Genomic DNA, 115,050 nt, shown 5'->3' on the forward strand with positions numbered 1-115,050 from the left:
CAATTCTGTTTCAAATGCACTTCCTATCCCTTGATAGTGGGCACTTTTAATGTCATATTCAGAAGCGAAATCAGTAAGTCCAGAAACTACTTCATCTCCTTTTGAGAAAACAAGGACATAGGTTCTAACACCACCAACTTCACTTAGAAGTTTCACTTTCAATCCGGGTGCTTTTCCGCTTTCTATTACTGTTTCTATAGATTTGTATTGCGATTCCATATTGTTTATTTTAATTCTGGATCTATAATGGCCGCATTGAACTCAGGATCCAGTTTTTTATATAGTTCAGCAGGTTCAGCCACAAGGATGATTTCCATCGTCGGACCGCAATGCAACTCCAACAGATGTCCACCCTTTACCGAACCGTCTTCTATCGCAGCACTGAAATGTGTATGAGCAATGGGTTTACCCTTGTACCAAGCAATATCACCAATAAAAGATGATACCTCCGAAACTCCAATCGGAATGACCTTGAACTTTTTCTTGTCGTAATCAAACCAACCGGCTTTGGCAGACAAGGCATCGCCTAAGCCTGTATAATGACCGCTTTTAATATTATTCTTTCTGGCAAACTCCGTTAAGCCCGCTACGATCTCATCACCTTTTGTAAAGATCAGGAGATAGGTTTTGGTTTGTCCTGCGGTGCTAAGCAATTTCACTTTCAAACCTGGAGCTTTACCATCTTCGAGTGTTTTGGTCGTATCTGCATATTCCTGACCATAAGTTTTGGTATTGAACAAAACCATTGTTGTCAAAATACACAGCGTAGTCTTTATTAAGTTTTTCATAATGTAATATTTAGAGTCAAAAAAGACCCGAATCATCAGGTCTTAAATTATTATTTTGCTATCCTGTAATCTGCTACAGTATGATATTGGATCTTGTTTCCTTCGAATACGAAAGAATCTGTTCCCACAGGAATCTGAGCAACATTGGAATCGCTATTCCAAACAATATAGGCTACATTTCCTTCGATCAGCTTTTGATCCATTCCGAAAGCAGAACCTGTTGGGATTACTGCAAAAAATTCTGCAAAGAACTGACGGATATTTTCCAAACCTTTCACGATCCCTTTGGGAGTAAAGATCACAGATGTTTCTGTATAATCTTCCAAGATCGCATCCAGATTATTATTTCCAAAAGCTGTTAAGTGATGTATCAAGATCTCTTCTACGTTGTTTTCCATTTTATTTATAAATTTAATAATTAATTGTTTTGATTTAAAAAAGGTTTGATATCAGCCCAAACCGAAGCAAAATTGACCAAGAATGCCGGATGAGGTGCGTTCGGAATAATCGCCAGCTGCGCCGTCGGAATCATCTTATACGCGGCGATAACAGTATCTAAAGGCGCATTTTGGTCTTTTTCACCAGCCATTACCAACACAGGACATTTGATCGCGCCAAGAATGCTTTGATCGATATTCAAATCATTGTAATACGCACTAAGCGTACTAAACCATTCATCGATCCTTTTCGGTTCCGGTCTTATCGCCAACTGTTGTTTCCAAAAGACTTCATCCATTGCCGAAAAACTTTTATAATTCATCTTGAATTCACGAAATCCCTTCTTCCACTCTCCTGCTCCGATTGCCACTAATCTATCGATCCTTTGCGGGTATTGTTTAGCAAAGAAATAACCCGTGTAGGCACCGTCACTAAAGCCTAAAATAACAACTTTATCTGTGGTGACCTTTGTAATCACTGCATTCACATCTTTAGCTTTTTGCTCATAAGTAGGCGTTTTTGAGCCCATCTCAGAACGGCCGTGTCCACGTGTCGAAATAGAGATGACCTGATGATCCTGTGACAGACTATCAATGATCTGTCCCATCTCCAAAGGTGACCCTACGATCCCGCCGTGCAAAACGACGATCGGGCTTCCTTTTCCATACACTTCATAATAGATCTTTGCATCGTCTGACTGAACATATTTTCCTATAGACGTATTATTACCATATGGTATAGAGCTTGCTACCGCATTACCTTGCATAAAATATCTAAGTGCCTTACCATCCTGACCAAATGCCGAAATAGAGATCAGCAAAATGAAAAGAGACAATAGCTTTTTTTGTCTTAAAAATCTAACGATCATTTTTATTAAATTTGTTAATTGATTAATATGGTACAAATTTCCCACTATCTAAGATAATCCACCCATAAACAAGTTTAAGAATTCGCATTGATCTATGTTAACGCGCTTTCTTAAAAATGATCATTGGCCTACATTTTTCTCAAACCAAGCAATGTATGAATCGACCGCTGTTTTGATAAAATCTTTAGTTCCGCTTTCTTTTAACTGACCTTCTTCGTCAAACAGGTCATTGACGTGTGCAATGTACACCTCCGGTTGCTGCATCGTAGGCATATTCAGAAATACGAGACTTTGTCTTAAATGATGATTGGCTCCGAAAGCAGAAAGATTCCCTGGCGAATTACTGAAAATTGCGGCAGGTTTTTTATCCCAGACGCTTTTCCCATAAGGTCTTGAACCCACATCAATCGCATTTTTCATTACCCCCGGAACGGAACGATTATACTCAGGTGTGATAAAGATAACACCATCGACTGCCGACATTTCTGTTCTGAACTTTGTGATCGCTTCAGGTACTTCATTGTGATCATCAAAATCCTGATTGTATAAAGGAATATCATTTAGATCAATCAATTTAAAGTCAAATCCTTCCGGTGTAAAATCTAAAAGCGCTTTGCCAATTTTCTTTGAAAATGATTCTTTTCGCAGACTTCCTGCAAGAATCCCTATTACTTTGCTCATCGTTTTGTTTGTTTTACAATTTTGCCGGCAAATGCCAGCAAAATTTAAATTAGAATGAATGAATTAATTACATCGTCATACCGCCATCAATCGCAATGGCCTGACCAGTCATATGTTTTGCCTGCGAAATAAATATCACAGCATCGGCAATATCTTGTGGGGTTTGATCAATTCCTTGAGGAATCAGCGATGTTTTGTTTCTTTCCCAAGATTGTTCTTCAGTCTCACCTTCCAGTTTCCATCGGTCTGCAACACCGCCTTCTCCACGCCACATTCCTGTACCTACTATTCCTGGACAAATGGCATTGACTGTAATTCCTGTAGTCGCTACCTCCTTTGCAATACTGTTTGTAAAACCGATCACTGCAAATTTTGAAGCAACATAATGAGACAAATGAGCCATTCCCATTTTACCGGCTATGGATGCACTATTGATTATCGCACCCGAACCTTGAGATTTCATAATTTCAAGCTCAGCTTTTGTGCTTACAAAAACACCTTTGCTATTGACCGACATTATTTTATCCCAGTCAGCTGGTTCTATTTCTTCGATACTTCCAATTCCGACAACGCCCGCATTATTTACTGCAACATCAAGCCTACCGAAAGTAAATACCACCTTTTGAAGGGCTTTTCTCATAGATTCCAGATCCGTAACATTGGCTACAAGACCAATAGCTTTACCACCATATTCTTCAATTTCCTTTACGGCGGTTTTCAAAAGTTCTTCATTGAGATCCGCAATGGCTACAGAAGCACCCAATTTAGCAAATTCTATAGCAATAATTTTCCCTATTCCTCCTCCGGCACCTGTTACAAATACCACTTGATCTTTTAAATTTGACATATCTTTATTTTAATGATTAATAATTTATCCTGTTTTTTTATTGAATTTTAGCTAGGTTTAAAATTCATTTTTGATGTTCTGATTTTACAATCATTCGTAATGGTTGATCTTTTGTAGCATAGGCATTTAGCCAGTTAAAAAAAGTAGTAACTTTATTTCGAAGATTGATCAGTGAAAAAAGGTGTACGAAAACCCAGATCAACCAGGCAAAAAAACCGTTGAAATGTTTGAAAGGTCCCGATGTAAGGTCCGCAACAGCTCTATTCCGGCTGATGATCGCCATTGAGCCTTTATCATTATATTTAAATGGAGATAATGCTGTTCCCTTGGATTGCGAGATCAGATTCTCAGAAAGCTTTTGAGCCTGCTGGATGGCGACCTGAGCCAATTGCGGATGTCCATTTGGAAAAGCCGCATCGGCTGTCATTATACTGGTGTCTCCCAATGCATAGATATTCTCCGTTCCTGACACTTTGTTGTAAGCATCCACATTAAGACGCTTTCCTCTTCCGTAGCTTTTTTCCGGAATACCTTTAAATACAATCGCAGTGACGCCGGCTGTCCAGAGTAGATTTTTTGTTTCAATCTCGGTTCCGTCTGCAATGTAGACCACGTCATCAACATAATCTTTTACCAACTGCCCCAGTTTTATCTGAATTCCCATCTTTTGCAGAGATTTTGTCGCATATTCCTGAGAAGGCTTACTCATAGGTGCCAAGACAGTAGGAAGTCCATCGATTAAGTGAATATCAAAAGGTACATCTTTGAGTTCCGGATAATCTTTTAAAAGAATATTTTGTTTAAGTTCACTCAACATTCCGGCAATTTCTACACCAGTTGGTCCACCACCAGCAACTACAAACGTTGTAAGCTTTTTGCGTTCCTGAAGATTTTGCGTCTGCGTTGCTTTTTCCAATCTGTCAAGGATTGTATTTTTCAGGCTAATGGCATCTACAATGGTCTTCATCGGTAATGCATTCTTTCTGATATTCTCATTTCCGAAATAATTGCTGACAGTTCCTGTGGCAATGATCAGTTTGGAATAGGAAAGTTCCCCATTGTTCAGAATAATCTTATTTTCTTCCGGCTTAATCTCCAAAAGCTCACCCATTCTGAAAGAGAAATTGGAGTGTCCCCTAAAGAATTTTCTGAATGGATAACTGATATTTGAGACATCCAAAAAGCCTGTGGCAACCTGATACAATAATGGAGGAAAAAAATTGTAATTATTCTTATCCACCAGAATGACCTTTGATCTGTAGTCATTTTTTAACAGGCGTTTGGCAATCTCAATACCTGCGAAGCCACCACCTATTATTACTGTTGAATTGTTATTTAATTCCATAATTTTCTTTACTTAAATAATAGTACAATACGCTTTTGAATTTCGATTGAACTATTTTACTATAACAAATTTATGAACATCTAGGCCACTATTCAATGCGTAAATGGAAGGAGTACATATCTAAAAGATTGTTTGTGAAATTTTATAAGCAAGAATACCTATATGACTATTTTATGACCTTCAATTCTGATCCCGGAAGTATAATTTTAATCGTTTTAATCCTTCCAGAAGAACTTCTCTCGGACAACCTATATTAATTCTCAGAAAACCTTCGCCCGCTGCACCGTACATTGTTCCTGCATTCACCCAAATCTTTTGTTCTTCAAGTAAAATTTTGGATAATTCGTCCGACGTTTTATTCAAAGAATTACAGTCCAGCCATACCAGATAAGTAGCTTCCAAAGGGAGAACTTTAATTTCAGGTATATTTTTTTTTATAAATTCTAAAAGATATTGATAGTTTCCGTTAAGATAAATTTTCAATTCCCGCATCCATTCCTTTCCATTTTGATAGGCCGCAATCAATGCAGTGGCAGCGATCGTATTTGGATAACTGGTTTCCTGAATTTCAAAGGTTTTATGAATTTTGTTTAAGACATCAATGTTTTCAGAAATGACATATGAAATCGGCAAACCTGCAAGATTAAATGTCTTGCAGGGCGACCCGCAACTTACCGAGTTCAAATTATAATTTGCTGCCACGGATGTGAAAGGAATATGGTGATAACCTTCATAAACCAAGTCTGCGTGAATTTCGTCTGAAACAACCATTACGTGATGTTTGGCACAAATTTCCGCTATTTTTTCAAGGTCATTTCTTTTCCATACTCTGCCAACAGGATTATGAGGATTACACAGTAAGAGAACCTTCGCTGTCGAATCGGATGCTTTTATCTCCAAATCATCAAAATCAATTTCGTAGGCTCTGTTGATGTAAATGAGATTATTCTCCATCACACCAAATTCACAGTTTTCGAAGAAATTATAAAAATGATTATAAACGGGTGGCTGAATAATAATATTTTCCCCAGACTTTACAAAGGTTCTTAAAATTGCGGAAAGTGTAGGAATCATTCCCGGACCAGGCAGAATCCATTCTTTTTTGATATGGTACTGATGAATTTCTTTCCACCATTCGCTGATTGCCTCAAGAAAATTGTCCGGAACCAAGCCATAACCAAAAACACCTTGAGACACTTTTTCCACGATTACTTCTGTAATTTCGGGTGCAGTTCTGAAATCCATATCTGCGACCCACATTGGCAAAACCTCAGCATCTATTTCTAAATCCCATTTTACAGAATTCGTGCCTCTTCTTTTAATAATCTCGTCAAAATTATATTCGTTTTCCATCCCATTTCTATTTTGAATCCATATATTTTTTGAGGTCGGAAATACTTTTTATCTTCAGCTCGTCTGCCTGTTTTTTGCGCATCATCAAAGCATAAGAGTTATTAAACCCAAGCGGTTTCAGCCACTGGATTCCATATTGTTTCCTGAATTCCGTATCTACGAATTTATACGTCTTATCAGCATTTTGAGAAACCGTTTGAACGGTCTTTTCTGATGGCTTTAATAAAACTAAAAGTCCTGTTCCGGTGTATTCAGGGTAAAAATCGATGGCATCGTTCATTAGTGCGTCAAAACAGATTTTCGTTCCACCCAATCCTGTTTTGGTTTCCACTTTATAATTGGTGTAGCCTTCAATCATTATTTTGTAGATTTCAGTAAGAATATACTGTTCCCCAAAAATCTTTGAACCAATGCGAATTGTTGAACCACTTCCCTTTCGTGGAACTTCATATAATTTAGTTTTAATTAAAAAATCCTTCGCAATTTTCTCAGGCGTTTGATTAAGATAATCCGAACGGTAATTCAAATCTGTCATTATCGAATCGTTGAATTTCCCAGCAAGTAGATTCAAAGTTTCTTCAAGTTCAGGAAATTTTTCTAAAGTTTTCGTCTTGATAATCGGTGCCGCAAAATAAGGTGGGAAAATCTTTTTATCATCCTTCAAAACGTACAAATCATAGGCTTTGATTCTTCCGTCTGTGGAATATCCGCTGATCAGATCCAGTTCACCTTCATAAGCTGCCTTGTACATAACGGCATCGCTCACGACTTTAGGATTGACATTCAAACCATAAACGGACCGCAGTCCCAAATCGCCGTCCTGCCTTCCCATAAATTCAGGTGTAAATCCTGCCTTCAACTTATTATCTGAAACGGAATTCATCAAATAAACACTTCCAAATAGCAATAAAATTGCAGGAATGATGTATTTTAATTTCTTAAAAAACTGATAACCTGATTTCTGCAAAACAGCAATCATCTGGTCGAGTAAAATTGCCAATAATGCTGCGGGAATAGCGCCTGCCAGAATCATATTGGTATTGTTCAAAGAAATTCCGCCAAAGATAAATTCGCCCAAACCACCTGCTGCAACAAAAGAAGCCAGGGTCGCCACGCCAACATTGATAACCGCTGCCGTTCTGATTCCCGCAATAATCACAGGCATTGCCAAGGGAAGTTCAACTTTGAAAAGCATTTGTTTTCGATTCATTCCCATTGCTTTTGCCGCTTCAATGACGCTTGGGTTCACACCGGTAATTCCTGTAAATGTATTTCTGATAATCGGTAAAAGTGCATAAATCAACAATGCGACAATGGCCGGCGTTGCGCCAATTCCAAATGCGGGAATCATAAAACCTAATAATGCAATACTTGGAATAGTCTGTAAAATTCCTGCAAAACCTAAAACCGGACTCGATAATTTTCTTTTTCTCGCGATTAAAATTCCCAATGGTAAACCCACAATAATCGCTAAAAGTAATGACAGAAAAGTTAATCCCAAATGCTGTACCACCTGAGTCAGTAATTTTTCGTGCTGTTCTATGACGAACTGCCAAAGACTTTGTTGCGTCATAAGATTTGTAATTTTCTGTATTCGTTAAATCCTCTGATCAACGTTTCATAAGCATCTGTATTTTTCTGTTCTGAACTTAATGCCTGTAACGCATTCCAAACAGTTGTCGATTCATTAAAATCAAAGTCAGTGGATAAATTTTCTATATTGATAAATGAATTCAAATCAATTACCCTCGCGACCTGATATTCCAATAAAAGTCTGTTTTCGGCAAAGAAATCTTTTACAAAATCATTTTTCGGGCAATACAACATTTCTTTTGGAGTTCCGGTCTGGATAATTTTTCCTTTATCCATCAAACAAATCCGATGTCCCAATTCAAATGCTTCCTGTACATCGTGGGTCACGAGAATAATAGTTTTATTTTTAAGCTCTTCCAAAGATTTGAATTCTGAGTGAATATCAGCTTTCGTAATATTATCTAAAGCTCCGAAAGGTTCATCCATCAAAAGAATTGGCGAATTGGCAATAAGAGCCCGGGCGATTCCTACTCTCTGCTGTTGGCCACCACTCAGTTCAGAAGGAAAACGTTGGAGCACATCTTGGGGAAGGTGAAGTTTGTACAGAAGTTCTTCGGTTCTGTTTTGAATTTCCTTTTTGTTCCATTTTAATAATTCCGGTACTACAGCGATGTTCTGCTTAATGGTGTAATGCGGAAACAATCCAGAATGCTGCATTACAAAACCGATTCCCATTCTGAGCTCTTCCACATTTTGACTACGGATATTTTTTCTGTCAATCAAAATATTTCCCGAATCAGCTTCTATCAGCCGGTTAATCATTTTTAAGGTTGTCGTTTTACCACAACCGCTGGTTCCCAAAAGCACCAATATTTCCTTATCATTGGCCTGAAAAGAAATATTGTCTACTGCTGGTTTTCCGTTGAAACTTTTCGAAACCGATTCTACTGCTATCATAGGCGGTTATTTAGCAAGTCTGATTCCCGTGAACTGCCATTTCAAGCCAGTTTGGAAAAAGTTACGGTATGTATTTCTGCTGTGTCCCATTGGTGTGGCAACAGATGCCCCGCGCAAAACCATTTGATTGACCATAAATTTTCCGTTGTACTCTCCTACTGCGCCGGCTTCTTTCTTAAATCCAGGATAGGGCAAATAAGCAGAGTTCGTCCATTCCCAACGGTTTCCCCAATCAAAATAATTAGAAGCCACTTCCCATTCAGCTTCTGTGGGGAGACGCATTTCTTTCCAGGAAGCGAAGGCTGAAGCTTCGTAAAAACTGATGTGACAAACGGCATCATTTAAATCTAAGTACTCAAGTCCATTTAAAGTGTAATTCATCCATTTCCCGTCAATCAAATGCCAATACAGAGGAGATTTTGCTTCATTCTGTTTCACCCAATCCCAGCCTTCAGCGTGCCAATGTCTGAAATCCTGATAGCCTCCAGCTTCCATAAATTCTAAATATTCTCGGTTAGAAACTAATCGGTCAGCAATTTCAAAATCATTAAGATACACCTTATGTCTTCCCAACTCATTATCAAAACAAAAACCTTTCCCTTCAAAACCAATTTCATAAATTCCTTCATTAAAATGAATCATTTCGATATTTTCAGATTGTACCTTTTTCGAAACATCTTCATTTTTATAAGCAGGAAAAAGTGGATTGTGACCTAAAATATATTTGATGTCAGTTAGTAATAGTTCCTGATGTTGCTGTTCGTGATTGAGACCAAGTTCGAGTAAAGGTTTAATTTCTTCCGTTAAATATTCCCTTTGAAGAAAAGCATCCATTTGCTCATCAACATATTTTCTGTATTTATAAATGTCAGAAACGGACGGACGACTCAGGTTTCCTCTGTCTGTACGGATGACTCTGGCACCAATTGTTTCATAATAACTGTTGAAAACGAAATTATACTGCGCATCGAAAACCTGATAATCAGGAAAATTGGGTTCTAAAATAAAAGTCTCGAAGAACCAGGTCGTGTGACCCAAATGCCATTTCGGCGGACTTACATCGACGATAGGTTGAACCACGTAATCCTCAATTTCTAAAGGTTCACAGATTTTAACAGAATGATTTCGAATTTCTGAATATTTCTCTGCCCAATTGGTTATTGAATTTGGAATCGTAAGAGCGGAATTTGTTTTCATTGGAATTAATTTTAAAATTAAAAAACCTGCCAAATAGAATCTACAAACCAGTTTTTGGAATCGGTAACCTCATCGATAATATGAAATTTTGCATCTTTTGCGAGTCTGCTGATATCGTCCTGAGAAAATTTTTGTGATATTTCCATATCAATCAATTCATTTTCTTCAAAATGAAAAGCCTGATTTCCGATGTGTACATTTTGTTCAGTAAGACTTACGAGAAAACTTCTACACTCTCCTGATAATGGGTTATAGGTCTGATAATGCTGAAAATTCAGAACATCGAAATCCGCTTCCAGTTCGCGATTCATTCTGATAAGAAGATTCAGGTTGAAAGATGATGTGATTCCTGCCGCGTCGTTATAGGCATTGAGAATGGTATGCGGATTTTTTTTCAAATCAAAACCAATAAGAAGAATGTCGCCACGATTCAGTTTTCTCCTCAATTCCCGGCAGAAATGATGAGATTCCTCCAAATACATATTGCCGATATTGCCACCAAGAAACAATACAACTTTTCTTTTTTGCGAAATAGACATTGCCTTGTCCAGCATATCAAAATATTCGCCTTCCAAAGTTTTAATCTCCAGATTTGGCAAATCTCTCCTAAATTTTTCATCTAATACTTCCAGAATATGTCCCGAAATATCGATTGGCATATAAGTAAAATCGATATTTTCTTTGGTTAAATACTCAAGAAGATAACCTGATTTCAGAGCATCACCGGCGCCCAGTTCAATTAAATCAAAAGGTTCATTATCTGTCAGTATAATTTTTGCCAACTGCTCTGTTTTATTTTTGAAAATATCGACTTCGCAATTGGTCAAATAATACTCAGGCATATCCATAATCTGCTGGAAAAGTTTGTCGCCAGCCTCATCATAAAAATATTTTGAATGTAATTTTTTGGGACTGCTTTTTAAACCTTCCAAAACGTCCGCCAGAAAGGTTTTCTTTGAGTAGTTTTGCGTATGGAATTCTGTTTCTGCCTGTAAATTCATAAATTTTGTTTTTTGGGTTTTAGAGAACTACAACTATCTTGCCGCCACCGGAATTGGATTCCATAAAAGAATGCGCTTCCGAAATTTCTTCTAGTTTGAAGACCTTTTTTATTTTGGGGTGAATGTTGCCATTCTCTATTTCATTGATAAATTCCTGAAAATATTTTCCATCCACCCGCATTTGCCCACTATCGTAAACCGTGAGAAACGTTGCAGCAGGAATATAATCCATTGGTTCAAATTCTTTGATGGACCATTGTTCAGAAAGCATTCCTGTCATACAGACAATCCCTCCCCGAGCCACTGATGACAAAGAATCTTTTAAAGTGGATGTTCCTACAAGTTCTAAAATCTTGTCAACTTTCAGGTCTTGTTCTGATATTTGTTTTGAAAGATTCCCATCGTCAATCAAAACTTCATCAGCTCCGTTTTCCATCAATAAACTTACTTTATCGTCATTTCGGGTGGTGCTGATGACTTTCAAACCTTTCGATTTTGCAAGTTGTGCCGCAAGCATTCCAACAGAAGAAGTTCCACCACGAATCAGCAGTGTCTCGCCTCTTTTGATAGTGAGTGCTGAGAATAAAGAACCATATACGGTCTGGAACATCTCAGGTAAAGCGCCTAAAACATCCCAAGGCAAAGAACTTTCAAAACTTGAGATAACCGTTTTTGGCAAAACGGCATACTCTGCATAGCTTCCGTCAAAATCTCTGCCCATTCCACCCATAAATGCCGCTACCTTTTGACCTTTCCGGAATTCATCTGAAGGGTCTTCAACAATCTCACCAACACATTCGATTCCTAAAACTCTGGGAAAATGAACACCTTCTGAATAACCTTTTCGGGTCATCACTTCAGAACGATTCAGCCCGAAGGATTTAATTTTTATTAAAACCTTCCCCTGCGAAGCAGACGGGATTTTGCGATCTTCCAGTCTGAGATTTTCAGGACCACCTGCTCTGTAAAGTACGACAGCCTTCATTATTATTAAACTATAGTTTTTACGTTATTAAATAAATATCTGAAAATTTTCCATTCGTTATTTATTTTTTTAAATACAAAAAAATCCTGACTTGTTTTCAACACATTTAATTTGGTTTCACTATCTTTTACCGATGTCTCTGCAAAAGCCGTTACAAAGGCAAAATCTCCTGCTAGCACTACATCCTCAGCGGAGTAACTAATCGTAAAATCAGTTTTGCTTAAAAAACGTTTTCTGCGGTTGTTTTTAAGTTCGAGTGCTGTGATACTTTTATAATTATCCGGTATGAATAAAGCATCATCCGCATAAAAATCACCTATTAATTCTGTCTTTGCGAGATTAATTGTTTTAGCATAATCATTTACTCGGCTAATGATCATTTCTTTTTCATTTGACATAATTTCTAAATTTTAATTATAGTGAGTGATAATCAAAATATTTGTAAACTATCACAGTACAAATATCTAATGATTGACAGACAGATACCAATAAACAATTACAATAAATACCCTTGAACTAGTTTAAGAAAACCACTGATCTTGAAAATTGAATAAGATCTTCAAGTGGGTTGCAAATGTGAAATGGATATACTTTTCTGAGGAATATCCATTTTTTACAATGACTATTACGGGTAATTTTGCCTTTGTAGATCTGCAATCCGGAAGAGCAAGAACAAAGTTCAAAAATACCTTTCTTCCACATTAACCCAAACTTAACAATATTCAAAATAAAATGTTCTTAAAAAAAATACGTTCAGAAGAGCTATAACTGCTATAATGTCATTCGTAGGTATTTTCTTTGCCAATGGTCAGGATATTTCTATGAATGATGATGATGATGAAGATTTCAAAAAGAAGATTGGAGTTTCTACAGTTATGGGACACGCAATAATTAAAAACAATAAAAAGAACAAAAAAAATTTCAGTGCGCCGACTCTTGGCATAAATCTGAATTACTGGATAACACAAAAATGGTCTTTAGGACTACATTCAGACCTGATCTTCGAAAATTTTGTGATTGAGGAAAATAATGGCTCCAGAGAAAAATCCTATTTAGAGAGAGAGTATCCTTTATCAATAAATGCAGTAGTTATCTATAAACCGCTAAAATCTTTAGGGATAATGGGCGGCGCCGGCAAAGAATTTAGTAAATCTAAAAACCTTACAATGATCGTAGTAGGTCTTGAATATTTCTATGAACTCTCCAAAAAATGGGAAATCGGGCTTTCAGTTACTTACGAAATGAAGTTAAAATCTTATGACACTCTAATGATTGGTCTTGGAATAACCAGGTTTTTTGATTTGAAACAGGATTAAATGTCACCACTCTCATCTCGCTAAACGATTAATAAGGGACTATTACAGCAAACTGATCTAAGCTTTGATCTTTTTGTAAAAACTTACAGTGATCAAAAAACCAATTAAAGCCAATACTGCTCCAACGAGAGCCGGATACTGGTAAGAAAATCCCAATGCAAGCGGAACCCCGCCTAAATAAGCACCTGCCGAGTTGGCTATATTGACCGCAGATTGGATGAATGCGCTCCCCATCATTTTGGATTCGGGAGCAGCATTAATAATCAATAAGCTAATAGGAGATGCACCTGCCATTGAAAAAGCACCACACAGAAAAGCACATATCAAGGACACAGCTTTTATGGAAGAGAATAGGTAAATGGTAAGAAGTATAACAGCCATAGAGGCTAAAATAATTACAATTGTTTTACGATCTCCAAAACGATTTGTCAATAAACTGCCTATGAAATTGCCAATCACCATTCCGCAACCAACCAAAATCATTATATAAGCTAAACTCTCAGAAGAAAATCCTGATACAAAAGTCATTAAAGGAGCAATGTAACTTAGCCAGGCAAACAAACCTCCAAATCCCAATGCACATATCGCCAGTATGATCCATATCTGTTGTTTCTTTAAAAATTTAAATTCGTCCCGCATACTAACATTCTTTTTCATCTTAATGTCCGGAATCAACAAGTATATAAATAATAAAGAAAGCGCTCCTATCAACGAAATGATAACAAACGCAATTTCCCAGGAAAATAATTGTCCTAAGTAAGTCACTAACGGAACCATTGCCAAATTGGCAACCGTTAATCCTGTAAACATTATGGCAATATTCTTTGCTTCCTTACCTGGCACAGCTAATTGGGCGGCCACCACAGTACCAACACCAAAAAAAGCACCGTGTGGCAATCCCGCCAGTAACCGCATAATTACCATTAATGTGTAGTTATAAGAAATAGCTGATAATAAATTGAAGACAATAATTAACATCATAAAAAGCATAAGTACTTTTTTAGGAGGAAATCTTAAAGCAGAACTAATCAGAACAGGAGCTCCTATAACCACCCCCAAAGCATACGCTGAAATAAAATTTCCGGCTTCCGAAATTGTTGTACCAAGTGATGTCGCTACATCCGGAATCAGGCTCATCATTGCAAACTCTGTTGTTCCTAAACTTAATCCACCCAAAGCCAGTGGAATCAATCTTTTGTCAATCATATTAAAACAAACTTCATTATTATTTTGCAGCTTCACTTTTTGTGCAATTTTGTAAACAACCTTTAATTAACGTTTTCAGAACTAAGTGAAAGCCCAATTACCATTAGCTTCGATTTATTCTGGACAAATACCGTAGAAAATAAATAACAAAATACTACTGTATTTGAATTTACAATCACAAAGTGAATAATTTGCAAAAATACTATAAGCTTTGATTACAGAAGGATAATAAAGATTAAGAAAGAACCTTAATATAGTTTAAGATTATTTTTTATGAATTGAAAAAAATGACTGGCAAGTGATCTAGATTTTTTTGAAAATATAATAATGGAAGCTTGATATTGATTTTCATTTTTATCATTTTTTCTAAATCGTCTAAAAAATGGTTCGACATTTTTTTGGTATTCTATCCAAGACCGAAACATCTAATTAAATACTTACTATTTCGATGCTTATTGCTATTAGTTTTATAAGCAAGATTACTTTAGACATAAGCACAAGGACTTTGTAAAATAAAAGCACAGGATATTACCTATTTTCAATTTGACTTAACAGCACCAAATCATCAATATAGTTGTTTTGAAACTATGCTTTTTGGTAAAAGAACAATCTACTCATTTATAAACAGCATATATTTCTTTCTAAAATTTTATCTGATTATTTAAAATACTTAATTCACGAGTTAACCTTAAAAGCATTTACAGATATCTACAAGTAAAAATTTACAACGTAGTTTTAATCAGAAGATCTAATTTGAGTTTTCTAATATGCATTTACAAAGATTTACAATAATTTTTAATTATGCTCTGAAATTCTCCTTTTCTTTTCTTTGCAATATAAACTTTAACATCGACATATCTTCGCTAACTTTCTTATCAAGAATTTTTGCATAGTGTTGAGTGGTCTTAATATTTTTATGCCCCAGCATTTTACTAACACTTTCAATTGGGACTCCATTCGCCAAAGTTACTGTGGTAGCGAAAGTATGACGAGCAATATGATAAGTAAGCTCTTTATTTATATCACAAAGGTCAGCGATTTCTTTTAAATAAGCATTCATCTTCTGATTACTTAATATAGGAAGAAGTTTTCCACTGTTTAAACAAGTTGGATGATTTGCGTATTTCTCGATAATTTCTTCCGCTTTAGGGAGTAATGGTATATTTGATTTCGTCTTGGTTTTTTGACGTGTAGTGTATATCCATTTATTACCATCTAATCCAATATTAATGTTATCCTTTGTAAGCTTTTGTGTATCTATGTAAGCTAGCCCTGTATAGCAACTAAAAAGAAAGATATATCTCACCTGTGATAAACGCTCATTTTTAAATTCTTTGTTAAACATTAGTTCTAATTCCTGTTCATTCAAGAAAACTCTGGTCACCTCGTTAAAACTCGAGCTATAGTTGAGGAATGGATCTCTTTCAATCCAACCACTAGCGATACATATACGAACAATCTTTCCAAAATTTTTAAGATACTTTACAGCAGAATTGTTATTACAAGATTTTTCGGTTCTCAGATAGAATTCAAAATCGTTTAAAAATGCGAAGTCTATCTTTTTTAAATCAATATCCGAGAGATTAAACTTCCATTTTAGAAATTCTCTTATGTGGCTGAGGCAGGTTTTATATCGTCCTAAAGTTCCTATTGCAAATTCTTTCCCAACAAGTTGTTCCATTCTATTGTTATGATCCAAGAAAATAGGAATAAGTGTTCTGTTAAGTTCATCTTTTCCTAAAATCTTATTTTTCAGAATTTCACAGGTAACTTTTTCGCCGCTCTTAATTAAGTCGTGATAGATGTTATAAACTCTCTGTTCAAAAGTTTTAAGATAAAAATTAAGCGACTTGACCTCTTCTGTAGTACCACTTACCTTCTGCATTGCTGAACTCCACTTTTTAGGGTTCACTGCACGTTTGGTGCTAATCTCAGTTATTTTCCCATCTATGGTAATACGTAAGTATATTGGGATATCTCCAATAGCATTGATCTTAGATTTTTTCACATAGAAAAGTAGGTTGAATGTCTTGTTCATTTATTTGGATTTTATGAGTTTAAAATTAACTTCAGTAAAAAACATTCACAAGATATTCACTTTCTGAACTGGCTTACTACAGGCGCTTTCCAATCATTTAGTGACCTCATTAGACCATTTGGTTAAGGTCACTTCAGTAGGTCACTTTAGATTATAAAATCCAATGATAAATTTCAAAGAATATTCAACTTTTTAAGCTGTTTTTGAAAAAGCATCGAATTGAATATTCAATTTTCTCAGTGACCTATTTTTCCCGATGTTTCAGGTCACTGAATAAGTCACTTTCAGATTGTGTAATTTTGACTCTTTTTGAATAGTCTAAAAACGAAAAAAGCTTTAAAACATATGTTTTAAAGCTTTTTGTGCTATTTTGTTTTTATAGCTGCGATCCGGACGGGACTCGAACCCGCGACCTCCGCCGTGACAGGGCGGCATTCTAACCAGCTGAACTACCGGATCAATTTTCTTTTAAAGTTAAAATTGTAAAAACTTTGCGATCCGGACGGGACTCGAACCCGCGACCTCCGCCGTGACAGGGCGGCATTCTAACCAGCTGAACTACCGGATCTTTTCACAATTTTCAGAAGTGTTACCCTTGATTATTGTGGTTGCAAATATATAGCTTTTTTCATTATCTACAAACTTTAGCAATGAATTTTATGCAAATTAACTATAAATTACACATTATCAATTCTATTAGTTTTGTTTTCGATTATCATTACTTAAATTGGCATTAAATTAAAGCATAAAATTACATTATGATATAATTAAGTAGTTTAATGAAGATGAAATTACTTAACCAGCACTTGAAAGAAAAGAAAATGGGTGGATGAGAATAATCAAAACGAAGGCAAACAATAAAGTAATATTTATGATAATCAATACATCACTTATTGTTATTTTTGTAAAAGAAAACTAATATCTATAATGAATCGATATTCATTGCTCATTCTAATATTTTCTTGTCATTTAGTATATTCTCAAGAAATAAATATTGATAAATTGTCTAATACAATATATCAATATAATAATCAACAGAATTATAAAAAATCACAGGATACTCTTCTTAATTTGCTTGAACAAGAAAATATAATTCCCAGAGATAAGATCGAAATCAATATCTTGCTATCTTACACTCATAAAAGGCTGCAGGATTATACATTTGTTAAATATTATTTGTCACAAGCCAACACTATCGCCAGAGAAAATAATCTTACAGAATTATATAATAAGATCAGTGTGCAGTTTGCCTTTGCCTATTTTGATACCCAGGATTACAGCAAAGCGGCAAAAATTATGGAAAAGATCTCCAGTGATGATTATAGAAATATTTCTACAGAGGATAAAGCAAAGATAATAATGCAGGAGGGTTATATTTATTACACCCATAAAGATTTTGTGAATGCTGATATCTACTATGAAAAAGCAGCTTTATTAATGCAAAAAAGCAGCTCGTGCGATTTGCCTATTATTTATGGAAAAAAAATACAACTTTATTTTTCTCTGAATAATCTGGACAAGGCTGCACAATATTACAATTTGGGAATAAGAAAGGCGAAAAATTGTAAAATAATGAAATATGAAATTTATCTCGCTGAAGTGATGATGAATTTCTATAAAGAAAAGAAAGATCCTGTAAACGCATTAAAATTCACAAATAAATATGACTCACTGAGTAAAATATACAGGGCATCTGAAAACCTTCAGAAATTGCACCTTGACCGTAACCTTAAAGTACATAAGACAGAGCAGGAGGTAAAAAAATTTAGTATGATTAGTACTGTAATTTATTTATTGGCTATTTTAATCCTTTGCGTTATAATCTATTTTATAGTTAAATACGCAATAAGAGTTAGAAAAAACAATATCGCCTATCTTAGCGAAATTGAGTCGATGAAACAGATATTATTAAATCATCATCAAGAGAAGAACCAAAGTGCCGAAATAAAATTAAATAATAAACAACTTATGATCATAAGTATGATAAAAAACGGAAAAACTAACAAGGAGATTGGAAAAGAATTTAACATTACCGAAAGTACCGTGAAATATCATATAAAAAACATCTATGAAACTCTAAATATTAAAACAAGAAAAGATTTGAATGACATTATTTGAGTTTTACAAAAAAAATATCTGATTATTAAACACTTATCATTTAATTGATCTTACAGTATTGCATACTTCGTAAGGGATAGTTTTAAAAACTGTCCTTTTTTTGTACCTGTATTTTTAAAAACTGTACTTATTTCATACTTATAAACTCTTTTGTTTTTAAACTAATTAAGTTGCTTTGCATAAGAAATATAACCAAAACTAATGCTGATTTTTAAATTGAAATTTTGGAAAGCAATCAAGATATGTTTACTGAATGGAATTCCACTTAAATTTAAAGACATCAAGTCTGTGATGGAAACAATAATTTAATCAGGTCTTCCAAACTGATAACCCCATTAACTTCTCTGTAGCTTGATAGACAGTTTCATATAATTCCCAAATCTTTCCTAAACTGTTAATAAAACTTTAATAAAAACTACCCTATAAAAAAAACTTAAAATGATTATTGATATGAGTATTATGAAAAAACAATCGGAATTTCTCAAAAAGTATTTAATGGCTTTTATAATTGTGCCTGTCTCACAATACACAATGGCTCAAACTGGCAATGTTGGGATTAATACAACCAATCCCACTTCTACCCTGCATGTAAAAGGTAAAGGAAATACATCATCAACAGAAACTTTCAAACTTGAAAATTCAAATGGAACAAATCTGTTTAGTGTTAACGATGATGGAACTGTTTCCGGAACGGTTGTTTCGAATCTTGGAAGCAACGGTACTGGGATCAACGGTAAAAATGCGTTGGTAAAAACCACTACTGAAGCTTCCGGTACCAACTGCGCAAATGGCGGAATAAAGGTAGAATCAGGGCTGGATGATAACAATAACGGTATTTTAGACGCTTCTGAGGTTACCGGTCTTAAATATGTTTGCAACGGAACTCATGGAACCAATGGTACAAATGGCCAAGGAGTTCCTACAGGTGGGACAACCGGACAGGTGCTTTCAAAAGTGGATGCTACGAATTACAATACGCAATGGGTAACACCGGCAGGTGGTGGAAGCGGAGCCACATTAGTACTTCAAGCCACCAAAACTACCAACGCTCAAATATTGCCAAATGCAAATGGTAGTGGAAGCGGAACTCAGCTCACTGGTGATTTGGTAACCTATAATAATGCCACCACTACCGTTTCTGCCATAGGAACTTACGACAGCAATGGTGTTTTTACTGTAGTACAACCAGGCCTTTATTTTGTGCAGGCAGTTACCCGTTCGCAGGATGCGGCAACAGCAACCAATACTACCAACCAGAACTTATATGTATCTATAAATGGTGGCGGACCTACCGACATTAATTCGTTTCATACTATCTACACAGGTGCCAATAATACAAACTATCCTGCCGGAGTAAAGGGTAAAGGTTATACATCGGGCATGTATTATCTAACTGCAGGTCAAACAGTACGTATCATTGGCTGGAGTTCAAATTCCAGCACGGCAGGTCAACCACTAAAAACCGATGGAAGCTGCCAGTTGATGATCGTTAAAATGTAACAGCTTCATAAAACGAATGAAAATGTCAATGAAACTGAAATCAGACCACGCAAAAAATCATCTCTGATGATCAATAATTGTTTGGGGAATCTAAACAGAAAACCTGAGATAAAACACAGTAGTTATGATTTTATTCAGAAATAAAAATAAAGAATCAAATTTTATAGATATTAAGGAGGAAACAGGTATAAAAACAAGATAAAAGGCATCAACAACAATGTTAATGAGAATAATTCATAAGACTCTTTTCTCGAAGTTAATAGTTTATTTGTAAAGATTATTCCAATATATCTAAATGAAAAAATCGAAAAAAGTAGGTTTCATTCGTTATGAAAATGATAATCTGAATTTTTCATCAATTGTAGTTCGTAAATAATGGAAAACTCCACTATAGAATTGATTTTAGTTTTTTGTCATGAACAAACATAAAAACAAAAAAAGCTTTAAAAAATGTGTTTTTTTAAAGCTTTTTATACTACATTGATATTGTAGTTGCGATCCGGACGGGACTCGAACCCGCGACCTCCGCCGTGACAGGGCGGCATTCTAACCAGCTGAACTACCGGATCTTTTTCACAATGTCCAGAAACATCTTCTTTTATTGTGGTTGCAAAAATACAACTTTTTACCAGTTCTGCAAATCTTTAAAAACAAAAAATGCTTCCCAAGATGGAAAGCATTCATTATCAAAGCTATTTTTTATAAGTGTGCGCTTAATTTCTCCGCGATTACTTCTTTTGGCGTTACACCAACCAATTTATCTACTACTTCACCGTTCTTGAAAATAAGAACTGTAGGGATATTTCTGATTCCGTATTGCATAGAAATATCTTGGTTGTTGTCTACATCTACTTTTCCTACAACAGCTTTTCCTTCAAAATCTGTTGCAACTTCTTCGATAATTGGTCCCAATGTTCTGCAAGGTCCGCACCATACTGCCCAAAAGTCTACCAATACCGGTTTGTCTGATTTTAAAACCGTTTCCTGAAATGAGCTATCTGTAATTTCTAAAGCCATTTTTTTATCTTTTAATTATTAATATTCTTATTTTATTTATCTGATTCAAAATTACCACTTTAAAATGAAAAGCTTATCTATGCTCGACATTTGTATTTTCTATAACGAAGCCTGCAGATATTTCCTTTAATGCACTCACAAAAGCATCAATTTCATCTTTAGTTGTTTTATGACTGAATGAGACTCTTAAAGGGGTACCGTTATCCATTTCATCTTCAGATAAAACCATCATCATTACCATAGAAGGTTTTGAAGCTCCCGATGAACATGCACTTCCCTGTGAAACCGCAATACCTTTCATATCAAGCTGTAAACCTATTAAAGGATTTTTATAAGGAAGCAAAAGGCTTACCACAGTGTATAAACTGTTATCCGCCTCAGAACTCCTTCCGTTGAATTTAACTCCCGGAATCTCTGCTGCAACTCTGTCAATCGTATATTGCTTGATTTCCTGCATATGTAGGGTATAAGCTTCCATATTATTTAATGAAAGTTCTAAAGCCTTACCCAAACCGGCAATTCCTGCTACATTTTCAGTTCCTGCTCTCAAGCTTCTTTCCTGAGGACCGCCAGTAATAATCCCTTTCAAACCACTAGATTTTCTGATAAATGCGAAACCAATTCCTTTAGGACCATGAAATTTATGAGCACTGCAGGATGCAAAATCCACTGGAATATCTGAAAAGTCAAGATTCATGTGCGCCATGGTCTGAACAGTATCAGAATGGAAAAGCGCATTGTTTTCTTTACAAATATTTGCAATTTTTTTAATGTCAACAATATTTCCAATCTCGTTATTGGCGTGCATTAAACTCACTAAGGTTTTTTTATCGGAAGCTTTAAGTAATTCTTCCAATTTAGTTAAATCAATATCTCCTTTTTCATTGGGACGGATATAAGCAACTTCAACTCCTTTTCTGTTTTTCATTTCCAAAATACTTTCAGAAACACATTTGTGCTCCATTGGAGAACTGATAATTCTCTCAACGCCGAGATACTCAACGCTGGATTTTATGATCATATTGTTGGATTCTGTACCGCAAGATGTGAAAATAATTTCTGCCGGAGTTATATGTAGATAATCCGCAATCTGCCTTCTTACATTTTCTATTAAAATTTTAGCTTCCTGCCCGAAACTGTGCGTTGAGGAAGGATTACCGAAATTCATTTTCATCGTATCAACCATTGCGTCGATTACTTCTTCTGAAAGCGGAGTTGTAGCAGCGTTATCTAAATATATTTTATTCATTTTTATTTTGAAGATTTTAATTGTACTGAAGTGAACTGATAATTGGAAGGCACCGAAAAAATAAACCAGGGGTTTGAAAGTACCTGAATTTCCATTCCGCCCGATTCATACATCGGAACTTCTACATACAGTACATTATCTTTTACAGAAATACTTTTAATTTCGTTAATTCTGTGATCACCGGAATTAAATCTTCCCTGATTATACAGTACCACTTTTTTACCAGCCGGAAAAGAAGGATATTTTGCAACAGGCTCACTTCCGGTTTCTACGAGAGACTCCCCTTGTTTAGACTTTATAGCTTCTATAAAATCCTGCTCATTTTTTATAATTTTAAAGCCAGCACCATCAGTACCACCTTGCGATTCTGACATTAAGATTTCTCCTTTTTTCTGCATATCATCAGATTTATTTAAAGCTGTGCTTGTACAACTCATGATCATTGCAAAACACAAAATCAGCAGTTTATTCATTTTATTTTTATTAATCCTTCAAAATTAATGAAAAAATTGGTAATGACCTTCATTTGCCCATTTCAGCATCGGTTTATCTCCCGAAGTATCTCCGAACGCTATGATTTTATCGTACTTATCGTCTGAAATTTCTTTTTTAATGCGCTCTAATTTCTCTTTTCCGTTGCAATTTTTACCAATAAAGTTACCTGTAAAAACACCGTTTTTGAATTCAGCCCGGGTAGAAACAAGATTCATCTGTAATTTTTCGGCAAAAGGTTTAGCCCAAATATCAAGAGAAGCAGTCACCATAAGACTCTGCGTATTTTCTCTATCAATGTTTTTAATAAAATCTAATGCATTTTCTCTTACAATTTTAGGATAATTTTCCTCAAAAAACTGTTTCGATTTTTCTTCAATTTTAGATTGTAACTGGCCTTTTAAAACCGAGCCGATAAAACTTTTCTTCACTTTCTCCGTCTCTGCCAGTTTTAATTTCAGAAGGATGAAGAGTGGAATATGTTTCAAAAACTGCACCCTAAATTTAGAGGGATTGTAGAATTTCAGATACAGAAACATGGTGTCTTTGTAAGTGAGTGTGCCGTCAAAATCAAAACAATACAATTTTTTCATTCTAATCTTTTAATTATTTTAAAATCTGATTAAAGCTTTAATTTTTTAAAGATAAACTCAGGAATATTTCTGATGATCATCATAATAACGCCCCAAACCGGTAAAACGTATGCAATATTCTTTTGTTTTTTAAATGCTGTATAAATACAATCTGCAGCTTGTTTTGGAGTTGCCGTTAATCTTGGATTTAATGGTAAACCTTCCGTCATTTTTGTTGCCATAAATCCTGGTTTTACAGTCAAAACATGAACTTTTTTTTCAAAAAGATAATTTCTAAGTCCGCTCAAATAAGCTGTAAAAGCAGCTTTTGCACTTCCGTAGATAAAATTACTCTGTCTCCCACGATCTCCTGCAACAGATGATAACCCGATGATTGTTCCTGATCTTTTATTTTCAAATTTCTGTGCAAAATAATTGATCACAGGAACTAATTTTGAATAATTTATATCAATAATTTGTTCTGTATTTTTATTGTCATATAAACCTTCTTCCGTACCATCTCCTAAATAGCCTGTTGCACAAAACAGCAGATTCGAACTGATGTGATCGAAATTAAAATAATTGATTTCCTTGGTTAGATCGAGCTCGATAGTTTCAGAAAGCTGCAGAAATTTTACGTCAATGTGTTTTGCAAAACGCTCCGTTGCCTCTCTGTTTGATGTAAAGAGATAGATTCTTTCGTATTTTTCGCCTTCCTGTAAAGCTTTTTCAACAAAAGCCTGCGCTACTTCAGATGTACTTCCGAGAACTATCATTTTTACTTATTATTTAAGATTCTTTTGTGCTGTAAAGACACAAATTTTGAACTTTCTACATTTTTCAGGTAATCTGTCAACGAAGATCTACTCATGCTGTCTTTCGTAAGATAAATTCTTCCTCCAAAATCCTGTACGATTTGATCTAATTGTGAAACTAATTTTTTCAATTTTGAATTCACTTTAAAATCAAGCGCCAAAGTATAACCTTCTATCGGAAAAGAATTGTAAGCTTCAGAATTGTCTTTCCCGAAAAGCTTTAAAACGGCAAGGAAAGAACCATTTCCGCTATTGGCAATCGTTTCAAGAATTTTCTGCATTCCTGCTTTGCCATTTTCCTTCGGAATCACCATTTGATACTGTATGAAACCCGATTTTCCGTAAATCCTGTTCCATTCATTAATGGCATCAAGCGGATAAAAATACGTTTCGTAATCGATGATATTTTTAACCTCTTTTTGAGATTGCTTTTTATAATAAAAATAATTGAAAATCTTTACCGTTAATGCATTTAAAACAAATCCCGGGAAATAAAAAGGAACGGTGGGAGAAAATTTCTTTTTTAATCGTAGAGGATTTTTCAGGAATTTTTGAGGAAGCTCATGTGAAAAAGCATGCTCACCTCTCATCAGAATACTTCTTCCTATATCTTTCCCTTTCTGAAAACAGTCGATCCATGCTACAGTGTAAGTCCAGCTTTCGCTTTCTTCAAAGAGCCTGAATATTTCGTCTAAATTTTCAGCTTTTATGCTTTCCTGACGAATATATGCAGTTTCAATATTTTTCAGCTTAAATCTTGCTGAAAGAATAATTCCCGTTAAACCCATTCCGCCAATTGTTGCGTAGAATTTTTCAGAATTTTCTTCTTTTGAGCAGGTAATAATTTCACCATTTTCTGTCATTAATTTAAAATCAATAACATATTCTGAAAAACAACCTTCAGAGTGATGATTTTTCCCATGTACATCAGATGCAATTGCTCCGCCCACGGTAACAAACTTAGTTCCCGGAGTCACGTATAAAAAATAACCTTGCGGAACAGAAATTTCTAAAACTTCGGATAAAAGAACACCGGATTCACATTCTATAATTCCGTTTAACCGATCGAAACTGATGAATTTATTTAGTTTTTTAGTTGAGAAAATACTTTCACCTAAAGAGGCGTCACCATAACATCTTCCGTTTCCTCTTGCGATAACTTCATTGTGATTCTGTAAAAATTCTTTAATTTTTCTGTAGCTGTCTTCCGACTTCATTTCTTTTTCCACAATAGGAAAATTACCCCAGTTTTTGACTTTTTGTGTGAAATTTGGCTTCATAATTTACAGTAAGTTAAATTGATGGATACTTTCTTTAAAGTAAATCAAGATTAAAAACGAAACAACCCACAAAATCAACGTAATCTGAATATATAGATCTCTGTATAAAATCTTTGTCGGAGATTCTGTTCTGTTATAAACCAAAGTCTGCTGTAAATATCTTAAAAATGCGAAAACAACAAAAATTACCGTATAAAATATACTTGAATGTGATTTCTGCTGAACTTCCGGAGAAAGGGTAAACATCAGATAACAGACAATTGCCAAAGTTACTGAAATTGAAAGTGCAATGTCTGCAAACTGTACATTATATCCATCTAAAGATTTTCTTGTTTTCCCTGAAATCTGCGCGTTGATTAATTCTCCTCTTCGCTTTCCGATAGCTAAAACCAATGCTAAAACAAACGTTAACAGTATTGCCCACTGTGAAATGAATATCCCGGTAATGTAACCTCCTGCTTGAACTCGAAGCACAAAACCAATGGCAATGATACAAATATCAATAATCGGGACATGCTTTAATTTAAAAGTATAAGCCAAATTCATAAGGAAATAAAACACAATGATTGATGCAAATTTCCAGATTGAGGAATCGAGATAAAAATGAGCAAAGAGCGTTAACAGAATATTTGCAATTACTAATCCTATTAAAACACCAATTGCAGTAGGTTTTGAAATAGCGCCACTTGCCAAAGGACGTCTTCTTTTTTCAGGGTGTTTCCTGTCTGCTTCAATATCATTATAATCATTAAGAATATAAACAACGCCCGCGGCTAAAGAAAATATGATAAATGCGAAAATACTTTTAGTAAGTAAATCTAAATTTTTAATATTACCCGAGAAAAAGAGCGGAACGAAAACAAAAAGATTCTTAACCCATTGTTCTACACGAAGCAGTTTTAAATATTTCTTCATTTATGCGGTTTCGATTGCAAAAATAGTGTTTTTCAGACAGAAAACTCTGGTATAAAAATACAAAAAAACCGCTAAAAGCGGTTTTATAAAGTAATATTTTATATAATTAAATAATTATTGACCTTGTTGTGCATCGTTAATCATTTTCTCATTTGCCGTAATTGCAAACTCTACTCTTCTGTTTTTAGCTCTACCAGCTTCTGTATCATTTGATGCAACCGGCATAGATTCTCCTTCTCCTGAAGCGAATAATCTGCTCGAAGCAATTCCTTTAGATACCAGATAAGATTTTACAGAGTTTGCTCTTCTTTCAGATAATTTTTGATTGTAATCGTCTGCGCCCTTGCTGTCTGTATGACCGTAAATGTTGATATTTGTATCTGGGTTATTAATTAAAACCTGAGTTAGTTTATCAAGATTTGTTTTTGCTAAAGCAGTAAGGTCTGACGAATCGAATGCGAAAGTTACAATACTTTCATTCATCGTAATTTTAATACCGTCACCTACTCTTTCAACTTCTGCTCCGGGTAAAGTTTCTTTGATGTCTTTTGCCTGCTTATCCATTTTATTACCGATTACATTACCAGCAACACCACCAATAATCCCACCTAAAACAGCACCTAATGCAGCGTTTTTACCTTTCCCTACATTGTTTCCCAATACACCACCGATTACAGCTCCCGAAGCAACTCCTACTGCAGTACCTCTCTGTTGGTGATTTGAATTTTGCACTGCTTCACAACTTGTTAACAATAAAGCTGATGATAGAAAGAATGCGCTTATATATGTTTTATTAAATTTCATTTTGAAAATATTTATAATTAATTATCTAGTGTAATCCATTCCTGTTCTCTCGAAGTTGTAAACGACTCTTACACTACTTCCGTCAAATGGTACATTTTGCTCTAAAGAGAATTGGTCTGTTGTATTATTGATTACCGTTAAAGTATATCCAGCTGTATTTTGTTTAGCTTTTGTACCGTCTGCAATTTTTTTGAATGTAAAAGTATTACCTTTAATATCAGCTTTTATTGCCTGAATCAGTTTAGGACAAGAACCGCCGCCATTTAAAGTATAAGAACCTGAATAATTATTCGGAATAAATCTCCAGTGGCTTCCTACAAAACACTGTGCATCTGCGCCTTCATCAAAAGGTTTGATTTTGTATTGTTTATCATAATCGATGCTCACAATCTGCCAATCTCCTTTCATTTTTAGAAATTCTGATCTTACAGCTTGTGCATCTTTTGCTTTATTAACTGTGGAACAAGACACTGCAAATAGTGAGATTCCCACTAAGCCTGCAAGTAGTAGCTTTTTCATATTATGGTTTTATTATTTTAACATTGAAGATACCACAAAAAACCGTGCCAAATTTTAATTATTTTAAAAAAAATAAAGCCTGAAAAATTCAGGCTTTATAGTTTATGTTGATCAATATAGCTGATTATTATCTCTTTACAGATTTCTTAGCGGGTCTTGATTTTTTTACTGCTTTTGTTTTTACTGTGTTTGATTTTCCATCATAAAAATTAGTATAAGCATATTCAGCAGCTTTTTTAACATCAATAACACCTCCTGCCTGAGATTTTTCTCCAAATTCATTAGCAGAACTCAGATTGCTCGTTTTTACTAAAGATTCAATAATCTGAGCTGGTTTCAGATTTGGCATATAAGCTAGCAAAACTGCTGCTGCTCCCGCTGCAACAGGGGAAGCCATAGAAGTTCCCTGAAGATATTCATACTTACCTTTAGTAACAGTAGAATAAATCTGTTCTCCCGGTGCAAATACATTGACCATTTTCTTGTTATAATTAGAAAAATCGGCTCTTAATGCATCATTTTTATTGGTACTTGCGCCCACAACCATAACATTATTTACAAACGGTGCTTCGTCTGTAATATTTTTAAAATTGGTTGGATAGGCTAAATGTTCTGCAACATCTTCATTTTCATTTCCGGCTGCTTTTACCAAAAGAACACCTTTATCCTGAGCATACTTAAATGCATCCCAAACTACGTTTTTCCCGGGAGAAACCGGTTTTCCGAAACTCATATTCAGAATTCTTGCACCGTTATCCACAGCATATCTTATTGCATTGGCAACATCTTTATCTCTTTCATCACCATTGGGAACTGTTCTTACTGTCATTATTTTTGCTACTTTCGAAGCAACACCATACTGTATTTCACTACCTTGAGGCGATCCCGCAATAATACCTGCAACGTGAGTTCCGTGGGTTGCATCAGGACCTTCGTAATGATTATTTCCGTAGATTTTTTCTGAATAATCATCATAATGATCTCCTACAATTTCTGCTCTCGGATCATAATTAATATCATACTGCTTCGCCATAGGACCAAAATGATCTAAGGCTTCTTTCATTTCTTCCTTAAGTTTTGATTCTACTTCAGCCGCAGGTTTTCCTGCAAACTCAGGATTATTTGCAATAAGTGATAAAATTTCAAGCGCTGCAGCCTCTTGTTGAGTAGAAGGTTTTTTGTTTTTAATTGTTTCAGCTGTTAAAGGTTTTCCTCCTAAAATTGCTACCATTGCCGGTATCGATTCGTTAATCATAGAATAACGCTGGAAACTTTGCCTTGCATCAACACTTTTTTTTGTGAAAAGTTCTTTCGACTTCATATACATCGCAAATTCTTCCGGCATTTTTGCCTGATTCGATTTGTTTTGAGTAGAATTATCTCCTTCGAAAACCGGCTTGTATTTAGCAACCACTCTTGTTACTTCCATATTATCAATGTCGATATCACCATTTTTACCACCAATAAAATTCCATCCGTGAACATCATCGATATATCCGTTTCCGTCATCATCTTTGCCGTTATTTGGAACTTCATTAGGATTTGACCACATATTTTTAGCCAATCCTGGATGATCAACCTGAACACCACTGTCTAAAACCCCTACAATAACTGTTTTAGGTTTTAAACCTTTTGATTCTAAAAATTTATACGCATTTTCTGTATTTACACCATATACTTTTGTGGTCGCAAAATCTTTGTGATACCAAGTCATCAAATCTTTATCTTCTTTTGACTCAGTTTTTGGCGTTTCCTGAGCTGAAGAATAAGTAAAACCAGCTAAAAAAACTGCTGCTAACAATACTTTTTTCATATGTACAATTTATTTGCAAATGTTTTTTTATCAACTTATGAGCGAAAATAATTTCCACGGGATAAGTTAATATTTACATTTAATATTTTTAATATAAGTAAGAGATTCCGGACCTTTGTTACAAATAAGATCAATAATTGATAAATTTTCTAAAAAACCAAACTTATCTGAGAAGATTTGATAGTATTCTTCAAACTCATATTCTAAAGGTTTTTTGGGTGAAAATTTCTCTCTGAAATTTACTTCTTCCGGATTTTTAAAATACTCTTTATTCAAAGAGTATGCCTTTTCTGTTTTTAAAATATTCTGAACAATTTCGATACTTTTCAAATTGAAATCCAGCAGGAATTTTTCTTTTACATCAAAAATTTTCTCTAATTTATCTTCATAATATTCAAAATATGGGGAACCCTGATATACTGTTTTAATGGATTTCCAGTGAATTTTTTGCCATTCTTCACGATAAGACATCTCGGTATCTTTAAATAAACGATTTCCATTATGAGCAATCGGAATAATTAACGAAAGTTTCCCATTCGCTCCATAGATATTGGTACGATTTCTAAAAGTCTGCTTTGGAAAGCTTTCAAACTGCTCAAAAGTCACTTCATTTTCAGGATTTAAAAACTCTGAAAACCATGAAATCGGTGGTAAATAAAATACCGGTAATAATATATTTCGCATAGTCCTTTATAGAAAAATGAAGTACTTTTTCAAATACTTCATTCTTATTATTTTTATGATTAATTAAATCTCGTCTTCTTTTTTCTTCTTTCCGAATAATTTTACAAAATATTCCCAGCCAAAGAAAAGAATAAGGATCATCGCTGCAACCCACCAATAAGAAGTTTTGTTAGCTTCTCCTGTATTTGTAGCTTTGAACATTCTGTCCCAACGGATTTTAAACGGAGCTTGATAAGAAGAGCTCGAATCTTTAAATGCTCCCTGTAAACTCATCCAGGTAAACATTGGTCTTCCTACGATATTTTCTTCCGGAACAAAACCAAAGAATCTTGCATCAAGAGAAGCATCTCTGTTATCTCCCACCATCATATAATAATCCTGCTGAATTGTATACTGATTCGCTTCTTTTCCGTTAACAAAAATTTTCCCGTTTTTATTTTCTAATTTATTGTTTTCATATTTAGAAATTATCCACTGATACTCCGGTAAAGTTTTCTCATTAAGAGCAACAATGTCTCCTTTTTTAGGAATTTTTAGCGGACCATATTGATCCTGATTCCATCCGCTGTTAATCGGGAAAATAGATTGTGTAGTATCAATTTTTGTTCTTGCTTCATCTCTGTAAGAAACCGCAGATTCTCCTTTAGGCTGGATATCTTCCTTCATATCAATAACCTGAGGAAGTTTTTTGATTTCTGCAGCCGTTTTATCGGTCAAACCTTGGAAAGCATAAACAAACCCGTTCCCGTTTGGAATTTCCTGAACCGGTAAAAATCCAAAAGTATTGTATAAACTTGGAATATCAAGCTGACTTCCTGTATTAACAATATATCTGTGCTGAATTTCCTGATCTCCTAAAACAGTTTCCGGTTTTCCGTTTACAAAAAGTCTTCCGTTTCTCATTTCAAAAGTATCACCTGCAACTGCAACCAATCTTTTCACATAAGGATCTTTTCTGTCAATTGCGGTGTGTACAGAATCTTGAGGGTAATTGAAAACAACAATTTCGTTTTTCTGTGGCTTACTGAACTGGAAAATTCTTTCGTAAGGCAATTTTATTCCGTCAACATAAGATTTAGGATCATCTTTAGGATTTCCAGGTTTTCCAGTATCCATAATAGTTCCCTGTAAGAATGGTATTGCAACAGGACGCATTGGTAATCTGTAACCGTAGCTCCATTTATTTACAAAAAGAAAGTCTCCTACCAATAAAGTTCTTTCCATTGATCCGGTAGGAATACCGAAAGGCTGCGTTACAAAAACGTGAATGATGGTTGCGAAAACTACTGCAAAAGTAATCGATCCAATAAAAGTGTCTTTCTTTTTTGCATTTTTTTCTTCATCAGTAAGATACAAATCATTTTCGTCTTCAATCTCAGTATCTTTAGAATAATTGATTGTCGCCATGTAGATAAAAGGCAAAATAACAGTCAACAACTGATCTTTAAAGAGAGTTTTTCCAAATTTTTTCATCAAATACAGATGAAAAACACTCATCATAATAGGTCCCACAATTGGTAAATATGATAAAAGTGCCCACCATTTCGGGTGTTTTGTTTCTTTAAGGATAATGAAATAATTGTAGAAAGGTATAAATGCGAATAATGGATTATACCCCAATTTCTTGAACAGCTTCCAAGTGGAAATCCCCATTAATACTGATAAAATGAGAACATAAACTGTGTACGTTAAAAAATAATTCATAAATTTTCGTGCCTAATCTGTAATTATGATTGATGAGCAATGTGTAATAAGTAATAGATTCTTACACAAATTCTCTATTATTAGTTTGCAATGTAAGTATTTTGTTACAATTTTAGAGTCCTAAAACATCTTTCATTGTAAAGTTTCCTTTTTTGTCTTTTATCCATTCTGCAGCAACCACTGCTCCCAAAGCAAAGCCGTTTCTGTTATATGCCGTATGTTTTATTTCAATCTCATCGACTTCACTTCTGTAATAAACAGAGTGCGTTCCCGGAACTTCATCTTCACGAATAGCAAAAATACCCAATTGTTTTTCCTGAGTTTCTTCTAATTTCCAGGCATCAAACTGATCATTGTTTCTGATAATTCCTTCTGCGAGAGAAATTGCTGTTCCGCTTGGTGCATCAAGCTTGTGGATGTGATGAATCTCTTCTAACTGACAAGAATATTCGTTCACATTTTTCATTAAATTGGCTAATTTTTCGTTTAAAGCAAAAAATAAATTCACGCCTAAACTAAAGTTTGAGCCATATAAAAATGCAGTTTCATTCTGAACTGCAATATTTTCGATTTCGGATTTTTTTTCAAGCCATCCTGTTGTTCCGCAGATTACGGGAATTTTATTTTCAAGACAGGCTTTAATATTATCAAAAGCCACTTCAGGAAGAGAAAATTCGATCACAACATCAGGATGATTAAGATTTTCAGCAGTCGGAGTTTCTTTCAATCGGGCAACCACTTCATGACCTCTTTTCAGAGCAATCTCATCGATAATCTTCCCCATTCTTCCGTATCCTACCAATGCTATTTTCATATAAATAATTATTTCTCTTAATTATAATTTTAAAATCTGAAACTTAGAGCCAAACCTGTTTTTGGCGGACTTACATTATAGTCATCATAAATTACAGCCGGAGCAAACGTTAAATCCGGATCTTTACGACCTTCATATAAATGGGCATCTACAACCGCATCTACAATTCCTAAAATGTAAATTAATCCTGTAATGGCAATGGCATAATCCCGCTGTCTTTTCACTCTGTCTTGTGCATTTCCCAAAGCTGTAGCATCCAAAGTAGGATTTCTCGTTAAGAAATCGTTTGGTGCACCATTTAATTTTGCAATGTAATATTCACGGTATTTTTCATATTGATTCTGATTCCAGATTGCAATACCTGCTCCCGTTCCTACAGCTCCCCAAACAATGGGAATCTTCCAGTATTTCTTATTGTAAAACTGCCCCAAACCCGGTAAGACCGCAGAATATAAACCTGCTTTCGTAGGGTTTAATTTTTTAACTTTTAATTTGGCAGGAGCATTTGCTTTTTCAATTTCTTTTATCACTTCTGCAGAAGCTTGCGGTTTTGCAGCAGGAATACTGTCTGTAGCGTAGTGCTCAAGTCTTACAGTATCTCTCGGATTGGTCTGTGAAAATACCAATCCTGATAACAATATGAAAAAAGTAAAAAGTAAGTTTTTCATTTATTTAATGTGAGATAAAATATATTCCAGCTCATCTTCATTTTTAAAATCTAAAACAATCTTGCCTTTTTTACCGGTTCCTGTTGTTTTAATTTCAACTTTTACATCAAGAATATCTGCAATTGTTTTCTGCGCTCTTTTATAATTGTTTGAAAGCTCAGCTTTTGCTCTTTTTGCAGCAGGAGATTTTGGATTTTTTAATGCTGTTGCCGCCTGTTCAGATTGACGAACATTCAGTTTTTCTTTGATAATTAAATCAAATAATATTTGCTGATGCTCTTCATTTTCAAGACTGATGATTGCTCTTCCGTGTCCTGCAGAAATTTCTCCGCTTCGGATGGCATTCTGAATATCCGGACTCAACCTTAATAATCTGATTGAATTGGTAATGGTACTTCTGTCTTTTCCAATTCTTTGGCTCAGATTTTCCTGAGTAAGACCGATTTCTTCCAAAAGTCTGTGGTATGTTAATGCAATTTCAATCGCATCAAGATCTTCACGCTGAATATTTTCCACAAGAGCCATTTCAAGAAGCTCCTGGTCATTTACCAAACGAATGTATGCCGGAACTGAAGACAAACCGGCAATTTTACTTGCTCTGAAACGTCTTTCCCCGGAAATAATTTCAAATTTCTCGCCGTCTTTTCTTAAGGTAATAGGCTGTATAACTCCTAAATTTTTAATAGACTGCGCTAATTCGTTTAATGCTTTTTCGTCAAAATAAGTTCTTGGCTGTGTAGGATTCGGGTAAATATCTTCCATGGAAACCTCCATAATATTTCCCACAAATTTATCTGCTCCTTCATCAGTTGCTGTGTTGACGGTAGCTTTGGATTCTGCACTTAGAATTGCTCCCAAACCACGTCCCATTGCTCTTTTTCTGTCCTTCATTCTGTGTAAATGATTATTGATTAATGATCATTGATAATTATTTAAATACAAAAATCATTTTAATTTTTAACTAAATTTTCGTTCTTCAATAAAACCTCTTCTGCAAGCTGGATGTATTGAATGGCTCCCTTACTTTCAGCATCATAATTTAAGATACTTTCACCGAAACTTGGTGCTTCACTTAACCTAACATTTCTGCTGATGATTGTTTCAAAAACCATTTCCGGGAAGTGAGAATTTACTTCTTCCACTACCTGATTTGAAAGTCTCAAACGGCTGTCGTACATCGTCAACAATAAACCTTCGATGTCTAAATCTTTATTGTGAATTTTCTGAACATTTTTTACCGTGTTTAAAAGCTTCCCAAGACCTTCCAATGCAAAATACTCACACTGAATCGGAATAATTACAGAATCTGCTGCCGTTAAAGCATTAATTGTAATTAAACCTAAACTTGGTGCGCAGTCTATAATAATGTAATCGTAATCGTCTCTTACTTCCTTCAATGCTTCTTTCAGCATATATTCACGTCTTTCTTTGTCTACTAATTCAATCTCGGCTGCTACCAAATCAATGTGAGAAGGTACAATATCTAAATTAGGAGTCGTCGTTTTTTGAATACAGTTTCTAGTTTCAACACTATGTTCCAAAAGATTATAGGTAGAATACTGCACTTCTTCCACACCCAAACCAGAAGTTGCATTTGCCTGTGGATCTGCATCAATAATCAGAATTTTCTTTTCTAAAACCCCTAATGCTGCAGCTAAATTTACGGCAGTAGTAGTCTTTCCTACTCCACCTTTCTGATTAGCGATACCTATAATTTTTGCCATTGCTCGAACTTTAAGCCTCAAAAATACACTTTTTTCTCTGCTATTAGAGAATGACTAAAACGAATATTGAGTTAAAATATTGTTAACAAGCATTTTAGACCTAAAAAAAATTATCCACAAAAATAAATCTTTGTGGATAACTACTGAAATTTGTTTTTAAGATATTAATTATCAAATTTCATTGAAATCGGAAAGCTGAAATAACTTCTTACCGATTCATTTTTTTTATTTTTTCCAGGAACCCATTTTCCTTTTACTGATTTAATGGTTCTGATTGCTTCTGCATTAAACGAAGCGTCTTTACCATTAGCTTTGATATTAGAAATACTGCCGTCTGTTTCAACGACAAATGTTACTTTTGTACTTATAACATCCTGATTTTCAAAAGCTGAAACATCGAATTTATTCATTACTTTATTTCTGAAAGAATTAATTCCTCCCTCAAAATCTGCACTTTTACTCAAACCTTCTTCTCCAATAATCTCATTCGGATCAACTGGAGCTACAGGGTTTACTTTTGGAGGAGCTACTGTTCCAGGTCCTGAAATAATTGTTGTTGGAACATTAATACTTGGCGCAACTGGTGAAGTAAAATCATTTTTTACTCCGGCAATTGCATCTTTAGGAATATCTTTTACAATATTACTTTCATCTGCATCTTTTTTAGGAGTTACGACCTGAGAATCATATTGTTTCACACTTGGAGGTGGAGGAGTAACTACAGTTTGTGGCGGTTTGACTTCTGCGGGTGGATCTTTTTTATCTACATTTACCATTACTGGTGGTTCGGGAATAAACCCGCTATCAGTAACGTCAGGAGAATTAAACGCTGAAATTACTACTGGAATGATAGAAACTGCAGCTAATAAACCAACCCCTATAAAAAATGCTTTGGTTAAAATTCTGTCTGATTCTGTTCTTAATACATAAGCACCATAAGCTTTGTTACGGTTTTCGAAAAGGATTTCGTTCAGTCGAAATTCCTGATTTTGTTCTAGGTGTTTCATCACTACAAAAATTAAAATTGTTAATATATTATAGATTATCAGTTTTCAATACGTTTAAAATAATCTTTGAAACAATATCAAAAAATTTGCCAATTTTTTAACAAAACATAAAATTTTATATAAAAACTATGTTAAATTGAAAATTTAACTATTCAACGAATATAAAATTGGGTTTTAAATGTTTATAATTCCCTGGTTAATGAACATAAGAATGTTTTGCGAATTTTTGATTTCAGTTTCTCAATATGATTTTTATGCTAATAATCTTTATTGACTTTCAATTTTGAATAGTTGACAATTATATTCTTGATGAAACCTAGAAAGCCTGTATGGATGACAGAAATCCTAGCCCCGATTGCAATGAAAATCCTTTTTTGAAAAAAAAGATTGTAATGGAAAGCGGGAAACAGCTTCTAAAAAGAAAAGAAGTTGGAAGATGGATGCTGGAAGTTTACATGATTGAGAATATAGTTGATGGTAGATAGTTGTTGGTTATTAGATTACTTCGCTTGTCACAATGACATAAAAAAGAGACCGCCAAAACTGACGGTCTCTTTTAAATTATTAAAAATATTCCTTAGAATAATTCTTTTCTGATGATATTTTGGCTTCTTTCAGGACCAACAGATACTAAGTAAACGTTGATTCCCAAATACTTTTCGATAAATTCGATGTATTTCTGAGCCGTATCAGGAAGTTCGTCATAGCTTCTTACTTTCGTCAGATCTTCTTTCCAACCTGGTAAATCCTGATAGATTGGCTCGTAGTTGTATAATTTTTCTGTTGAAGAAGTGAAATAATCGATGATTTTTCCGTCTTCAGTTTTGTAATGGGTAACGATTTTAAGGTTTTCAATTCCTGTAAGAACATCTAATTTTGTAATTACTAAATTATTGATTCCGTTAATCATACAAGCGTGCTTCAAAGAAACAAGGTCTAGCCAACCTGTTCTTCTCGGTCTGCCTGTAGTCGCTCCGAATTCACCACCGATCTGTCTGATGCTTTCTCCTAATTCGTTGTCTAATTCTGATGGAAAAGGTCCGTTTCCTACTCTTGTACAGTATGCTTTTGCCACACCGATTAAGTTTTGAAGTGACGTTGGCGGAACTCCCGCTCCTGTACAAACTCCTCCAGTTGACGGAGAAGATGAAGTTACGTATGGATACGTTCCGAAGTCGATATCAAGCATTAAAGCCTGCGCTCCTTCGAATAAAACGTTTTTACCGTCTCTGATGGCTTCGTTTAATTCTAATTCAGTATCAACAATTCTGTCCTGAAGCTGTTTTCCGATTTCTAAATATTCGTTGTAGATCTCTTCAACGTCTAATGTCGGTTTTCCGTAATATTTTTCAAAAAGAGAATTCTTAATTTTTAAGTTTTTCTCGATTTTTTCTCTTAAAATTTCAGGATTCAGAAGGTCGATCATTCTGATACCCACTCTTGCAATTTTATCTTCGTAGCAAGGTCCGATTCCTTTTTTCGTCGTTCCGATCTGCGTTCCTCCGTGCTCTTCTTCACGGTACGTATCCAAAAGAATATGGTAAGGCATGATGACATGTGCTCTTCTGCTGATGAAAATGTGATCAGTTCTCATGTTTTTGCTTTCGATCTGATTCACCTCCTTAATGAAAGATTTAGGATTTACCACTACTCCGTTGGCAATGATACACTTCCCTTTGCACTGAAGAACTCCCGATGGAAGAAGGTGCAAAACGAATTTCTCATCCCCTACATAAACCGTGTGACCAGCGTTGTCCCCTCCCTGGAAACGTACTACATAATCTGATTTTGCCGATAAAACATCCGTGATTTTTCCTTTACCTTCATCTCCATACTGAAGACCTACAACTACGTAAGTTGACATATTTTACTTTTATTTTAGATTCATGCAAAATTACTTTTAAAAAATTGGGTGGGCAAATTTGAGGGGGATTTTATTTTTGGGACTTTACTTTTAATAAAAATCGTTTATATTTAGCCTAATGTAACTTAAATGGAAAATAACACAATTGAAAAATTAGACAAAATAGCTGAGATTTGGAATAATTTCATTTTAGAATATAAGTTTTGTAACAATAAAATAAGGTTTACTGATGAAATCAAAACAAATTATTTTGGCGATATTTTGGGCTATTTTCATGACACATTCTCTTTAATTTCTGATGTTCCAAAAAATTCAGGTAACTCAACAAAATTTTCCTTTTACATAAGTTTTTTACAAGCAATATATGTACAACAAGATTTTGTAGAAGAATTACTTTATATTTTTAATTGTAAAAAAAATAAAAGTGATTTAAAAAATGACATTAATTATTCGAAAAACCGAGAGATAAGAAATGAACTTGTAGGTCATCCGATTAGGAAAATCAATGGCAAATTTATTTCATCAACTTTATTTAGTTATCATTCAAAAAATGATGAAATTGAATATTTAAGATATCATATAGACAATAATTATAGTTTTGAAAAAGTTAATATAAAGATTGACGATGTTATAAAACGTCATATATTTTTTTTAAATACATATTTTGATTTAATAATTAAAAAGTTAGAAAGTATATTAACTAGGTTCAAAAAACAAATAGAAATTTTAGAAGAAAATATTTCAGTACAAGACTTTGAAATTCTTCTTAAAATAATTTCAGCTTATTTTGAAAAATTTTTAGAATCAGATTTCATTTATGATGCTGAGTCATTAAAAGTAATTTATTCCAAAGCTAATGAACATGAAAGATATAGGCATTTTATTGAAAATTTTTATTCAAGTTTAAAAGAATATATTTTGTGTACAAAAGATGATATTGATTTATTAACAGGTAAAAAAGAAAATAATTTTTCAGAAATAGAATTACCAATGTTTCCAATAGCAAAAAGTTTAAATCAAAATAAAAAAGAGGTTAGCTATCACTACGAGCTAGGCAAACTTTCTACGAAAAGAGATTTTCATGATTTTGAATTTTTTAGTTCTCTTTTAAAATCTAAATGTGACAATAGTGACGTTTTAGCTGAATTACAATATATGGAAGTAAACTTACATAACGATATTGAATATTATTGTGCTTATAAATATCTAAAATGGTTATTGAAAAATAAATAATCATTCCGCAGAAAACTTTTAACAGCTTAGATTCCTGCGGAATGACAAAAGTATGAATATTTTTATTATTCTTATCCAAATAAAACCTCATCATGTGAAATCACCACCAAAGTTTCATGATAATCCTTAATAGAATTCGTTAGAATTTTCACATTTTGAAGGTCTAAATTATTCATCAATTCATCAAGTGTCAAATAATTCATTTTGAATAAATACCAAGAATTGGTATCTTTGATTTAAAATAAAAATAATGGCAAAAAACACCTCCATATTACTAGGCGATTATTTCGATAACTTTATCAGTCAACAGATTAAATCTGGTAAATTCTCTTCTGCAAGTGAAGTTGTGAGAGCTGCTTTACGAATGTTTGAATATGAAGAATCCAAAAAGTCAGAATTAATCAACGAATTAAAAAAAGGAGAAAAATCTGGATTTGTTGAGAATTTTGATCGTAAAGAATTTTTAAAAAATCTTCATCAAAAACATTCTGCTGACTCATGAAATACAGAATCAGCAAAGAAGCATCAAATGATTTAGAAAAAATTTGGCTGTATACTTCTGAAGTATGGTCTAGAGAACAGGCAGATTATTATTTTGATTTGTTAATGAATGAAATTGAATACTTATCTGAAAATCCAAAGTCAGGAAAAGATTATAATGAGATAAGAAAAGGATATTTTCGTTCGAGAGTTAAATCACATTTTATATTTTATAAAATTAATCTTAAAAATGAAGAAATTGAAATTATAAGAATTCTTCATCAGCAAATGGATATTTCTTCGAGATTGGATGAATAAAACTTAAGTCAAACCTTATAGGTTTTAAAAACCTATAAGGTTTATATATTAAAAAATTTTAATTACTTAAAAAAATCTCATTCCTCACCCCAATCTCCTCCAAAAACACCCCATCATGCGAAATCACCACCAAGGCTCCGTGATAAACCTTAATAGAATTCGTCAGAATTTCCACATTTTTAAGGTCTAAATTATTTGTCGGCTCATCGAGAATAATCATATCGGGAGCTTTATTGCTGATGAAAACCATTAACATTAATTTAAAAAGTATATATTTGAATTAATAATAAACAAAACATCGATTAATGAAAAAACAAGGAGTATCAAATGCGTTCGTAGCAGCTTCATGGGTTGCTTTGGGTGCAGGAATGGTAGGGTTTATTGTAGGACTTGCAAGAGCAGAAATGCAGCTTAATGAAAAAGGGTATTATTTCACCATTTTGCTTTACGGACTTTTTGCTGTAGTTTCCTTACAAAAAGCTGTTCGTGACCGATTAGAAAATATTAAAGTTACAGACATTTACTACGGAATCTGCTGGTTTGCAACATTATCTTCTATTGTTTTACTGGCAATAGGATTGTGGAACGCCACTATTCTCCCAAGTGAAAAAGGATTTTATGGCTTTGCATTTTTACTGGCTTTGTTTGGCGCAATCGCAGTTCAGAAAAATACCCGGGACAATATGACTCAGGAATAAATAACAAAGAGGCTGTCTCGCTTTTGAAACAGCCTCTTATTTATGTGTAAAGATAATAATTGAAGCGAACTTTTAATTATCGTATCTGTTTGGGTGTTTTGCTTTGATATCATCTACAGTTCCCAAAACTTTATCTTTTAAAGTATCCTGATACACCTGAAGTTTCGCTGCAATTTCTTCATTACCGCTTCCTAAAATTTTTGCGGCTAAAATTCCTGCATTCAAAGCTCCGTTTAAAGCCACAGTTGCCACCGGAATTCCGCCCGGCATTTGTAAAATTGATAAAACAGAATCCCATCCGTCGATAGAATTACTCGATAAAATAGGAACTCCTATTACCGGTAAAGTTGTACAGCTTGCCACCATTCCCGGAAGATGTGCAGCTCCACCTGCTCCTGCGACAATTACTTTTAGGCCTCTTTCTTTAGCTGTTTTTGCATAATCAAACATCCTTTCAGGTGTTCTGTGAGCTGAAACCACCGTTAGTTCATAAGGAATATCCAAAGATTTCAAAAAATTTGCCGCCAGTTCCATAATCGGTAAGTCGCTCTGACTTCCCATGATAATTCCTACCATTTTATTCAATTTATTAGGCTTCAAAGATAAGGAATTTAATAGTGAATGATGAATGGTCAATTTGCTTTGCTGTGAATTTTCAAAATAAATACAAGAGGAAAAATTCACAATTGACTTGCGGAGTAAAATTGACTATTCACGCCTAGAAAATCTTACCTTTGCGCCTCTATTTTTTTTACACTTTGAAAAATTACAAACTTACTCTAGCCATTTTTACCGTTGCCATTGTTTGGGGAACTACATTTTTAGCCATTCGTGTGGCGGTGGAAACAATTCCGGCGTGGTTTGTGGCAGGAATCCGTCAGTTTTTGGCTGCAATGATTATGTTGATTATTCTTCTGTACAGAAAAGAATTCAAATGGATCGGCTGGAAAAACCTTGGTTATCAACTTATATTTTCTTCATTAATGCTTATTGTAGCCAACGGAATGACAACGGTTGCCGAGGAAGAAGTAACGAGCAGCTTAACCTCATTAATCAGTGCATGTTCCCCTATCGTTGTTTTTCTGGGAAGCGTCGCAATCGGATTGCAGAAATTCAGTATAAGAGCATTTTTCGGAGTTTTATTATGTTTCAGCGGGATTATTTTTATTTTCTGGGACGGCTTAGCAGATATGACAAATCCTGATTATCGGATGGGAATTATTTTTCTTTGTATAGCGATTGTTGGTTGGGCTTCAGGAACTATTTTTACAAAAAAAATGAATATTCAAAGCAAAAATATTTCTCTGAATCTTTTCTATCAGTTTATTTTTGCAGGAATTGTTCAGCTCTGTTTTGCAGCACTATTTTCCGAATCTTATAATTTTGAAAACTGGAGCATAAAAAGTATTTCCGCAATGCTTTATCTTGCTATTTTTGGTTCTGTAGCGGCTTTTTTTGCGTTTCATTATGCTTTGACGAGAGTTTCACCGGTTCAGGTTTCTATTTTATCATATATTAATACAATTATTTCTATTTTCCTTAGTTGGCTTATTTTAGGTGAAAAAATTTCGGCTAAATTTATTGCTGCAGCGGTCTTGATTATTGTGGGCGTCTTTATTATCAATTATAATAAAGAGCTTTTTAAAAGGAAAAAGATTGAAGAGAAATCAATTTAGGAATAGAAAATAATTAAATTGCCATGAATAATATTGTAAATAATGAAAAAAGCACTCATCATCACCATATCAGTAATCGTTTTAATAATTGTATCATTCACGATTTATTGGAATCTTCCCATAGAAATCACCCGAAAATCTGATATAAAAACAGGGAATGAAATTATTGTAAACATCGAAAATTACAGGAAAAACAGTTACAAACTTCCCGAAGAAAATGATTGGCAGACCCTGGAACAATTGGGTTTACAAAAAGATAATCACTCAAAACCAGTTTACTCAAAAAACGAAAACGGAAATTATGAATTGGTATTTGACGACGGTTTAGGCGGTCCATATTTATTATGGAATTCAATTGATAAAAAATGGACGATTGATTTACCAAAAATTGTTTCTAAATAAAAAAGACTGCTCCAAAAAAGCAGTCTTTCTCAATATATTTTAAAAGCATTAAGCAATCACTCTCACCATTGCTTTCACTTCAATCAATTTTTCCATTAATTCTTCTCTTGAATCTGCCAAAACATTGATGTGACCCATTTTTCTTCCGGGTTTTGTTTCAGTTTTACCATACAGGTGAATATAGGTTTCAGGAAGTTTTAAAACTTCTTCCATTCCTTCGTAAATTACTTTTCCCGAAAATCCTTCTGCTCCTACAAGATTCAGCATTCCGCTGTAAATAATTGCATCGGTATCTGCTAAAGGTAGATTTTTTACCACACGATACATCTGTTCAAACTGTGAATTAGCATTTCCTTCCTGACTTTGGTGTCCCGAATTGTGAAGTCTTGGTGCAGTTTCGTTCACCCAGACTTTTCCTTCTTTATCTAAAAATAATTCAATCGCAAACAATCCCGGAGAATTAACGGCAGCAAGAAATTTATCTGTAATTGAATTAATTTGATTTTCAATATCTTCGCTCAGATGAACCGGACAAATATTGAAATCAAGCAGGTTTAATTTCGGATCTGCAACCATTTCTGTGACAGGAAAAGTTTGTGTTTCTCCGTTTTCATTTTTAGCAACAATTATTGAAAGTTCTTTTTCAATATCTACCAACTTTTCAAGCACGGAATCTGCAATCCAAAGGTTTTTCATGTCTTCATTGGTGCGAATTACCTGAACTCCCTTTCCGTCGTAACCACCTGTATTCATTTTCTGTACAAAAGGAAGCGGCATTTTTATTTCATCAGAGCTTCCGTCCATAATTTCAAATTCAGGACTCGGAATATTGTTTTCTTCATAAAATTTCTTCTGAAGAATTTTCTGCTGAATGGTTTTAATAATCCTAGAATTCGGAACTACTTTCACGCCCTGATTTTCAAGCTCAGCCAAAGCATCTGCATTTACATGCTCTATCTCAATCGTTACAACATCTTTATCTTTTCCAAATTCTAAAACAGTTTCATAATCATTAAAACTTCCTTGTGTAAAATATGAAATATTATGACAAGGCGCATCTGAAGCCGGATCTAAAGTATAAAATTCATCATCGTACTTCAGTGCTTCCTGAATCAGCATCCGACCTAACTGACCGCCTCCTAAAATTCCTATTTTCATTTTATTTTTACTTATTATATTTTTTTTAATCTATTTAATCTTATCAAGCATCAGATATCCTAAAAATGTGTAGTTTTCCTGATTTTCCTGTTCAGATTTCACTATTCTCAATGAATATTTGCTTCTCATTTCATCCGGAAGAATCTCGGTAACACTAAAAATATCGTCAATATCGACACCATATTTTTCATCAATATGACTTCCTGCTCCTTTGAAGCCCATTGTCTGATAAAACTCAGTTGCTTTTGCTTTTTTTACAACTTCACCCAAAGTTTTACCCACCATTAAATGTTGCTCATGAAATTCTTTGAAATGTGCTTCTTTGTAGCCGCCAAGATTTACAAAAAAAAGCTTTTCGCTGTTTTCAAAAGTTTTTCTCGGTTCGATTATAATTTCGTATCCATCAGCAAATTTTACTTCCTGATATGCATCAATATGAATTTTCCCTTTAGCTTCCGGCCAGAAATCTTTTAGTATCGGAACAAGATCTTTCAGATTTTCTGCAATTCCGAAAAATACGTCGTGCTGCTCAATATTTCTGCCTTTCGGAGTGGCGCCGAGAATGATGTAAAAGAGTTTCATAGAGTTTTCCATTCTGCAAAAATACGGCAAAAAATAATCTTGGGTGAATGTTTGCCTGAAAACCGCAATAGTTTTATATTTGTAGCATGTCGGAGATCATTATTCTTTTTCTTGGCGCTATCTCGGCCGGGCTTCTGGGTTCACTCACCGGTTTGGGAGGAGGAGTTATCATTATCCCTTTATTGACGCTTGGTTTTGGCGTTCCAATGCATTATGCAATCGGTGCATCACTGATTTCGGTCATCGGAACTTCATCCGGAGCAGCCGTAGCTTTCGTAAAAGAAGGTTTTACCAATATGAGAATCGGGATGTTTCTGGAGATTGCAACAACTTCAGGTGCCATTGCAGGAGCTTTGGTTTCCGGAATGCTGAATCCCAATACCATCGGAATTATCTTTGCAAGCATTCTTTTGCTCACCGTTATTTTAAATTTAAAAGGAAAACCCGATCATCAGGAATCTTTAATTAAAGGAAGTCTCGAAGACAAGCTCAAATTGTACGGTACTTTTCCAGACAAAGGTGTTGTAAAAACTTACGCCGCAAGAAATACAGTTTCCGGATTTTTTATGATGATGTTTGCAGGCGCAATGTCCGGACTTTTAGGGATCGGTTCCGGAGCTTTGAAAGTTTTGGCAATGGACAATATGATGAGGTTACCTTTTAAAGTTTCTACCACAACCAGTAATTTTATGATCGGTGTAACTGCAGTGGCAAGTTCGTTGATTTATTTTCAGAGAGGTGAAATCATCCCAGTTATTGTGGCACCCGTTTTAGTGGGTGTTGTGGTAGGAAGTTTCATCGGTTCTAAAACATTAATGGTATCAAAAACAAAAAAACTGAAGACATTTTTTGCCATTGTTATCACGATACTTTCAATTTACATGATGTATAACGGTATTAGAAGCAATTTCTCATGAGAAAAGATTTTACAGATATTGATCTTAACCGTTCTGTCGGAAATCTCCTTCGTATGGGCGTTATTTTATCGGTCATAACTTCTCTGATTGGTTTTATCAAACTTTTCACCGAGGGTTTTAAAATGCCGAGAAAATACAAACTTCTTGATATGGGAACATCTTCTGAAAAAGTTTGGGGACATTTTTGGGAAACACTCTGCAAAGGCGAGGGAATGGCCATCATTCAACTCGGAATTCTGATGTTGATTTTCACACCTTTAATGAGGATTATCTTTGCTTTAATCGGTTATTTAAAAGAGAAAGATTACGTTTATGTGATTATCTCTTCGATCGTTCTGGCAATTATGGCGGTAAGTTTCTTTACGGGTTATGCGCATTAGAATTTGAAATTGAATGTTTGAGATTTGACATTAAATTCTTTATTTCTTATATAAGCGAAGCGGCTTTGTGAAACTAAATACATTATGTAAATCATATCTCTTTGTGCTTTATATTCAAATTTACATCTCATAAAATTCCAAAGGTAACTGATCCGGATCCTGTATAAAGAAAAATTCTTTTCCGGTAAATTCATCAATACGGATTTCTTCGCATTTTAAACCTTTTTCAATTAATTCATCTCTTTTCTCATTAACATTTTCAACAGAGAAAGCCAAATGTCTTAAACCGCAAGATTCAGGTCTTGAAGCGCGTTGTGGAGGATTTGGAAATGAAAATAATTCGATAACGTAATGCTCTCCGATTGCTAAATCAAGTTTATAAGACTGCCGTTCTTCACGATAGACTTCACGGATGATATTTAGACCCAAAACTTCTGTATAAAATTTTTTTGAAACTTCATAATCCGAACAGATAATAGCGATATGATGGATTTTCATAACTTTATTTTTTACAGTTTTCCTTTCTTCTTGTATCGATTAAATATTGAATTTTCCAAAGATTATTTTGCTTCACCAATTGGAAACTATTCGCCCCGCAATGTGAAAATTTACCTTTAAAATAAAAGTCATAAGGCGTGAAAACACTGGCAAGATTTCCATCAATCTGAATGGATGAATAACTTATTCTTTCATCTACATCATTTTTAGAATAGCCCGAAACAGAAGAAACAAAACCTTTCAGCTCATCCGTTTTTATGATTCCGTCTTTTGAAATAGTCTGCAGAATAGCATTTTCAGTAAAAACGGACTCCATCATTTCAGAATCAGTATTTTTCATTCCTGTAAAAAGCTTATCAATAGTTTCTTTTACCAAATCTTGCTCAGTATTTTGCCCAAAATAAAGTGAACTTACTAACAGCAAAACATATAAAAATCTTTTCATGATTCAGTTTTAAACATTAAAAATAAAAAAATATATTATTGAACTGGTCAATATTAATAAAGTTTAAATAAAACTGGCACGAAATTAAGTGAAAATAACTTATTTTTATTCGTTTATTTTAAAAATATGTGGGAAATTTACCTTGCTTTAAGTGCGTTATTATTGATTTTAACAGTTTTACCTAAAATTCCAAGTTCACATTGGATTTTTCGCTTTCCCGATTTTGGCAAAATTCAAATCACTTATTTTACAATTTTCACATTCGTTCTTGGATTTATCATTGATAAGACAGCGTTTTCTTGGTATATACAAGGTTTATTGCTTGCCATGATAATTTATCACGGCATAATTTTAATTAAATATACTCCGCTTTACAAAGTTAAAAAACATCCGCAGACCAAAAACTCTTCAAAAAAATATCATTTTATTTCTGCCAATGTTTATCAGTTTAACAAAGATTTTGACAGATTCATCAATTTGATACAAAGAAATAAACCTGAAATTTTTCTGACAATGGAAAGCAATGGCGATTGGGAAAAAGCCTTGCAGGTTTTAGAAAAAGATTATCCGTATCAACACAAAGTAACACTTGAAAACACCTACGGAATGCATTTTTATTCTAAAATGAAGATCGAAAAATCTCAAACTCATTATTTTGTTGCCGATGATATTCCGAGCATAGAAGCACACCTGAAGACCGAAGATGGTTTTGAATTTGTGTTTTTCGGAGTTCATCCGCCACCACCAAGTCCTACTGAAGAAGAAACATCAAAAGAAAGAGACGGCGATTTGCTGAGTGTTGCCAAATGCGTACAGGATATTAGAAAACCAATCATCGTCGTTGGAGATTTCAACAATGTAGCATGGTCAAAATCTTCCATTCTTTTCAGAAAAACAAGTCATTTAATAGATCCTAGAGTTGGCCGTGCTTTTGTGTCTACTTTTCATGCAAAATCACGTTTGCTGAGATTTCCTATTGACCTTATGTTCCACAGCGAAGATATTTTCATAGAAGATTTAAAAACTTTAGAAAATTTTGGCTCAGATCATCTTCCTGTTTACTGTGAATTTTTTATTGATCATCACAACGATGATCAGGAGGAGCTTGTAGAACAGGCAGATTCTGAAGAAATTGCCGAAGCTGATGAAATCATCAAAGAAGGCAAGGAAGAAGATGGAGAACGTGATGCGATAGTAACGGAGGGTTAATATTAATAACTAATAATTCCCTTTTAATATTAAATTCCAAATCATTAAAATAACAAACCTTAATATAAAAAATAAAATTGGTAGGGTCAATAGGATCGTTAAATACTTGTCTAAATTATTTTTCCTTTTATTACGATTCGATAAAACTCTAGACAGTACAATAACTGAAAATACAGAAGTAATTACTAATAGTGGTAAAATAACCAAAACATTGAACCCGAAATTATGTGGTGCATAGCCTGGCAAAACGCCAAACCAAGCAAAACGATAATATCCGAAAATAAAAATTAAAGCAAAAGCTAAATTTGCGATTACAACTAGAATATAATCAATAGACTCAGCTTTTACCTTATTTATAATCAATTTCATTTTAAAATTTCATCACATCCTTCACCACTCCATTTTTTTGAGTATGCTGCAAGAGTTCAGCTTCAATAAACGGTTTTATCTGCTCTTCAGAACCGTCATTCGGGAAAAGCAAGTGAACGTTTGCTCCTGCATCCAAAGTAAAGAATAAAGGTAAATTGGTATCTCTTCTAAACTCCCAAATTTTATTGATGACTTCCAGAGTTCCGGTTTTCATTAAAATAAAAGCAGGATCGCTCATCATCATCATGGCATGCAACGTCAAAGCTTCGTGTTCTATCAATTTGATAAATTCTTGTATATTTCCGGATTTCAGAATTTCTTTCATCGGAACAAAATTTTCTCTTGCTTCCTGAAATCTTCTTTCCGCATACGGATTGGTATTCATCAAACCATGACCAACCGTTGAAGAAACAATTTTTACGCCTTCGTGAATGAGCAAAACCCAATCATTAAAATCTTTAAATACAGGATGAATGTCGTCATCAGAATATTTAACGGCAAATAAATCTGAACTTCCATCAACCTGATCAGATTTCCCCCAAACAACCAATCCGTTATACAGACTTCGGCATGCGCTTCCGCTTCCTAATCTCGCTAAAAAAGAAGCCTTTTTCAAAGATTCTTCTTCTGAAATTTTTCCGGAAAATTCATCATCCAAATTCATCAGACATTTTGCAATTGCACCAAATCCAGAAGCAGAACTGGCAATTCCTGAGCTGTGAGGAAATGTATTTTCGGTTCTGATAATGTATTTACCTTTTAAAATCCAAGGTAAATACTGTTGGATATTTTTGAAATATTTCTCAATTTTTTCAGCAAATTTTGCTTCTTCATTTCCAGCCAGAAAAGTCTGAACGGAAAATGGTTCGTTTGCTAAAAATTCCATTTCCGTATTGGTTTTACAATGATTCAAAGTAAAACTGATACTCGGGTTTGCCGGAATCTGGTCTTTATATTTTCCCCAATATTTAATCAAAGCGATATTGGACGGACAGCTTTCTGAAACTGTTTTATCCTGTATCGTAAAATTTTCTTTTCCTAAAAATTCGTTTGTTGTCATAGTTAGTTTCAAATATAAACCTATTTTTCAATCCTAATCATTTTAATAGTTTAAGATATACAATGTTTGTCATTCCGTAGGAATCTAAATTATTTATCTTAAAACTGTTGAGATTCCTACGGAATGACAAACTAGTCGTGATTTACTGAGATAATAAGTTCTAATTAGTACATCTTTTCAATAACGTCTGCATATTTTTTCAGCACGATATTTCTTTTAATTTTCAAAGTTGGCGTGATTTCTCCGTTGCTGATTTCGAATTCCGATGGCATTAAAGTAAACTTTTTCACTCTTTCATAATCTGAAAGATGCTTTTGAATTTCGTTAATTTTTTCTTTGTAGAAATCGATAATTTCTTTCTTTTGAACGATTTCTTCCCAATTGGTAAACGGAATATTTTTCTTTTTTAAATAATCGGCCAGAAACTCAAAATTCGGAACAATTAAAGCGGAAACAAACTGCTTTCCTTCTGCAATCAACACAATTTGTTGGATGAAATTATTGTTGGTCAGAAGATTTTCAATTGTCTGCGGAGCAATATATTTGCCGTTAGATGTTTTCATCAAATCTTTGATTCTGTCGGTAATAAAAAGATTTCCTTTTTCGTCGAATTTTCCGGCATCGCCCGTTTTAAACCAACCATCTTCTGTAAAAACTTTTTCGGTATCTTCAGGTCGATTGTAATATCCTTTCATAATACCGTTTCCTTTTGCCTGAATTTCATCATTTTCACCAATTCGAATTTCTACTCCCGGTAAAGGTTTCCCACAGCTTCCATGTTCAAAATTTTGGGGTGGAAAAGCAGTCAGGGTTGCAGTGGTTTCTGTTAATCCGTAACCAACTGTAATGTGAATATCTATTGACTCGAAAAACCTTGTAACTTCTGATGATAATGATGCACCACCACAAGGAATAAACCACAATCTTCCGCCTAATTTTTCTTTAATTTTACTGAAAACCAACAGATCCGCAACCGTTTCTTTCGCTTTTAAACCAAAAGGAATTGCTTTATCTATTCTTTTAAACTCTGCGGTTTCATTTCCTACTTCCAGAGCCCAGTTAAAGATTTTCTTTTTAAATGATGAGCTTACTTCGGTTTTTTCTAAAACTCCGGCATATACTTTCTGCAAAAACCTGGGAACGACGCACATCATTGATGGTTTTACTTCAGTTAAAGCTTTGACAATATCTTTCGGATCTTCAAGGAAATAAACTCTTGCTCCACCGTATAAACACAATAAACTCCAACTTCTTTCGAAAACGTGGGTTAAGGGTAAAAATGCCAGTGAAACCTCATCTTCAAAATTTTTAAACTTAAAAAATTCAAAATGGGCATCGCAGAGTTTTACGAAATTTCCGTGTGGAAGAACGACACCTTTGGGATTTCCGGTAGTTCCCGATGTGTAAATAATTGTTGCGGTATCATCTTCATTTTTCTCTGAAAACTCAAATTTCGGAGACGATTTCACAATAAAATCTTCCAGATAAAAACTGTTGAATTCTTTTTTAATCCAGACTGCTTTTTTAGAAATGATGATAAATTTTAAATCTGTATTTTCTTTTTTTAAGATTTCCAGACAAGAATCATATTGAGCCTGACTTCCGACCAAAACCGATTTTGCACCGGAATCTTTTAAAATAAATTCCGCCTGTTCGCTATTATTGGTTGAATAAATCGGAACGGTAATCGCTCCAATTGACAAAACAGCCAAATCGAAAATCATCCATTCCGCAGAATTGTCGGCATAAACAGCAACTTTATCATTCACTTCAATTCCAGAATCTTTCAGTGCACTGGCGGTTTTAAGAATAACTTCACTGAATTTTTGCCAGCTCAGCTCTTTCCACACGCCATCTTTTTTCTTAAAGCCAATTGCTGATTTTAAAGGATGCTTTTCTACATTTTTTTTGATGATTGCCTCTGCAAGATTCATTACTTTTTATTCAGCTTTTTGTCGTTAATATAATTGTTGAGATGAAAGTCGATGCTTTCTGAAACGGGAATAAATTGATAATCTAATTTCTCTTTAATTTTTTGATTTGAAATCACATTTAGAGAAGAAACAGATTCAATATTTGATTTTGTTGCCATTCTGAGCTGCGGAATTAGCCAGCCTAATAATATATTGGCAATTCTTCCCAATTGTAATGTAGATTTTGAAAGAATTTTAGCGTCTTTTAACCCTAATTTAGTTCTGATCTGATTTCCAAGATCTGCATATTTTTTGCTTTCGGAAACGACAATAAACCTTTCGCCAAAAGCATTTTTTTCCATTAATTCGATCGAAATTCCGGCAACATCTCTCACATCAACGTAACTTGTTCCGCCGGAAAATGTAAAACTGTTGTTTTCAAAAGTCGGAAAAATATCACCACTGCTTTTACCCCAGTTTCCGGTTCCGATAATCATTCCCGGATTGATAATGATGGTATTCAAACCTTCTGCGGAAGCTCTCCAGACTTCCATTTCAGAAAGATGTTTTGAGATCGAATATGCAGAATGCTCATCTTTAGAATTAAAATCTGAACTTTCATCAAGCTCACCTTTTTCATTCAATAAATCTAAAACGGCAATCGAACTGACGTGAAGAAATTTTTCGACCGTGGAATTTTCGCAGGCAAACAGAAGATTTTCCGTCGCTTTAATGTTGGTGTGATTCATTTCTTTCTCATCTTTCGGATGAAAACTGACTTTTGCAGCACAATGATAAACTTCGGTGACACCTTGTAATGCCGATTCAACTGCATGAATATCGTCAAAATCCACATCCATCCATTCAATTTTATCAAAAAAATCATTGGGATTTTCTGTGAGATACTGATAGGAATGTTTTACTTCATTGATGTTGCTTGAAGGTCTTTTTGCAGCACGTACTTTTTTACCTTTTTTCAAAAGTTCAAGAACGATTACTCTGCCTAAAATTCCTGTTGCACCTGTTACGAAGACCATAAATTAATATATATTACTGGTTTTGCAAATTTGCGTAAATATAACTGAAAAAGCTTGAATTACTTTACCATAAAAGTCATAAAAGATAATTTGCAGTGATATTTAAGCCTAAATTTGAAAACACTAAAGAACAACTAAGCCTTAAACTACAGACCCAAAAATTCTTTCACTACAAGTGCAAAATCAACCGGATTATCTGCCTGAACCCAATGTGCTGCGTTTTTAATTTTCACAAATTTGGCTTTTGGAAATTGTTGTTTGATAGCAAACTCATCCTGTGGCAAAATATAATTTGATTTTTCACCGGCAATGAATAAAGTTTCACCTTCAAAAATTCCGAATTTAATTGCGTTTGAGACAAACTGATTGTATTTTTCTGACAGTGTTTTCAGATTAAATCTCCAGTTGAGTTTTTTAGAGTCTCCATTTTCTTCCCAATATAAATTTTTAGCTAAAAACTGAATGGTAGATTTTTCAGGAATATATTGCGTTAAAACTTTTTCTACTTCTCCTCTGGATTTTACCTCATCAAGATTAACGGTTTCCAATGCTTTAATAATTCCCTGATGATGTGGCGGATAAGCTTTCGGACCTATATCAACCACAACTAAATTTTCAACTTTGTCAGGATAATTGACAGCAAACTGCATTACCGCTTTTCCACCTAGAGAATGTCCTAAAACGTGGGCTTTTTCGATTCCGTAATGATTCATATAATTGGCAATATCATCCGCCAAATCATCGTGAGACATATTTTCAGAATGAAAACTTCTTCCGTGATTTCTTAAATCAATTAAGTGAACAGGCAGAAATTCGCCCAATTCTTTTCCGAAACTTCCCCAATTATCGAGCATTCCAAACAAACCGTGAAATACTAAAAGCGGTGTAGACGATTGATTTTCGCCAAATATTTTTGAATGTAAGATTTCCATGTATAAAATTTTTGAGGTTGAAAGCTGGGTGATGGAGAATGGAAGTGAGCAATTCCACTAAAAAGAACCTCTAACTTCTAACTTCCGGCTTCCGGCTAATTTACCATTTTGCCAGTCTTTTCAAATACGATTGAACTGTATTTTCCATACCCATGTACAAAGCTTCAGAAACCAAGGCATGACCGATGGAAACTTCCAAAAGATTTGGAATATTATCTGCAAAATATTTTAAATTTTCTAAACTTAAATCATGCCCTGCATTAATTCCTAATCCGAATTTCTCAGCTTCCACAGCTGTTTCAACGTATGGCTTAATAGCTTCTTCTTTATTTTTTGAATAATTTGATGCGTAAGCTTCTGTGTATAATTCAATTCTGTCGGCTCCCGTTTCTGCAGCAAATTTTACCATTTCAGGGTTTGGATCTAAGAAAACTGAAGTTCTGACTCCTGCATTTTTAAATTCTGCGATGACAGATTTCAGAAAATCCATATTTTTTTCACAGTCCCAACCTGCATTGGAAGTGATGGCGTCATCTGCGTCTGGAACCAAAGTTACCTGTTCAGGTTTTACCTCTAAAACCATATCGATAAAATCTCGGTGAGGATTTCCTTCAATATTGAATTCGGTATGAACAATCGGTTTTAAATCGTATACATCTTTTCTTGTGATGTGTCTTTCGTCTGGTCTTGGATGAATGGTAATTCCGTGAGCACCAAATTCCTGAATTTTGATTGCAGCTTCCGTCACACTTGGGGTTTCTCCTCCTCTAGCGTTTCTTATCGTTGCAATTTTATTAATGTTTACGCTTAGTTTTGTCATTATTGTAGATGTTAGATAATAGATTTCAGACTTAAGACTTACAACATTGAGTGAATAAATCTTTATAAATTATCTTAATTATTAAAATATTATTTCGGCAATCCAATCTGCATAATCTGAAGATCAAATTCCTTCGAGGCGACCAATAAATGATCAAAAATATCAGCCTGAATTTGCTCAAAACGCACCCATTTTGAATCATTTGCAAAACAATAAATTTCCATTGGAAGTCCTTGAGTTGTAATTTCCAACTGACGAACCATGATCGGACTTTCTTTATCAATTTCAGGATCATTTTCAAGATATTTCTGAGCGTAATGTCTGAAAACTCCGATATTGGTTAATTGTCTACCGTTGATGATTTTATCACGATGCTCGATCGATGATTTTTCCTGATTAATTTCTGATATTTTTTGATCTAAATAGTCTGAAATGAGATTGATTTCTTTTAATTTTTCAATTTCATCATCATTCAGAAATTTAAAGGAGGTAATATTAAAAACAATCGATTTTTTTATTCTTCGGGTATTCGATTCCGACATTACCTGAAGATTTTTAATCTCCGTTGTCAGTAAATCATACGTTGGAATCGAGGAAATTGTTTTGTCAAAATTTGAAATTTTTGTAGTCAGCAAACTGATGTCTAAAATATTTCCTTCAATATTATATTTTGGAATTCCGATCCAGTCGCCCACTTTTAAGCTTTTGGATGTTGCAACGTGAATTCCGGTAACAAAACCCAAGATTGTATCTCTGAAAACCAAAACCAAAACCGCCGTTATTGCTCCTAAACTTCCGACAATTGTTGTTCCTTTTATCCCGAAAATTACACAGATACTAACGATGGTAAAAATGAAAATTCCTAAAATTTTTACCGTTTCAGAAATGGCATTGATTGCCATCACTTTGTAATAATCCTGTTTAATGGTAAAATAGCTCCTGAAACCCGTCAAAGAACGGTATAACATACCTGCGAGTATTAAAACCAACCCTAAATTGACGGATCTGTGGATAAAAATAGTGGTATTTTTTAAAGCTCCGACAAAAATAGATTCGTGCAAAGATCCTATCGTTGCCAATGCCACAAAATGAGCAAGAGAATTGGTGATTCTAGAATTATAGATAGATTTTATAATCGGGAACTTCTTTTCGTTGCGAAAAAACCTGAAAGTATAATTGATGATTATCTTGAAAAGAAAATCCAGCAATAAGAAGATTCCAAACAACAACGCCATTTTTACGATAATGTGAAAAACCCAATCAAGCCCCGCAGGAGAGATTTTGCTCACGTAAATATAAAGCTGTTCACTGGTTTCCTGAAAAAAACTTTTAGTGTTCGTTATTTCGTCTTTCATTACAACAAATTTAATAAAATTAAAATTCACTACAACCCTAATAAAATAACAATTAATTACAGTATTAAACAACATTTATTAACGAATAATTAAAATTAATTTAAAAATAAAATTAAATCAATAATAAATTCATTAATTTAGTATTCTAAACCCAAAACTAAATTCTATGAAAAATTTCAACTTATTCTTTATTTTCATTCTGCTTTTATCAATCGGATCTTGTAGATCTGATTCTGAAACGCCGGCAGAAATCACTGTTGATAACACGATAAAAACCGGTAAAGTTTCCGGAAGAGTAATGTCGCAAAATGGCACTAAATCTATCGGAGGAGCATCTGTATTCACATTTGATGAAAAATACAAAATCTATTACACGACTTCTGATGCTGACGGAAATTTCACATTAGAAGCTCCGGTTGGAAACCAAACTATTCACATTCAAACCGGAAATGGCAGCAATTTCCGTACTGAAATTTCAGCAACTGTAAAAGACAACGAAACTTTAAACTTAAATGCAAGTCAAACAAAACTGAATCAGGTTGCGAAAATTGCTTACGTAAAGGGAAACTATGATAAAATTGAAGATATTATTCAGAATTTAGGATATAATGCCACAGAAATCACCAATGCTGATCTTGCTAACATCACGGCAATTGTTCAGTATGACATTATTTTCCTTAATTGCGGATCAAGAAACTACAACTCAAACCAATCACTTTATCCAGCAATTGATGCTAATTTGGCAGTTTTCGTCGCTAATGGAGGAAGTATTTACGCTTCAGATTGGGATGTAGCCTATTTAGTGGGCGGAACGGACAACACAACCAGCTGTTCACTTCCGGGGGGATTTGTTCCTGATACAAAATTATGCTCCACAAACACCGGAAGCTCAGGAATTATTCCGGCAACTGTAAGCAGTGCAGGATTATCTACTGCTTTAGGATTTAATACGCTTAATATTGATTTTGATTTAGGTTCATGGCAAAAAATCACCAATTATGATCCGACGTATTGGGACGTTTTAGTGAAAGAAACTTCATCAAACAATGCATTGATGATCAGAACCAATCATTTTACAGCAACAGGAATTCCCGCAACACCGATTGGGAATGCTCCGAATACAACATTTACAACAGTTTGTATTACACTTCCAGGAAATATTCAGATAAGTCTTTCTGTTCCTACCGCTGCAGTTCCTTATTTAGTGGCTTTAGGCGCAACAGTAGGACCTTGTTCGGGATCTACAAACAGTGGATATATCTATTACACAAGTTTCCACAATCACGCTACAGGAAACATCGGAAATGCAGGAGTAATTTTACAATATGTAATTTTAAATCTTTAAAAATCGGCTTAAAAATTGATAAACAAAAAGTGGCTTTTTAAGTCACTTTTTTATTTAAATAAATATGGATCATTCATTAATTTCACTTTTAAGTATCATCTTACTTATTCTGGGAATCTTAGGAACTTTTTTGCCAGTTTTACCGGGATTGGTCTTAAGTCTTGCCGGACTTTTAATTTATAAATACGGAACAGATGCCGATCTTTCAGTACTTTATATTTGGGCGTTTGTCATTTTAACGCTTGCTTCTGTGGTGTTAAGCTATGTAATTCCCGCAAAAACCAATAAAAAATACGGCGGAACAAATTGGGGAAGTGTAGGCTCGGTCATCGGAACAATTGTAGGATTATTTTTACCAATTCCTTTAGGATTTCTTGTAGGAATGTTTGCCGGAGTTTTTATCGGAGAACTTTTGCACGATAGTAAGGACATGAATAAAGCTTTAAAATCAACAAAAGGAGCATTGATCGGATTTATTTACGGAACCGGATTTAGCTTAGTAGTCTCAATTGCTATGCTTATGGTCGTCGTTTTAGATATTTTTAATGTAATTTAATTATGGAAATGTATAAACATATAATATTGAGCTTAGGATTAATCAGCCTGATCAACTGTAAGGCTCAGAAAGAATTGAAAAATCAGGAAATGTCACAAAATTCTGCTAATGTAAAAAGTGAAATTCCTATGAAAAGCGAAGGAGATATTATTTATTTCATTGAAGGAGAAAATAAATTTCTGAAAGAATTTCAGATGAATATTACCTTTAAAAGTATGGCAGAAGACAGCCGTTGTCCGCAAGGAACTCAATGTATTTGGGCAGGAGTTGCCGTTGCCAATATAGAATTGATGAGCACTGCAAGTCGACCAATGACTTTGCAATTTTCAACTTCAGAAGTTAGCGGAAAAGATTATCATACGACACAATTTTTTAACGGATATAAAATTTCTTTAGTAAAAGTTACTCCTCATCCAACTGCAGAAAATAGTGCAAAATCACTTTCCGGAAAATATAAAATCGGAATTTCGATTACTAAAGATACTGATCAGAATTCTACCACGAAATAAGCTTCTTTCCTTTTGAAGCAAGATATTCATTAATTTTTGAGAAAGGTTTGCTTCCATAAAAACCACGATAGACAGAAAAAGGGGATGGATGCGCAGATTTAATGATAAAATGTTTAGCCGGATTGATTAATTCGGCTTTTTTCTGTGCAAAAGCTCCCCACAAAACGAAAACCACATTTTCTTTTTTATCTGAAATTTCTTTAATAATAAAATCGGTAAACTTTTCCCAACCTAAATCTTTATGAGAATTTGGTGAATGCGCACGAACCGTTAAAGTCGCATTCAATAACAAGACGCCTTGTTTTGCCCAATCATCCAGTTCTTTTGAAGTTCGGTCTACACCGACATCATCTTTTAATTCAGTGAAAATATTTTTAAGCGAAGGTGGCGCTGTAACCTGTTCGGAAACTGAAAAACACAAACCATTTGCCTGAAAATCATTATGATAAGGATCCTGACCAATAATTACCACTTCAACATCATCAAATGGCGTTAATTCTAACGCTCTGAAAATCTGTTTTTTCGGTGGAAAAACTTTCGTTGTTGCATATTCCTGTTTTACCTTTTCCCAAAGATTGGTAAAGTATGGAGTGTTTTTTATTGGGGCTAGTATTTCTGTCCAGTTCATAATTTATTTTAAAAAGGTAAATCTTCTTCCTCTTCTTCTTCCTCCTCTTGGCTATGCTGTATTACGAAAGATTCTGTCATTTTAAAATCTAACTTATCTTGATTATCTAAAATCCAATTTTCCCCATTTTCATTTAATCGACATACAGGATATTCACTCCATTGATCAACCTCCATCGAAACGCTTACAAATTGTAGTTTTTCTAAAGATCTAATACCAACACTTGTAGCCATATCATTAAAACCAGATTTATTCATCTCTGTTTTTAGCATATGAACTGGAAAAGATTCTTGTTTAGAAAATGTATTCTCCATCAATAAAACCAATATCGCAAATTCATGGTTTTTCAATCCTTTAATTTCTTGGACAGGAATATTACTCAAAACTTCAATAGTTTTAATTTTATTCTCAAGTGCTTTAATTTTATTAGTAATTCTTTGAGACAAATCATTAAAATCACTTATTGATGCTGTTTTATAAGTAATTATAAATTTATGTTGAATATCAAATGGGAATTTTCCTAATCTTTCTTCCGAACAAACCATAACTATATTTTTCCCACAAGCAAAAGCATATCCTAATTCATACCAAACATTTGGATTATCTGTAGTTATTTCCGCAAAACATAAATCACTTTCTTTTATTTTTTGCTCAATATCTTCTATTGGAATTGTCACAGCATCATCTTTATCAACTCTATACGGAATAAAACCAGAGTTTTTAATTGCTGGCTCAAAAACATCAGTATATCTTTTATCAAATTTATCTCTATCAAATGGTTGAATTACAAAACATGTTTTCATTAAATGGCTTTTCTTAATAGTCAAATATACGAAATATTAAAAATTCTTCTTAAGAATAGTTCTTTAAGCTGTAAACCAAATTATCCGGAAACCCCTCATCTTTTCTATCTTCCAAAATAAAATTATGTTTTAAAAGAAGACCTTTCGAGTTTTCATTAAACTTATTGGTCATCGCAACAATTTCCTGCAAATGTAAATCATTAAACCCAAAATTTAAAACCGTCTGTAAAGCTTCAGACATTAATCCTCTTCAGTGATATTCTGGCAATAATTCATAACCTACTTCTGCTTCTTTTCTGTCTTCCGAAAAATTCCAGAGACAAATTGTTCCGATAAGATTGGGTTGATTTTTAAATGCAATCCCGAAGTAAACCGTTTCTTTGTTTTCAATCCTTTTTTTGATGGTTAAAATAAAATCCAGCGCATCATAATTTGTTTTTGGAGGAATTCTTTTGACAAACTGATTGACAACTTCATTGCTTCGAATTTTTAAAATATCATCAACGTGGCTTTCGTCAATGGGTTTTAAAATTAATCTTTCGGTTTCCAGTTTCATATCTCAAATATAATAAAAACCTTATTGAAGTTATTTTATATTTAAATTGAACCATTAAGACCATTTAAGAGGTTAAGTTTTTATTAAGGAAAATCAAATAGATTTTTTTTGAAAGCAGATAGATAAAATCGTAGCAGTGCTTAATATTCTTAACTCCTTAATAAAATCTTAATGGTTCAAAATTAAAAATACATTCTCAAATTGTTTCATTTTCAAATTAATTATCTTTGCACTGTGTATATAAATAAAGAAGATTTAGACGAATTAGAGTTTCCGCAATTGCTCGCGGAAATTTCTCCTTTTGCGTACTCTCCGAAAACGAGAGATAAAATTCTTCAACTTCGTCCGATGGAAATTGACGAGGCAGAACTTTCCCTTAAAAAAACTTCCGAATATTTATCAAGTTTTGAAAGTTCAAATGCTATTCCGTTTGATGAATATGAAGATATTGAAAGTGAACTAAAATTGATGCTGATCGAAAATTATCGATTGGAAAATGTGGCTTTCATAAAAATAAAAACGCTTACGGAACAAATCGGGAAACTGCAGAAGTTTTTCCCAACCATGCCAGAAACCTTCCCAACATTGATAAAGGATGTTTCTGTGCTTGAATTTAAAAAAGAAATCATTGATAAAGTTGATAAAGTTTTCAACCGTTTTGGCGAAGTAAAAAGTGAAGCTTCCCCGATTTTAAAAACGTTGAGAGCCGAAATTCAACTGGCTAAAAAAGCTATTCAGGAGAATTTCAACAGAGTTTTATTCAATTACGGACAAAGCGATTTTCTGGATGACATCCGGGAAAGCATTATTGAAGATCAAAGAGTTTTAGCGGTAAAATCAGCGTACAAAAAAAGAGTTCCGGGAAGAGTTTTAGGACTATCAAAAACAGGTTCTATTACTTATATTCAGCCAGATTCTGTTGTAAAACATTATTTCAAACTGAAAGAAGATCAGGAAGAAGAAAAAAAAGAAATCGACAAAATCCTGAGAAAACTGACTGCAGAATTGGCAGAATTTCAACCTCAGCTTTGGAGATATCAAATGTATATTTTTGATCTTGATTTAACAAGAGCCAAAGCAAAATTCGGAGAATTAATCAACGGAGTTTTACCCAAAATCAACCGTCACAGAACACTGAAATTAAGAGAAGCTTTTCATCCTTTATTATTTTTAAGAAATAAAGCTGAAAATAAAACTATTTTCTCCCAAACTTTAAGCTTAACAGATCACAACAGAATTATCTGTATTTCCGGACCGAATGCGGGCGGAAAATCGATTACGTTAAAAACTGTCGGATTGCTTCAACTGATGATTCAGAGTGGAATTTTAGTTCCTACCCATCCAAAATCTGAGATGTTTTTCTTTGATAAAATCATGACCGATATTGGTGATAATCAATCGATTGAAAATCATCTTTCGACGTATTCATCAAGATTAAAGAAAATGGGCGGAATCATTCGTGAAGCCGATGCCAATACGCTTTTACTGATTGACGAATTTGGAACGGGCTCTGATCCTGAATTAGGTGGCGCTTTAGCCGAAAGTTTCCTTGAGTTTTTCTACGACAAAAAAAGTTTTGCCATTATTACAACGCATTATACCAATATTAAACTGGTGGTGGAAGAACTTCCGAATGCGCAAAATGCAGCCATGCTTTTCAATGAAGAAACATTGGAACCAATGTATAAGCTGGAAATCGGGCAAGCCGGAAGTTCATTTACATTTGAAGTGGCTGAAAAAAATAAAATACCGAGATTTATCATTCATTCTGCCAAGAAAAAAGTGGAACATGATATTGTGAATTTAGATAAAACCATCGTAAAGCTTCAACAGGAAAAATACGAGGTTGAGAAACTGAAAACCGATCTTGCCGAAAGAAAAGAATCTGTAGAAGACAAACGCGATAATCTGCAAAAACTAAATGAACAGCTTCAGCAAAAGCTCTTTAACTTCCAGAAATTATATGAAGATGAACATCGAAAACTTCAGTTTGGAGGAAAGATAGAAGCTTTTATCGACAGTTATGTAAAAGGAAAATCACGAAAAGATGTGGTGAAGGATTTTGTGAAGATTCTGGAGCAGGAAAAGTTCAGAAAAATAGGAGCAGATAAAGATGAAACGAAACGTCTTCAGGTTGTGAAAAGAAAAATAACACAACAGCTGAAAAAAGAAGATGTCATTGAAAAAATTACCGAGACGAACGAAAAAATCGAGGAAAAACGTAAATCTGACAGAGAACTTTGGATGAAAGTCGGGCAACGTGTAAGAATTGCAGGAAGTACGAGTGTGGGAACGATTGAGAAGATTTCCAGAAATAAAGTGACTGTAAATTACGGAACCTTTAAAACCTTGATTGATGCGGACGAACTGGAGAGAATTTAGTATAGATGACTGTAAAAACTCACATTACATTTAAAGATTTTTTGAATTTTCACATTAAAAATTCATTAACAAGAATTATTCTGTTTTCAACATTATTGATTGGAATTTTCATTTTGAATTTTTACAATGCGGAAAATGACACGAAAGAAGTTTTAAAATCTGCTTCCATGTGGTTTATCGTCATTCTTATATTTCTCATTGTACGTTCTTATTTTAGTTTAAAAAATGCTTTTTATTCAAACAAAAACATTCAGGAAGAAATTTCTTACACTTTTACTGATGAAAAAATCTCTACCAAAGGAAAAACCTTCGAAAGTGATTTTATCTGGAAAACGGTTTACAGAGTTAAAGAAAACAAAGACTGGTTTTTGATTTATCAGAGTAAACTAACAATGAACATGGTTCCGAAAAAGTATTTTACAACGGTGCAGATTCGAGAACTTAGAAATATGATTCAGAAAAATAATGTAAAATCGAAACTTAAAAACGATTAAAATTAAATAAAAGAGAGTGCCTTGATGGATACTCTCTTTTGTTTTTATTGTTATTTTTGAAAATGCTTATCAGTTTAAAAATTTTATGGATTTTTTATAAAAAACTTCTCATTCCGGGAATTTTGTTTTCTTTACTGCTTTCATTTCCTCTCGGATTGACAATGCAGAATTTCAGTTTGTGCTTTCTTTTGATATTTCCCTTGCTGCATTATTTTATTTATGAAATGAGATTAAAAAACGAATATCTTTTTTATGCAAATTTTGGTTTTTCAAGAATACAACTTTGGAGTATTACAATTTTACTGGGAATTATTTTAAAATTTGTGAGTGCATTTTTATGAGTAAACTTCACATTGACAGCATTACGAAATCTTTTGGTGAAAAAGATATTTTGAAAGACATCTTTTTAAGTTTAGAAACTGGAAAAATTGCCGGAATTTTAGGACGAAACGGTTCAGGAAAATCAACTTTATTTCAGATTATTTTTGGAACTATTAAAGGTGAAACGCAATTTATTAAGTTTAATAATGAAATTCTGAGAAATCAGTCGGACAGAAAAAATAAGATTGCTTATTTGCCTCAACATTCTTTTTTACCTAAGAATATAAAAATCAAAAGTCTTGTCGGTTTGTTTTGTACTGAAAAAAACAATACAGAAATTTTTGATGTAGAATTTGTTCGACCTTTTTTAAATGAAACTCCAAAAACACTTTCAGGAGGAGAATTAAGAATTATAGAAACCCTTTTGATTATATTTTCAGGAGCAGAGTTTGTTTTATTGGATGAGCCATTTCACAGTTTGTCACCAAAAATGATTACCGAATTAAAAAAAATTATTAAACAACAAACTGAAAATAAAGGTTTTATCATTTCAGATCATCAATATCATGATGTTTTGGATGTTTCTGATGATTTTTTTCTGCTTTCTGAAGGTTATTTAAGGCCGGTTAAAGATTTAAAAGAATTGAAGCAGTTTAATTATCTTCCGAAAAATATTTAATTTATATCTTTGAGCTACAAATATTCTTTATAATGACTTTCATAAACAAAGCAATCTTTTTATCGATATTCAGTATTTTTTCTTTTGCGTTGATTAATGCACAGAATAAAGTTCCTTTTGGTGTTGTAAAAGCTGAAGATGGTTATGCGATGGTGCGTGTACACAAAGAAGACTACCGTAAAATCGTTGATAAAATCAGAATGAAAAAAGGTGATGTTTTTGTTTATGTAAAACCCGCTCCGGGAGAAACCGACTGGATCTGGATTAAATATCCCGAAAAAGAAGAGTTACCAAAACCATTTGTAAGATACGACAGTCTTAATAAAGAAGGGATGGTAAACAAAGGCCGGATTGCATTTATCGATCAGCTTCCGAAATTCACTCCTGTTTTATCTAAAAACGGTAGATCTGTTACTTTTACTGACAATAACAATCCTAAAACTCCGGCAAACCAGAGAACAAAAGTGGTGATTGATATTTATCCTTCCAACGCAAAATTCAAAAAGCAGGAAAAAGATGCAGAAGGGAACATCGTTAAAATTGACAAGCAAAAACCTTGGGGAATCAGCAAAGAGCTTCCTGAAGATTTAACTGAAATAAAATCTATTCGAGTACAACAACCGGGCAGAGGTTCAGTTTTCGTGAGAGAAGGGATAAAAAATTTATTTCAGCCTACCAAAGATTTTGAAAACATGGGCGTAACTTCAATGGACGATGATCATGTTTTTCTTTATATGATTAATGGATCCGGTGAAAACAGATACACCACTTTCTGGACGATTAAAGAAGGCAAAGCAATCAGCCAGATCATTTTCAGTAATCCTGAATAATTCTTAGAAAATATCCTTTATTATTAGTACTTTTGCAACCGAAAAGAATTGAGCTTTCAGAGGAAATCTTTTTGCTTTTTACTTTTCAGGAAATTGGGTTTTGCTTAACGCAGATTAAAAGGGAATCGTGTGAAAATCACGTACTGTCGCGCAACTGTAAGTAACCAAAGTCTTTATAATAAACCACTGTTTCGTTTTAAACAAAATGGGAAGGGATAAAGATGTTACAAGTCAGGAGACCTGCCTGTTTCTTTAGACAAAAACTTTCGCGATTTGAAGTTTATTGATCTTATAATTCTTTGGGAATTTTATGTTCCCGAATTATTCTGTGGATTGTTATAGTATTTCATTTTCGCTTTAATTTAATAATGAAATATGACTACAGAAGAAAGAATTCAAGCCTCGGAAACCCGAATTTTCAAAGCCGTTTTCCCCAATACAACCAATCATTACGACACCCTTTTTGGAGGAACTGCGATGCAATTGATGGATGAAGTTGCCTTTATTGCTGCAACAAGATTTGCGAGAAAACGTGTGGTAACCGTTAGTAGCGATAAAATTGATTTTAAAAGATCAATCCCTGCAGGAACGATTGTAGAATTAATCGGGAGAGTTTCTCAAGTAGGAAATACAAGTATGAAAGTAAACGTAGAAATCTACACTGAACAAATGTACTCTTACGAAAGAGAAAAGGCGATTGTGGGAGATTTTACTTTTGTGGCAATCGACGAATTTAAGAAACCAATTCAAATTTTATAATAGATGAGCGGTAGTTTTTGACTGCCATTCGTCACTTTCAGTCTTTATTTAAAAGGTTTCGGAAAACTTAACTGTTCGTTGAAACCTTTTTCCTTAAATAAAATCTAAATTACGGTAGACACACTCCATTTAATTATGACAGGAGTCGTCTATGTGATTATATGTTGTGTTGTTAATTCGGATTGAACTTAATATTGAAATACTTTAAATAATCCTCTATTGGTTCCAATCCCATTTCTTTTCTTCTTTCGTTTACAGTTTCAGGATTTTCTAATTTATACAATTTACCATTTTCTATTTGTGAACCATATATTTGGGGTTCTCCTTCGTCCATTAACATCCTGTCTTTCATCAATGCGTATTGTTGTTTAGATAAGTCTCCATTTTTTACCGCTTTTTCTACATAAGGAAAATACTTTATTCTGATTTCTTTACTACTATGTTGCAATCCCAACCAGATTGCATCCATTTGTTTTTGATCCACCTCTTTTAATGTAGGCATACCGCACTTTTCAATAATGCTGATTACTAATTCCTGATTCCTGTGATCTTCTTTAGCGTATTTGATGGGTTCATTTGCTTTTCTAATCCGTTGGTCACTTTCTAAAACTTCGCTCAGGATTTGACGTTTTTTGCTGCAATCGACTTCAATAATATCCACCGAACCTACATAGACAAATTTATCCTTATTCATATAAAGGAATATCGATATGATTACAACAATAGCGATTAATATGCTAAATAATATTTTTTTTACTTTCATTTCTATTTTTTTGTCATATTCCCAAATAGGCTGACCGTTTTTGAAATATAACACAAAAATAGGAATTATTTTTAAGTGTCGGAATAAACTCTTATAAAAAAGATGTGTTCAATCACAAAAATTTGCTTTAGATTTTCATTTATCTTAAAACCTTTTTCGATTCCAAATTGAGATTTAAAAAATGATGAAAAGCCTCTCCCAATTCATCAGAAGCGCGGCTGATTGCATTTTCCAGCATATTTCTGATTTGCAGTTCGGTCACTTTAGCTTCTGTCCAGCTTTTTCCGGAGGTATGAGAATTTAAAATAAAAGGCATGATTCTATCAATTGCGCAGGCAAAAATAGCATCTGGAGTCTCTTCTTGTTCAAATTCCAGCCAAAGATTAAAAAATTCTGAGCGCAGCGGTTCGTCTAAAATCCCAAAAATATTTTGAGCGGAAAGTTTTTCTCTATCAAATTTCCCAACCATTGCAGCTTCGTCAAAAAGAAAAGTATCTCCTGCTTCAATTTCCACCAAATCGTGAATAGAGAGCATTCTGATGACTCTCAGCAAATCAATATCGGCTCTGTTTTTAGCATAAGGAAATAAAATCTGAGCTAAAATGATAATCTGCCAGGAATGTTCGGCTGTATTTTCTCTTCTGGAATCATCTGCATTGTAATTTCTTCTCTGAACATTTTTCAGTGCATCCACTGCAACGATAAAATTTATTTCTTTCTGTATTTTCATTATTTTTCTTTAAAATATAGTTCTCTGGGATACGTTGTGGTTTTTGAAAACCATTTGTAATCTATAAATTCTCTTTTTACGGTAACAACCTTTTTTGGATCTCTTGTGTCTTCTTCAAACTCTAAAACTTTTACTAAGCCTTTATATGGAAAAAACTGATATTCTGAACTAAGATTCAAACAGCAGCCATTTTTTTGATTCGTAATAATTCTCTGATGCCCGGAATCGGTTTTAAACATTCCTGAATTTGAACGAATCAAAGCATTAAAATCATCATTCAGAACAAATTGTTTTGCAGAATCATAGGTATAAACTTCATACAAAGGGTTTTTATTGCTTCGTCCGTTTCTTACGGCAACATCCTCAATTCCGTCAAAATTAAAATCATCAAAAATGATTGAATTCTTTAACGAATCGAGAATAGGTTTTCTGATTTCATCAAAATCTAAATAAAAATCAGCTGATGATAAAGTCTGATATTTCTTCATTGTAGCTTTATCGTAAAGGTCTATCATCGTTTTTCCACTGCATATATTCTCTCCACAACTTTCGATATTGGCAATCACATTGTAAGTTTTCGAAACATTCGGCAGTTCAAAATAATTTTGAGCGTTACAGAACATTCCAAAACATACTAAGATTAATAGTGGTTTTCCATAATTCATTTTGAGTTAATTTAGGTTTTTAGTTAGTAACAAATATAGAAATTTATGTAAAATTTCACTTTATTTCTAATATTTAATCAACAGGTAAAATTCAGGTTAAAAATTATCCATCTGATTTTCAATTAATTAAATATAATTTTAAAATAATTTCACTACTTTGTATTGCATATTACCATTTTAATTACATATCTTTGTAATGTAAAATCGGAATAGGTTCAACTAGCTAGGAACCGAAAGCTGAAAATTTATATAACTAATTAACAAAACCTATTAAAGATGAATACCGAAAATACCAAAGCGCAAATGCGAAAAGGGATTCTGGAATTCTGTATTTTAAGCCTCATCAACCACAGAGAAATGTATGTTTCTGACCTGATTGATGAACTGAAAAAAGGAAAACTGGATGTAGTGGAAGGAACCCTCTACCCTCTTTTAACCAGACTGAAAAACGGAGAATTTCTCTCCTACAGATGGGAAGAATCTACGGGAGGACCGCCCAGAAAATATTATCAGATTACAGAAAAAGGCAAAACGTTTTTATCTGAATTACAAAACACCTGGAAAGAATTAACAGATTCTGTAACCCAAATTATTCAAAAACACTAAAAACAAAAGCTATGAACAAGACACTCTCAATAGGACTCGCAGGTTTTTCTTTTACAATAGAAGAGCACGCATATATAAAGCTCAGCGATTATCTTAATGCTCTGAGAAACTCTATGGATGCTTCTGAAGCCGATGAGGTAATTCATGATATCGAGATCAGAATTGTTGAAATCTTCAGAGATACTTTAGGGAAACGTGAAGTAATAAATGATAACGATGTAGAAAGAGTAATAGCACAAATCGGGTCTCCGGAAAAAATCGAGGAGCAGGAAGAGGCATATTATTCTGAAAAAAATACAAAAACTAATTTTTCAGGAACAAGTTACAGCGACAAGAAACAACTGTTCCGTGATTCTGAAAGACAAAAAATCGCCGGAGTTTGTGCAGGTTTAGCAGCTTATTTCGGAATTGATATTACAGGAATGAGACTAATCTGGGTCGGAGCATTCATTATCTTATGTTTCGGAGCTCCCGTAATGTTATTCGTACCTCTTCTTTACATCATTCTTTGGGCAATTTTACCGATCGCTACTACAGCTTCAGATTTTTTGAAAATGAAAGGTAAACCACTCAATTTTGATAATTTAAAGGAAGAATCTGGCAAAATAGTACAATTTGCGAATGAAACAACAACCAGAGCAGGAGAAATTTTCATTGAAAACAAACCTTATATTGACAACGCAGGAAGCGGAGTATGGAATGTTTTAAAATATATTATCGGAGGATTCTTCGCATTCATGGCGGTTGGAAGCATTATAGGAGTATTTGTAGTATTCGGGCTTTTCGGAATCGATTCAAATTTCCCGGGAGCAAACGAAATGAAGTTTTACTTTGATGATGACGGTTTGTACAATGTTTTGGCAGCAATTATTATTGTAGGATCTCTAATTCCGGCTATTCTTTTTAGCTTGTTGAGTATTAAAATTTTCTCACCAAAAACTAAATTGAGAAATATCGGTTGGGTTTTAGGAGCATTATTCTTAACAGTAATCGGATTGGGAACATTCTTCGGAGTAAGCATGGCAAAAAGAGAAATGGCTTTCAAAGGTCATAAAGAAGATGTAGAAGAAATTGCCATCAACACTACTTCAGACAGTCTGTATGTAGATGTAAAACAAATTGCCATTCCTCAGAATTTTACAGGATATGATGATGATATTTATTCTGATAAAAAATCGGTATACGACAGAGATCATATCTATGTAGAAGTGACAAGAAAAGAAAATATTACAACTCCGTATTTAATTATTAAAAAAGATGCAAAAGGGTATAATATTCCGCTCAATGTAAGTGTTCCTGTAGAGATTGTTGGTAACAAAATCTTACTTCCAAACTACATCAAATATCCTTACGATCACAGAAACAGAGATTATCATATAGACTATGAATTGGTAATTCCTAAAACATCCGTTGTAATTCCATTAAAAGACGACATCAGTATCGATGGTGATGCAGATGGAAACGGAATCAACGATAACGATGAAGATAATGACAACGATGATGAAAACGGAAATATCAGTATTGAGAAAAATAAGATCTCAATCAACGGTTCTACGATAGAATACAGTGACAATGATAAAGACAGCGTGATTATCAACGGAAAGAAATATCAAAAAAATGAAGCAAAAAAAATAATGGATACAATGAAGATGAATATTGATAAAATGAAAGACGTTGACATTAAAATAAAAGACGGAAAAAAAGAATTTTCTATTAAAACCAAATAATTAAACTTTAGAGAGTGCGGAAGGTGTGAGTGAATGACAACCGTTTGAAATTCACACTCTTCTTCTCTCAAAAATTTATAAAAAATTTCAACAGAAAGTGTTTTATATAACAAAATCTTTGTATATTCGTATATTCAAATTCCATAAAAAACAAACACAAAAAATTAAACCATGGTACAAGTAGTTTTAGAAATTGCAGTAAAGATCGCAGATTTAATCAGCAGTTTATTTTAAGAGCGACAATATTTCAATATATTTGTAGAGTATAACCAAAGTTTGGTTATACTTTTTTGTTTTAAATATAAAATATGAAAAAACTGATAGGCAGTCTGTTACTGAAAATTTTGGGTTGGAAAGTTGTGCTTCAGGGTGATGTTAACAATCTCGACAGATGTATTCTCGTTGTAGCACCACATACTCACAATATGGAATACATTTTGGGAAATTTAGCCTATTGGAAATTAGGAAAGAAACTGAAAATCATCATTAAAGACGCTCATACAAAAGCTTGGTACGGAGCTGCTGTAAGAAGTTTGGGCGGAATTGGTATCGATAGAAGCCAAAAAAATGACTTGATCAATTTCGTAGCTAATGAATTCAAAAAAGAAGATTTCAGCTTGGTAATTACTCCTGAAGGAACAAGAAGCTGGGTTCCGAAGTGGAGAAAAGGTTTCTATCACATGGCATTGGCAGCAAAAGTTCCTATCGTCTTGGCAGCCGGAGATTTTAAGAGAAATATTGTTTATTTAGGCTATCAAATTCCTTACGAAAGATTGGAAACTGCAACTTTTGCAGAAGTCATGCAGGAAATTCAGGATTATTATATTAAAAACGATATTGTTCCAAAAATTCCTGCCAACTGGAATCCCAATTTGACGGGAGAATCAGAGGAAGCAATAAGCAATAAGCAATAAGCAATAAGCAATAAGCAAAATTACTCATTACCAATTATTTATTACCCATAAAAAAATGTACACTAAAGATAAAACCAAAGAAGAAATATTAGAATTCATCAACAATTGGGGTGAAGAAACTTTTGCGAAAACGATTGGAATCAATTTCATCGATATTGATCTGGAAAACGAAACTCTGACTGCAACAATGCCGGTTACACCAAACATTCACCAGCCTTTTGGTATTATGCACGGCGGAGCAAGCTGTGTTTTGGCAGAAACAATGGGTTCCAGCCTTTCTAATATTTTTATTGACGGCAGTAAATTTTTTGGGGTAGGAACCAATATCAACTCTAATCATTTGAGAAGTAAAAAAGACGGAACGGTAACCGCAGTCGCAAGATTTATCAGAAAAGGAAAAACAATGCACGTTTCTGAAATTGAAATTCGTGATGAAAGAGGTCAGCTGATTAATCATACTACAATGACGAATAACATTATCAACCGATAAGAAATTCAAACAAATAAAATACTAAGACTCAAAATTTTGAGTCTTTTTTTATGTTTTGTCGTAATCTTTTTATTTTTTTCATCTTATATAAGAAAACTTTAAATTTATACATTATGAAATCGCCAAGAGAACTTTTGAATAACTTCTATTAAAAAGTCAAGCGATAACATTTCTTAATAAAATATTGATATGAAAAAAATATTACTTCTTTTACTATGTTCCATCTTATTTATTTCAATTTCTTGTCGTAATGAAGAAGAGGAAAACATTGATGGCAAAAATCAGATTAACTTTCAGTTGATTGGAAAGGGAAATTTGATAGGAAATTATGTTCCCCAGCAAAATACCATTATTACCAACTCTATACAATGGAATAATTTCCTGAACCAAATAGACAGTACAACTCATCAAACTTCTCCAACTTTTATAACAACCTACGTTGATTTCAACGATTACATGGTTATTATTGTAGTGGATGAAATTTACAATAATGGCGGACATTCGATCGATATTACGTCAATGGAAGAATATCCTCAGTACATCAATATTCATGTAAAAAAATTATTGCAGGGAAATGCAATATCGCTTATCACTCAACCTTATCACATTGTGAAAATTCCTAAAACCCCAAAATCATTAATATTTAATTAAAATCTACTGCAACCTTTTTAGATTTTTTCATCCTATATAAAGAAACCCTTGAATTTATACATCATGAAAAAACATTTACTTCTTTTATTATGCTCCATTTTACTTATTGTAACTTCATGTCGTAATGATAATAATGAAGAACAGATTGAAAGCAAAAACCAGATTAACTTTCAGTTGATCGGGAAAGGAAATTTTATGGGATCATCTTATGCTACTCCGCAAAATTCAGTGATTACAAACACAACACAATGGAATAATTTTCTCAATCAAATCGACAGTCCGAACAACCACCCTTCATCAGGTTTTACAGAAACCAATATCGATTTTAATCAGTTTATGGTGATTCTTGTCGTTGATGAAGTTTATCCAAATGGTGGGCATTCTGTTGACATTATCACAGTTGATGAAAATTCCCAGAATATTGAAGTTGATGTAGAAAAATTATTACAGGGAAATGCTACATCAGTTGTTACACAGCCTTATCATATCGTAAAAATCCCTAAAATTGCAAAACCTGTAATATTCAATTAAAATCTACTGCAACTTTTTTATATTTTTTCATCTTTAAAGAAAAGAATAACCATGCGAAATTTAATTTTACCGTTTATCCTGTTATTAACATTCGTGTTTTCTTGCAGGGAGAATGATGCAGATGAAGGACTTGAACAAAAAAATGCTTCATATGATGTTTATGTTGCTGGATCCGAAAACGACAAAGCCTGTTATTGGAAAAACAATGTTTTAAATTATTTATCAAACGGGGATAATATTCAAGCTTCAAAAATAATTATTGAAAATAATAATATCTATGTTTTCGGTATCAAATATATTTCTGCAAACAATACAGAATATTATTTTTGGAAAAATAATGTGAAATACGATCTAAAAAACTACTTGGGAATACCCTCAACTTCAAAAGCTTACTTTAGCGATTTTATAGTCAGAAACAATATAGAACTTTTTGCAGGATATGTTGATAACATTAGTTCTGGAACACCTAATATTTATAGTTTATGTTATTGGAAAAACGGAGTGAAAACTGTTTTACAAAATAATGTTACTTTTCCTTATCGTGTGTCTATAGATTTTTATAACAATACCGTTTATTGTGGAAGCCCGACGGGTTATTATAAAAACAATACATTTAACAGTTTGAGCGGTGAGTGGGGTCAGAACTTTGCTCAAAACAATAACGGAATTCATCATCTTTTTATCAGTAACAATAATAAAAATTTAAATTGTTATAACACAGACAATAATAGTTTAAGTTTTGTAAATACAACAACACTGTATCCAAATTTAAGCGTTGCTAAATTAATTTTCGACACTTATACAAATGACTTATATACATTTAGCGCTGAGATTGACAATTTGTATTTTAAAAATAATATTACAATAAATTTTGTGGATTCACAATATAAGAGAATTGAAGATATGAAAGTATTAAATAACAATCTGTATATGATTAGGTCTTTTAGTACACTAACTTCGCTACCTTTAAAACAATATAAAGTATTTATCAATAATGTTCAAACTCAATATATAAGTGGAAACAATGGAAGTTTTAACTCAATTTATGTAGTTCAAAATTAAATGCAAAAACTCAACTGGCAAAAAATCTACCTCGACTATTCCCCAAAACTTTTGGGGATTTGTCGCAGATATATCGCAGATCTTCAGACTGCGGAAGATATTGTGCAGGACAGTTTTATGACGGCAATTCAGAAGAATCATCAGTTAAAAGATGAACAGGCAATTTTTGGATGGCTCAAAAAAATTGCAATTAATAATGCACTGCAATTTATCCGAAAAACAAACAAAGACACTTTTATTACAACCGAACCATCAGAAATCCCAGATACATTGACCGAAATGACCACATCTGCAATAGACGAAAAAAAACACATTTTAGCATACAATTTTACACGGGAAGAACTGTTGAAATCTATCGACAGTTTGCCTTCTCATCACAAGTCTGTTTTCAATTTATATTATATCGAAAACTATTCTCATGCGGAAATTTCGGGTATTTTGGAGATTCCTGTTAATACTTCAAAATCACATTTAATGAGGGCCAGAAAATCGGTTCAGAATTATTTGCTTGCTCATTTTGTGAATAAAGAATCTTCGAAAAACAAAACTGCACAGATTTTAATTTTCTTAGGTTTTGGTAACTTATTATGGGCGCAAACTCTTCAGTCTAAGTTTTCAGATTTTAAAATTCCTACAGCACAGAATTTTGAAATTCCTTCAGACATAAATAGTAATGCAATTATATTTTCTTCAAGTAAAAATCATTGGAAAGAAAAAGCGATTATTGGAACGACCTTCTTCATTATTATTGTCGGGTCCATTTTATTTTTCAGTCCTAAAAATCACGCTTTTACAAAAGAAAATTTGAGTATTGTTTCTTCCGGATCAAATAAAAACAGTGTTTTAGTTGCAGGAAATCAAGACAATAATAAAGCTTTAGAGAAGGGTTTAAAAAATGAAGGAATTAGTCAAAACCCAAACATTGAAATCAACGAAAATTTAAACACAGAAAAAACTTCCATTGCAGCAAAAAACTCAGTATCTTCAAGAATTAAATTCAATAAAGATTCTTCTGAAACAGCTTCTCACAAAGTAATTATTGTAAAGAAAATCATTCAGAGAGACACTATTTTTATAGAAAGATAAAACTCAATCAACCATGCTTTTAAGAAAAGTCATTTTCCTCTTTTTGCTCGTTTTTATCATTTCCGTTTTTGCTCAGCGTAAAAAAAGAGACACCGTTTACATTTATGAAAAAGTAATTGTTTACGATACGATTTATCTTGAAAAAGCAGTCAGATTGAAACCTGGAAATCTGATGTTTTCCTCTCTTGAAATTCAGGAAAAAGAGATAAAAAATATTCAGCAAAACACCAACAAAGAAGAACTTGAAGAACTAGTAAAAAAAAATTCAAACAATAAATTTCAGTTCGGAATTCAGGCTGGAATTGGCTTTAAAAAGGCAAGTTGGGCAGAAAATTTATCAGACAAAAATCTACAATTCGGACAAAATTTGGGAATCTGGATTTCGAAAAGTATCATCAATCCCAATTTTCATTTGATGCTTTCTGCAAGCATATCCCGATGGAATTCTACATTTGATTTAGATGCCAATAAAGAAGAAACTTATCTCGACGGATTTTACTTTTCGGAAGACGATCAACCTTTGCTTTTTCAAAGATTTAACAATAAACATTTTGAATATGTTTTACAGTTGAAAGCAGTTTATGAATGGAGAAATTTCCGTCCTTTTGTCGGTTTTTTAGCTAATAAAAACGTCTATAAAATGCAGTTTTTAGTTCCTGAAAACAATGTTTTAAATAAACTCGATGATTTTAAAAGCAATCAAATCAATTTCGGATTTTCTTTTGGTCTGCAATATCGGGTTTTCAAGCGTTTTTTAGTTGAAGCAGAATATCAACATTACAAAATCAGGAATCTTTCATTAAAAAACTCTTCATTTGATTTTGATATTTTTAAGACTAATAATACCTTTGTTGAAAGGAAAATCAGTTTAGGAATCTCTTATTTTATTTCTAAATAATGGCTTTCTTAAAGCTCAAAAATTATGATTTATTTCAAATTTCCAGTTGACGAAAAGCTCTACACAACTGAAGAAAATTCAGATATAAATTCTATTAATTTTTATTCATTCAATAATTCTGAAGATATTTCAATTTCAGGAAAAATCATAGAGAAAGACCAATCGGAATTTGAAAATTTAGAAATCAGTTCGGAAATTTTACCTGAAGATAAAACTCAGTTTATTGCTGAAAACAAAGAAGAATATCTTCAGAAACTAAACGATGTAATTGAAATTATTAAAGAATATAATCTTCCAAAATTAGTTCTTTCAAGAAGAAAAATCATCAGAGACTTTAATGAAATTGACTTAAAAGGTAGCTTTCTCAATCTTTGCAAAAACTATCCAAACGCATTCAAATATCTGTTTTTTGATGGCAAAACTTCGTGGATGGGCGCATTTTCAGAAGTTTTAGGAAAATTCAATAAGTCAACGCATGAGTTTGAAACAATGAGTATTGCAGGAACAATTCCCGTTTCCGAAGAATGGACGGAGAAAGAAATTGAAGAACAGAAGCCGGTTTCAAGCTATATCAGAAATATTTTAGAAAAATATAACGGTTCAAATTCAATTCAGGAATCGGATACGTACGATCATATTTCGGGAAATATTAAACATTTAAAAACAGATTTTAAAATTAAAATTAATCCTGAAGATTTAGATCTTATCATTCAGGAACTTCATCCAACTCCCGCAGTTTGTGGAATTCCTAAAGATTTTTGTAAGGAAATTATTGAGAAAACTGAAAAATTCCCCAGAGAATTATATGCCGGTTACATCAAAATTGAAACCGATGATTACATTCAGTATTTTGTGAATCTTCGTTGCGCAAGATTATATAAAAACTCAGTTCATCTCTTTGTAGGCGGTGGAATTACCGCTCAAAGCAATCCGGAAAAAGAATGGAATGAAACAGAACTTAAATCTGAAGCGGTATTGAAAAATCTGGTTTTAGAATAATTTTCTAAAAATATAAAACATTAGTTTTAAACCTTTACCAATAATCATTTTGCAATCAATAAAGGAATGAGATTCCCTTAATCTTATTCAAATAAAAACCTCTTTCAGTACGAAAGAGGTTTTTATTTTATGTCTAAAAGAATTACTTCTTTGCTCCGATTTTACTCCAAGTATTTAGGATGAAAAGTAAACCTACTCCTAAAAGTCCGCAAGCGATTGAGATTAAAAATTTAACATTATCTTCAGATGTAATATCTGAATTCCAGTCTATTGCATACGTATTGATTGCTATAATTACGACAAATACGATTAAAAATACTTTATAAAACTTCTGCATGATCTAAAAATTTATATAATTCTGCACCAACTGCGCAAAATTTGCGGTAAATAATTTAATTGAAATTGCCAGTAGAATAATTCCGAAAACTTTCTGAAGAATCGCCAAAGATGCTTCTCCCATTTTCTTCTCAATCCACTTCGCAGATTTCAGCACCAAATATACGAAAATTGTGTTGAGAATGATGCCACAAATTATGTTAATATCATGAAACTCTGCTCTTAAAGACAGTGTTGTCGTTAAAGTTCCCGCTCCTGCAACCAAAGGAAATGCAATAGGAACAATAGATGCAGATTTTGCTTCTGTGGTTTTGTTGATTTCAATTCCTAAAATCATTTCAAGGGCAATAATAAAAATAACAAAAGCCCCTGCAATGGCAAATGAATTAACATCAACACCAATAAATTTCAAAATTTTATTTCCAACAAAAAGAAATACAATCATAATCAATCCGGCTGTAATTGATGCTCTCCCCGCTTCAATTTGTCCGAATTTCTGCTGTAGACTTACCACAATCGGAACCGAACCAATAATATCGATTACTGCAAAAAGTACCATAAAACTGGTAATTACTTCCTTTAAAGAGAAACTATTGAAAACCTCCATATCTTACGATTATTAATTTCGCAAAATTATGAATAAAAAATGATTATTTACTAATTACAGAATATAATTTAACGATATCCGTCAATAAGTCATTTAAAGAATCTTCTAACGTAAGCGGAGAATATTTCTCTATTTCAACTTTCTGTAGGAGTTCCTGATAATTTTCTGCAACAGAACTTCCGTTATGTCTTTCCAGAAATTGTTTAAAATCGTCTTTGGAGCTTTGAAAATACTGCTTTCTGACTTCTAAATCCATTTCCTCAAACGTTTCAAAAAACTTAGGATAATCTCCTGAAGTTTTAAGATTTTCTAGATAGGCAAAATAATCAGTAATATCTGTTTTTAAACTTTCTCTTATTTCTCTTTCGGTTTCTGCTACAGAACCCAAAGATTTTGGAGTTGGTTTTTCTTTAGCAATATTCCTGTTTTTTTGCCAATATTTAAACACGATATAGGCAACAAATAATCCCAATAATATTGCGACATTAATAAAAAGTACATTCCAGTTGAATTTATTTTTTTCTTTTACTTTAAAAGATGTAGTCTTCAAAACGGGACTGTCAACGGTTTCCAGCAAAGTGTTTGTATAATCGTTTACTTTTTCAACAGTAGATCTCGCTTCTAACACTTCATCATGTGAAAACGCAGTTAGATCAAGTTTTTCCTGTCCAAGATTTACATATTCTTTTTCGGCAGGATTGAAAAAAGCAAAAGGTTCAGTTTTTACAATTAAATCTCCAGCTTTTTTAGGAATCAAAATATATCTAGCTAAAATCTCACCTTTCATTCCTGAAATCCCTGTACTTACGTGAGAAATTATTCTTGGTGCAAAAACATCATAATCTGGTGATTCTTCAATTTTTGGCAGACTCATATCTGCAAGGTTTCCTTCACCGGAAACTTTTACCGTAACATTAACAGGCTTTTTTGCCTCAACTTTATCTTTTGAAGAATGGAAAACATCCACTTTGAAATTACCAACCGCGTTTTTGAAAGATTCGGGAGAACCTTCCGGAAGTTTTTTTACATTAAGTTTTACCTTATTAGACGCAATTTTACTTTTAACAGAAAATGTATTCACAGAAGCTGAAACAGCCGGAACTTCTACATAACCTGTTTCATTGGGAAAAACCATAAACACCGCCAAAACCTGTGATGCCATATTGGCATATCCTGAAGGATCTATTTCTGATCTTTTAAAGTTAACAGGATGTACATTGATATTATCCTGCGCAGGAAGTCTGATGTTTTTTACCTTTCTAAGATTGTCAATGCTTTTAGAATAAACCCGTAAAACTGCTATTGTTGGCTGATCCTGATAGATTTCACGATCTTCAATTTCCATGTTCAGATAAATATCATTGGAAGCATTTGCTATTGGTTTTTTCTCAATATCTTTTATGAAAATATCAAAAGGTTCAGTCTTATAGATTTTGTTATTGATTGTAACCAATACGGAACCAACTTTTATTTTCCCTTTTTGTTTAGGTTCAAGTGCAATTCTCGTAACGTATTGGTCTACTGCAGTGTTCGTTTCGGGATCTCTTACAGCCTGGCTGAAAGATCCGTTACCAATCATATTGAACTTTGATAAATCTGGAAGTTGGAGTTTACTTTGCTGAATCAAATCACCGTTTAATTCTAAAACAATGGTAAGGTTTACGATTTCTTTACCACTATAATCAGTTTTATCCGATTTCATAGTAAATTGTACCTGTCCGTAAGAAATTACAGATACAAGAGTAAGCAAAACGTAAATAATTTTTTGTGTCATCACCAATCTTTCTCGTTGCTTTGCGGCTTTGAATAAGATCCTTTATTTATAATTCTTTTGGCAGTTTTCTTTTCTCTGCCTTCAATACTATCTAAAATAGCTTTTTCTAATTCTTTCGGAAGTTTTCCGCCTCCGCCTTTTCCTTTAGACTTATCGTCTTGTCCTTTATCTTGTTGAGGACCGTTTCCCTGATTCTTTTTTTCGTTTTTAGAATCGCCTTTCTCGCCTTTGTTTTGGTTTTCGCCGCCTCCGTTTTTACCGGATTTGTCATTTTGCTGACTTTTATTTCTCTCTTTTTCCAGTTGTTTCAGCTTGGCAATTTCGTAGTTTTTCCTTGTTGCCTCATTGTAAGGATCTTGTTTGAGAGACTGTTTATAATAATCTGCCGCTTTCTCATGCTGATTCATCTGCATCATTGTATTTCCCAAATTATGAAGCGCCGCAGCTTTATCGGGTAAAGTCTGAGAAAGTTTTTCTGCTTTTGCATATTCTTCTTTCGCATCCTGATACATTTTTCTTTTATACAAAGCATTTCCTAAATTATAGTGCGCCGTAAAATCATTAGAATTAGATTTTATAGCCTCCATAAATTTTGAAGAAGCACCATCGTAATCATTAGCGTTAAATTTTTTGTTGCCTTCGTAGACCAAAGTCTTGTAGCTTTCCTGCCCAAATAATGTACCTGAGAACGAAAAAATAAATATCAACGCTAAAAATACAATTTTAGTATTCATCTCTTGCAAAATTATCCCTTTATATGTTAATAAACAGCGTCTTATTTGTTAAAGTTGGGTTAAAGTCTGTGAGGTAGGAAATAGGAAATTAATTTTTTCAGACATTAAAATCTCTTTTGGGATTAAAAAGAAAAATCATTAAAAAGAAAAATAAAGAAACTCCTAAAAAGTACTGATAATAATGATTGGCATTCTGAGAATTTACTATCGTATGGGTATCTGAAACTTTCTTATTAATATCTTCTGCAATTCTTTTTGGGGCATCGTTCATATTATTTCCGTCAATATAATTTCCGCCGGTAGATTCTGCCATTTTTTTCAAAGCTTCGGTCTGCCTTTTGGAAACAACTGTTTCGCCGTTCTGATCAAAATGATAGCCAACCAATTGTCCCAAATCATAAATAGGAATGGGTGCACCTTCATCAGAACCAACCCCCACCGAAGTGATCGCTATACCTTCCCGATTTGCCAGTCTTATTGCAGGATTATCATTCCCTTCGTTATCTTCGCCATCGCTGATTAAAACTACTTTTCTGGAACCTTTATTTACATTTTTAAATTTTGTGACTGCAACTTCCATTGCCTGAAGAAAATCTGTTCCCTGAATTGTAATATCTTTCGTCTGCAAATCTGAAATATAAGTCTCTACCGAACCGTAGTCTGTTGTTAATGGCATGATGGAAACCGCTTCACCTGCAAAAATAACAATCCCTATTTTATCATTTTTAAGTTCGTGAATGGTATTAATTATCAGATTTTTAGCCTGAGTCAAGCGATCCGGACTGATATCTTCCGCATTCATAGAATTGGAAACATCCATCATAAATATTACATTATTCATTTTCTGATCGGTCTCTATTTTTTCAGAACCATTCAGAAGATCAATAATTGAAAATATCAGAAAAAGAGTTGCTGTAAAATAAAGCACAGGAAATATTCTCAAAAATCCAGAATTTTTTTCAAATAAAACCTCATGAAACTTTGAGTCTGCAAAAAGTTCTCGTTTCTTTTTTCTCCAGCGTAAAAAACGAATAAGAAAAAACGATAACAGCGGCAGAAGCAGCAATAACAATAAATACCAATTATTTCCTAAATACCAATTCATCAGCTTAAAAATTTATAAAGTACCCAACGCAATATGGCATCAAAAACCAGCATTCCTAATGCAATCCAAAGAAAAATTTTAAAATATTCCCGATAGTTATAGAGCTTTGAAATATTAATATCTGTTTTTTCCAGTTTATTGATTTCGGAATAAATTTCCTGCAGTTTATCCTCCGAATCTGCTCTGTAATATTTGCCTCCTGTTGTTGCAGCAATTTCTTCAAGCATATTGGTATCAATTGAAACCGGCTGCTCAGCATAAATCAACCCAAATCGATCGGTACTTACCGGCATCAGAGCATATCCGTTTGTTCCAATGCCAATGCAATAGACTTTGATATTGTTATCTTTCGCCAGAACTGCGGCCAATTGTGGAGGGAAAAGACCGTTTATAGGAGTATTTACCCCATCTGTCATTAAAATCACAATTTTGCTCTTTGCCTTGCTTTTCATTAAATGATTCACAGCAACCGCCAAACCATCACCAACAGAAGTTCCGTCAATCATTTCACGTTGATTCAGATTTTCGATCTCATATTTTACAGCATCATGATCAAACGTTAAAGGAACTTTTAGAAAAGCTTCCAGTTTATAATTTACCAATCCAAATCTGTCATTCGGGCGTTTATTAATAAAATCTAAGGCAATTTTTTGAAGAACTGCATACCGATCCGGAGTAAAATCTTTCGCAAACATACTGAGAGAAACATCTACAGCAAGCATAATATCAATTCCTTTAGTCTCATCTCTGTCCTGAGAAACCGAAAAAGTTCTCGGTCTTGCTATTGCAATAATCAACGCAGAAAGAATAATATATTTTGAAATTTTCAGTAAAAAAAGTACAGGCAAAATACCATTATTGCCATTCATATTATTCGTCGTAGGAACTTTTATACCCTTTTTTTTGCTTCTCTTAAAATCTCTGATTAAAAGCGGAATAAAAACCAGGAACAACAGAAAAAACCACGGACTGAAAAATTCAAAATCAAACATCTTTTCTCAGGTTTTCAAATTCTATATCCTTGGAAGAACGCTGCACAAAACCTCTTATTTCTGCAAAATCTTTTTCCATTACATCTTTATCCGGGAAAGTTTTGGCAAATTTCACCAAATCACCTCTTAAAAATACATCTTCCACAATTTTTTCGTTGTCCTGAGAAATTGTGTTATTTTCTTTCATTAAAACAATCAAATCATCTGTCAGCAAAACATCCGCAGGAATTCTATACTGTTTAGTAATAAATTTTCTGGAAATATCTATTAATTCAACATAAAACAAACGGTAATTTCCTTCTTCGATATATTTTTTCTTTTTTAAATTATCAAGCTCTTTCAAAGTCTGATTGGTTGCAACAACCGGAGAATCTTTGCTTTTTCGTCCGTATTTCACAATCATCACAACCGCAATAACCAGACAAACAAAAGTAATCACTGCCAAAAGATACCATTTGTAAAGTTGCCAGTAATCAGTTACTTCCAGATCAACTTCTTTATTATTCATAATATCGTTAATCTGATCTTCTTTCTTTGCTGTGTTGATCACCTCAATCTCGTAAGGAATTGTTTTTAAAATTTTTTGACCCACTTTAAATTCAAGTTCGGGAATTTTAAAAGTTCCTTCCTCATAAACCGCAAATTCTATTCTTCTCTCATAAGTATTGGCTGTAATCCCGATGCTGTCTTTAATTTCTTCAAAATGAAAAGGCAACAACTCATTTTTGGGAGCTGTAATTACAGCATTACTCTTTAGGTTATCAATTTTAATAACCAGATGATCGACTTCTCCCAAAGCAAGAGTTTTTTTCTCAAGATTTGATGAAAGCAGCTGTGAAAAAGCATTTACACAGATAAAAAAAGAAAGTAAAAAGAATATTTTTTTCAATTTCAATAATAAGTTTTGGCTAAAGCCTATTTTTGTTTTATCATTTAAAGCGGACTAAAGTCCGCTACTATTGAATATTTTATTTTCTCTGAAAATAATTGTATAATAATTTTGAGTAATCTTCACCAGTATTAATATTCATAAACTCTGCTGACGAATTGGCAAAATCTTCTTCCAAATGTTTCTGCTTTTGTTTTTGAGCCTCAGCAAAAGTATATCTCCATCTTGCGCTGGATGTGTTTACCCAAACTTGTTTTCCGGTTTCAGCATCATTTAAAAGTGCGTAACCTACGTCAGGAATTTCATTGTCTTTTTCATCATAAATTCTCATTCCGAGCAACTGATGTTTTTTTGATGTTACTTTTAAAATTTTAGAGTCATAATCATCTTCAAAATCCGAAAGTAAAAAAACAAGAGATTTTCTTTTGAAAATTCCCATCATGTATTCTAAAGCTTTATCAATTTTAGAAACTGCCGGAACGTAATCTGCTGTTAAAATCTGGCTCACCATTGATAAAATATGCTTTCTGCCTTTTTCCGGCGGAATCACTTTATAAACCTTATCCGCAAACAAAATCAAACCTACCTTATCATTATTTCCGGCTGCCGAAAATCCTAAGCTTGCTGCAATTTCAGCAACATATTCTTTTTTCAGCTGAGTTTTTGTTCCATAATCCATCGAAGCAGAAATATCAACCAAAATCATCATCGTCAATTCACGCTCCTCTTCCATTACTTTTACAAACGGTTCTCGGAAACGCGCAGTTTTATTCCAGTCAATTCTACGGATTTCGTCACCAAACTGATAAGGACGAACTTCTGCGAACGTCATTCCCTGTCCTTTAAAAGCACTGTGATACTGCCCCATCAAAGTAGCCTCCGATTTCCTTCTGGTACGAATTTCTATTTGCTTGACTTTTTTTACAATATCTTTTATCTGCATGGTTTCAAATAGACCAATTTAACAATGTAGGAATACAACAGTGATCAATGCGGCAATTTAAAAATCGGTAAACTACTTCATTGGTAGATTGTTACATTAATTAGGGTGCCTGTATTTTTGCTAAAATTCTGTTTACAATTTCTTCAGATGAAATTTCTTCAGCTTCCGCTTCAAAGGTCAGTCCTACTCTGTGTCTCAAAACATCCTGCGCTAAAGCTTTTACATCTTCAGGAATCACAAAAGCTCTTCCTTTCAAAAATGCATGAGCTCTCGATGCAATCGCCAAGTTAATGGATGCTCTCGGTGAAGCACCAAAACTGATGTAATTTTTCAGTTCAGAAAGTCCGTATTTTTCAGGATATCGGGTTGCAAAAACCATATCCAGAATATATTTCTCTATTTTTTCATCTAAATAGATTTGATTAACAATTGATTTCGCTTCAACAATATTCTGTAAAGAAATTACCTGCTTAATTTCAGGCTGATGTGAAGTTGAAACCATTCTCATGACCTTTCTTTCATCTTCAAATTCAGGATAATCGATCTTACATTTCAGCATAAAACGGTCGCTTTGCGCTTCTGGTAAAAGATAAGTCCCTTCTTGGTCGATCGGATTTTGAGTGGCTAAAACCAAAAACGGTTTTGGTAAAGACATCGTTTCATCACCGATGGTCACTTGTTTTTCCTGCATCACTTCCAAAAGAGCAGACTGTACTTTTGCCGGAGCTCTGTTAATCTCATCTGCCAAGACGAAATTCGCAAAAACGGGTCCTCTTTTTATCGAAAAATCGTTTTCTTTAATGTTGTAAATCATTGTTCCCACCACATCCGCAGGAAGCAAATCCGGAGTAAACTGTATTCTCGAAAAATCTCCGTGAACAGCTTCTGCCAAAGTCTTTATCGCTAAAGTTTTTGCCAAACCTGGAACACCCTCCAAAAGAACGTGACCACTCCCCAAAAGACCAATCAAAAGACGATCAATCATGTAATGTTGACCAACAATTGCTTTATTGATTTCCTGTCTCAAAAGGTTGAAAAAAAAGTTCTGTTCTTTTACCTTTTCGGTAAGTTGACGGATGTCTTCTGCTTGATATGAATCTGACATTAGCTTGAATTAAAATAATGGGTAAATTTCTGATAAATACTTGCACTAATCAACACAATTAATGCCATATTTGAGTTAAAGTTTGTTAAATATTCCAGTATGGATATGGAGTTATCAATCGTTGTTTTCTTAAAACTTTGCTGATGAATTATTTAATTTCATAAAAATCTATAAATTTTCGATCATTGAAGCAGTCATTAATTGTCATTTTCAGTTTATTAAACTATTTTTGAAGATTAAAATATTGCAAAATGAATTATCATTTTCAAGCTCACCGACAGGTAAGAAAAAACCTTTTAGGTATTCTGCAAAATACTTCTCATGAAGACCTTTTGCTGATTCCGGATGGTTTTAATAATAATATTTACTGGAATATTGCACACACTGTTGCTACACAGCAATTACTGCATTATTACCTGAGCGGAAATACGTTCCGAATTGATAAATATTGGATTGAAACTTACAAAAAAGGAACTTTACCCAATCTTAATGTACAAAAATCTGAGGTTGAAGATTTAGAGTTCTTATTGACTGAAACTTCAAAAACTTTAATGAAGGATTTTGACAGTGATTTCTTTTCAGATTACACGCCTTACACGACAAGTTTCGGGATGGATCTGAAAAGTATTCAGGATGCCATTATTTTTAACAACATGCACGAAAGTCTGCATTATGGCTATGCGATGGCGCAGAAACGAGCAATTTTAGGAGAAAAAGGAAGATAGTTTTTTGTGAATTTTGCTTTGCAAGTCAAAAGTTAATTGTGAATTTTTAAACATAATTAAAATTGATTTTCGAAGAAAAATTGACGATTGACCATTCACTATATAATTTATGACAAATCAATGAAAGACGATTTTATTTTTGGGCTTCGTCCCGTATTGGAAGCTATTGAAGCTGGAAAAACTATTGACAAAATTTTTGTGCAAAATGCATTGCAGGGAGAAATCTATGCTGAACTGAAAGCTATTTTAGCGAAAAATAAAATCCGTCCCAACTTTGTTCCGGTAGAAAAACTTAACCGTTTTACCAGAAAAAACCATCAAGGTGTCGTTGCTTTTATTTCTAATGTCCCATTTCACAGAATCGAAAATATTGTTCCGGAATTATTCGAACAGGGAAAAACTCCATTTATTTTGATTTTGGATAGATTAACGGATGTGAGAAATTTTGGGGCAATCTGCAGAACGGCAGAATGCGTAGGAATTGACGCAATCGTAATTCCTGAAAAAGGAGGTGCACCTGTAAATTCTGATGCCATCAAAACTTCAGCCGGAGCAATGTATAATATTAAGATCTGTAAAGAACCTAATCTGGCTCATGTTGTTGATTTTTTACAGCAAAGCGGCATTTCTGTGTTTTCAGCAACCGAAAAGGCTCAAAAATTGATATACGATGTGAGTTTTACCGAACCTTGTGCCATCGTTATGGGAAATGAAGAAACAGGAATTTCTAAAGAAGTTCTGCATCATTCAGACGAAAAAATAAAACTTCCGATTGAAGGAAAAACTCAGTCTCTAAACGTTTCTGTTGCTTGCGGAGCAATATTATACGAAGCCATGAGACAGAAAATCACAAAAATTTAATTTTAATATTTAAGACAAATTAATGAAAAATATAGCAGCTTTAGCGCTTATCTCGATAGCCTTGGTTTCATGTAAAAAAGAAACAACGACTGTTACAAAAATCGATCCTAAAACAGGAAAAACAATCACCGTAGAAGTTCCTGCAGATTCTGTAAAAGAAGTAAAAGCAGATGCGGCAATCAAAGATTCTTTGGGCATTTTTAAACAGACTTTTAAGCTTGAAAAAGGGAAAACCTATCCTTTGACTACTTATCAGAGAGATACAAAAACAATGACCGATCCTCAAGGGAAAACCATGAACGGAACCAGCGAATCTACTGATGAAATGAGTTTCACAGTGAATGATATCAAAGGGAATATTTACGATATGACCATTAATTTGATCGGAAAAAGAAATTCTCAGTCTTCGCAGGGAAAAACGGTAATTGTAGATACAAAACTCCCGATTCCTAAAGAAGATGAGCTTAAAATGATCTGGAACGTCAACAAAGCACTTACCGGAAATAAGCTAAACATGCAGATGGATATGAAAGGTAATGTAGTTTCGATCACCGGATTTGACGCTATTTATACAAAAATTTCAAACGCTTTAAAAGACATTGTAAAAGATGCAAACCAAAGAGCAAGTGTGGTAGCAAGCCTTAAACAAAGTTTCAACGAAAAAGTTCTGAAAGATCAGTTTGAAAAAAACCTTTCTGTACTTCCTAAAAAAGGAGCAAAAATCGGTGAAAAATGGACAACTTCTGAAAATGCTGACGAAGCCGGAAAAATTAAAGTCACTTCAAACTATACTTTGAAAAGTGCAGGAAACGGAATTGTAGAAATTTCAATTGCCGGAGGAATTCCCAAAAAAGAAGAGAAAAAATCTCAGGGAGAAATGACGCACAGCATCAGCAGCGAATTGGCTCAGAACGGAACCATCAAATTTGACCAAAATACAGGTTGGATCAATAATCAGAACATTAGTGTGAAAACCACTCAGGTAGAAACAATTTCAGACGGGAAACAGTCACAGTCAATGAAAAGTGTTTCCAATTCTTCTGTGATGGTAAATCCTTCTGCAAAATAAATTGTGGAGTTAGAAAGTTTCAGAGCTAAATTTCTGAAATGTTTAACTTTGAATTATTAAATCAAAAGTAATATGTCTTTTATCAAAGGAATTTTTGAGATCGTTCTCGCCACCATTGTTATATTTTTTGTCTGGAATATTCTGAAGAGAATTTTCTTTAACAAGTTTTATAAATTTATGGGATTTAAACCCAACAATAATCAGCAGCAGGAAACGAAAGATTCAAAAGTGAATATTGAGAAAAAAGTAAAATGGGACGCAGAAACTGTGGACTATGAAGAGGTAAAAGAAAAAAGGTAATTTTAATTTAAACATTAAGATTTTTCAGTTTTAAAGATGAATTAAGACCCATCAATCATGCAAATTCTTAAGTTTAATTTGCCTTTGGCAAAACTTAAAAATCTTATTTACGAAGAATGATAAATTCTTAATGATTAAAAATCAACTGTTAAAAAACTTCGAAGCTTTACCTACTCAAATTAAATAATCTACTTAATAACCAAGATGGCAAAAAACAAAAACTTAATATATATTGCAGTTTCTCTGATTGCATTTTTAGTTTTAGCATTTTTATATTCTACTCCTGTCTTTACAGGAAAACAGCTTTTTCAGCACGACATCGTTCAATATCGGGGCGGTGCAAAAGAGCTTATTGATTACAGAGAAAATTTTAATAAAGAAACTTATTGGAGTGACTCTATGTTTGGCGGAATGCCAACTTACCAAATGGGAAGCCGTTTCGAAGGGGATATTATCAAAAAACTAGACAGCTATCTGAATATTTTGCCAAGACCGGTTAATTATCTGTTTTTATTATTTTCCGGATTTTTTCTTTTGGGAATGGTTGCCGTTCGAAACTGGAAATATGCCCTTTTAGGAGCCACATTTTTCGGACTTTCCACTTATTTCTATATCATTATTGCGGCAGGACACAACGGAAAAGTGAACACGATAGAATATTTCGCACCACTTTTAGCCGGAATTTTACTGGTTTATATCCGAAAAAAATACGTTATCGGTTTTATTGTAACCACACTTTTCTTCGGGTTGCAAATTGCAGCAAACCACCCACAAATGACGTATTATCTGTTCTTAGGACTCGGATTTTTATTTATATCTGAATTAATAAGAGCTGTGAAAAAGATCATTCCGATGAAACATTTTTTGATTTCATCAGGAATTATTGCAAGCGCTTTAATTATCGGAGTTGGGATGAATTCTCAGCGAATCATGGCAAATTCTGAGTACATTAAAGAAACGGTAAGAGGAAAGCAAATCTTAACCAATGACAGTCACAAAGCCGGCAATTCCGGGATGGATAAAGAAAGTATCCTGATGTGGAGCTACGGAAGGCTGGAAACTTTAAACCTATTCATTCCAAGATTAATGGGAGGCGGAAGTCAGGAACCGGAAGGTGCTGCAATGATGGAAAAAGTGCAGCAACTCGTTCAGGATAACGTAACTTCTCAGGCTGAATATAACAGAATTTCAAAAGGATTTGGAAGCTTAACTTATTGGGGAGACCAACCCGGAACTTCAGGACCTGCTTATCAAGGGGCAATTGTGTGTTTCCTGGCACTTTTAGGATTCTTTTTTGCTCCAAAAAAATACCGTTACTGGATTTTAGGAGCGACAATTCTGACGATTTTATTGGCGTGGGGAAGTAACTTTATGTTCTTGTCCGATTTATTTATTGACTTTGTTCCGTTTTATAGCAAATTCAGAGCGCCATCTTCTATTCTGGTGGTTGTAGAATTGTTATTTCCGTTAATTGCAATAATCGGATTATACAGATTCTTTAAAAGTGAACATCTTGATGAAGATTACAAAAAGAAAATCCTTACTTATGTAGGAGGCGGAACTTTAGGCTTAACATTAATTTTGATTGTTTTCGGAAAATCAATTTTAGGTTTTTCTACAGACAATGAGCAATTGTATTTACCGCCTTTCCTGTTGGATTATTTGGTCGATGAGCGTTTCAGTATGTTCAGAACAGATGCCATCAAAGCATTATTGTATGTAGGAATCACTGTAGCTGTCTTGTTCTTCGCTTTAAAACAAAAATTAAATCAAAACATCGCTTTACTTATCATTGGAGCTGTAAGTTTATTTGATCTTTGGACCGTTAATAAACGTTATTTAAACGATGACAATTATGTTGATAAGATCTTTGCTGAAAACCCATTCCAAACTGAAGGATCAGATTATTTAGCTGAAAAAGTAGGTGATAATGCCAATTTACAATCCATTTTAGCAAGTATTCCGGTCAACAAAACTTTGGAAACAATTGCTGAAAGAGATAAAAAACATTACAGAATTTACAATCAGGTTTTAGGGACTACCAGCGAAACCAACACGTCGTATTTTAAATCATCAATCGGAGGTTATCATGCCGTAAAACTGAGAAGATATGACGATTTACTGAACGAATATATCGTACAACCCGACAGTGTAAAAACACCGAAAATTTTGAATTTGCTGAACACAAAATACATGATTTTTGGTAATCCGCAAGAACCGCAAGTTGTTCCAAATCCAAAAGCTAACGGAAATGCGTGGTTTGTTAGCGATTTGAAATTTGTAAACACTCCGAATGAAGAAATCAAGTCTATCGGAGAAATTGACAGCAAAAAAACAGCGGTAATCAACGTTTCTGACAAATCTTATTTCAACAATAAACAAGTTCAGGCAGATTCCACAGCAACGATCAGCCTGACAAAATATGAAGCTAATGAATTGGAATTCAAATCTCAGTCGAAAACGCCGCAATTGGCAGTTTTCTCTGAAGTGTATTATCCTCATGGCTGGAAGGTGATGATTGATGAAAAAGAAGTTCCGTACATTAAAGCAGATTATTTACTTCGTGCAGTTCACGTTCCTGCCGGAAATCACAATATCAAAATGATTTTTGAGCCACAAGTAATCGAAACAGGAAAATGGATTTCTATGTTTTGTTTCGGATTATTTATTGCATTGAGTGGTTTTGGAATTTTCTGGCTTACTAAAAAAAGAAAAGAGACTGTTTTAATTGAAGAAAAAATCTAAGAAGCGAAGCTAAAACTTAATATTCTTAACTTCTTAAATTAAATCTTAATGGTAATTAAAACATTGAGGTCTGAGTTAAGAAGTTAAGTTTTTTTATTTTATTATTCTGAATTTTAATTTCATGGAATCAAGAAAAATCCTAATCATCACGTATTACTGGCCACCTGCAGGAGGACCGGGAGTTCAGCGATGGTTAAAGTTTGCAAAATACCTTCCAGAATTTGGCTGGAAACCCATCATTTACACTCCGGAAAATCCGAGTTATCCTTTGCTGGATGAAAGTCTGATGAAAGACGTTCCTGAAGATTTAGAAATTGTAAGAACCAAAATCTGGGAGCCTTATCAACTGGCTGAAAAACTTAATAAAAGCAATAAAAAGTTTAAAGCGGGACAATTTGATGTGGGGAAAAATCAAAGCTGGAAATCTAAACTTTCAATTTGGGTAAGAGGAAATTTTTTCATTCCCGATGCGAGAGTTTTTTGGGTAAAACCTTCCACAGAATTTCTTGAAAAATATCTAAAGGAAAATAAGATTGAAACGATTGTTACATCGGGACCGCCCCATTCCATGCATCTGATTGGTTTAAATTTAAAAAAAACAATGCCCAATGTGAAATGGATTGCCGATTTCCGAGATCCATGGACGGAAATTTCCTATTACAAACATTTGAAGCTAACCAACCGATCAGATAAAAAACACCGTTTTCTGGAAAGCGAAGTTTTTAAAAATGCTGATATAACGTTGGCAACAAGTTACACCGATGCAGAAAATTTCCGTAAAAACGGAGCCAATGCCTTTTGTATAACCAATGGTTTTGATGAATCAGATTCCCACTCTAAAACGTTAAAACATCAAAATTCTCAAACCTACTTTACTCTAAGCTATATTGGTGTTTTAGAACAACTAAGAAATCCTGAAAACCTTTGGAAAGTTTTGCATAATCTGGTTAAAACTAATTCAGATTTTTATGAAAATTTTAAATTAAAATTTGTTGGAAGAATTGATGATAAAATTCTGGATACAATTGAAAATTCAAGTTTAAAAAATCATATTTTGAATCTTGGCTACGTTTCACACGACAAAGCAGTTGACGAAATGGCAAATTCTTCGCTTTTATTGATTACCAATTTCCCCAACGATTCTTCAAAAGGAATTATTCCCGGAAAAATATTTGAGTATTTGGCGACAGGAAAACAGATTATTTCTTTCGGACCTAATGAAGCTGATGTTTCGAAAATTTTGGATGAAACAAAAGCAGGAAAGCACTTTGGGTATAATGATTCCAAAGAAATTGAAGATTTTATTTTGGAGAAATTTGAACTTTGGAAAAATGCAAATCTTCTAGAAAACACAAAAAATATTGAACAATTTTCAAGAAGGAATTTAACGAAACAACTTTCTGAAATTTTATAACTAAATCGTCCATTCATCATTAATTACTGCAACGACGTAATATTTCCCTTCAAATTCTTCAAAGACAAAACGAAGTGCATTCCAATCCGTTCCACCATTTTTTTCTGAGCCGGAAATGTAATTTTCTGTAAAATTGGTATCAGGATATATTTCTTTCAGATTATTAAGAGAATTTCCTCCACCAAGAAATTTATTGAATGAATATTCTGATTTGGTAAAATCTTTTTTGAACAGCCAGTTTTTCATATATTGATCGACAGTTGCTTTGTAAATTTCGCCAGAACCATCTCGAGATCCCCAAGTGAAAACAGTTTTTGTAGGGAAATATTTCTGGAAATCGGCTTTGGTAAAATGTTTATCTTCATTTTTATTAACAAATGCGTACATCGAAAACCGAACTCCTTTTTGAGGATGAATATAATTAGCAAAAACGTCGTAGTAATTTACTTTCAAAGCCTGCAGCAACTCGTCATTAGTCTTCTTCAATGCAACTTCTGTTGAAAAAGAATCTTTTTTGGTTTCGCTTCTTTCATTTGATCTTTTAAGGTTATCTGTAGAGACGGTCGGGCTTTTATCCTGCTTTTTGTCGCATGACAGGATTGCCAAAATAAAAGCCATTGCAAAAACTTTTTTCATTATAAAATTTTACGGAAAAGTTCAAAAGGAATGCCAGTTTAATTTTTTTTCAACTTTAAGCAATTAAAAACATTCAGCCTACAAACTCTATAAAATCAATTTATGAAGTTTCACTACAACCCTTTAATTATTTGATATTCTGAACATTAACAAGTTTATTTTGATTAGAAATTAAAAAGAAAATTATTTTAAAAATATTACTGCAATTGAAATATGGTCTTATGATTTAAGTTAATAGAGATCAATAATCAAAACCATTGCTTTTTTATGTATTTCTCAGAGCTTATTCCTAAAGGCTTTTTAGTATTTTTGATATATGGAAATTTTAGATATTCTCATTATCGGAGCGGGGCCGATTGGTTTGAACTGTGCGCTCGAAGCTAAGAAAAACAATCTCAATTATTTAATTATTGAAAAAGGAACGATTGTTAATTCTCTGTACAATTATCCTTTATATATGAAGTTCTTTTCTACTGCCGATAAGCTTGAAATTGATGAAATACCATTTATTACAACAGCACCAAAACCAGGCAGACAAGATGCTTTGGAATATTACCAGGGAATTGCGAGACAGAAAAACATCAATATTAATCTTTATGAAAAAGTTTTAGAAGTTTCCAAGGATGAAGATATTTTCCAAATTGAAACTTCAAAATCAAAATATTTTGCAAAAAATGTAATCATCTCAACAGGATTTTATGACATTCCGAATCTGATGAAAGTTTCAGGTGAAAATCTTGAAAAAGTAGGACATTATTATACAGAACCTTATCCTTACGCCAAACAGAAAATCGTTGTGATAGGGTCTAGCAATTCTTCTGTGGATGCAGCTTTAGAAACATATCGAAAAGGCGCAGAAGTAACAATGATCATTCGGAATTCAGAGATTGCTCCTAATGTAAAATACTGGGTGAAACCTGATATTGAGAACAGAATTGCCGAAGGAAATATTACCGCTCATTTTAATTCTGAACTGATTGAAATTAAAGAAAATTCGGTGATTTTTAAAGATGAAAATGGTAAAATTAATGAGATTGAAAATGATTTTGTTTTAGCGATGACGGGATATCTTCCCGATTTTGATTTCCTGAAAAATTCCGGAATTGACTTACAGGGAGATTGTTTACAACCATTTTATAATAAAGAAACAATGGAAACCAATGTCCCGAATTTATATTTGGCAGGCGTAGTTTGCGGCGGAAAAGATACGCATCTCTGGTTTATAGAAAACTCCAGAATTCATGCAAAAATAATTGTGGAGGATATTCTTTCCAAAAATTAGCATTTAGGAAAAATTTAATCATAAAATAGTTTTAATTTTAAAAGTTAAATCTCTACTATGAAAAAGCTAATTACAATCGCTCTATTTACTATTTTTTTTTCAGTTAACACTTTCGCACAGTCAGACAGCATTAAAGTTTATGTTACTCAGGCGTTAAAGATTATGAAAAATAAATCTGTCAATAAAGGAAAGCTAAATTGGGAAAATATATATAGTACAACTCTGGCAGAATCTTCGAGCGCCAAAACGATTAAAGAAACTTATCCTGCAATAAAAAATGCTTTAAGCTCTTTAAATGATTCTCATTCTAATTTTTATCCCGAAAATGTAGTAAAAGCATATACTTTAGGCTATAAAGCTACCGGACAGAAATTTCCCGTAATCAAAAGTGAACTTATTGAAAATAAATATGCTTACATCAGTTTACCAGATATAGGATCATTCAACAAAGGTGATTGGAATTTATACATCAATACTTTTTACGCTAAGGTAAATAATCTTCAAAAGCACAATCCAAAAGGTTGGATTATTGATTTGAGAGGAAACTTCGGAGGAATGCTTTACCCAATGTATGCTGCTATTGCACCGTTTTTAGACAATAAAAATGTAGTAGGTACAAAAGATGCGGAAGGTCAAATTGAATACTATAATTATAAAAAAGGTAAATTTTATGAAGGTTCTACAGCAACACAGTTATTTCAGCTGACACAAAAAGAACCAAAACCTGTAAAAAAACCAGTCGCGATATTGGTAAATAAAGTTACCGGAAGTTCAGCTGAATTTATCACTGCAGCATTTGTAGGTCAGAAAAACGCTAAAATTATCGGAACAAATACCCAGGGTTTAACATCCGGAAATCAGGAGTACAAATTATCCGACGGATCTTTTCTTGTACTTACCATCGGAAATATCGTTGACAGAACCGGTAAAGAATACACGAAAATAGGAGAAGGAATTACACCTAATATCCCCATCGAAAAATCGACAGATGAAGCAAAATCTAATGAAGCTTACCTGAAAAAAGCATTTGAATTTATTGATAAAAAATAGCAGTAATTAAAAATCAATTTTCATTCCCAACACAAAATTTCGTCTTGCTGCAGGGTTGTAATAACGGTTTCCGAATGCGTTGATATCGAAACCTAAAGCATATTCTTCATTATACAAATTCTGAATCTGAACATATAAATTCACGCTTGTTTTTTCAAAATCTACTGGAAATCTAAACTGAATATTTCCGATTAAATTCGATTCCGACCAGACTGAATTGGCATCATTCAAAGGGGTTTTTGAAGTGTAAAAATGAGAATAATCTATATTTAATTTCTTAAAGAAAGTAAAGTTCAACAAACTGTTTATTGTAGTCTGCGGAACTCCTGTTAAATCATTTCCTGAAAAATTGTTTTGGTTTTGCTGATAATTTTTAAATGTAAAATCATAAAAACTTCCTGTAAATCTGAATTTGAAATTGCTGAATACTTTATTTTTCAGACTGAAATTTTTAGATTCCAGAAGTACTTCCAAACCTTTCTGAACCGTTTCGCCGGAATTGACGAAAAATTCCTGTCCGGCTTCATTTTGCCTTCTCACAATCGCATCTTTCATTCTAAAATCAAAATAACCAGCTTCAACGAAAATAGAGTTACCAAACTGCTTTCTGATACCTATTTCTTTATTCCAACCGTATTCCGGGCTTAGATTTTGATTAAATTGCTGTGTTGAAGAACGGATTTCTTCGCTCGTAGGTGCAGAATTGCCTTTTCCAATTTTAGCTCTTGTCGAAAAGCCATTTCCTAACAGATAGGTAACTCCAAAATTGGGAAGCCATTGATCTTTAAATTGAATATTTCCGGTTTCTGTTTGTGGAAAAAACCTTTCCCATTCGTAAGAATTTGAATTTAAACTGATGGAAATATCGGTAAACAGTCTTTCATTAAAGTTCAATTTTTGAGAAAGAAAATAAAATCCTGAAGTATTTTTAAGTTGATCAAAATTCTGAGGATTCCCTTCAATTCCCTTATTGTTATCGTAATTTTTAATCAAAATATCATTAATTCCGCCTTCGAAACCCAATCGATAAGCCAAAGAAATTTTGTCCCATTTTTTCTCATAATTAAAATGGGTTCTCAAAGCAAAATTTTTCTCAAAACGATTCTCAAAATTGGTAATAAAAGGGTTTTCAAAATCTACATAAGAGCCTTGAAGCAAAATAAAATGAGAGAAATTTTGATTAAACTGGTATTCGTTGGAAACTCCTGCCAAAATCATTTTATTTCTTATTCCTGCATCTTGCTCCAAAGCTCCCGGAAGTGTAGCCGTTTTTGGTCTGGCCTGCTTTCTGTTGAAATTCATCTGTTCTAAAGTAAGACCGCCCGGAGTTTGATAATCCAGATCAGAATACATCAGCATAGCCTTCAACAAACCTTTTTTGGAATATTGGAAATTGTCTTTGAGAAAAATTTGTTTACGCTGAACTTTTGACTGTTCCCGGTACGAATCCGTCTGATAATAATTCTGAAAAACCTCAAAAAAATGCCTTCCGATTTGCTTTGAATAATCAAGGCTCTGGTTGAAAGCTCCATAGCTTCCTGTTGATAAATTTACAGAGAGATTGTCTGAACTTTTTGTTTTTAAAAGTACCGTTCCGCCTGTCACCGCTCCGTAATCTCCACTTTCCGGACCTTTATAAATTTCCATTCTGTCTATTAATTCAGGTGAAACTACATTAAAATAAGTGTTTCCCGACGCATCAGACAAAATAAAATCATCGAGGTAAACTTTCACATTGCGAACTCCGAAAGGTGATCTTAAAGTGCTTCCGCGAAGGGAAATTCTATAACTTCCCGGCGAACGTTCTTCCATCCTGGCTCCTGCAATCTGATTGATGGATTCGAGCATCCTTTCAGGAGTATTTTGATTGAGTAAATTTTCAGAAACGACAGCAACTGATTTTGTAGAATTGATAAAAGCGGTTGGTTTTTTATAAGCATCAATTCTGACTTCTGAAATTAAAGTTGCAGAATCTCTTTTTTGAGAAAATAAAATTGAAATTGAAAAAACAGAAAGAATTGAGTAGATTTTTTTCATTGTAACAGGCTATGCAAAAATTGTACTCTTTATGCATGAAATATGATTTTGTGGTATAAAAAACCTTGCCAGTTTCGAATCCTGACAAGGTTGATTACTACTTATAATTTTTAATCTAAATCTCATTACTGTCTTTAATCATCCATGGAACAACAAAGTAAAATGCGACAGCAATTGCAGTTGCGGCAACTCCGATTCCAATCCATAAAATGGTAAAGCCTAATTTATCTGCAATTAAAGTTCCCAGATAAGGAGTTACAATAAATGCGATGGAAAACGAAATTCCGTTTAAACCCATATATGCGCCTTTGTTGTTTTTGCCAGATCGTAAAGCAGTAATAGTCGACATAAACGGCAATGCCCAGATTTCTCCGACTGATAACAAAGTCATCGAAACCACTAACGTTAAAATGCTGTAATTAAAACCCAGCATGGCATAAGAAAGTCCGCAAATAAAAGTTCCAAAAAACATGGTTTTGGCTAAATTCAAATACTTTTCGGCAATCTGCACCAATCCCATTTCAAGTAAAAACAACAATAAATCCGCTGTAACCTAAAAGGTAACCGATATTTTGCTGGCTTAAGTGTGCAGTGTCTTTATAAAAAATAGTCAAAGTACTAAATAACTGGAAAAAACAGATCGCAAACAGCATACATAAAAAACAGTATATTAAAAATTTACCATCACGATATGGTGAATTTTCTTTTTTTATTTTAATAATTTCACTCACTTTTCTTGCTTTTAATTTGGCTAATTTGTTACGTTTTCTGAAGAAAATAATATATAAAATTCCGGCTGATAATGCTGCTAAAGCATTGGAGTAAAACAAAAAATCGTACGAAATGGCAGACAAAATCCCACCTAAAGCAGGCCCAACAGAGAATCCCAAATTAACAGCCATTCGGTTTAAAGAAAAGGCTCTTGTAATATTTTCAGGCTTCGCATATTTTGTAATCGCCACCGAATTTGCAGGTCGAAATGCGTCACTTACAATGCTTTGCATTAAAATAATAGCAGCAACGCCAACTTCTGTTTTGAAAATGGGAATTAAACAAAACAACGGAACACTTAATAATAAGCTGAGATATTGCACTTTATATTCGCCTATTCTATCGGTAATAAATCCGCCTAGCCATGAACCTATTACCGAACCTATTCCAAAAAAGCTAAGCACAATACCTGTATGTTCGATGCTGAATTTTAAATGTGCAGTCATATAAACTCCCAAAAACGGAAGTACCATTGACCCTGCACGGTTGATAAGCATGACCAACGCAAGCATCCAGCTTTCCTGGGAAAGCCCTTTGAATGAATTTGTATATATGTTTATTATTTTCACAATATTTTAATTTTTAATTAATGTTTTTTAAACACGAATAGCACTAATTTTTTTCACGAATAGCACAATTTTGATTTGTTACATTTGTGATAAATTTTGTGCCTTTGGTGTTTAAAACAAAAAAAACAGGACTTAAAAAATTAAGCCCTGTTTCATTTATTGATATAAATAAATCTTTACTCCGGCTTATAAGAGTCTTTTAACGTTACAGTTCTGTTGAATACAAAATTTGTATCTGTAGAATCCTGATCTTTAGTAAAATAGCCAATTCTCTGGAATTGAAGAGGTTCTCCAACTGCCACATCTTTTAAGCTTGGCTCACCAAATCCTTTAATTATATTGACTGATTCAGGATTAATGAAATTTAAGAAATCTACATCTTTCTCAGCATCAGGCTGTTCCACGGTAAATAATTTCTCGTAATTTCTTATTTCCAACGGAATTGCATGTTTTGCAGAAACCCAGTGAATCGTTCCTTTTACTTTTCTTAAACTCTCCTCAGTTCCACTTCCTGATTTTGATTTTTCGTCGTAAGAAGCGTAAATTGTGGTAATTTCTCCATTTTCGTCCTTCTCTACTCTTTCACCTTTGATGATGTAAGCAGATTTTAAACGGACTTCGCCTCCTAATCTTAGTCTGAAGAACTTGTTTCCTGCTTCTTCCTTAAAATCTTCACGCTCAATATATAATTCTCTTGAAAACGGAATTTCTCTTGTTCCCGCATCTTCCTGTTCGTTATTATTTTCCGTGGTTAACCATTCTTCCTGACCATCCGGATAGTTTTCAATGACTAATTTAATAGGATCTACAACTGCCATCACACGTTTTGCAACTTTGTTTAAATCTTCACGGACGCAGAAATCCAATAACTGAATTTCAATTAAATTTTCTCTTTTTGCAACTCCAACTTTATCAATGAAATTTCTGATCGCATTGGCAGTGAAACCTTTTCTTCTCATTCCCGAAATCGTTGGCATTCTCGGATCATCCCAACCGTTTACTACATTTTCAGCGATAAGCCTTTGTAGTTTTCTTTTGGAAGTAATCATGTAAGAAACGTTCATTCTCGCAAATTCTCTCTGTTTGTTTTTCACGGTACCTTCTTCGTACACCTGGTCTAAATACCAGTTGTACAACGGTCTGTGGTTTTCAAACTCCAAAGAGCACAGCGAGTGAGAAATTTGTTCGATATAATCAGATTCGCCATGTGCCCAGTCGTACATCGGATAAATTTTCCAGTCGGTACCGGTTCTGTGGTGAGGTTTATTCAAAATTCTGTACATCACAGGATCACGCATATTCATATTGGGTGAAACCATGTCGATTTTTGCACGAAGAGACATTGAACCACTTTCAAATTTCCCGTCTTTCATCTTTTCGAATAAATCTAAAGACTCTTCAACAGGACGATTTCTAAATGGAGATTCAACGCCCGGTTCTGCCGGATTTTTCCTTTGTTCGGTAATCACTTCAGACGGTTGCTCATCAACGTAAGCTTTTCCCTCTTTAATCAACTGAACTGCCCAATCGTAAAGCTGCTGGAAGTAATCGGATGCGTACAAAACTTTATCCCATTTGAAACCTAGCCATTCAACGTCTTTCATGATAGAATCTACAAATTCCTGCTCTTCTTTTTCAGGATTTGTATCGTCGAAACGAAGGTTTACGGGAGCATTGTATTTTTCACCCAAACCAAAGTTGATGCAGATCGCTTTAGTATGACCTACATGCAGATAACCGTTTGGTTCAGGCGGAAAACGAAAACGGATCTGATCTCGAGTCATCCCGTTTGCCAAATCATCTTCTATAATTTGCTCGATAAAATTGAGTGATTTTTTTTCTTCTTCCATTAAAATTCGCTTTAAATATCGTGTTCACCGACAATTTGCAAATTTAGGAAAATTTAAGATGGTATGAAAATAATAATTTAATACAAAATTCACACAGAATTGAAATTAATTAACGATATTTACATCAGAAAAATTAAACATCAAATTGCCATGAAACAGATAAAAAAACAGCTTTCATATATTCTTGAATATATTAAGAAAGCCATCTTTATTGACGGTGTAATTTAATCACTTAAAGTTTTATAAAAAAGTTTTTCGCCATCAATTTCCAAACAGCTCTTAAAATTATTGGTAAATAAGCTTCCGGTTCCCAAACCTTGGGGCATTTTATTTTTTTTTGTGAAGGTATATTGTGCAATTGCATTCAAACCAATATTGCTTTCTAAAGCAGATGTAATCCACCATTCAATATTATTACGTTCAGCTAGAGATATCCATTCATCAGATCCTGAAAAACCTCCAACCAAAGCCGGCTTCAAAATAATATATTGTGGCTTAATCGTTTCTAAAAGATTTTTCTTTTCTTCTAAATTAATAATTCCGATCAATTCTTCATCCAAAGCAATCGGAGTTGGAGTTTCAGCACACAGTTCTGCCATATCGTTCCAGTTTCCAGCTCTGATAGGCTGCTCGATTGAATGAATATCTAAATCTGCCAGTTGCTGCAAAACAATTTTAGCTTCATCTTTAGTAAAACCTCCATTTGCATCCACCCGAAGTTCAAGTTGATTTTTTGAAAATTTTTGTCTTAATTTTTGAAGAATTTGATGTTCCGATTGCCAATCGACTCCTATTTTTAATTTGATACAATGAAAACCCTGATTCAGTTTTTCCTGAATCTGTTCTTCCATGAAATCAATATTTCCCATCCAGATCAATCCATTAATGATGATTGGAACTTTTTCATCAGTAAATTCACTTGGAAAAAAAATATTTCCGCCATTTTTAAGATTTAAAACCGCCTGTTCATAGCCAAACCAGATTGATGGAAACTCTTTTAATTCTTCTTTTAAATAGTCAGAATTTTGGCTGATATTTTCACAAAGCCATTTCAGTTTTTCTTCATAATCGAGTCTGTCATCAAAACTCAACCCTCTGAAAATAGCACACTCCCCTACCCCATTTTTATTATCATTAAAAACTTCGAGAATAAAAGTCTCTTTTTCAAGCAAAACGCCGCGAGATGTTCCACTCGGGCGTTTGAATTTTAATAAATATTTGTAATATTTTGCTGTCATTATTTTACGCTGTCAATTCGCATAAATTCTTCAGCTTTTTCAACCATATCGATGCTTCCTGCGAAAAAAGGAATTCTTTGGTGAAGCTCAGTCGGCTCAACTTCCATAATTCTTCTGAATCCGTCTGTGGCTTTTCCACCAGCTTGCTCAGCCAAAAATGCCATTGGATTACATTCGTACAATAATCTCAATTTTCCGTTTGGAGACTGACCGTATGATGGGTAAATATAAATACCTCCTTTCAACATATTTCTGTGAAAATCGGCAACCAAAGAACCAATATATCTTGATGTATAAGGACGATCGCCTTCTTCCATCTGACAATATTTAAGGTAATTTTTTACCCCTTGCGGAAATTTAATGTAATTCCCTTCGTTGATTGAATAAATTTTTCCCGTTCTTGGGAAAGTCATATTCGGATGCGAAAGATAATATGTTCCTAGAGACGGATCAAGTGTAAATCCGTTTACCCCGTTTCCGGTAGTGTAAACAATCATTGTAGAAGACCCGTAAATAACATAACCTGCAGCAATCTGGTTAATTCCTTTTTGTAAGAAATCTTCAAGCTGAACCGGAGTTCCAGGTTCTGTAACTCTTCTGTAAATTGAGAAAATAGTTCCCACAGAAACGTTTACATCAATGTTTGAAGAACCATCAAGAGGATCGATTAAAACTACATATTTGCTCAGATGACCGTTTTCACCACATTTAATGTCGATAAAATCGTCGTTCTCTTCAGAAGCAATACCGCAGACAACTTCTCTCTGAGATAATGCGGTAATAAATATATCATTCGCAATGACATCCAGCTTTTGCTGTTCTTCTCCCTGAATATTCTGATTTCCTGCAGCACCTGTAATATCTACAATTCCTGCTTTATTTACTTCTCTGTTTACTACTTTTGAAGCTAATCTTATTGCACTCAGAAGACGAGAAAATTCACCTGTAGAATACTGGAAATCTTCCTGCTTATCAATAAGAAATTCTCCTAAAGTTTGTAATGACTGATCTGACATAATTTTCTTTTTACACTTTTCCCAAATTTCGTAAAATTTATCCTAACCTGGAAATAAATATCAAAATAGACTTTAACTATTAATAATCAATACTATATAAACTACAAAACTGATGATAAGTATAAATTTAACGAGTAAATAGCTCCCAAATCATTACAGTAAAAACATTATTTAGATGTAAATTTTGATTTTAATAAAATCTTAATTATATCGCAGTCATTGCCTATTTCATATCTCGGTGTAAATTTATAATTTTGACATCTTAAAAATTTCGATAATCTAACAATTTTATTTTTAATACTTTAATGAAAATTTTCAAGTTTGGTGGGGCTTCTGTAAAAGACGCCGAAAGTGTAAAAAATGTTTCTATGGTTCTTCAAAGTCAAGGCTTTGAGAAATGTCTGCTTGTAATTTCAGCGATGGGTAAAACCACAAATGCGCTGGAAAAAGTGGTAGAAATGTATTTTAAGAAAGACAACTATCAAACCGAAATTGAAGACATAAAACAGAAACACATCGAAATTGCCCAGGGACTTTTCGCTGAAAACCATGCTGTTTTTGCAGAAATCAATGTATTTTTTGATGATATTGATTCTTTTTTAAGAAGAAATAAGTCTCCTAACTATAATTTTGTTTACGATCAGGTGGTAAGTTGTGGTGAAATGATCTCCACTAAAATTGTAAGTGAGTATTTGAATGATATTCAGTTTGCCAATCAATGGTTAGACGCAAGAGATTACATTAAAACTGACGATTCTTACAGAGATGGAGTTGTAAATTGGCAAAAAACGGAAGAGTTTATTTCAAATCTGAATCCTGCAATTTGCTACGTAACCCAAGGTTTCATTGGTTCGGATGATAATAATTTTACGGTAACTTTAGGAAGAGAAGGTTCGGATTATTCGGCGGCAATTTTTGCCTATTGTCTAAATGCTGAAGCGATGACAATCTGGAAAGACGTTCCCGGAGTTATGACCGGAGATCCCAGAAAATTTGATGATGTAAGTCTTTTGTCAAACATTTCTTACGAAGAAGCCATTGAAATGGCTTATTACGGAGCAAGTGTAATTCACCCGAAAACCTTGCAGCCTCTTCAGCAAAAAAATATTCCTTTTTATGTGAAGTCTTTCGTAGATCCTACAAAAGACGGAACAAAAGTAGGTTCTTCTGATAAAAACCAAAGTGAGGAATCTTATATATTAAAAGAACACCAAACTTTATTGAAGATTTCAACAAGAGACTTCTCATTTATTGCGGAAGATCATATGAGTTTAATTTTCAACAATTTAGCTAAATATAAAATTAAAGTTTCTTTAATGCAAAATTCTGCAATTTCTTTAGAATTATGTCTCGAAGATAAATTTAATAAAGTAGATGAGTTGAACGATGAGCTTCAAAAAGTTTTTAAGACCGATGTAATAAAAAATGTATCTTTATTTACGGTAAGGAATGCAAAAATAGAAAACATCGACAAATTTTACCAGGGAAAAAGTGTATTATTGGAGCAGATTGCAAAAAATACACTGCAAATGGTAACACAATAAAACTAATTTCGACTAAAAACACATGAGCTTAATTTCGAAAAACGATTTAATCAAAGCTTCCGGCTTAAACAAAATAGGTTTCCTGAAAAATCCTGTGGCTTCTGCTGTAATGAGCGTTGCAAAAATCAATCAGGTCAACAGGCTTTATGATAAATTAAAAGACAAGGAAGGTAAAGACTTTTTCGATTCATTTGTAAGAGAGCGAAATTTAAGTTACATCGCTTTTGAGGAGGATTTAGCAAAAATTCCAAAAACAGGACCATTTATTTTAGTCTCAAATCATCCGCTAGGTGCAATTGACGGTATTTTGATGTGTAAAATTTTGTCAGAAGTCCGCCCTGATTTTAAGGTCATGGGAAATTTTCTCTTAGAGAAAATTAAACCGATGGAACCTTATGTCATTCCGGTAAATCCTTTTGAAGGACGAAAAGAAGTAAGAAACAGCTCAACCGGAATGCGCGAAACACTTAAACATTTGGAAAATGGCGGTTGCGTAGGAATTTTTCCTGCAGGTGAAGTTTCCAATAAAAATAATCCATACAGTGAAATTTTAGATAAAGAATGGGAAAAACCGGCTTTAAAGCTTATTAAAATGGCTAAAGTTCCGGTAGTTCCGATGTATTTTCATGCTAAAAACAGTACTTTATTTTATCAGGTTGCAAAAATCCATCCTAATCTGCAGACATTGATGCTTCCTGCAGAAATGATGAATGACAGGGAAAAACCTATCCGGATAAGAATAGGAAAACCTATCACCGTAAAAGTGATGGATGACATGGAAAACATTGAAGAACTGGGAGAATTTCTGAAACGTAAGGTTTATATGATGAAATCTTACTATGAAAAAAGAAAATCTCTTGCTCAGGCGATTAATCTGAAAAATCTTTCGGTAAAATTTCCATTATTAAAGGAGGAAAATATCGTTCAGAATATTATTGATGAAACTCCGAAAGAAGATCTTTTAAAAGACATCAGTAAAATAAAAGGAACCGACAGAATGCTCTTCAGCAACGGAAATTACGAGATTTACTTCACCCCGTACGAAGAAATTCCTTCCATTATGAGGGAAATCGGAAGGCAGCGAGAACTGACTTTCCGAGCAGTGGGAGAAGGAAGCAATCTTCCGTTTGATCTTGATGAATATGATAAGCATTATCATCACTTATTTCTTTGGGATAATGCTGCCGAAAAATTAGCCGGAGCTTACCGAATGGCATTAGGGAAAGATGTGATGAAGAAGTTCGGAATAAAAGGCTTTTACACAAGTTCTTTATTTGAATTTGAACAGGATATTCATCCGTTTTTCAAGAAGGTTATCGAAATGGGAAGAGCTTATATTTGTGAAGAATATCAGCAGAAACCACTTCCTCTTTTCCTTTTATGGCGTGGAATTGTACATGTTTGCCTGAGAAATCCTGACCATAAATTTCTGATGGGCGGAGTGAGTATTTCCAATAAGTTCTCTGAATTTTCAAAGTCATTAATGATCGAGTTTATGCGTTCAAATTACTACGACTCTGCTGTTGCTCAATACATTACACCAAGAAATGATTATAAAGTTAAGCTGAGAGAACGTGATAAAAACCTTTTTCTGAATGAAATGGAATCGGATTTAAATAAATTAGATAAAATCATTGATGATTTGGAACCGGAGTTAAGAATGCCTGTTTTAATCAAAAAATACATCAAACAAAACGCAAAAGTAATTGCATTCAATGTAGATCCCAACTTTAATGATGCGATTGATGGCTTGATGTATATCAGAATAAGTGACCTTCCAGAAAGTACAATTAAGCCTGTTTTAGAGGAAATGAGCGAACAAATAAGAAAAGAGCAGGAAAATAATCAGACTGAAAATCAGTAGGTTTTTACTTAAATTGAAAAAACTTTGATGAATACTTGCTTCATATATCAAAACTTCCTACTTTTGCATCACTTTAAAACAACGAAGTAAAAAGAACGGTTTCTTAGCTCAGTTGGTAGAGCAATGGATTGAAAATCCATGTGTCCCTGGTTCGATTCCTGGAGAAACCACAAAACCGCCTTTCATTAGGCGGTTTTCTTTTCAAAAGTTGAAAGATTTAAAATAAACCAAATGGTTTCTTAGCTCAGTTGGTAGAGCAATGGATTGAAAATCCATGTGTCCCTGGTTCGATTCCTGGAGAAACCACTTAAACCACTCTTTTTCAGGAGTGGTTTTTTGTTTTATTTCTTTTAAAATTGTTTCATTATTCATATACAATCAAAAAATAAGTATCTTCGCTATTCAAAATTTATTTCGAATGAAAAAGATTATCTCCGGATTATTTATTTTTATCAACCTATTTATTTTTGCTCAGGAAGAAGGAATTAAGTTTGACCAAAGCAGTTTTAAAGATCTTCTTGCGAGAGCAAAAAAAGAAAAAAAACTTGTATTTATAGACGCTTATGCAGTTTGGTGTGGCCCGTGTAAAATGATGGACAAGAACGTTTTCACTCAAAAATCGGTCGGAGATTATTTCAATAAAAACTTTGTAAGCTCAAGAATCGACATGGAGAAAGGCGAAGGAAGAGAGATTGCTCAAAAATTTTCGGTCCGATCCTACCCTACTTTTCTTTTTCTAAATGGTGACGGCGAATTGATTTCTCAAAATTACGGTTACATGGAGCCTGGTCTTTTTCTTTCTATGGTACAGGATGTAAATGCTGTAAATTCTAAGGAAGGTTCTTCCAAAGAAAGATTTGCAAAAGGTGAAAAAGATCCTGAATTTTTAATTAATATCATGAAACTTAATTCTAGCTCAGATTATGAATTTGCTAAGAAAGCTTCTGAAAGATATTTTGAAAATAAAAAGAAAGGCGAAGAAATAACGAAAGACGAAGTTGGACTTTTATTATATTTTTTGAAGTCATCTGAAGATCCTAATTACAAAACATTTGTAGCTCAAAAAACCGAAATCATTAAATTTTTACCTGAAGAAACTTACAATGAGTTTAATAATCAAATGGTTTTAGGAAAAGTTGTACAGGAATCAATTGACGAAAAGAATAAGAAAATCAATGACGCTTACTTTTTGAAAATAGCAGAACCTTTAGTAGGAAAAGAAGCTGCTATTACAAAACTTAATCAAACCAAATTGGCATATTACGAGCAAAATGCCAATTTTCCTGAATATGAAAAAGCAGCTCTGGATTACTATAAAAACCCAGATTCTTTCGAACCCAATGAACTTCTGAAAGCAGCATGGATTTTTTCAGATAACATCAAAACCCAATCTTCACTTAAAAAAGCTGCAGAATGGGCAGAAAAATCTGTAATGCGCAGTGAAACTTCAGAAAACACTTACATTCTAGCCAAAATTTATTTTAATCTTGGAAGTAGAGATTTAGCGAAAAATTTTGCTGAGCAATCAAAAAACATTGCCACTCAATCGGGTAAAGATGCAAGTTTAGCAGAAAAATTATTAAGTCAAATTAAATAAAAACTTACATCTTGAAATATAAAATTTTTATTGCGTTATTAAGTTTATTTTCAACAGCAAATTTTAATGCTCAGGAAGTTCAGACTGAAGAAACTAAGCCTGAATCTGAAAAAAAAGTTTATATAAAAGGAAATGCTTTGCTGATACCAATAGGTGTTGTTAATCTAGGTTTAGAGCATCAGATAACGAAAAATATAACAGCGCAGGGAGATATTTTAATATCACCATGGAAGTCTTTTTCCGGCCATGAATTGCAGTATTATTCGTTATCACTGGAAGGCCGATATTACTTTAAAGAAGCTTTTAACGGATGGTTTTTAGGAGCTAATATAGGAGTTTCTTCTTTTGTTTTACAGAAATGGAATTATTGGAACGATAATCCTTATCAAAGTAAAAATGAAGAAAATGTAATTTATACCAGCTCAAATCTTTATCAAAAAGGATATTCTTTTTTAGCCGGAATTACAGCAGGCTATCAGTTCAGGTTATCAGACAACTGGAGAATGGATCTCTACGGAACGATAGGAACTTCTCAGGATTTTTACAAAGGTTACGACGGAGTATCAGGAAAAAGATATGATGAAAAACCTGATGGATACAACAGAAGCGGAGAAATAATCCCTTACAGAGGCGGAGTAATGATCTCTTACAGAATAAAATAATATGAAATTACTAGGAAGAAACCACATCATTATATCGGTTATTACGTTCGGAATACTTTTTCTGATGAATTATTTGGGAAATCATGAAGCAGATAAACTGGAGCGTGCATTAATGACTGCTTTTGCAGGAGTTATCGGACTATCAATCGGGCTTTTTATATTGAATAAAGGGAAAAATGATAAAAATCCGCCGCAGAATTTTGATTGAAATAATAGTGCTTGTGAATAGTCAATTTAGCTTTGCCAGTCAATTCATAGAAGTATTTTAAATTCACGAACGCAATGAATTAACCATTCACAATTCACCTTATTAATCTGGATACGTAATATATTTCTTTCTTATTTTCTCAAATTTATCTAAATCTGGTTTCCAGGAAGACGTAATTTCTTTTTTTGATTTTCCGGCTACGATTTGTTTTCTCAATTCATCGCTTCCTGCCAATTTATCGAAGAAAAGATTTTTAAGGAAGAAATCCTGTTCAGGATTTTTATAATTTTTATAGGCTTTAATCAGCCACTCTAAATTTAGTTCTCGTAAATCTTTAGAATAATTGGAAAGATTTTCACCATAACATAATTTACCATTCAAAAACGGGTCTTTTGCTCCGAAATTTGGTTTTGGTGTAAACTGATAAGGCAAATCTTTCGTCCAGGGCGAGCCATAAATCTGAAAAGGCAAATCTGTTCCTCTTCCTACAGAAACCTGAGTTCCTTCAAAAAAACATAAGCTTGGATATAAGTTGATCGATTGATCATTCGGCAAGTTCGGAGAAGGCTTATCTAAAATAGAATACCTTTTTTTCTTGTGATAATTCTGCATTTCAACTAAAGTATATTTAGGCTGGACTCCGTTTTTTAACCATTTTTCTCCGTTTACCATTTTACCATATTCGCCGATCGTTAAACCATAAATTACAGGAACTTCATGCATTCCGACAAAGCTTTCCCATTTTTTCTTTAACACTGGTCCGTCAATATATCCGTCGTGTGGATTTGGCCGGTCTAAAACCATAATTTCAACATTATTTTCAGCTCCGGCTTCCATCAAATAGGTTAATGTTGAGATATAAGTGTAAAATCTCACGCCAACATCCTGAATATCAAAAACAACAATATCAAGCCCTTTCAATTGTTCAGGCTTCGGTTTTTTATTATTTCCGTAAAGTGAAACGATAGGAATTCCTGTTTTTACATCTACTCCATTCTTCACTTTTTCTCCTGCATCTGCATCACCTCTGAAACCATGTTCCGGAGCAAAAATTGTTTTAATCTTTATATTGTTTTTCACTAAAAAATCAACAAGATGCGTTTTATCTTTCAACAAACCGGTTTGGTTGGTTACAATTCCAATAGTTTTATTTTTTAGAAGCGGAAGGTATAATTCCGGTCGGTCTGCACCAGTCTTAAAACCATCTTTATCTGATGTCTGAGAATAATATTGACTGAATACTCCTAAAAAAATTAGGCAAATAAGAACGAATGTTTTAATTTTGAAATTTAAATTCATAAGCTTGAAATTTCCATTATATTTCTCCCGAAAAATAGCGTTTTCCAAAGATAACAAAAATAACCTTTCTCGGGTGATCATCTTCATCGGCAGGCTTTCTGTAGCTTTAGGAATCATCGTTTCGCTGATTACTGTTTCCACAGGATTGGGTTCGAAAAAAGCTATTAAAGAAAGATTGGGAGATTTCAGCGGACACATTACGGTAAAATCTACCAAATCCAACTCTTCTTACAACACTTCTGTTCTTGATAAAGACGGTTTGGATATCAAAAATATAAAAGCCCTTCCGGATGTTGCATCGGTTCAGCAATATGCGATGGTAACGGGAATTATGCGTAACAAACATAGTTTTGCAGGAATCATTTTCAAAGGTGTTGACAAAGATTTTGACAGTTTAAGATTCAAAAAATTTCTGATTGCCGGAAAAACTCCTTTTTTTAATGGAGAAGGTTACAACAATGGCGTTGCGATTTCTGAAAAAATTGCCGGTGATCTTCATTTGAAAGTGAATGACAGCATCGTTACCGTTTTTTCAAAAGCAGACCAAAAACCTATTTACAGGAATTTTGAAGTTGTCGGAATTTATAAAACCGATATTAAGATGATTGACGATCAGTTTGTGATCGGCGACATCAATCATGTAAGAAAAATTATGGATATGAGTCCTGATCAAATCGGTGGGTTGGATATTTTCTTTAAAAATATCAATCATATTGACGAAGATTTCCCACAAGTTGAAAAGTTCATCGGATATAAAAATTACGCTGAAAAAGCAACCGATAAATATCCGCAAATCAACGACTGGATCGGTCTTTTCGACACCAATATCGGAATCATCATATCCATTATGCTTTTGGTAGTTATCATTAATATCATCATGGTTTTGCTGATTTTAATTATCGAAAGAACCAACTCAATAGGTTTGCTTAAAACTTTAGGCGCAACCAACGGACAGATTCGTGCGACATTTATCAATTATACTTTAATCATTATGGTTCCCGGTCTTTTATATGGAAATCTGATTGGTCTTGGACTTTTATTTATTCAAAAATGTACAGGAATTATTAAACTAAATCCTGACAATTATTACGTGAGCGTTGTTCCGGTTGATCTTAATCCGCTGCTGATTGTTTCAATTTCTGTGGGAATTTTGATTATTTCGGGAATGGCTTTGGTAATTCCGAGTTATCTGATCAGTAAAATTTCTCCGGTGAAGGCGATTAAATATAATTAGTGAATGGTGAATGGTGAATGGTCATCGGCTTCACTTGTGGATTTTCCTCTTGTTTTAAACTTTTGATTTATAACTCAATAAATCATAGCCCCGATTGCAGCGACATCCTTTTTCTGAAATGGCTTTGGAAAAATGCGTTGGCGAAAAAGATATAGCGGAAAGCGGGATTAAGCTCCTAAAAAATCATATTTCTAATAAACTGAATAAACATTTGCCGATTGTTTACTGACATTTTTGGCATATTGCAAAATTCGCACGTAAAGTAAATTACATCTAATCATTCACATAGATTCTGAATTATTCTGAAAAATGTATATTTGGGGCGCAGAACAACAATAAAGACCATATATGAAATACGCAGAAAATATACTCGAAACCATAGGAAATACACCACTTGTAAAGATTAACAATGTCTTAGGTGAAGATTTCCCGGCTTTGGTTTTGGCAAAAGTAGAAACTTTCAACCCCGGAAATTCGGTAAAAGACAGAATGGCGCTGAAAATGATCGAAGACGCCGAAAAAGACGGAAGATTAAAACCCGGTGGGACCATCATCGAAGGAACTTCGGGAAATACAGGAATGGGACTGGCTTTGGCAGCCATCATCAAAGGATACAAATGTATTTTTGTTACCAATGCTAAGCAATCTAAAGAAAAATGCGACATTCTTCGTGCTGTTGGAGCAGAAGTTATTGTTTGTCCGACCGATGTAAAACCTACAGATCCGCGTTCTTACTATTCAGTTTCAAAAAGACTGGCAACAGAAACGGAAAATGGATGGTACGTAAACCAATATGACAATTTATCAAACAGAACGGCTCATTACGAGTCTACTGCGCCTGAAATCTGGGAGCAAACTGACGGAAAACTCACTCACTTTTTAGTTGGAGCAGGAACAGGAGGTACCATTACAGGTTGTGGAATGTTCTTCAAAGAGAAAAATAAAGATATCAAAATAATCGGAGTTGATACTTACGGATCAATTTTAAAAGAGATTCATGAAACAGGAGAAATCAATTTGGGAAATGCTTATACCTACATTACAGAAGGAATTGGTGAAGATATTCTTCCTGAAAACTACGATATGTCTGTCATCGATCATTTCGAAAAAGTAACCGATAAAGACGGAGCAATCTATGCAAGAAAACTCGCAAAAGAAGAGGGTATTTTCTGTGGATATTCTGCGGGAAGTGCGATGGCGGCTTTGGTTCAGATGAAAGATCAATTTACAAAAGACGATGTGATTGTAGTACTTCTGCACGATCATGGGTCAAGATATGTTGGAAAGATCTACAACGATGAATGGATGAAAGAAATGGGTTGGCTGGATTAATCAGCTTTTCAGTACAAAAATAAAACTCAGAGCAAATACTCTGAGTTTTATTTTTAGTTGATATTTTTTTTGACAGCTTCTGTGAGAGTGTTATAATCTGCCATATTCATCGATTTTTTCGGAAACATATAATTGAATTTCCCTTCAAGAGAAATAAACTTTTCGTCGATTTCAGCAGATTTGAATTCCGTCCACAAACTTGTTTCCTTTTTGTTATTCAAATTGACCTTAAAGACTTTACTGTTAAACTGAATCTGATAGATTTCCGGATTTTCTAAGGTTTTCAGATAAACCACAACTTCTTTCCTCCATCTCGAAACTTTATTGATTGCTAAAGAAAGATAAACTGCACAAAGCAGAAACAGAAAGCTTACGAAATACAGAATTCCAAATTTTTCTTTGCTTAAATCATCTTTAAAAATAAACAGGATAACTAAAATCACTCCTACAACCATCGTAGTAATGGTTTTTCCTTTCGTGGTGGATGAGAAAAACAAACTTCCCTGATTTCCTGTAAAATAAACTTCTTCGAAATCTTTTCTGTTGATATTCAAATTGATGATCTTATCCTGATTCTGATTCATAATAACAAATTCTGTCCGTAAAGATAGTTTTTTATGATTTCTTTATTAAATACTTTTGACAGGATTTTATCTTGCCCTTTAATAAATCGTCTATTCAGGACTTTATCAACTTTAGCCTCAACCACAATATTATCCATCTTCATAAGAGCTTCCAATAGAAGAAAGTCTGTTCATCAGTTCACGGTTTCTTTGCCGCAAATCATTCATTTTCTGTAGCATTTCATGAATGACTTCCAATCCGGGAAGGTTGATTTCCAAATCGTAATGCCAATTGGCAAATCTTTCAAAATTGGGTAAATCTTCATACATCAGATAACGGATTTCATTATCAGTCTGAATCTTCAACAATCCTGAATTCACCAGTTCGTCAAAAAAATTGATTTCAATATTATATATTCTTACGAGTTCTTCTCGCGATATTCTTTCATTCATGGCTAAGAATTTTTAAGCTGTTCAAAAAGTTCTTTTTGCTTTTCAGTCAAATTTGTTGGTAATTTCACTTCGTAAGTCACGAATAAATCACCAAATGCCCCGTCTTTTTTATAAACCGGAAAACCTTTTCCTTTCAATCTTACAGTTGTTCCGTTTTGGGTTTCCGGCTTTACCTTAAGATTTACACTTCCATCCAAAGTATTCACCTTTATATCTCCTCCCAAAACTGCGGTATACAAATCAATCAGAACCTTAGTTTTTAAGTCATCTCCGACTCTTTCAAAATCCTGGTCAGCTGCAATATTAAAAGTGATGTATAAATCTCCGCTTGGACCTCCATTGAAACCTGGATTTCCGTGACCTTTCAACTTAATCTGCTGACCGTCATAAACTCCTGCCGGAATTGTGATTCTTACTTTTTTACCATTAATTTCAAATGTCTGAGGATGCGTTTTTGCCGCATCTTTTAAGCTTAAATTTAATTCCGCATGAACATCCTGTCCTTTAAATTTTCCCGAAGCACTGCCTCTTGAACTTCTTCCGAAACCACCCTCACTTCCACCAAACATACTTTGGAAAAAATCTGAAAAATCTTCTCCTTCTCCAAAATCAGCACCTGAAAACCCACCTCCGAAATTGTTGCTCTGATTTTGGTTTTGATATTGTTTCTGTTGTCGCTGAGCTTTTTCGTATTCTTCACCATGTTTCCAGTTCTCACCATATTTATCGTATTTTGAACGGTTTTCCGTATTACTGAGAACTTCATTGGCTTCATTCAATTCTTTGAATTTTCTTTCAGCATCCCTATCATCGGGATTGAGGTCGGGATGCAGTTTTCTTGCTAACTTCCGATATGCTTTTTTGATATCTTCCTGGGTTGCGTTTTTGTCTACGCCTAAAATTGTATAGTAATCTATATAAGCCATAGAAAAGATATTTTAATAAAATCAACAAATTTGAGACCGAAACAGCATCTTTATATATTAAAAATTAAAATCTATCTTTGATAAAAATCAGCCATGAAAGAAGTTTTAAAAAATTATTCGGGAATCCTTCTGCTTCTTTTAGGAATCACGGTCGGAAGTTTTGTAGGAATCTTTTTACCTGAAGTTGTTTCCTATATCAAACCTTTAGGTGATATTTTCCTTAACCTTCTTTTTGTAAGTGTAGTTCCTTTGGTATTCTTTGCAGTCGCAAATTCGATCGCTTCTCTTGAACAGGATTCTAAGTTTGGTAAAATTCTTCTTATTATGTCTTTCACTTTTCTTTTATTTATATTAATCGCTGCGGTTTTCACAATTTTTGCGGTTTATTTTTTTCCTGTCGCATCGATTTCGGGAAGCTCAGAACAGATCGCTGAAGCTACCCAAGAAGAAAACTGGGGTGACAGAATTGTAAGCTTTTTCACGGTAGGAGAATTTACCGAGTTATTTTCGAGAAGAAATATGCTGGCTTTACTCATATTTGCTTTCCTTACAGGATTTGCAACCCGAAAAGCCGGTGAAAACGGAACACCCTTTCGGGTTTTTATTGCTTCCGGATACGAAGTGATGAAAGAGCTTCTTTTAATGATTATGAAAATTGCACCCATTGGTTTGGGAGCTTATTTTGCTTATCAGGTAGCAACTTTAGGACCTCAGCTTTTTGGGTTTTATGCCAAACCTCTCG

General features: G+C 33.7%; 117 protein-coding genes, 5 tRNA genes, 2 pseudogenes and 1 riboswitch (2 of these 125 cut by a window edge). Of the genes and pseudogenes, 48 read left to right on the forward strand and 76 right to left on the reverse strand.

All coding sequences use genetic code 11. The features are described 5' to 3' along the window. From ACOOWA_RS13135 to ACOOWA_RS13200, 14 genes are all read right to left on the reverse strand, one after another. A protein-coding gene (locus ACOOWA_RS13135) for a PPC domain-containing DNA-binding protein (protein WP_421375830.1) crosses the window boundary here: on the reverse strand, positions 1–219 show its start. The gene continues 276 nt to the left of window position 1, outside the view; only the first 219 of its 495 coding nucleotides appear in the window; the start codon lies at positions 217–219; the stop codon falls past the left edge of the window. Between the two features lie 5 nt (positions 220–224). After that, positions 225–824: a PPC domain-containing DNA-binding protein gene (locus ACOOWA_RS13140; RefSeq protein WP_421375832.1), complete on the reverse strand. Its 600-nt coding sequence runs from the start codon at positions 822–824 to the stop codon at positions 225–227. Positions 825–838: 14 nt separating this feature from the next. Beyond that, the gene (locus ACOOWA_RS13145) at positions 839–1,186 is read right to left on the reverse strand and encodes a YybH family protein (protein WP_421375834.1); all 348 of its coding nucleotides are present in this window, start codon (positions 1,184–1,186) and stop codon (positions 839–841) included. Between the two features lie 20 nt (positions 1,187–1,206). Continuing rightward, a complete protein-coding gene (locus tag ACOOWA_RS13150) occupies positions 1,207–2,094 on the reverse strand; it encodes an alpha/beta fold hydrolase (protein ID WP_421375835.1) in 888 nt (295 codons plus the stop codon). A gap of 120 nt (positions 2,095–2,214) precedes the next feature. Beyond that, positions 2,215–2,775 (reverse strand): NADPH-dependent FMN reductase, encoded by a 561-nt coding sequence (locus ACOOWA_RS13155; protein ID WP_421375837.1) that lies wholly within the window; start codon positions 2,773–2,775, stop codon positions 2,215–2,217. Between the two features lie 67 nt (positions 2,776–2,842). Then, a complete protein-coding gene (locus ACOOWA_RS13160) occupies positions 2,843–3,622 on the reverse strand; it encodes an SDR family NAD(P)-dependent oxidoreductase (protein WP_421375839.1) in 780 nt (259 codons plus the stop codon). A gap of 64 nt (positions 3,623–3,686) precedes the next feature. Next, positions 3,687–4,967 carry an NAD(P)/FAD-dependent oxidoreductase gene (locus tag ACOOWA_RS13165; RefSeq protein WP_421375841.1) on the reverse strand — a complete coding sequence of 427 codons (1,281 nt, stop codon included), beginning with the start codon at positions 4,965–4,967 and terminating at the stop codon, positions 3,687–3,689. A gap of 180 nt (positions 4,968–5,147) precedes the next feature. Next, positions 5,148–6,320 (reverse strand): MalY/PatB family protein, encoded by a 1,173-nt coding sequence (locus ACOOWA_RS13170; protein ID WP_421375843.1) that lies wholly within the window; start codon positions 6,318–6,320, stop codon positions 5,148–5,150. 7 nt (positions 6,321–6,327) lie between these two features. Further along, positions 6,328–7,893, reverse strand: coding sequence for an ABC transporter permease/substrate-binding protein (locus tag ACOOWA_RS13175; RefSeq protein ID WP_421375845.1), 1,566 nt, complete (start codon positions 7,891–7,893; stop codon positions 6,328–6,330). Beyond that, positions 7,890–8,810: an ABC transporter ATP-binding protein gene (locus ACOOWA_RS13180; protein ID WP_421375847.1), complete on the reverse strand. Its 921-nt coding sequence runs from the start codon at positions 8,808–8,810 to the stop codon at positions 7,890–7,892. The genes ACOOWA_RS13175 and ACOOWA_RS13180 overlap by 4 nt, the downstream gene beginning before the upstream one ends. A gap of 6 nt (positions 8,811–8,816) precedes the next feature. After that, a complete protein-coding gene (gene egtB / locus ACOOWA_RS13185; protein ID WP_421375849.1) occupies positions 8,817–10,007 on the reverse strand; it encodes an ergothioneine biosynthesis protein EgtB in 1,191 nt (396 codons plus the stop codon). A gap of 17 nt (positions 10,008–10,024) precedes the next feature. Next, entirely contained in the window at positions 10,025–11,008 is a 984-nt protein-coding gene (locus ACOOWA_RS13190) for an L-histidine N(alpha)-methyltransferase (RefSeq protein WP_421375851.1), read from the reverse strand. Between the two features lie 19 nt (positions 11,009–11,027). After that, on the reverse strand, positions 11,028–11,993 hold the full coding sequence (locus ACOOWA_RS13195) for a zinc-binding alcohol dehydrogenase family protein (protein ID WP_421375852.1): 966 nt from the start codon (positions 11,991–11,993) through the stop codon (positions 11,028–11,030). Between the two features lie 5 nt (positions 11,994–11,998). Further along, a complete protein-coding gene (locus tag ACOOWA_RS13200; protein ID WP_421375854.1) occupies positions 11,999–12,391 on the reverse strand; it encodes a nuclear transport factor 2 family protein in 393 nt (130 codons plus the stop codon). A gap of 378 nt (positions 12,392–12,769) precedes the next feature. Between ACOOWA_RS13200 and ACOOWA_RS13205 the strand changes: the two genes are divergently transcribed. Then, complete coding sequence (locus ACOOWA_RS13205) at positions 12,770–13,309, forward strand: hypothetical protein (RefSeq protein WP_421375856.1); 540 nt, start codon at positions 12,770–12,772, stop codon at positions 13,307–13,309. A gap of 57 nt (positions 13,310–13,366) precedes the next feature. Here ACOOWA_RS13205 and ACOOWA_RS13210 read toward each other — a convergent pair whose 3' ends face one another. The 4 genes from ACOOWA_RS13210 to ACOOWA_RS13225 form a co-directional block, all read right to left on the reverse strand. Then, positions 13,367–14,551: an MFS transporter gene (locus tag ACOOWA_RS13210; RefSeq protein ID WP_421375858.1), complete on the reverse strand. Its 1,185-nt coding sequence runs from the start codon at positions 14,549–14,551 to the stop codon at positions 13,367–13,369. A 763-nt stretch (positions 14,552–15,314) separates the two neighbouring features. Continuing rightward, on the reverse strand, positions 15,315–16,553 hold the full coding sequence (locus ACOOWA_RS13215) for a site-specific integrase (RefSeq protein ID WP_421375860.1): 1,239 nt from the start codon (positions 16,551–16,553) through the stop codon (positions 15,315–15,317). 385 nt (positions 16,554–16,938) lie between these two features. Beyond that, a tRNA-Asp gene (locus ACOOWA_RS13220) sits at positions 16,939–17,012 on the reverse strand. Positions 17,013–17,047: 35 nt separating this feature from the next. Next, positions 17,048–17,121 (reverse strand) — tRNA-Asp (locus ACOOWA_RS13225). Positions 17,122–17,555: 434 nt separating this feature from the next. Between ACOOWA_RS13225 and ACOOWA_RS13230 the strand changes: the two genes are divergently transcribed. Together ACOOWA_RS13230 and ACOOWA_RS13235 are read left to right on the forward strand one after the other, a co-directional pair. Then, positions 17,556–18,671 (forward strand): LuxR C-terminal-related transcriptional regulator, encoded by a 1,116-nt coding sequence (locus ACOOWA_RS13230; RefSeq protein WP_421375862.1) that lies wholly within the window; start codon positions 17,556–17,558, stop codon positions 18,669–18,671. Between the two features lie 495 nt (positions 18,672–19,166). Next, positions 19,167–20,171, forward strand: coding sequence for a DUF7151 family protein (locus tag ACOOWA_RS13235; RefSeq protein ID WP_421375863.1), 1,005 nt, complete (start codon positions 19,167–19,169; stop codon positions 20,169–20,171). A gap of 495 nt (positions 20,172–20,666) precedes the next feature. Here ACOOWA_RS13235 and ACOOWA_RS13240 read toward each other — a convergent pair. The 19 genes from ACOOWA_RS13240 to ACOOWA_RS13330 form a co-directional block, all read right to left on the reverse strand. Further along, positions 20,667–20,740, reverse strand: a tRNA-Asp gene (locus tag ACOOWA_RS13240). Positions 20,741–20,870: 130 nt separating this feature from the next. Continuing rightward, positions 20,871–21,188 (reverse strand): thioredoxin, encoded by a 318-nt coding sequence (gene trxA / locus ACOOWA_RS13245; RefSeq protein WP_421375865.1) that lies wholly within the window; start codon positions 21,186–21,188, stop codon positions 20,871–20,873. A gap of 73 nt (positions 21,189–21,261) precedes the next feature. Next, on the reverse strand, positions 21,262–22,437 hold the full coding sequence (locus ACOOWA_RS13250; protein WP_421375866.1) for a cysteine desulfurase family protein: 1,176 nt from the start codon (positions 22,435–22,437) through the stop codon (positions 21,262–21,264). A 2-nt stretch (positions 22,438–22,439) separates the two neighbouring features. Then, positions 22,440–22,910: a hypothetical protein gene (locus ACOOWA_RS13255; RefSeq protein WP_421375867.1), complete on the reverse strand. Its 471-nt coding sequence runs from the start codon at positions 22,908–22,910 to the stop codon at positions 22,440–22,442. A gap of 24 nt (positions 22,911–22,934) precedes the next feature. Next, complete coding sequence (locus ACOOWA_RS13260; RefSeq protein ID WP_421375868.1) at positions 22,935–23,522, reverse strand: HAD family hydrolase; 588 nt, start codon at positions 23,520–23,522, stop codon at positions 22,935–22,937. A gap of 29 nt (positions 23,523–23,551) precedes the next feature. Beyond that, positions 23,552–24,277 carry an SDR family NAD(P)-dependent oxidoreductase gene (locus ACOOWA_RS13265; protein WP_421375870.1) on the reverse strand — a complete coding sequence of 242 codons (726 nt, stop codon included), beginning with the start codon at positions 24,275–24,277 and terminating at the stop codon, positions 23,552–23,554. 2 nt (positions 24,278–24,279) lie between these two features. Beyond that, positions 24,280–25,596, reverse strand: coding sequence for an FAD-binding protein (locus ACOOWA_RS13270; RefSeq protein WP_421375872.1), 1,317 nt, complete (start codon positions 25,594–25,596; stop codon positions 24,280–24,282). 3 nt (positions 25,597–25,599) lie between these two features. Further along, positions 25,600–26,511 (reverse strand): decaprenyl-phosphate phosphoribosyltransferase, encoded by a 912-nt coding sequence (locus ACOOWA_RS13275; RefSeq protein ID WP_421375873.1) that lies wholly within the window; start codon positions 26,509–26,511, stop codon positions 25,600–25,602. Between the two features lie 114 nt (positions 26,512–26,625). Beyond that, positions 26,626–27,315, reverse strand: a complete 690-nt coding sequence (locus tag ACOOWA_RS13280) for an OmpA family protein (protein ID WP_421375875.1) — start codon at positions 27,313–27,315, stop codon at positions 26,626–26,628. 21 nt (positions 27,316–27,336) lie between these two features. Then, positions 27,337–27,834, reverse strand: coding sequence for a lipocalin family protein (locus ACOOWA_RS13285; protein ID WP_421375877.1), 498 nt, complete (start codon positions 27,832–27,834; stop codon positions 27,337–27,339). Positions 27,835–27,961: 127 nt separating this feature from the next. Beyond that, entirely contained in the window at positions 27,962–29,647 is a 1,686-nt protein-coding gene (locus tag ACOOWA_RS13290; RefSeq protein WP_421375879.1) for a S8 family serine peptidase, read from the reverse strand. A gap of 66 nt (positions 29,648–29,713) precedes the next feature. Then, entirely contained in the window at positions 29,714–30,331 is a 618-nt protein-coding gene (locus ACOOWA_RS13295; protein WP_421375881.1) for a WbqC family protein, read from the reverse strand. 63 nt (positions 30,332–30,394) lie between these two features. After that, positions 30,395–32,035 (reverse strand): signal peptidase I, encoded by a 1,641-nt coding sequence (gene lepB, locus ACOOWA_RS13300; RefSeq protein ID WP_421375883.1) that lies wholly within the window; start codon positions 32,033–32,035, stop codon positions 30,395–30,397. 112 nt (positions 32,036–32,147) lie between these two features. Beyond that, on the reverse strand, positions 32,148–32,849 hold the full coding sequence (gene dapB, locus ACOOWA_RS13305; protein WP_421375884.1) for a 4-hydroxy-tetrahydrodipicolinate reductase: 702 nt from the start codon (positions 32,847–32,849) through the stop codon (positions 32,148–32,150). Positions 32,850–32,878: 29 nt separating this feature from the next. Then, the gene (locus ACOOWA_RS13310) at positions 32,879–33,517 is read right to left on the reverse strand and encodes a DUF5683 domain-containing protein (protein WP_421375886.1); all 639 of its coding nucleotides are present in this window, start codon (positions 33,515–33,517) and stop codon (positions 32,879–32,881) included. Beyond that, a complete protein-coding gene (locus tag ACOOWA_RS13315) occupies positions 33,518–34,408 on the reverse strand; it encodes a ParB/RepB/Spo0J family partition protein (protein ID WP_421375888.1) in 891 nt (296 codons plus the stop codon). A 59-nt stretch (positions 34,409–34,467) separates the two neighbouring features. Next, positions 34,468–35,241, reverse strand: a complete 774-nt coding sequence (locus ACOOWA_RS13320; protein ID WP_421375890.1) for a ParA family protein — start codon at positions 35,239–35,241, stop codon at positions 34,468–34,470. A 164-nt stretch (positions 35,242–35,405) separates the two neighbouring features. Continuing rightward, positions 35,406–36,248, reverse strand: coding sequence for an energy transducer TonB (locus ACOOWA_RS13325; RefSeq protein WP_421375892.1), 843 nt, complete (start codon positions 36,246–36,248; stop codon positions 35,406–35,408). A 577-nt stretch (positions 36,249–36,825) separates the two neighbouring features. Next, positions 36,826–38,112 (reverse strand): adenylosuccinate synthase, encoded by a 1,287-nt coding sequence (locus ACOOWA_RS13330; RefSeq protein WP_421375894.1) that lies wholly within the window; start codon positions 38,110–38,112, stop codon positions 36,826–36,828. 129 nt (positions 38,113–38,241) lie between these two features. On the opposite strand from ACOOWA_RS13330, the gene ACOOWA_RS13335 reads away from it, so the two are divergent. Further along, on the forward strand, positions 38,242–39,345 hold the full coding sequence (locus ACOOWA_RS13335) for a hypothetical protein (RefSeq protein ID WP_421375896.1): 1,104 nt from the start codon (positions 38,242–38,244) through the stop codon (positions 39,343–39,345). Positions 39,346–39,416: 71 nt separating this feature from the next. Here ACOOWA_RS13335 and ACOOWA_RS13340 read toward each other — a convergent pair whose 3' ends face one another. Next, on the reverse strand, positions 39,417–39,548 hold the full coding sequence (locus tag ACOOWA_RS13340) for a hypothetical protein (RefSeq protein ID WP_421375898.1): 132 nt from the start codon (positions 39,546–39,548) through the stop codon (positions 39,417–39,419). 47 nt (positions 39,549–39,595) lie between these two features. On the opposite strand from ACOOWA_RS13340, the gene ACOOWA_RS13345 reads away from it, so the two are divergent. After that, positions 39,596–39,847, forward strand: coding sequence for a type II toxin-antitoxin system ParD family antitoxin (locus ACOOWA_RS13345; protein ID WP_421375899.1), 252 nt, complete (start codon positions 39,596–39,598; stop codon positions 39,845–39,847). Beyond that, entirely contained in the window at positions 39,844–40,143 is a 300-nt protein-coding gene (locus ACOOWA_RS13350) for a type II toxin-antitoxin system RelE/ParE family toxin (RefSeq protein WP_421375901.1), read from the forward strand. The genes ACOOWA_RS13345 and ACOOWA_RS13350 overlap by 4 nt, the downstream gene beginning before the upstream one ends. 58 nt (positions 40,144–40,201) lie before the next feature. Here the strand turns inward: ACOOWA_RS13350 and ACOOWA_RS13355 are convergent, their stop codons facing one another. Continuing rightward, positions 40,202–40,393, reverse strand: a complete 192-nt coding sequence (locus tag ACOOWA_RS13355) for a hypothetical protein (protein ID WP_421375902.1) — start codon at positions 40,391–40,393, stop codon at positions 40,202–40,204. A 55-nt stretch (positions 40,394–40,448) separates the two neighbouring features. Here ACOOWA_RS13355 and yiaA point away from each other — a divergent pair, with 55 nt between their 5' ends. Next, on the forward strand, positions 40,449–40,841 hold the full coding sequence (gene yiaA, locus ACOOWA_RS13360) for an inner membrane protein YiaA (RefSeq protein ID WP_267266661.1): 393 nt from the start codon (positions 40,449–40,451) through the stop codon (positions 40,839–40,841). Positions 40,842–40,913: 72 nt separating this feature from the next. Here the strand turns inward: yiaA and purE are convergent, their stop codons facing one another. Then, entirely contained in the window at positions 40,914–41,417 is a 504-nt protein-coding gene (gene purE / locus ACOOWA_RS13365) for a 5-(carboxyamino)imidazole ribonucleotide mutase (protein ID WP_421375904.1), read from the reverse strand. Positions 41,418–41,599: 182 nt separating this feature from the next. Between purE and ACOOWA_RS13370 the strand changes: the two genes are divergently transcribed. Both ACOOWA_RS13370 and ACOOWA_RS13375 read left to right on the forward strand, forming a co-directional pair. Beyond that, positions 41,600–42,517 carry a DMT family transporter gene (locus ACOOWA_RS13370; RefSeq protein ID WP_421375905.1) on the forward strand — a complete coding sequence of 306 codons (918 nt, stop codon included), beginning with the start codon at positions 41,600–41,602 and terminating at the stop codon, positions 42,515–42,517. 42 nt (positions 42,518–42,559) lie between these two features. Next, positions 42,560–42,919 (forward strand): hypothetical protein, encoded by a 360-nt coding sequence (locus ACOOWA_RS13375; RefSeq protein WP_421375907.1) that lies wholly within the window; start codon positions 42,560–42,562, stop codon positions 42,917–42,919. Between the two features lie 48 nt (positions 42,920–42,967). Here the strand turns inward: ACOOWA_RS13375 and ACOOWA_RS13380 are convergent, their stop codons facing one another. Both ACOOWA_RS13380 and ACOOWA_RS13385 read right to left on the reverse strand, forming a co-directional pair. Continuing rightward, a complete protein-coding gene (locus ACOOWA_RS13380) occupies positions 42,968–44,077 on the reverse strand; it encodes a 5-(carboxyamino)imidazole ribonucleotide synthase (protein WP_421375909.1) in 1,110 nt (369 codons plus the stop codon). 30 nt (positions 44,078–44,107) lie between these two features. Then, a complete protein-coding gene (locus ACOOWA_RS13385; RefSeq protein WP_421375910.1) occupies positions 44,108–44,659 on the reverse strand; it encodes a DUF1543 domain-containing protein in 552 nt (183 codons plus the stop codon). A gap of 86 nt (positions 44,660–44,745) precedes the next feature. On the opposite strand from ACOOWA_RS13385, the gene ACOOWA_RS13390 reads away from it, so the two are divergent. After that, a complete protein-coding gene (locus ACOOWA_RS13390) occupies positions 44,746–45,576 on the forward strand; it encodes a sulfite exporter TauE/SafE family protein (RefSeq protein WP_421375911.1) in 831 nt (276 codons plus the stop codon). After that, positions 45,573–45,956 carry a DUF1634 domain-containing protein gene (locus ACOOWA_RS13395; RefSeq protein ID WP_421375913.1) on the forward strand — a complete coding sequence of 128 codons (384 nt, stop codon included), beginning with the start codon at positions 45,573–45,575 and terminating at the stop codon, positions 45,954–45,956. Before ACOOWA_RS13390 ends, ACOOWA_RS13395 begins: the two co-directional genes overlap by 4 nt. 120 nt (positions 45,957–46,076) lie before the next feature. Here the strand turns inward: ACOOWA_RS13395 and ACOOWA_RS13400 are convergent, their stop codons facing one another. Next, positions 46,077–46,454 carry a VOC family protein gene (locus ACOOWA_RS13400; RefSeq protein WP_421375915.1) on the reverse strand — a complete coding sequence of 126 codons (378 nt, stop codon included), beginning with the start codon at positions 46,452–46,454 and terminating at the stop codon, positions 46,077–46,079. 4 nt (positions 46,455–46,458) lie between these two features. Next, positions 46,459–46,899: a nuclear transport factor 2 family protein gene (locus ACOOWA_RS13405; protein ID WP_421375917.1), complete on the reverse strand. Its 441-nt coding sequence runs from the start codon at positions 46,897–46,899 to the stop codon at positions 46,459–46,461. A gap of 126 nt (positions 46,900–47,025) precedes the next feature. Here ACOOWA_RS13405 and ACOOWA_RS13410 point away from each other — a divergent pair, with 126 nt between their 5' ends. After that, the gene (locus ACOOWA_RS13410) at positions 47,026–48,108 is read left to right on the forward strand and encodes an endonuclease/exonuclease/phosphatase family protein (RefSeq protein WP_421375919.1); all 1,083 of its coding nucleotides are present in this window, start codon (positions 47,026–47,028) and stop codon (positions 48,106–48,108) included. Between the two features lie 9 nt (positions 48,109–48,117). On the opposite strand, the gene ACOOWA_RS13415 is transcribed toward ACOOWA_RS13410, so the two are convergent. The 7 genes from ACOOWA_RS13415 to ACOOWA_RS13445 form a co-directional block, all read right to left on the reverse strand. Then, positions 48,118–48,477: a hypothetical protein gene (locus tag ACOOWA_RS13415; protein ID WP_421375921.1), complete on the reverse strand. Its 360-nt coding sequence runs from the start codon at positions 48,475–48,477 to the stop codon at positions 48,118–48,120. 1 nt (position 48,478) lies between these two features. Continuing rightward, positions 48,479–49,537 carry a diphosphomevalonate/mevalonate 3,5-bisphosphate decarboxylase family protein gene (locus tag ACOOWA_RS13420; protein ID WP_421375923.1) on the reverse strand — a complete coding sequence of 353 codons (1,059 nt, stop codon included), beginning with the start codon at positions 49,535–49,537 and terminating at the stop codon, positions 48,479–48,481. 164 nt (positions 49,538–49,701) lie between these two features. Beyond that, a complete protein-coding gene (locus ACOOWA_RS13425; RefSeq protein WP_421375925.1) occupies positions 49,702–51,471 on the reverse strand; it encodes an AMP-dependent synthetase/ligase in 1,770 nt (589 codons plus the stop codon). Then, positions 51,471–52,487, reverse strand: coding sequence for an NAD-dependent epimerase/dehydratase family protein (locus ACOOWA_RS13430; RefSeq protein ID WP_421375927.1), 1,017 nt, complete (start codon positions 52,485–52,487; stop codon positions 51,471–51,473). Before ACOOWA_RS13430 ends, ACOOWA_RS13425 begins: the two co-directional genes overlap by 1 nt. A gap of 146 nt (positions 52,488–52,633) precedes the next feature. Next, complete coding sequence (locus ACOOWA_RS13435; RefSeq protein WP_421375929.1) at positions 52,634–53,419, reverse strand: alpha/beta fold hydrolase; 786 nt, start codon at positions 53,417–53,419, stop codon at positions 52,634–52,636. Between the two features lie 100 nt (positions 53,420–53,519). Beyond that, the gene (locus ACOOWA_RS13440; RefSeq protein ID WP_421375931.1) at positions 53,520–54,239 is read right to left on the reverse strand and encodes a pyridoxine 5'-phosphate synthase; all 720 of its coding nucleotides are present in this window, start codon (positions 54,237–54,239) and stop codon (positions 53,520–53,522) included. An 89-nt stretch (positions 54,240–54,328) separates the two neighbouring features. Further along, complete coding sequence (locus ACOOWA_RS13445; RefSeq protein WP_421375933.1) at positions 54,329–55,594, reverse strand: mechanosensitive ion channel family protein; 1,266 nt, start codon at positions 55,592–55,594, stop codon at positions 54,329–54,331. Between the two features lie 166 nt (positions 55,595–55,760). On the opposite strand from ACOOWA_RS13445, the gene ACOOWA_RS13450 reads away from it, so the two are divergent. The 3 genes from ACOOWA_RS13450 to ACOOWA_RS13460 all read left to right on the forward strand — a co-directional run bounded on the left by ACOOWA_RS13450 (position 55,761) and on the right by ACOOWA_RS13460 (position 58,004). Further along, the gene (locus ACOOWA_RS13450) at positions 55,761–56,939 is read left to right on the forward strand and encodes a carboxypeptidase-like regulatory domain-containing protein (protein WP_421375935.1); all 1,179 of its coding nucleotides are present in this window, start codon (positions 55,761–55,763) and stop codon (positions 56,937–56,939) included. A 64-nt stretch (positions 56,940–57,003) separates the two neighbouring features. Beyond that, positions 57,004–57,495, forward strand: a complete 492-nt coding sequence (locus tag ACOOWA_RS13455) for a DUF456 domain-containing protein (protein WP_421375937.1) — start codon at positions 57,004–57,006, stop codon at positions 57,493–57,495. Positions 57,496–57,503: 8 nt separating this feature from the next. Further along, entirely contained in the window at positions 57,504–58,004 is a 501-nt protein-coding gene (locus tag ACOOWA_RS13460; RefSeq protein ID WP_421375939.1) for a hypothetical protein, read from the forward strand. Here the strand turns inward: ACOOWA_RS13460 and ACOOWA_RS13465 are convergent. The 3 genes and pseudogenes from ACOOWA_RS13465 to ACOOWA_RS13475 all read right to left on the reverse strand — a co-directional run bounded on the left by ACOOWA_RS13465 (position 57,991) and on the right by ACOOWA_RS13475 (position 59,991). Then, the gene (locus ACOOWA_RS13465) at positions 57,991–58,632 is read right to left on the reverse strand and encodes a uracil-DNA glycosylase (protein ID WP_421375941.1); all 642 of its coding nucleotides are present in this window, start codon (positions 58,630–58,632) and stop codon (positions 57,991–57,993) included. The two genes, ACOOWA_RS13460 and ACOOWA_RS13465, sit on opposite strands and share 14 nt — an antisense overlap. A gap of 8 nt (positions 58,633–58,640) precedes the next feature. Beyond that, a complete protein-coding gene (locus tag ACOOWA_RS13470) occupies positions 58,641–59,435 on the reverse strand; it encodes a hypothetical protein (RefSeq protein ID WP_421375943.1) in 795 nt (264 codons plus the stop codon). A 49-nt stretch (positions 59,436–59,484) separates the two neighbouring features. Further along, positions 59,485–59,991 (reverse strand): annotated as a pseudogene (locus ACOOWA_RS13475) (GNAT family N-acetyltransferase). A gap of 234 nt (positions 59,992–60,225) precedes the next feature. Here ACOOWA_RS13475 and ACOOWA_RS13480 point away from each other — a divergent pair. The 5 genes from ACOOWA_RS13480 (at position 60,226) to ACOOWA_RS13500 (ending at position 65,456) form a co-directional block, all read left to right on the forward strand. Then, the gene (locus ACOOWA_RS13480) at positions 60,226–62,373 is read left to right on the forward strand and encodes an endonuclease MutS2 (protein WP_421375945.1); all 2,148 of its coding nucleotides are present in this window, start codon (positions 60,226–60,228) and stop codon (positions 62,371–62,373) included. A gap of 5 nt (positions 62,374–62,378) precedes the next feature. Next, positions 62,379–62,867 (forward strand): YcxB family protein, encoded by a 489-nt coding sequence (locus ACOOWA_RS13485; protein WP_421375947.1) that lies wholly within the window; start codon positions 62,379–62,381, stop codon positions 62,865–62,867. 337 nt (positions 62,868–63,204) lie between these two features. Continuing rightward, a complete protein-coding gene (locus ACOOWA_RS13490) occupies positions 63,205–63,867 on the forward strand; it encodes an ATP-binding cassette domain-containing protein (protein WP_421375949.1) in 663 nt (220 codons plus the stop codon). Positions 63,868–63,899: 32 nt separating this feature from the next. Then, positions 63,900–64,697: a hypothetical protein gene (locus ACOOWA_RS13495; protein WP_421375951.1), complete on the forward strand. Its 798-nt coding sequence runs from the start codon at positions 63,900–63,902 to the stop codon at positions 64,695–64,697. A 78-nt stretch (positions 64,698–64,775) separates the two neighbouring features. After that, positions 64,776–64,960: riboswitch (cobalamin riboswitch) on the forward strand. 112 nt (positions 64,961–65,072) lie between these two features. Next, positions 65,073–65,456, forward strand: coding sequence for an acyl-CoA thioesterase (locus ACOOWA_RS13500; RefSeq protein ID WP_421375953.1), 384 nt, complete (start codon positions 65,073–65,075; stop codon positions 65,454–65,456). Between the two features lie 172 nt (positions 65,457–65,628). Here ACOOWA_RS13500 and ACOOWA_RS13505 read toward each other — a convergent pair whose 3' ends face one another. From ACOOWA_RS13505 to ACOOWA_RS13515, 3 genes are all read right to left on the reverse strand, one after another. Continuing rightward, the gene (locus ACOOWA_RS13505; RefSeq protein ID WP_421375955.1) at positions 65,629–66,219 is read right to left on the reverse strand and encodes a DUF6624 domain-containing protein; all 591 of its coding nucleotides are present in this window, start codon (positions 66,217–66,219) and stop codon (positions 65,629–65,631) included. Between the two features lie 139 nt (positions 66,220–66,358). Next, on the reverse strand, positions 66,359–66,949 hold the full coding sequence (locus ACOOWA_RS13510) for an HD domain-containing protein (protein WP_421375957.1): 591 nt from the start codon (positions 66,947–66,949) through the stop codon (positions 66,359–66,361). After that, positions 66,949–67,614 (reverse strand): XAC2610-related protein, encoded by a 666-nt coding sequence (locus ACOOWA_RS13515; RefSeq protein ID WP_421375959.1) that lies wholly within the window; start codon positions 67,612–67,614, stop codon positions 66,949–66,951. Before ACOOWA_RS13515 ends, ACOOWA_RS13510 begins: the two co-directional genes overlap by 1 nt. A gap of 276 nt (positions 67,615–67,890) precedes the next feature. Between ACOOWA_RS13515 and ACOOWA_RS13520 the strand changes: the two genes are divergently transcribed. The 10 genes from ACOOWA_RS13520 to ACOOWA_RS13565 all read left to right on the forward strand — a co-directional run bounded on the left by ACOOWA_RS13520 (position 67,891) and on the right by ACOOWA_RS13565 (position 76,578). Next, entirely contained in the window at positions 67,891–68,220 is a 330-nt protein-coding gene (locus ACOOWA_RS13520) for a PadR family transcriptional regulator (protein ID WP_421375961.1), read from the forward strand. 11 nt (positions 68,221–68,231) lie between these two features. Beyond that, positions 68,232–69,947 carry a PspC domain-containing protein gene (locus ACOOWA_RS13525; RefSeq protein ID WP_421375963.1) on the forward strand — a complete coding sequence of 572 codons (1,716 nt, stop codon included), beginning with the start codon at positions 68,232–68,234 and terminating at the stop codon, positions 69,945–69,947. A 308-nt stretch (positions 69,948–70,255) separates the two neighbouring features. Continuing rightward, positions 70,256–70,861, forward strand: a complete 606-nt coding sequence (locus ACOOWA_RS13530) for a 1-acyl-sn-glycerol-3-phosphate acyltransferase (protein WP_421375965.1) — start codon at positions 70,256–70,258, stop codon at positions 70,859–70,861. A gap of 55 nt (positions 70,862–70,916) precedes the next feature. After that, positions 70,917–71,351 (forward strand): PaaI family thioesterase, encoded by a 435-nt coding sequence (locus ACOOWA_RS13535; protein WP_421375967.1) that lies wholly within the window; start codon positions 70,917–70,919, stop codon positions 71,349–71,351. A gap of 189 nt (positions 71,352–71,540) precedes the next feature. Further along, entirely contained in the window at positions 71,541–72,002 is a 462-nt protein-coding gene (locus tag ACOOWA_RS13540; protein WP_421375969.1) for a hypothetical protein, read from the forward strand. 63 nt (positions 72,003–72,065) lie between these two features. Next, the gene (locus tag ACOOWA_RS13545) at positions 72,066–72,533 is read left to right on the forward strand and encodes a hypothetical protein (protein WP_421375971.1); all 468 of its coding nucleotides are present in this window, start codon (positions 72,066–72,068) and stop codon (positions 72,531–72,533) included. Between the two features lie 51 nt (positions 72,534–72,584). Beyond that, complete coding sequence (locus ACOOWA_RS13550) at positions 72,585–73,595, forward strand: hypothetical protein (RefSeq protein WP_421375973.1); 1,011 nt, start codon at positions 72,585–72,587, stop codon at positions 73,593–73,595. After that, positions 73,596–74,681: an RNA polymerase sigma factor gene (locus tag ACOOWA_RS13555; protein ID WP_421375975.1), complete on the forward strand. Its 1,086-nt coding sequence runs from the start codon at positions 73,596–73,598 to the stop codon at positions 74,679–74,681. A gap of 13 nt (positions 74,682–74,694) precedes the next feature. Then, positions 74,695–75,579 carry an outer membrane beta-barrel protein gene (locus ACOOWA_RS13560; protein ID WP_421375977.1) on the forward strand — a complete coding sequence of 295 codons (885 nt, stop codon included), beginning with the start codon at positions 74,695–74,697 and terminating at the stop codon, positions 75,577–75,579. Positions 75,580–75,603: 24 nt separating this feature from the next. Next, positions 75,604–76,578, forward strand: a complete 975-nt coding sequence (locus ACOOWA_RS13565; RefSeq protein ID WP_421375979.1) for a chorismate-binding protein — start codon at positions 75,604–75,606, stop codon at positions 76,576–76,578. Positions 76,579–76,720: 142 nt separating this feature from the next. Here ACOOWA_RS13565 and ACOOWA_RS13570 read toward each other — a convergent pair whose 3' ends face one another. The 9 genes from ACOOWA_RS13570 to ACOOWA_RS13610 all read right to left on the reverse strand — a co-directional run bounded on the left by ACOOWA_RS13570 (position 76,721) and on the right by ACOOWA_RS13610 (position 85,063). Then, positions 76,721–76,915: a hypothetical protein gene (locus ACOOWA_RS13570; RefSeq protein WP_066681436.1), complete on the reverse strand. Its 195-nt coding sequence runs from the start codon at positions 76,913–76,915 to the stop codon at positions 76,721–76,723. A 3-nt stretch (positions 76,916–76,918) separates the two neighbouring features. Continuing rightward, positions 76,919–77,521: a MarC family protein gene (locus ACOOWA_RS13575; protein WP_421375981.1), complete on the reverse strand. Its 603-nt coding sequence runs from the start codon at positions 77,519–77,521 to the stop codon at positions 76,919–76,921. Positions 77,522–77,564: 43 nt separating this feature from the next. Then, complete coding sequence (locus ACOOWA_RS13580; protein ID WP_421375983.1) at positions 77,565–79,295, reverse strand: hypothetical protein; 1,731 nt, start codon at positions 79,293–79,295, stop codon at positions 77,565–77,567. After that, complete coding sequence (locus tag ACOOWA_RS13585; RefSeq protein WP_421375985.1) at positions 79,295–80,029, reverse strand: tetratricopeptide repeat protein; 735 nt, start codon at positions 80,027–80,029, stop codon at positions 79,295–79,297. The genes ACOOWA_RS13580 and ACOOWA_RS13585 overlap by 1 nt, the downstream gene beginning before the upstream one ends. 97 nt (positions 80,030–80,126) lie before the next feature. Next, positions 80,127–81,134 carry a VWA domain-containing protein gene (locus ACOOWA_RS13590; RefSeq protein WP_421375986.1) on the reverse strand — a complete coding sequence of 336 codons (1,008 nt, stop codon included), beginning with the start codon at positions 81,132–81,134 and terminating at the stop codon, positions 80,127–80,129. Next, positions 81,134–82,126 carry a VWA domain-containing protein gene (locus ACOOWA_RS13595; RefSeq protein ID WP_421375987.1) on the reverse strand — a complete coding sequence of 331 codons (993 nt, stop codon included), beginning with the start codon at positions 82,124–82,126 and terminating at the stop codon, positions 81,134–81,136. The genes ACOOWA_RS13590 and ACOOWA_RS13595 overlap by 1 nt, the downstream gene beginning before the upstream one ends. Next, positions 82,119–83,021: a BatD family protein gene (locus tag ACOOWA_RS13600; protein WP_421375989.1), complete on the reverse strand. Its 903-nt coding sequence runs from the start codon at positions 83,019–83,021 to the stop codon at positions 82,119–82,121. Before ACOOWA_RS13600 ends, ACOOWA_RS13595 begins: the two co-directional genes overlap by 8 nt. A 73-nt stretch (positions 83,022–83,094) precedes the next feature. Further along, on the reverse strand, positions 83,095–83,958 hold the full coding sequence (locus ACOOWA_RS13605) for a DUF58 domain-containing protein (RefSeq protein ID WP_421375990.1): 864 nt from the start codon (positions 83,956–83,958) through the stop codon (positions 83,095–83,097). 100 nt (positions 83,959–84,058) lie between these two features. Beyond that, positions 84,059–85,063, reverse strand: coding sequence for an AAA family ATPase (locus ACOOWA_RS13610; RefSeq protein WP_421375992.1), 1,005 nt, complete (start codon positions 85,061–85,063; stop codon positions 84,059–84,061). 251 nt (positions 85,064–85,314) lie between these two features. Between ACOOWA_RS13610 and ACOOWA_RS13615 the strand changes: the two genes are divergently transcribed. From ACOOWA_RS13615 to ACOOWA_RS13640, 6 genes are all read left to right on the forward strand, one after another. Beyond that, positions 85,315–85,788, forward strand: coding sequence for a DinB family protein (locus tag ACOOWA_RS13615; protein WP_421375993.1), 474 nt, complete (start codon positions 85,315–85,317; stop codon positions 85,786–85,788). 120 nt (positions 85,789–85,908) lie between these two features. Continuing rightward, positions 85,909–86,649 (forward strand): 23S rRNA (guanosine(2251)-2'-O)-methyltransferase RlmB, encoded by a 741-nt coding sequence (gene rlmB / locus ACOOWA_RS13620; protein ID WP_421375994.1) that lies wholly within the window; start codon positions 85,909–85,911, stop codon positions 86,647–86,649. A gap of 22 nt (positions 86,650–86,671) precedes the next feature. Further along, on the forward strand, positions 86,672–87,718 hold the full coding sequence (locus tag ACOOWA_RS13625; protein ID WP_421375995.1) for a DUF6263 family protein: 1,047 nt from the start codon (positions 86,672–86,674) through the stop codon (positions 87,716–87,718). A 72-nt stretch (positions 87,719–87,790) separates the two neighbouring features. After that, on the forward strand, positions 87,791–88,018 hold the full coding sequence (locus tag ACOOWA_RS13630; protein ID WP_421375996.1) for a hypothetical protein: 228 nt from the start codon (positions 87,791–87,793) through the stop codon (positions 88,016–88,018). Between the two features lie 204 nt (positions 88,019–88,222). Beyond that, positions 88,223–90,763 carry a YfhO family protein gene (locus tag ACOOWA_RS13635; RefSeq protein WP_421375997.1) on the forward strand — a complete coding sequence of 847 codons (2,541 nt, stop codon included), beginning with the start codon at positions 88,223–88,225 and terminating at the stop codon, positions 90,761–90,763. Between the two features lie 121 nt (positions 90,764–90,884). Then, entirely contained in the window at positions 90,885–92,177 is a 1,293-nt protein-coding gene (locus ACOOWA_RS13640; protein ID WP_421375998.1) for a glycosyl transferase family 1, read from the forward strand. Here ACOOWA_RS13640 and ACOOWA_RS13645 read toward each other — a convergent pair whose 3' ends face one another. After that, positions 92,178–92,813 carry a hypothetical protein gene (locus ACOOWA_RS13645; RefSeq protein ID WP_421375999.1) on the reverse strand — a complete coding sequence of 212 codons (636 nt, stop codon included), beginning with the start codon at positions 92,811–92,813 and terminating at the stop codon, positions 92,178–92,180. A 316-nt stretch (positions 92,814–93,129) separates the two neighbouring features. On the opposite strand from ACOOWA_RS13645, the gene ACOOWA_RS13650 reads away from it, so the two are divergent. Both ACOOWA_RS13650 and ACOOWA_RS13655 read left to right on the forward strand, forming a co-directional pair. Next, entirely contained in the window at positions 93,130–94,095 is a 966-nt protein-coding gene (locus ACOOWA_RS13650; protein ID WP_421376001.1) for a YpdA family putative bacillithiol disulfide reductase, read from the forward strand. A 57-nt stretch (positions 94,096–94,152) separates the two neighbouring features. Further along, positions 94,153–95,145 carry a S41 family peptidase gene (locus tag ACOOWA_RS13655; protein ID WP_421376003.1) on the forward strand — a complete coding sequence of 331 codons (993 nt, stop codon included), beginning with the start codon at positions 94,153–94,155 and terminating at the stop codon, positions 95,143–95,145. Between the two features lie 6 nt (positions 95,146–95,151). Here the strand turns inward: ACOOWA_RS13655 and ACOOWA_RS13660 are convergent, their stop codons facing one another. From ACOOWA_RS13660 to fbp, 5 genes and pseudogenes are all read right to left on the reverse strand, one after another. Further along, the gene (locus tag ACOOWA_RS13660; RefSeq protein ID WP_421376005.1) at positions 95,152–97,182 is read right to left on the reverse strand and encodes a TonB-dependent receptor; all 2,031 of its coding nucleotides are present in this window, start codon (positions 97,180–97,182) and stop codon (positions 95,152–95,154) included. A gap of 115 nt (positions 97,183–97,297) precedes the next feature. Then, positions 97,298–98,465, reverse strand: a pseudogene (locus ACOOWA_RS13665) (MFS transporter). 233 nt (positions 98,466–98,698) lie between these two features. Further along, positions 98,699–100,372 (reverse strand): glutamine--tRNA ligase/YqeY domain fusion protein, encoded by a 1,674-nt coding sequence (locus ACOOWA_RS13670; protein ID WP_421376006.1) that lies wholly within the window; start codon positions 100,370–100,372, stop codon positions 98,699–98,701. Between the two features lie 224 nt (positions 100,373–100,596). Beyond that, positions 100,597–101,610, reverse strand: coding sequence for an o-succinylbenzoate synthase (locus ACOOWA_RS13675; protein ID WP_421376008.1), 1,014 nt, complete (start codon positions 101,608–101,610; stop codon positions 100,597–100,599). Then, positions 101,610–102,626 carry a class 1 fructose-bisphosphatase gene (gene fbp / locus ACOOWA_RS13680; protein WP_421376010.1) on the reverse strand — a complete coding sequence of 339 codons (1,017 nt, stop codon included), beginning with the start codon at positions 102,624–102,626 and terminating at the stop codon, positions 101,610–101,612. The genes ACOOWA_RS13675 and fbp overlap by 1 nt, the downstream gene beginning before the upstream one ends. A gap of 305 nt (positions 102,627–102,931) precedes the next feature. Here fbp and ACOOWA_RS13685 point away from each other — a divergent pair, with 305 nt between their 5' ends. The 7 genes from ACOOWA_RS13685 (at position 102,932) to ACOOWA_RS13715 (ending at position 108,501) form a co-directional block, all read left to right on the forward strand. After that, the gene (locus ACOOWA_RS13685; protein WP_421376011.1) at positions 102,932–104,170 is read left to right on the forward strand and encodes an aspartate kinase; all 1,239 of its coding nucleotides are present in this window, start codon (positions 102,932–102,934) and stop codon (positions 104,168–104,170) included. A gap of 22 nt (positions 104,171–104,192) precedes the next feature. Beyond that, positions 104,193–106,034, forward strand: a complete 1,842-nt coding sequence (locus ACOOWA_RS13690; protein ID WP_421376012.1) for a lysophospholipid acyltransferase family protein — start codon at positions 104,193–104,195, stop codon at positions 106,032–106,034. Between the two features lie 97 nt (positions 106,035–106,131). After that, positions 106,132–106,204, forward strand: a tRNA-Phe gene (locus tag ACOOWA_RS13695). A 63-nt stretch (positions 106,205–106,267) separates the two neighbouring features. Then, positions 106,268–106,340, forward strand: a tRNA-Phe gene (locus ACOOWA_RS13700). 112 nt (positions 106,341–106,452) lie between these two features. Continuing rightward, entirely contained in the window at positions 106,453–107,631 is a 1,179-nt protein-coding gene (locus ACOOWA_RS13705; protein WP_421376014.1) for a thioredoxin family protein, read from the forward strand. A gap of 11 nt (positions 107,632–107,642) precedes the next feature. Continuing rightward, the gene (locus ACOOWA_RS13710) at positions 107,643–108,293 is read left to right on the forward strand and encodes a DUF3575 domain-containing protein (protein WP_421376016.1); all 651 of its coding nucleotides are present in this window, start codon (positions 107,643–107,645) and stop codon (positions 108,291–108,293) included. Position 108,294: 1 nt separating this feature from the next. Continuing rightward, the gene (locus tag ACOOWA_RS13715) at positions 108,295–108,501 is read left to right on the forward strand and encodes a hypothetical protein (protein ID WP_421376018.1); all 207 of its coding nucleotides are present in this window, start codon (positions 108,295–108,297) and stop codon (positions 108,499–108,501) included. A gap of 102 nt (positions 108,502–108,603) precedes the next feature. Here the strand turns inward: ACOOWA_RS13715 and ACOOWA_RS13720 are convergent, their stop codons facing one another. Next, positions 108,604–109,800, reverse strand: a complete 1,197-nt coding sequence (locus ACOOWA_RS13720; RefSeq protein ID WP_421376020.1) for an exo-beta-N-acetylmuramidase NamZ domain-containing protein — start codon at positions 109,798–109,800, stop codon at positions 108,604–108,606. 4 nt (positions 109,801–109,804) lie between these two features. On the opposite strand from ACOOWA_RS13720, the gene ACOOWA_RS13725 reads away from it, so the two are divergent. Continuing rightward, positions 109,805–111,034, forward strand: a complete 1,230-nt coding sequence (locus tag ACOOWA_RS13725; RefSeq protein WP_421376021.1) for an ABC transporter permease — start codon at positions 109,805–109,807, stop codon at positions 111,032–111,034. Between the two features lie 348 nt (positions 111,035–111,382). Then, on the forward strand, positions 111,383–112,366 hold the full coding sequence (locus tag ACOOWA_RS13730) for a PLP-dependent cysteine synthase family protein (protein WP_421376023.1): 984 nt from the start codon (positions 111,383–111,385) through the stop codon (positions 112,364–112,366). Between the two features lie 53 nt (positions 112,367–112,419). Here the strand turns inward: ACOOWA_RS13730 and ACOOWA_RS13735 are convergent, their stop codons facing one another. The 3 genes from ACOOWA_RS13735 to ACOOWA_RS13745 form a co-directional block, all read right to left on the reverse strand. Next, positions 112,420–112,950 carry a hypothetical protein gene (locus ACOOWA_RS13735; RefSeq protein ID WP_421376024.1) on the reverse strand — a complete coding sequence of 177 codons (531 nt, stop codon included), beginning with the start codon at positions 112,948–112,950 and terminating at the stop codon, positions 112,420–112,422. Between the two features lie 129 nt (positions 112,951–113,079). Beyond that, positions 113,080–113,382: a chaperone modulator CbpM gene (locus tag ACOOWA_RS13740; protein ID WP_421376025.1), complete on the reverse strand. Its 303-nt coding sequence runs from the start codon at positions 113,380–113,382 to the stop codon at positions 113,080–113,082. A gap of 2 nt (positions 113,383–113,384) precedes the next feature. Continuing rightward, positions 113,385–114,308, reverse strand: coding sequence for a DnaJ C-terminal domain-containing protein (locus tag ACOOWA_RS13745; RefSeq protein WP_421376027.1), 924 nt, complete (start codon positions 114,306–114,308; stop codon positions 113,385–113,387). 93 nt (positions 114,309–114,401) lie between these two features. On the opposite strand from ACOOWA_RS13745, the gene ACOOWA_RS13750 reads away from it, so the two are divergent. Then, positions 114,402–115,050, forward strand: partial view of a dicarboxylate/amino acid:cation symporter gene (locus ACOOWA_RS13750; RefSeq protein WP_421376029.1) — the 5' portion only. It continues 551 nt past the right edge of the window; 649 of the gene's 1,200 nt are visible here — the first part of the coding sequence; it begins with the start codon at positions 114,402–114,404; its stop codon lies beyond the right edge, outside the window.

This window comes from Chryseobacterium sp. GP-SGM7 (assembly GCF_049166575.1).
In the GTDB taxonomy this organism is placed as follows: Bacteria; Bacteroidota; Bacteroidia; order Flavobacteriales; family Weeksellaceae; genus Chryseobacterium.

What these genes read in the sequence shown, in the direction of transcription:
- ACOOWA_RS13165 (WP_421375841.1), bottom strand. Translation starts at nt 4,967, where the DNA reads ATGGAATTAAATAACAATTCAACAGTAATAATAGGTGGTGGCTTCGCA.
- ACOOWA_RS13215 (WP_421375860.1), bottom strand. Translation starts at nt 16,553, where the DNA reads ATGAACAAGACATTCAACCTACTTTTCTATGTGAAAAAATCTAAGATC.
- ACOOWA_RS13575 (WP_421375981.1), bottom strand. Translation starts at nt 77,521, where the DNA reads ATGGAGGTTTTCAATAGTTTCTCTTTAAAGGAAGTAATTACCAGTTTT.
- ACOOWA_RS13540 (WP_421375969.1), top strand. Translation starts at nt 71,541, where the DNA reads ATGAAAAAAATATTACTTCTTTTACTATGTTCCATCTTATTTATTTCA.
- ACOOWA_RS13435 (WP_421375929.1), bottom strand. Translation starts at nt 53,419, where the DNA reads ATGGAAATCTTACATTCAAAAATATTTGGCGAAAATCAATCGTCTACA.
- ACOOWA_RS13520 (WP_421375961.1), top strand. Translation starts at nt 67,891, where the DNA reads ATGAATACCGAAAATACCAAAGCGCAAATGCGAAAAGGGATTCTGGAA.
- ACOOWA_RS13250 (WP_421375866.1), bottom strand. Translation starts at nt 22,437, where the DNA reads ATGAATAAAATATATTTAGATAACGCTGCTACAACTCCGCTTTCAGAA.
- ACOOWA_RS13340 (WP_421375898.1), bottom strand. Translation starts at nt 39,548, where the DNA reads ATGAATTATTTGACACTTGATGAATTGATGAATAATTTAGACCTTCAA.
- ACOOWA_RS13180 (WP_421375847.1), bottom strand. Translation starts at nt 8,810, where the DNA reads ATGATAGCAGTAGAATCGGTTTCGAAAAGTTTCAACGGAAAACCAGCA.
- ACOOWA_RS13440 (WP_421375931.1), bottom strand. Translation starts at nt 54,239, where the DNA reads ATGACAAAACTAAGCGTAAACATTAATAAAATTGCAACGATAAGAAAC.
- purE (WP_421375904.1), bottom strand. Translation starts at nt 41,417, where the DNA reads ATGGTAGGAATTATCATGGGAAGTCAGAGCGACTTACCGATTATGGAA.
- lepB (WP_421375883.1), bottom strand. Translation starts at nt 32,035, where the DNA reads ATGAATTATTTTTTAACGTACACAGTTTATGTTCTCATTTTATCAGTA.
- ACOOWA_RS13735 (WP_421376024.1), bottom strand. Translation starts at nt 112,950, where the DNA reads ATGAATCAGAATCAGGATAAGATCATCAATTTGAATATCAACAGAAAA.
- ACOOWA_RS13605 (WP_421375990.1), bottom strand. Translation starts at nt 83,958, where the DNA reads ATGCAGATAAAAGATATTGTAAAAAAAGTCAAGCAAATAGAAATTCGT.
- ACOOWA_RS13655 (WP_421376003.1), top strand. Translation starts at nt 94,153, where the DNA reads ATGAAAAAGCTAATTACAATCGCTCTATTTACTATTTTTTTTTCAGTT.
- ACOOWA_RS13190 (WP_421375851.1), bottom strand. Translation starts at nt 11,008, where the DNA reads ATGAATTTACAGGCAGAAACAGAATTCCATACGCAAAACTACTCAAAG.
- ACOOWA_RS13330 (WP_421375894.1), bottom strand. Translation starts at nt 38,112, where the DNA reads ATGTCAACTTACGTAGTTGTAGGTCTTCAGTATGGAGATGAAGGTAAA.
- ACOOWA_RS13295 (WP_421375881.1), bottom strand. Translation starts at nt 30,331, where the DNA reads ATGCGAAATATATTATTACCGGTATTTTATTTACCACCGATTTCATGG.
- ACOOWA_RS13410 (WP_421375919.1), top strand. Translation starts at nt 47,026, where the DNA reads ATGTGGGAAATTTACCTTGCTTTAAGTGCGTTATTATTGATTTTAACA.
- ACOOWA_RS13720 (WP_421376020.1), bottom strand. Translation starts at nt 109,800, where the DNA reads ATGAATTTAAATTTCAAAATTAAAACATTCGTTCTTATTTGCCTAATT.
- ACOOWA_RS13140 (WP_421375832.1), bottom strand. Translation starts at nt 824, where the DNA reads ATGATTCGGGTCTTTTTTGACTCTAAATATTACATTATGAAAAACTTA.
- ACOOWA_RS13345 (WP_421375899.1), top strand. Translation starts at nt 39,596, where the DNA reads ATGGCAAAAAACACCTCCATATTACTAGGCGATTATTTCGATAACTTT.
- ACOOWA_RS13530 (WP_421375965.1), top strand. Translation starts at nt 70,256, where the DNA reads ATGAAAAAACTGATAGGCAGTCTGTTACTGAAAATTTTGGGTTGGAAA.
- ACOOWA_RS13485 (WP_421375947.1), top strand. Translation starts at nt 62,379, where the DNA reads ATGACTGTAAAAACTCACATTACATTTAAAGATTTTTTGAATTTTCAC.
- ACOOWA_RS13690 (WP_421376012.1), top strand. Translation starts at nt 104,193, where the DNA reads ATGAGCTTAATTTCGAAAAACGATTTAATCAAAGCTTCCGGCTTAAAC.
- ACOOWA_RS13730 (WP_421376023.1), top strand. Translation starts at nt 111,383, where the DNA reads ATGAAATACGCAGAAAATATACTCGAAACCATAGGAAATACACCACTT.
- ACOOWA_RS13355 (WP_421375902.1), bottom strand. Translation starts at nt 40,393, where the DNA reads ATGGTTTTCATCAGCAATAAAGCTCCCGATATGATTATTCTCGATGAG.
- ACOOWA_RS13505 (WP_421375955.1), bottom strand. Translation starts at nt 66,219, where the DNA reads ATGAAAGTAAAAAAAATATTATTTAGCATATTAATCGCTATTGTTGTA.
- rlmB (WP_421375994.1), top strand. Translation starts at nt 85,909, where the DNA reads ATGAAAGACGATTTTATTTTTGGGCTTCGTCCCGTATTGGAAGCTATT.
- ACOOWA_RS13415 (WP_421375921.1), bottom strand. Translation starts at nt 48,477, where the DNA reads ATGAAATTGATTATAAATAAGGTAAAAGCTGAGTCTATTGATTATATT.
- ACOOWA_RS13455 (WP_421375937.1), top strand. Translation starts at nt 57,004, where the DNA reads ATGGATCATTCATTAATTTCACTTTTAAGTATCATCTTACTTATTCTG.
- ACOOWA_RS13630 (WP_421375996.1), top strand. Translation starts at nt 87,791, where the DNA reads ATGTCTTTTATCAAAGGAATTTTTGAGATCGTTCTCGCCACCATTGTT.
- ACOOWA_RS13275 (WP_421375873.1), bottom strand. Translation starts at nt 26,511, where the DNA reads ATGAAGAAATATTTAAAACTGCTTCGTGTAGAACAATGGGTTAAGAAT.
- ACOOWA_RS13375 (WP_421375907.1), top strand. Translation starts at nt 42,560, where the DNA reads ATGAAAAAAGCACTCATCATCACCATATCAGTAATCGTTTTAATAATT.
- yiaA (WP_267266661.1), top strand. Translation starts at nt 40,449, where the DNA reads ATGAAAAAACAAGGAGTATCAAATGCGTTCGTAGCAGCTTCATGGGTT.
- ACOOWA_RS13570 (WP_066681436.1), bottom strand. Translation starts at nt 76,915, where the DNA reads ATGCAGAAGTTTTATAAAGTATTTTTAATCGTATTTGTCGTAATTATA.
- ACOOWA_RS13395 (WP_421375913.1), top strand. Translation starts at nt 45,573, where the DNA reads ATGAGAAAAGATTTTACAGATATTGATCTTAACCGTTCTGTCGGAAAT.
- ACOOWA_RS13380 (WP_421375909.1), bottom strand. Translation starts at nt 44,077, where the DNA reads ATGAAAATAGGAATTTTAGGAGGCGGTCAGTTAGGTCGGATGCTGATT.
- ACOOWA_RS13585 (WP_421375985.1), bottom strand. Translation starts at nt 80,029, where the DNA reads ATGAATACTAAAATTGTATTTTTAGCGTTGATATTTATTTTTTCGTTC.
- ACOOWA_RS13320 (WP_421375890.1), bottom strand. Translation starts at nt 35,241, where the DNA reads ATGGCAAAAATTATAGGTATCGCTAATCAGAAAGGTGGAGTAGGAAAG.
- ACOOWA_RS13615 (WP_421375993.1), top strand. Translation starts at nt 85,315, where the DNA reads ATGAATTATCATTTTCAAGCTCACCGACAGGTAAGAAAAAACCTTTTA.
- ACOOWA_RS13660 (WP_421376005.1), bottom strand. Translation starts at nt 97,182, where the DNA reads ATGAAAAAAATCTACTCAATTCTTTCTGTTTTTTCAATTTCAATTTTA.
- ACOOWA_RS13235 (WP_421375863.1), top strand. Translation starts at nt 19,167, where the DNA reads ATGGCTTTTATAATTGTGCCTGTCTCACAATACACAATGGCTCAAACT.
- ACOOWA_RS13325 (WP_421375892.1), bottom strand. Translation starts at nt 36,248, where the DNA reads ATGAAACACCTAGAACAAAATCAGGAATTTCGACTGAACGAAATCCTT.
- ACOOWA_RS13565 (WP_421375979.1), top strand. Translation starts at nt 75,604, where the DNA reads ATGATTTATTTCAAATTTCCAGTTGACGAAAAGCTCTACACAACTGAA.
- ACOOWA_RS13675 (WP_421376008.1), bottom strand. Translation starts at nt 101,610, where the DNA reads ATGACAGCAAAATATTACAAATATTTATTAAAATTCAAACGCCCGAGT.
- ACOOWA_RS13150 (WP_421375835.1), bottom strand. Translation starts at nt 2,094, where the DNA reads ATGATCGTTAGATTTTTAAGACAAAAAAAGCTATTGTCTCTTTTCATT.
- ACOOWA_RS13265 (WP_421375870.1), bottom strand. Translation starts at nt 24,277, where the DNA reads ATGATAGTTCTCGGAAGTACATCTGAAGTAGCGCAGGCTTTTGTTGAA.
- egtB (WP_421375849.1), bottom strand. Translation starts at nt 10,007, where the DNA reads ATGAAAACAAATTCCGCTCTTACGATTCCAAATTCAATAACCAATTGG.
- ACOOWA_RS13745 (WP_421376027.1), bottom strand. Translation starts at nt 114,308, where the DNA reads ATGGCTTATATAGATTACTATACAATTTTAGGCGTAGACAAAAACGCA.
- ACOOWA_RS13175 (WP_421375845.1), bottom strand. Translation starts at nt 7,893, where the DNA reads ATGACGCAACAAAGTCTTTGGCAGTTCGTCATAGAACAGCACGAAAAA.
- ACOOWA_RS13545 (WP_421375971.1), top strand. Translation starts at nt 72,066, where the DNA reads ATGAAAAAACATTTACTTCTTTTATTATGCTCCATTTTACTTATTGTA.
- ACOOWA_RS13500 (WP_421375953.1), top strand. Translation starts at nt 65,073, where the DNA reads ATGACTACAGAAGAAAGAATTCAAGCCTCGGAAACCCGAATTTTCAAA.
- ACOOWA_RS13465 (WP_421375941.1), bottom strand. Translation starts at nt 58,632, where the DNA reads ATGAACTGGACAGAAATACTAGCCCCAATAAAAAACACTCCATACTTT.
- ACOOWA_RS13645 (WP_421375999.1), bottom strand. Translation starts at nt 92,813, where the DNA reads ATGAAAAAAGTTTTTGCAATGGCTTTTATTTTGGCAATCCTGTCATGC.
- ACOOWA_RS13650 (WP_421376001.1), top strand. Translation starts at nt 93,130, where the DNA reads ATGGAAATTTTAGATATTCTCATTATCGGAGCGGGGCCGATTGGTTTG.
- ACOOWA_RS13610 (WP_421375992.1), bottom strand. Translation starts at nt 85,063, where the DNA reads ATGTCAGATTCATATCAAGCAGAAGACATCCGTCAACTTACCGAAAAG.
- ACOOWA_RS13685 (WP_421376011.1), top strand. Translation starts at nt 102,932, where the DNA reads ATGAAAATTTTCAAGTTTGGTGGGGCTTCTGTAAAAGACGCCGAAAGT.
- ACOOWA_RS13510 (WP_421375957.1), bottom strand. Translation starts at nt 66,949, where the DNA reads ATGAAAATACAGAAAGAAATAAATTTTATCGTTGCAGTGGATGCACTG.
- ACOOWA_RS13170 (WP_421375843.1), bottom strand. Translation starts at nt 6,320, where the DNA reads ATGGAAAACGAATATAATTTTGACGAGATTATTAAAAGAAGAGGCACG.
- ACOOWA_RS13255 (WP_421375867.1), bottom strand. Translation starts at nt 22,910, where the DNA reads ATGAATAAACTGCTGATTTTGTGTTTTGCAATGATCATGAGTTGTACA.
- ACOOWA_RS13145 (WP_421375834.1), bottom strand. Translation starts at nt 1,186, where the DNA reads ATGGAAAACAACGTAGAAGAGATCTTGATACATCACTTAACAGCTTTT.
- ACOOWA_RS13420 (WP_421375923.1), bottom strand. Translation starts at nt 49,537, where the DNA reads ATGACAACAAACGAATTTTTAGGAAAAGAAAATTTTACGATACAGGAT.
- ACOOWA_RS13640 (WP_421375998.1), top strand. Translation starts at nt 90,885, where the DNA reads ATGGAATCAAGAAAAATCCTAATCATCACGTATTACTGGCCACCTGCA.
- ACOOWA_RS13705 (WP_421376014.1), top strand. Translation starts at nt 106,453, where the DNA reads ATGAAAAAGATTATCTCCGGATTATTTATTTTTATCAACCTATTTATT.
- ACOOWA_RS13315 (WP_421375888.1), bottom strand. Translation starts at nt 34,408, where the DNA reads ATGAAGGACAGAAAAAGAGCAATGGGACGTGGTTTGGGAGCAATTCTA.
- ACOOWA_RS13490 (WP_421375949.1), top strand. Translation starts at nt 63,205, where the DNA reads ATGAGTAAACTTCACATTGACAGCATTACGAAATCTTTTGGTGAAAAA.
- ACOOWA_RS13635 (WP_421375997.1), top strand. Translation starts at nt 88,223, where the DNA reads ATGGCAAAAAACAAAAACTTAATATATATTGCAGTTTCTCTGATTGCA.
- ACOOWA_RS13555 (WP_421375975.1), top strand. Translation starts at nt 73,596, where the DNA reads ATGCAAAAACTCAACTGGCAAAAAATCTACCTCGACTATTCCCCAAAA.
- ACOOWA_RS13400 (WP_421375915.1), bottom strand. Translation starts at nt 46,454, where the DNA reads ATGAAAATCCATCATATCGCTATTATCTGTTCGGATTATGAAGTTTCA.
- ACOOWA_RS13430 (WP_421375927.1), bottom strand. Translation starts at nt 52,487, where the DNA reads ATGGTCTTCGTAACAGGTGCAACAGGAATTTTAGGCAGAGTAATCGTT.
- ACOOWA_RS13270 (WP_421375872.1), bottom strand. Translation starts at nt 25,596, where the DNA reads ATGAAGCCAAATTTCACACAAAAAGTCAAAAACTGGGGTAATTTTCCT.
- ACOOWA_RS13470 (WP_421375943.1), bottom strand. Translation starts at nt 59,435, where the DNA reads ATGAAAACATGTTTTGTAATTCAACCATTTGATAGAGATAAATTTGAT.
- ACOOWA_RS13525 (WP_421375963.1), top strand. Translation starts at nt 68,232, where the DNA reads ATGAACAAGACACTCTCAATAGGACTCGCAGGTTTTTCTTTTACAATA.
- ACOOWA_RS13495 (WP_421375951.1), top strand. Translation starts at nt 63,900, where the DNA reads ATGACTTTCATAAACAAAGCAATCTTTTTATCGATATTCAGTATTTTT.
- ACOOWA_RS13280 (WP_421375875.1), bottom strand. Translation starts at nt 27,315, where the DNA reads ATGAAATTTAATAAAACATATATAAGCGCATTCTTTCTATCATCAGCT.
- ACOOWA_RS13390 (WP_421375911.1), top strand. Translation starts at nt 44,746, where the DNA reads ATGTCGGAGATCATTATTCTTTTTCTTGGCGCTATCTCGGCCGGGCTT.
- ACOOWA_RS13200 (WP_421375854.1), bottom strand. Translation starts at nt 12,391, where the DNA reads ATGTCAAATGAAAAAGAAATGATCATTAGCCGAGTAAATGATTATGCT.
- ACOOWA_RS13590 (WP_421375986.1), bottom strand. Translation starts at nt 81,134, where the DNA reads ATGAATTGGTATTTAGGAAATAATTGGTATTTATTGTTATTGCTGCTT.
- ACOOWA_RS13350 (WP_421375901.1), top strand. Translation starts at nt 39,844, where the DNA reads ATGAAATACAGAATCAGCAAAGAAGCATCAAATGATTTAGAAAAAATT.
- ACOOWA_RS13195 (WP_421375852.1), bottom strand. Translation starts at nt 11,993, where the DNA reads ATGAAGGCTGTCGTACTTTACAGAGCAGGTGGTCCTGAAAATCTCAGA.
- ACOOWA_RS13595 (WP_421375987.1), bottom strand. Translation starts at nt 82,126, where the DNA reads ATGTTTGATTTTGAATTTTTCAGTCCGTGGTTTTTTCTGTTGTTCCTG.
- ACOOWA_RS13715 (WP_421376018.1), top strand. Translation starts at nt 108,295, where the DNA reads ATGAAATTACTAGGAAGAAACCACATCATTATATCGGTTATTACGTTC.
- ACOOWA_RS13560 (WP_421375977.1), top strand. Translation starts at nt 74,695, where the DNA reads ATGCTTTTAAGAAAAGTCATTTTCCTCTTTTTGCTCGTTTTTATCATT.
- ACOOWA_RS13290 (WP_421375879.1), bottom strand. Translation starts at nt 29,647, where the DNA reads ATGAAAAAAGTATTGTTAGCAGCAGTTTTTTTAGCTGGTTTTACTTAT.
- ACOOWA_RS13550 (WP_421375973.1), top strand. Translation starts at nt 72,585, where the DNA reads ATGCGAAATTTAATTTTACCGTTTATCCTGTTATTAACATTCGTGTTT.
- ACOOWA_RS13160 (WP_421375839.1), bottom strand. Translation starts at nt 3,622, where the DNA reads ATGTCAAATTTAAAAGATCAAGTGGTATTTGTAACAGGTGCCGGAGGA.
- dapB (WP_421375884.1), bottom strand. Translation starts at nt 32,849, where the DNA reads ATGAAAATAGCATTGGTAGGATACGGAAGAATGGGGAAGATTATCGAT.
- ACOOWA_RS13260 (WP_421375868.1), bottom strand. Translation starts at nt 23,522, where the DNA reads ATGAAAAAATTGTATTGTTTTGATTTTGACGGCACACTCACTTACAAA.
- ACOOWA_RS13445 (WP_421375933.1), bottom strand. Translation starts at nt 55,594, where the DNA reads ATGAAAGACGAAATAACGAACACTAAAAGTTTTTTTCAGGAAACCAGT.
- ACOOWA_RS13310 (WP_421375886.1), bottom strand. Translation starts at nt 33,517, where the DNA reads ATGAAAAACTTACTTTTTACTTTTTTCATATTGTTATCAGGATTGGTA.
- ACOOWA_RS13515 (WP_421375959.1), bottom strand. Translation starts at nt 67,614, where the DNA reads ATGAATTATGGAAAACCACTATTAATCTTAGTATGTTTTGGAATGTTC.
- ACOOWA_RS13625 (WP_421375995.1), top strand. Translation starts at nt 86,672, where the DNA reads ATGAAAAATATAGCAGCTTTAGCGCTTATCTCGATAGCCTTGGTTTCA.
- fbp (WP_421376010.1), bottom strand. Translation starts at nt 102,626, where the DNA reads ATGTCAGATCAGTCATTACAAACTTTAGGAGAATTTCTTATTGATAAG.
- ACOOWA_RS13205 (WP_421375856.1), top strand. Translation starts at nt 12,770, where the DNA reads ATGTCATTCGTAGGTATTTTCTTTGCCAATGGTCAGGATATTTCTATG.
- ACOOWA_RS13385 (WP_421375910.1), bottom strand. Translation starts at nt 44,659, where the DNA reads ATGAAACTCTTTTACATCATTCTCGGCGCCACTCCGAAAGGCAGAAAT.
- ACOOWA_RS13335 (WP_421375896.1), top strand. Translation starts at nt 38,242, where the DNA reads ATGGAAAATAACACAATTGAAAAATTAGACAAAATAGCTGAGATTTGG.
- ACOOWA_RS13285 (WP_421375877.1), bottom strand. Translation starts at nt 27,834, where the DNA reads ATGAAAAAGCTACTACTTGCAGGCTTAGTGGGAATCTCACTATTTGCA.
- ACOOWA_RS13460 (WP_421375939.1), top strand. Translation starts at nt 57,504, where the DNA reads ATGTATAAACATATAATATTGAGCTTAGGATTAATCAGCCTGATCAAC.
- ACOOWA_RS13740 (WP_421376025.1), bottom strand. Translation starts at nt 113,382, where the DNA reads ATGAATGAAAGAATATCGCGAGAAGAACTCGTAAGAATATATAATATT.
- ACOOWA_RS13580 (WP_421375983.1), bottom strand. Translation starts at nt 79,295, where the DNA reads ATGACACAAAAAATTATTTACGTTTTGCTTACTCTTGTATCTGTAATT.
- ACOOWA_RS13155 (WP_421375837.1), bottom strand. Translation starts at nt 2,775, where the DNA reads ATGAGCAAAGTAATAGGGATTCTTGCAGGAAGTCTGCGAAAAGAATCA.
- ACOOWA_RS13405 (WP_421375917.1), bottom strand. Translation starts at nt 46,899, where the DNA reads ATGAAAAGATTTTTATATGTTTTGCTGTTAGTAAGTTCACTTTATTTT.
- ACOOWA_RS13450 (WP_421375935.1), top strand. Translation starts at nt 55,761, where the DNA reads ATGAAAAATTTCAACTTATTCTTTATTTTCATTCTGCTTTTATCAATC.
- ACOOWA_RS13535 (WP_421375967.1), top strand. Translation starts at nt 70,917, where the DNA reads ATGTACACTAAAGATAAAACCAAAGAAGAAATATTAGAATTCATCAAC.
- trxA (WP_421375865.1), bottom strand. Translation starts at nt 21,188, where the DNA reads ATGGCTTTAGAAATTACAGATAGCTCATTTCAGGAAACGGTTTTAAAA.
- ACOOWA_RS13425 (WP_421375925.1), bottom strand. Translation starts at nt 51,471, where the DNA reads ATGAATCTTGCAGAGGCAATCATCAAAAAAAATGTAGAAAAGCATCCT.
- ACOOWA_RS13670 (WP_421376006.1), bottom strand. Translation starts at nt 100,372, where the DNA reads ATGGAAGAAGAAAAAAAATCACTCAATTTTATCGAGCAAATTATAGAA.